Raw genomic sequence first — 115,343 nt, forward strand, 5'->3', positions numbered from 1 at the left:
CTATACTTAAATTAATCTTGATTCTTATGTCTATTGATCTTATTGAGAGCAGCTTTTTGCTTTTTTTGATCTACGTGAGTATACAAGTCAGTTGCCGTAGTTCCTTTTTGACCTAATTGTTGTGCTACGAGAACTTGATCTTTAGTTACTTCGTACAGCTCACTGGCCAAAGTATGGCGTAATTTATGCGGTGTTAGAGGTTTTCCAAAAGCAGCAGAATATTTATTGACCATCTTTTCAACAGCATTTGCAGTCATTCTTCTGGTTTTTCCATGCCATCTGGTTAAAAAGAAGGCTATATCATCTCTATCTGCATGGTAGCGATCGGCACGTATTTCTTGATATTTTTTTAAATAAGGAATAGTCCAGTCAGCAATCGGGACACTATCTTTTTGACCACCTTTTCTAATCACATCAAGCATTTCATCTTTTAGGTTAATGTTACGAACATTCACACTAACACATTCTGAAACTCTAATTCCTGTACCTAAAATCAATGCAATAATAGCGATATCACGTTCATGATTTTTTTTGAAAGAAGGTAGAGACTGTTTATTACATTTATGCTCGTATTCATTTTCAATAAAATCTAAAAATTGATATTTTAAATCACCCATGTACATATGAGATTCTAGAACATGAGCTCGGTAATTCAATGTCTTAGTATCATTCAACGAATTAATTTTTAACATGACATTACGATCAAAGTATGGTTCTCCATGATTATTGTCTGAGGTAATTGTTAAAAATTTATATAAAGAACGCAGGGCATTAATTGATCGATTAATTGTAGTAGGTGAGTTTAATCGTCCTTGTTGGTTTTTGGTGTGTTTAAGATGATGAATATAAAGCATAACATCATTTCGTTGCATGTCTTCTAGTGTCACTAGTTCAATTTCTTTATTGGAAGAAGCTGTAGATAATTTATTTTGTCTCAACCAATCAAAAAAGCGACGAATTTCTGTTAAATATTGGTATGTTGTAGTTAATGAATGAGTGGTGCCAAGATTATATTCTTTTACAAAATCAGGCATATTCGCCAACTCTTGTTTAATTAAGGATAAATATTTGTTAGTTTCCAATTTATAGTCTCCTCGAACATAGGTTTGTATATATTATATCTTATTTAAGCAATTTAGTCTTGTCCCCTAATCTTTTCTAAGTAGGAGAGGGGGGAGAGTATCCATAAGTAAGAAGAAATTAGATAAATAATAACCTGAAAATGTAGAAGTTAGTTTACAGATTGCTAGGAGGAACATAACTAAAACTGGAATGCGAAAATTCTAAGGTAATTTAATAATTGATGAACTGAAAAGTTAATTTAAATTAATTTGGCAAATTTCAAGATAATTAAGGAGTTGATTATATAATTTAGAATTTGATTGAAATAGTATTTATTAACTATATATTTATTAACTGAGGCGTTAAGGCTGTATAAATGTTTGGATTTAATTAGAGGAGAACGGGATATAATTTCTAATTAAACATTAAACTAATTCACAGGAATTTTTTGCTGAAACTTACAGCTTTTTGGTATGTATGAGGAGGTTTTGTTCTTAGTATTTTGAAGACACCGATAAGACACTAATCAAGTGTAATTTTAAAGGTAAAAATAGAATTTTATAATAATTAAATGTAATTTGTAAGCATTGATTATCAGCAAAACATTGATGTTTCGGGAGAGTCTCTTATACCTTTCATTAAAATTATTGTTTTAATGAAAGACCATTACGTATATATTGATAATTCTAGACTTTAATTTTAATAAGAAAATAAATTAAAATACCCGCAATAACAATTGATAGATAAAAATTATTATGACCAGGTTTACTATGATTATGCTTTATCTCTTTTTACCTTTTATTTTGAATGTTTCATAATAATTTTAAGAAATATTCAACTTAGTATCTAGCATATCCGAACTAACATGATCTAATTAAAAGCTTACTGGATTTAGATGAAAGAAATGTATCATGAACAAAAAAGTTTCGCATCCAGTAATTTATGAGTTCTTATAGCTAACAACTTAACAACTATTAATCAAGAACCATTTTAAAAGACGTAGAATCGTCATCTCAGCACTAAAGAAATAATCTAATCTGATTAATTGATAAAAATCTTTAGCTTAGTATTTTCAGCTGATTAATAAATGAAATAGAGGCTAAGGAAGATTTCTGACTGTAAAAAGATTAATGTGTTCTAATTGAAATGCTAGTAAATTTAAAAATGATTTTTAAAAAGTAACTTTTGATAAATAGTAGATAATTAGTTGATTGACTGTTGATTGTGATTAATTACAAATATGATATATTTTTAAATATTACTTTACATAATATATATTACACGAAGTATAGTCAAGATGAACTAAGCTACTCTCTTTTATAAGTAAAAAAACTTTGAGTTTTATCATTCTCAAAGTTTCTCTATTAATTATTCATTTTTAGAAAAAGATAGTTTCTTTCTTTTATTTAAAGAGATCGTATAAACGATATTGATTGCTCCTAAAAGTAAAACAGCAAACCAAATAGTTTTTAAAACAAAGATCTTTTGGAGCAATGCTGATACAATTGCACCAAGTGCAAATGCAATAACCAAGAACATATAGTTAACAGCTGCGTTATGCTGTGACTTATCTTCACCAAAGAAATATGCGCTCCAAGCAACTACAGATTTTTTTAAGTTGCCAGTTGTAAATGCATTATTATATCCCATACCTTCAATTTTACTAAATGATGCATTCTGAACCGCTAAACCAAACGCAATTACCGGAACTACATAATAATTTGGTACGTTTTTAGGAACGAAACCAACGCCCAAGCAAATAAATAGAATTGGAAATAAACAAAATACACGCCAATAATTACTTTTTACATACTTATGAAAAAGTCCAACAAGTAGTAATCCTAAGGTAAAAGCAATAAACGTTGTTGCCCTGTTTAACATACCTGCAATATTATGGTCAGCAAATGCTGACGCAAAGAAGATGACGTTTCCTGTCTGCCCAGCAGATAAAGTATGTCCCCGTTGAATATAAGTATAGGCATCAATAAATCCCGCAGAAAAAGTCAATGCTGTAGCTAAAATACGCGATTCAGATGGACGATATTTTTCATCTGAAAATATTCCCATGATTAACCTCCAAGTTATAGTGAAAACAAATTAAAAACATGATCGATTTAGACCATGTTTAATTTGTTTAATCTTCAATATGAATACTCTTAATAATCACATCTTCTTTTGGCTTATCATTTGTCTTATCACGTGGAACCTTTGCAATTTCATCAACAACATCCATACCTTTGATCACTTGACCAAAAACAGTATGGCGACCATCAAGCCATGGTGTTCCACCTTGCTTGTATGCCTTAACTAATTCTTTAGGATAACCTGCAGCATCCATTTCTTTAATCATGCGTTTAGGTACGTTTTTATTTTGAACAATAAAGAATTGGCTGCCATTTGTATTAGGCCCAGAATTAGCCATGGAAAGCGCACCACGTACATTGAATAATTTGTTTGAAAATTCATCTTCAAAAGGATGTCCCCAGATACTTTCACCACCAGTACCGTCACCCTTTGGATCACCGCCCTGGATCATGAAATCACTAATTACTCTATGAAAAGTAGTGCCATCATAATAGCCTTTTTTAGCTAAACGGACAAAATTTTCAACAGTCATTGGAGCTTCTTTTTCAAATAATTGAATTTTAATATCTCCATGATTTGTTTGAATTAAGGCTTTTGGACCTTTTGCATTTTCTAGGTCTAATTGTGGATATTGCATATTAATCCTCCTGAATTTTATACTATTCTAATTCATTTTACACTTTATTTAACTACACTTCATTAGTCTGCGTCTTCTTTCAAGTAATTTTTGATTGCAGCTAGCATAATTTGACCATAGGATTTAAGCTTAGCTTGACCTACTCCTGAAATATTTAAAAATTCTGCTTGTGTCTTAGGTTTTTGCAGTGCCATTTCTCTTAAAGACTTATCTGAAAAGATATAAAAAGCTGGTATCCCCTGTTTTTTAGCTAAATCTAAACGAACTTCTTTTAAGCGAACAAATAAGTCATTCTCTTCTTTCGGAATTTGATTATAGGTTTGACTTAATTTTTCTATTTTTTTAGAAATCTTTTGAGTTACACGCTTTTTATTATCTAAAACGTCCCATCCTAAGTTAGTCACATGAACTACTGGATATTGACTATCAGTCAGTTGTAAATAATTATGGCTAATTAGATAGTTTATTAAGTTTATGACCCTACTCTTTCCAATCTTTAAACTGCCATAATGCCTTAAATGAGCTGCATCAATTTCTCTCATGCGTTGATTATTTGCTCCTGAAACTACATCAGCAACTACAGTCTTGCCAAAACGACCATCTAATTCATAAATAGTTGAAATAATGCTTTTACTTTCTGACGTAATGTCTTTTTCAATAAAGGTTCCTAAACAGTTAGAGCACTTACCACAGGGCTCACACCTTTGTCCAAAATAGCTGACGATAAACTGTTGTGAACACTCTGTGGTATTAACATATTTAGTAATCATAGCTTGTTTTTGATACTGTATTTTTTGATATTCATCAGCTAAATCAGATTGTTCAATAAACCAACGATAGAGCCGGATATCTTTAGGATGATAGATCATGATACCCTCGCAACGCTCACCGTCTCTACCTGCTCTGCCAGCTTCTTGATAATACGATTCTAAGTTTGGCGTACTGTTAGCATGAATTACAAAGCGCACATTTCTTTTGTCAATCCCCATTCCAAAAGCATTAGTAGCAACTATCACTTGTACTTTATCGAATTGAAAAGCATCTTGTACATCTGATCTCTCTTCATTAGAAAGACCAGCATGGTAACTAGCTGTTAGAATGCCATTTTGAGCTAAATAGTCAGTTAATTCTTCAACATGTTTTCTTGTACTGGCATATATAATTCCAGATTCATTAGGGTGCTTTTTAATATAGTCTAAAAGATACAAGTTAGTATTTTTAGGATTATCCACTACCTTGAAACTTAGATTTGGCCTTGCAAATGAAGTAATAACATAATTTTTATTAGGTATCTGCAATTGTTCTGCTATGTCTTTTTGAACTGAGGGTGTGGCAGTTGCAGTTAAGGCCAAAATATTCGGATTACTCTTAATTGATTTGACGCCATCCATTATTTGGCGATACGCTGGTCGAAAATCATGTCCCCACTGTGAAATACAATGTGCTTCATCGACTGCTACTAATGAAATATCTAAGAAGTTTAGCTGATAGCGAAAATAATCCATTGCTAATCGCTCAGGAGTCACATACAGAAGCTTTATTTTGCCTTCATATGCTTGTCTTAAAATTGGATTTACTTCTTCTTGAGGAGTCGCCGAATTTAGGGCTGCCGCATTAATACCATTTTGCTTTAAGGAATCAATTTGGTCTTTCATTAGCGAAATTAAGGGAGAAATTACTAAAGTCAAACCGGAATTAACTAAGGCGGGAATTTGATAGCACATTGATTTTCCTGCACCAGTTGGCATTACTGCTAGAACATTTTCTCCTTTAAGAACTAAATCAATAACTTTTTCTTGTCCTGGGCGAAATGTTGTGTAGCCAAATACATCTTTTAATACTTGTAATGATTTCATTTTTCCTAATTAAATAAAAAAACAAGTATGAAAGATCATACCTGTCTTTTCTAAAATTGAACTAAATAATAACTTAAGCTTCAAAAGCATTAGTTAATGGAGGAACAACTTGCTTCTTTCTTGAAACAACACCTGGTAACTTAACTTCTGAATCTGACAATTTAGTATTAAATGCCTTTTCAAACTTAGCTTTTGATTCATCACTACCTACTACTAAAGCTTCTGAATCTGAATCAAGAATATTGGTAATCAAAAGCATGAACATATCGTAGCCTTCACTCTTTGAAGCTTCATCCATAGCCTTTAAGAAAGCTTCTTTACGCTCTAAAGCCTCTGGCAAGTCAACAACATTAATTTGTGCTACACGAACGTTGCTGCCATTTAATTCAAAGCTCTTAGCGTCTAAATCGATTAAGTCTTCTTCTGACTTATCAGCAATATTGGTACCAGCTTTTAGCATTTTAAGACCATATTCTTTGTAGTTAACACCAGCAATGTTGGCTAAAGCTTCTACAGCTTCTTTGTCTTGATCTGTAGTAGTTGGTGATTTTAATAATAAAGTATCTGAAATAATAGCTGAGAGCATAATTCCAGCAATATCTTGTGGAATTTCAATTTCTTTTTCGTTGTACATCTGCCACATAATTGTACTTGTACAACCAACTGGAGCTGCACGATAGTATAAAGGATCAGCGGTATTAAAGTTCATGATACGGTGGTGATCTACTACGTGAGTCACTTTAACTTTATCAATGTCAGAAACACTTTGTTGAGGTTCATTGTGGTCAACAAGCATAACTGCATCAACTTCGTTTGAAGCAGTTTTAATTACACGAGGTGCAGTAAAACCGAATTTATTCAAGGCATACTTAGTTTCATCGTTAGCTTCGCCCAAAGCGACTGCTTCAGTATCGTAACCTAATTTATTTTGTAAGTATGAGTATGCAATTGCAGTTCCGATTGCATCTGTATCAGGATTTTGGTGACCAAAAATCAATTCTTTTGCCATTATATAGAGCTCCTTTAAAATTATATCTATTTAATATTTTAGATTAAAATTTGAACTTAAGCAAATCAATCCCGCACTAAAAAGCATTGCTTTTAGTTATAAAAACAATGCTTCTAAAACTAGATATTAACTTTAACCTCTTCTAATCGACTATCATAATCTTTTTCATTAATAAATTTATCCCATTCTTTTAAGAAATTAACTAATCGAGGTATCTCACTCTTGTTTTTACGATAAATAAAGCAACTTTCAAAGTTTGTTTCATGCTTTGGCTCTAATGGAGAGAGCGTGATTTGAGCCTTGTGAGCCTTATAGAAGCTCTTTGAAACATAAGTGTCGTAATCAGTTTGTTCCGCAAATTTTATTAGTTGATAAGGAGCAGTAAAAGTAACTGGAGTTAGCAACTCATTATTTGGAAATTCAGTAGCATAAAATCGACGCACAATTTGAGGCAAGTAGTAATCCTTAGGGTAAGTTACCCACTTATGTTGTGCTAACTTATAAAATTTCGTTTCTGGATTATGAGTTAAAAATACTACTGATTCTGGATAAATTTGTTTAGCCATATATTGCTTCATGTTTTTTACAGTAGCATTGTGATCTGGCATATAAAGAACTGCTAAGTCTAATTGATTATTATCTAATTTGTCCCAAAGCTCTGTTCTATTGTAAAAGCCGACATGTAAGGTTATCTCTGGATATTTCTGGTTAAATTCAATTAGAAATTGATCGATAACCCTAGCTTCAATAGTGGACAATACACCTAATGAAATAGTCCCAGTATCTGATTTTGTATATTGCTGGATACTATCAACGGCATTATTAACTGTTGAAAATAGTGCCTTGGCTGTTTCCTCCATTTTTAGACCAGCATCAGTTAAATAGAGCTTTTTCCCCATTTGACCAAATAAGGGAGATCCAACTGCACGTTCCAATTTCTTAATTTGTTGAGTTAATGCAGGTTGGGTTATTCCTAAGATTTGAGCTGCTTGAGTGTAACTCATGTTATCAATTAATTGAAGAAAGTAACGTAAAGATTTCGCAGATAGAACTGCATCAGTATTTGTTTTCATGATTGAATGCCTCTTATATAAATCTGGAATAACATCTAATTGATATAAATTTAAAATACATACAATTATTTTCTGATAGCCTTTTATAAAGCCTATTATTCATCCTACACTTTTTATCATAACACCTGTATCTAGATAATGAAAATATTTACATAAAATATAAGCTATTTTTCTATAATTATTTATCTTAATAAAAAAGCTAAGAGTAGCTTTAGAATGCTATTCTTAGCTTTCATTTAAAATAAGTCTTCTGTTCTATCTCTTCCGTCTGCTAATGGTTGACCTAGCGTTAATGAAATTGGTGTTCCATCTGTCATTGGATCTAAAACAAATGAACCATTTGAATATCGATCACCTAATGGAAATTCAGATGTATTTAATTCGATATGACGATCACTAGAAGTAGTTAAATGCAAGATATGATTCTCGCCGTAGCTACTAATTGCCATGATTCGATGAGGTTTAGTTTTAAGTTCACGTAGTACTAATACACCTCGTTTAGCACGAGTTACCTTGTTTATTAAGTTAAGTTTTAGCTGCTTAAATGCCCCACGTTGAGTAATAATCCCAATATGAATCAAGTCAACATATTTAGGATCGGCAAGAACATAATTTACGATATAATCATTGTCTTTAAGGTTAACGGATTTAACCCCTACTGCTTTAGAACCCGAAGTAGGAATTTCACTAATATCAAATCTAACTGCATATGCTTGATTAGTTATTAAGGTAATTTCTTGCTTACTATCTGGTTTAACTTGATCAATTCTTACGACTTTACTGTCTTTACTCTTAAGCTTAATTGCAGTGATCGCACGAGATTTATAAGTTCTAGTTGGCTGCAAATCAGCTAAGGTAACTTGTTTAATATAGCCATCGTTTGTGGCAATTAAAAAGTTCAAACTTGCTTTTAAGTCATTAATTTCAAATACTCGAATGATTTCTTCGTCATTATCAAGTCCGATTTCTTGAGAAAGGTGTTGACCAGTTTCTTTCCACTTTGTTTCTATTAATTCATGGACTGGTCGATAAATAAGGTTTCCTTTATTGGTGAAAATATAAAGGTTATCTAAGGTTGACATTGTCTTTTCAAAAATAACCTTATCGCCATCAGGTAATCCATTATCGCTTGTGTCAGTCGACTGGAAGGAACGAATGGATGAGCGTTTTAAGTAGCCATCTTTACTTACTAATACACGAACGTCTTCATCGGCAACTAAAGCTTTTTCGTTAATTTCAATTTTAGCTGCTTTAGCTGTGATTTCAGTTCTTCTTGGAGAACCAAATTCTTTTTTGACCGCGTTTAATTCTTTAACTACAACTTTTTCTAGAACTTTATTGTCGCTTAAAATTTCATTGAATTTGTCAATCTTTTTATTTAGTTCTGTTTGTTCTTTCTTAAGTTGGTTAACATCAGTATTAGTTAAACGGTACAGTTGCAAAGAAACAATAGCTTCTGCTTGATTAGGAGTAAATTCATATTTAGCAATTAAATTATTTTTAGCATCCTTTTTATCTTTAGAAGATCTAATTGTCTTAATAACTTGATCTAAAATATCCAGCGCATGAATCAAACCTTCAACGATTTCTAGTCGCTGCTTTGCCTTTTTTAAATCAAATTCAGTTCTTTTAGTAACAACCTCTTTTTTATGGGTCAAATATGAAGATAAAATTCGTTTCAAGCCAACTTGGACGGGAGTCATACGGTCAATTGCAACCATATTGAAGTTATATGAAACTTGCAAATCAGTGTTCTTAAAAAGATAGTTCAAAATATTTTGACTGTCTGCGCCCTTTTTTAATTCAATAACGATTGAAAGTCCATGACGGTCAGTCTCGTCTCTTACTTCGGAAATTCCATCAATTTCCTTATTTAAACGGATTTCATCAATTTTCTTGACCATCATCGCCTTGTTGACGCCAAAAGGAACTTCAGTAACTACGATTTGTTGACGGTGTCCCTTAATATCTTGAATAGTGGTCTTAGAGCGAACTTGTATTCTTCCACGACCAGTTTCATAAGCTTCCTTAATGCCTTTTGTTCCAAGTACAATCCCACCAGTTGGAAAATCTGGTCCTTTGACAAATTCCATTAAATCATCTGTGGTGGCATCGGGATGTTTCAAGAGATAAACAGCTGCGTCAATAACTTCAGCTAGGTTATGTGGCGGAATTTCTGTCGCATATCCAGCTGAAATCCCAGTTGAACCATTAACTAATAAATTAGGAAAATGCGCAGGTAGGACAGTTGGTTCATATTCTGTGTCATCAAAGTTCAAAATCATTTGAACTGTTTCTTTATCAATATCCTGTAAAAGCAAATTAGAAATTTTACTTAAACGAGATTCCGTATAACGCATTGCTGCTGGACCATCCCCATCCATCGATCCATTATTACCGTGCATCTCGATCAAGGGTTCACGCATCTTCCAGTCTTGAGATAAGTGAACTAGCGCACCATAAATGGAACTATCTCCGTGAGGGTGAAAGTTACCCATTACATTTCCGACAGCCTTAGCAGCTTTTTTATAAGGTTTGTCATATGTATTATTATCTTTATACATTGCATAAAGAATACGACGTTGAACAGGTTTCAAACCATCTCGAATGTCAGGGAGAGCACGTTCTTGGATAATATATTTTGAATATCGTCCAAATCTTTCTCCCATAACTTCTTCAAGAGGTAATTCCCTAATTCTTTCAGTAGTTTTTACCATTTAAAAATCTAACCTCTTAATCTCTACTTGTTTCTAGAATTGAACCATCTTCGCCCATGCGGAATTTAACATTTTCGTCGATCCATTTTCTTCTCGGAGCAACCTTATCTCCCATCAAGGTTGTCACACGCTTTTCAGCAAGTTGTGCATCATCAATCTTAACTCTAATTAAAGTACGAGTTTCAGGATTCATGGTAGTTTCCCATAACTGATCAGCGTTCATTTCACCTAAACCTTTAAACCGCTGTAAAGCAAATCCTTTACCCATATCTTTAGAGTCTTCATTTAGTTCTTCATCAGTCCAGGCATATTTGATCTTAGCTTTTGCACCGTTTCCCTTTTGAAGCTTGTAAAGTGGTGGAAGTGCGATATAAACGCGCCCTGCTTCAACCATTGGACGCATATATCTGTAAAAGAAGGTTAACAACAAAATTTGAATATGAGCACCATCAGTATCCGCATCTGTCATGATGATGATTTTATCGTAATTAGCATCTTTAATTTGAAAATCAGAACCAACGCCAGCTCCAATAGTATGAATCATAGTGTTAATTTCTTCGTTCTTAAAGATATCTTGCAATTTAGCTTTTTGTGTATTCAATACTTTACCACGCAATGGTAAGATTGCTTGAAATTTTCGATCTCGGCCTTGTTTTGCAGATCCTCCAGCTGAGTCACCCTCGACTAGGAATAATTCATTTTTCTTAGGATTACGTGATTGAGCAGGGGTTAATTTTCCAGAAAGAATTTCTTTCTTTCGTCTCTTTTTGCCGCTTCGACTTTCATCTCTGGCCTTTTTAGCAGCTTCACGCGCATCCCTAGCTTTTTGAGCTTTTTGAACTAAACTTTGGGCAAATTCTCCATTTTCCATTAAGTAATAAGAAAGTTGCTCGTAAACAATGCTATCAACAACACTTCTTGCTTGTGGAGTACCTAATTTACCCTTGGTCTGTCCTTCAAACTCTAATAATTCTTCAGGGATCTTAACAGATAAGACTGCACTTAGGCCTTCACGGTAATCACTACCTTCTAGACCCTTATCTTTATTTTTTAACAAGCCCTGCTTTTTAGCATAATCATTAAAAGCTTTAGTAAATCCACTTCTTGCACCAGCCTCATGACTACCACCATCAGCAGTACGAACATTGTTTACAAATGAAACAAAGTTTTCTGAGTACCCATCGTTATACTGACCAGCGAATTCTACCTCAATGCCATTTTGCTGACCAGAAAAGTAGAATACATCTCCCATCGTATCTTTATCTTCATTTAAGTAAGATACAAATGACTTAATTCCATCTTCATAGAGAAATTCATCATGATGTTCGGGTTCGCGTTCATCGGTTAAAGTAAATTTAACACCCTTTAAAAGAAATGCTGATTCACGAATTCGTTCTTGAATAGTTTCATAATTATAGGTAGTAGTTGAAAAGATAGTCGTATCTGGTTTAAAAGTAATCGTGGTACCATTCTTATCTTTAGTTTTACCCAAATGCTTAAGAGTGCCAATCGGATGTCCACCATTTTCAAATTCTTCTTCATAAGCCTGTCCGTCTCTAACGACTCTAACCTTTAGATAAGAAGATAATGCGTTTACGACAGAAGAGCCGACACCGTGCAAGCCTCCAGAGGTTTGATAATTTTTCTCAGTAAACTTACCACCTGCGTGCAAAACAGTCAGAATAACCTCAATTGTTGGAATTCCTGATGCATGCATTCCGGTTGGCATTCCACGTCCAAAGTCCTGAACTGTAACCGAATTATCTTTATGAATAGTTACGTTAATTTCTTTACCATAACCAGCCATTGCTTCATCAACTGAGTTATCAACGATTTCGTAAACTAGTTGATTTAGACCATGTCGATCAGTTGAACCGATATACATTCCTGGACGTTTTCTTACTGCCTCTAGTCCATGAAGAATCTGGATCGAAGAATCATCATATGAACTGGTCGTTTTATTTGTTTTAGCCAAATAAATGCCTCCATTTTTAACAGACAATCAAAATCAATCCCACAGCTATTATAATCTCTGTTAAAATAGCTTTAGATTTTAAATGGGGTTGAAAATTAAATGTCTACGTTGAATTATTTACTAGTTTTTATTTTAGCATACTTAATTGGGTCCTTTCCTACAGGTGTGTTAGTCGGAAAAATATTTTTTCATGAAGATATAAGAAATTTTGGATCAGGAAACATTGGAACAACTAATTCATTCAGAGTAATGGGACCGATAGCTGGAAGTGCGGTTTTAATTATTGATGTATTAAAAGGAACACTTGCTACCGATTTGCCTTTAATTTTCCATTTAAAGGGACCAAAGTATTTATTATTAATTGCCGGTGCCTGCGCTATTTTAGGTCATACTTTCTCAATCTTTCTAAAATTCAAGGGAGGAAAAGCGGTAGCAACTAGTGCAGGTGTATTCCTAGGCTACAATCTAAAATTCTTTGGACTATGTGCAGTAGTATTTTTACCAATGCTCTTTATTACTTCATACGTAAGTTTATCTAGTTTAGTTTCAATAGTGATAATTTTTATTTGTTCTTTCTGGTTTCATGATGTCTTTCTGACTATTATTACTGGAATCATGATGGTCTTATTGTTTGTAAGACACCGTTCTAATATTAAACGATTAATCAATCATGAAGAAAATATCGTTCCTTTTGGATTATGGTATTGGTATAAAAAATCCCATGGATTACTCAATAGTAAATCTAAAATAAATAAATAGTAAGAACAAAAGACTGCTAAAGTTAATGCTTTAACAGTCTTTTTTCATAGTTATTATACTTCATTCAAACAAGTGTTCGCAAGACGATTCTATAGCAAATTTTTAGTAAGGATAATTATCTAAGCGATCTTTTTCAGTAATTTTTCTTACTACCCGACCTGGAACTCCTAAAACAAGTGAATTATCAGGAATATTTTTAGTTACTACGCTCCCTGCTCCGATAACACAGTTCTTACCAATAGTTACGCCCGGACAGACAGTCACGTTACTTGCTAGCCAACAGTTATCGCCAATTGTAATTGGAGCACCATATTCGATATCAGCAATTTTCCCATCTTTTTGAAGACGTGCATTACGTTGCTCAGGCAATAAGGGATGAAGTGGAGTTACTAATGAAGTATTTGGACCACACATTACATTATCACCAATCGTTACAGGACAAGTATCTAAAATAGTTAGGTTAAAATTGGCATAAAAATTCTTACCTAGTTTAGTAAATTTTCCATAGTCAACCTCAATTGGTCCTTGTAAATACACTCCTGTTTCATGATTTGGAAATAATTCATCAATAATTGCTTTTCTAACTTCTTTATCTTCATCGGCGGTTTGATTATAGTCCCTACTTAAACGATGAGCTTTCGTTGAAATTCTGCTTAACTCCTCAGTGTCTGGACGATATGGTAAACAGGCGAGCTTTTTTTTAGTATTTTCTTCCATTATCAAAACCTAGTTTCTTATCTTTATCTTTTTATTTTATCTATTAGTACCTAAAATATCATATTTTTGTTAAATTGAATGCTTAAGATTATGATAATTAATTAGTTAGTGGAGGAATAATAATGAAAAAGATCGATTTGAATGAACTCTATGACTTAATGTACGACCACCTAGATCCTAATGGCTGGTGGCCTGGGCGAAGCGACTGGCAAGTAATTTGGTCAACAATTTTGATTCAAAATACTAATTGGAAAAATGTTGATAAGGCCTTAGCAACTCTGTACCAAGCTACTAATTTCTGGCCAGAGAACATCTTAAAGATGCCCGATGATAAATTAGAAAAGGCCATTGCTTCTGCTGGCTTCTATACTAGAAAAGCTGCCACTCTGAAAAGATTGGCAACCTACTTTCAGAAATATGATTTTGACCTAGATAAATGTCGCCAATTATCTAAAGACCAGTTACGTTCTGAACTGCTTAGCATTAAAGGAATTGGTCCAGAAACAGCAGATGTAATCTTAATGTATGGTATTCAGAAAGGCGAGTTCGTCGTTGATAAATATGCTAGACGATTATTTAATTGTTTAGATTACCAACTTCCAGTTTCTTATCAAAAGGCAAAAGATTTAGTTGAAGCTAATGTCGATCATTTTACACTGCGTAATTATCAGAATTTTCATGCGATGATTGTTATATTTAACCAGCAATATAAACTTCCAAAAGATTTTGAAAATACTTTTTTGAATGGTCATCAATTAATAATTGAAAAGTAAAAGAGACTAGTACTAAGCTAGCCTCTTTTGTATTAGATTGACCTAATTATTCTGAATCACGAAGTTGTCTCAAACTTTCGCCAAAAATATTATCAATAGCAGCTGGATCACGGTGGTCGAAGAATTGACTTTCGCCCTTGTCTAGTTCCTTAATCTTTGCCATTTCATCTTGTGTTAGTTTAAAGTCAAAGATATTAATATTCTCTTTTTGATGTTCATCATGAACAGCCTTGGGAATAACTACGATGCTCTTTTGAGTTAACCAACGTAAGATAACTTGTCCAACAGTTTTATGATGATTCTCAGCAATTTCTTTCAAAACTTTATTATTGAAAATGTCGTGCTTACCATTTGCAAATTGTGCCCAAGCCTCGACTGCTACGTCTCTTCCTTGGAAGAACTTAACATCGTTAGTTTGCTGGAACCAAGGACTAATTTCAATTTGATTAATTGCTGGTTTGTCTTCATGAGCTAATTCTAAGTTCATGTATTGGTCAGGATAAAAGTTTGATAAACCAATTGAACGAACCTTACCTGCGCGCTTAGCGGCTGCTAAAGCATCCCAAGCACCAAAAGTATCGCCATAGGGTTGGTGAAGTAATACCAAATCGATGTAATCAGTACCTAATTCTTTTAAGTCATGATCAATTGCATTTGTGGCCTTTTCATACGACATATTTGAAACCCAAATCTTAGTAGTTAAAAAGATGTCATCTCTATTAACAGCACTCTCAGCAATAGCTTCACCGACTGCAATTTGGTTGTCATATGCCTCAGCAGTATCAATCATTCTATACCCATTTGCTAAAGCCATTTCTACTGTTTGTCTTGCTTTTTCATGGTCCGGAATTCTAAACACGCCTAAACCTAACTGAGGCATTTTATTACCATCATTTAATGTAATTGTTGGAACTTCTGTCATAGTATAGTCCTCCTTTTTCTAACAACTTCATTTTAGTGCTAGAAAAGTAATAAATAAAATATATGGGACTATTTTTCAGCGTTATTAGTCAAATACTGCGTCCAGTTATGTTCACGGTCACGATTGTCGGCCATCACGCCTTCTAAGTCATGCGCTTTATATGGCGCCTCGAGCGCATGGACTTCGTCTTTACTTAAATTAATCTTGATAGCTTCTTCTAAAGCATCTAAGTGGTGTGCCTTTGTAGCCCCAACAATCGGAGTAGTAACCTTAGTTTTAAGCCATGCTAGAGCAATTGTTGCCATTGAAGTATTGTGATTTTGAGCTATTTTTTCCACTTCATCAATAATTGGGCGATCAATATTGACAGTTTTACCATACTTATCTTTTTCTGAAAAAAGATCTTGTTTTCTTCTAATAGTTTGCGTACCAAATGGATGAGCAAGTCGACCACTAGCTAAAGGACTATAAGGCGTTAGTCCTAAGTTGTTTTCATGAGCAAAGGTAAATAATTCACGTTCATCTTCACGATAAATAAGATTGTAATGATCTTGAATAGAAACAAATTGCGGATAATTATGTTCTTTCATATAGTCATTCATTTGAGCAATTTGCCAGGCGTAAGCATTAGAAATTCCAAGATAGTGAACTTTACCACTTTTTACTGCTTCAGCTAATCCGTCAGCAATTTCTTCCATGGGAGTTAGCCAATCCCAAATATGATAGATATATAAATCTACATAGTCTGTTTCTAGATTTTTAAGACTTTGATTTAAAGAATTTAGAACATGCTCTTTACCAGAAACCTTATTTTTAATTTCTTCTGGAGTTCTAGTAGCAAATTTGGTTGCAATTAAGACTTTGTCTCTGTTAGTTAACTTATTTACTGCTGCACCTAAAATTCTTTCACTTGCACCGTCTTGATAAGCTGGAGCAGTATCAAAAAAGTTAACGCCCAAGTTAATTGCTCGACTAATTACTTCAGCAGCTGCTTCTTGCCCCACCGTCCATGAACGGTCATTGACGCTACTTCCGCTTCCTTTACCAAAACCCATGCATCCCAATGCAAATTGAGAAACACTCAAATCTGATTTACCTAGTTTATGATATTGCATTTATAATTCATCCCTCTTGTCTTTTTCTTAATTATAGATAGGGTAAAATATAAATGTGAAATATTTATTGTAAATGCTTTTCTATTACTTTTAGGTATAGTTCTTAAAAATTAAATGTATAAAAATAGCCCCAAGTATATATTTAAAAGAGGCTATAAATAAACTAATAAAATTTGTTTCAAGTATTAAACCTGAACGTCAATAAATATAAAAACTAATCATTATCATTAGAACCAAAAATATCTAAGAACTGTAGGAACAAGTTAACAAAGTCTAAATACAATTGAAGTGCTCCTAAAACAGCAAGACCATTGGCTGAAATTTCTCCGCCAAATTGTAAATAAATATTCTTCATTCTTTGAGCATCCCAGGCAGTTAAAATAGTAAAAATAATAACTGCAATAAAAGAGAAAATATAATCTATTGTTGGATTTTTTAAGAAAAGGTTGATGAGCATGGCTACTATTAAGCCAATTAAGGCTGCTGATGCATAGGATCCAATTCTACTTAAGTCACGTTTTGTTACTGTTCCTAGAATAGCCATTACAATAAAGACACTTGCTGAAGCTATAAAGGCTGAAGCAATATCTTCGCCAGTATAAGCACCTGCAATAAAGGCAAAAGTTACGCCATAGACAATTGCTGTGAGCATTAGTAAAACAAAACTCATTCCTGGACTTCTAGTAGCATTGAAATTAATAATTAAAGTCAATGCTATTGGTAAAAGTAATAAAAACCACATTGCCCAAGGATGATGATTCATTAAATTAAGCATCTGTTTAGCAAAAACAGTCATTGTTAGGTATGAACTTACAGCAGATACTAAAACTGCTAAAGCCATTAAACCATATAGTTTACTTAGAAATGTATTTAGGCCAGATTCATCGACTAAGTGCCGGCGTTCTGGTTCTTGATCAAAGTTATACATAATATATCCTCCAATCTCCACTATTCATCTTTAATGTAGCACTTAGTCAGAACAAAGAAAAAAGAAATGTATTATAAAATTTTTGTAATAAAAAGACTGAGCAGCTCTTTAACCACTCAATCTTACATAAACGAACAGGTTATTTAATCATATGTTGGTAATTTGTCTCAAAGATCTTCTTATCATATAAATCGAAAATATCAAGATTTTCAATTGCATCAGTGACTATCTTATCAGCACCTGCTGGCATAACTGCAAACGGAGCATCAGTTCCAAACAAAACATGATTAATACCAAAATAATCTAATGCAAGTTGCAAAGCAGGTGTATTCCCTAAAATGACTGTGTCTACATAAAAGTTCTTAAACATCTCTGCATGTTCTTGATCTAAAATATGATCAATTCTACCACTAAAGAACGGCACCATTGCGCCAGCGTGATGAACAAGAATCTTTAAGTCGGGTGCCTTTTTGAAAATATCACTTTGAACTAGCTGCAACATTGCTTGCGATAATTCATATTCCCAAGAAAAGACTAAATTATTATCAGGCTTACGATTATCAAATACAGGATGAAGCCATAACGGAAGATTTAGTTTTGCTGCTTTTAATAAAATAGGTTCAAATTCCAGATCAGCAATGCTTTTTCCTAAATGACGTGTGAAAATTTGTGCTCCCACTAAATAAGGACTTTTCTCAATATTCTCTAGAATCTTAAGCGAGGCAGGGATGTTATTCATAGCTAGCATCCCTACTCCAGCTTCAAAATACTTTGGATGATTTGCAACAATACCAGCTAATTCTTGATTAGCATATTGGGCAATCTTACTTACCTCGTCTCCGTCAACAAAGTCTTCTGATTAATATTTGCAAAAGAAACAACTTGCTTAGGGCCACTTGGCTATTCTTTCATCTAAATTAACTAAAGTTTCTATCTTAATAAAGGAATACTTTTACGGAATTGTCGCATCAATATCAAGCATTGCTTGATAAAATTCCGGCGTTAAAATATGTGCAAACACATCAATTTTCATAGTTATTACCTTCTTTATCATAATCCTTACCATAAATATATTGATGCAGCTTCAAATACTGCTGTTCAAACTTTTTCTCACTTGCGTTGTCTTTTGCAAAATAATACCGCTTTCCTTCGAGTCCTTTAGGCATATAATTTTGCTTTGCGATCTGAAAGGGCTGCGCAAATGGATTGTCAATCAGTCCACCACCAGTTATTTCTTCAGAATGTTTATAGTGCATATCGCGGAGTCCTCGCGGCATTGGATGATTACTTGGATGATCAGTATCTTCGTCTAATTTTTGCCAAATTTCATCGAAAACACCTGACTTTGGCGATAAACACATCAGCATTGTTGCAAACATCAAAGGATATTTTGCCTTAGGCATCCCAATTTTTTCTGCTTGATTAGCCGCAATCACAATCTGTGTAGCTTGCTCAGGATTAGCTAAGCCAATGTAAGTATATGGAATCTCACGCAGACGCCTGACTACTGAAGGTAAATCCCCATTTTTTAATAAAACTGCTAAATAATATAAAGCTGCGTCTGTGTCAGAACCGGCCATAGAATCGGAATAAGCAGCTAAGTAATCATAGTGCTTAGTTGCTTTTCGGTCATAGGCAAAATGTTGTCCTTTTACAAATTGCCTTACTTCTTCAACTGAAAGATCCTCATTAACTGCATGAATCGTTTCTAAAAGATTTAATGCAACTCGTAAATCGCCATCGGCAGAAATTGCAATAATCTTAACTGCTTTTCGGTCAATATTTTCATCTTTAAAATGAAAGACTTCTTTTAAAGCACGGACTAAAACTTGTTCAATATCTTCATCACTTAACGTTTTGAATTCAAAAATCTGACACCGTGATCGCACTGCTGGCACAATCGACATAATAGGATTTTCAGTAGTTGCCCCAATTAAAAGAATACGTCCATTTTCTAAATAAGGCAGCAGAAAATCTTGCAGCGTAGTGGTCATCCGGTGAATCTCATCAATTAATAAAACAAAGGATTGATAAGGATATGTATTAATGATCTGTGTAAGCTTAGCTTTATTATCAATTGAAGCGTTAAAAGTTGCCAATGGATAGTCAAATTCACGAGCAATAATTTGAGCTAAACTAGTCTTTCCTGTTCCTGGTGGTCCCCAGAGAAGCAGTGAAATTGGTACATGTTTTTTAATAATTTGATAAAGAGGACGTCCCTCTTCAATTAAATCTTTTTGACCTACAAACTGTGATAAATCTTTAGGCCTGATTAAGTCTGCTAATGGCTTTCTTATTGGCATAGAATTCACTCGCTTACTTATAGTAAATTAAATCTCACCCTAATTATTAGCACAGTCGCTCGTTTTAGACAAATTTATCTAACGCTCTATTTTTTCATATAACGGCAATAATTGCTTAATCCCATCCAAAATAAATTCTTCTATATCTTCAACTTGATCTTGATTTCTAAAAGCAAACTTGCCCAGTAAGAAACTTGTTTTGATGGCTTCTTCATTAAACGTAATTTGCTTTTTTGCGTCTTTTAAATAATCATTCAAGGACAAATGATCTACAAATTCCATCTCATTTTTGTCCCATAAGTACCAGTTACTAATTTTGCGATTCTTTGCCCAAGTTGGAATATCAGCTAATAATTTATTATATTGTTCAGAACTGTCACCGCGTTTTTCACTCTTATAATGTTGAAACATTAAATAAACTTGCAATTGTTTTTTATCGAGCTTTACACCAATGCAGGGGCTTTTATCAGCCAAAGTATTTAAACGATAAGCTGCCCAATAATGATCGCGCAAGTTCCAACCATTTATCCAACTTTCGACATGAACTTTAGCAAATTTATCTTGTGGTAATTTTAGATAAACACTAAGATTTAACTTTTTCCACGTTTGCCAAACATCTTTAAAACTTGCTTTTATTTGCGCTAGCTCCTCTTCAGAATATTCCTCTTTCAGCTTTTTAAAAGAATATTCGTCACGATCAAAAATTGCATACATTTCTTCAGTTAATTTAGTCATTTTATAAAGCCCTTATCATATTTACACTAGTAACACCAGTTGGATCTGGAATATCATCACTAGTTTTTCCTTCATTATGAAAACCACGTTTTTCATAAAATTTAATCAATTTCGGTAAACAAGTTAAAGATATAGCTTGACGATTTTGCTTTCTGGCCTCTTGCGTCATTGCTTCAATTAATTTTGTCGCTACGCCTTGTTTGCGGTATTCAGGCAAGACCGCTAAACTCAAGACCATTTGATAGCAATCATCTTTTTGATTAGGATGATTTTCAAAATATAATTCATCTTCAATATAGCGTTTATTAAAAGCAGGACCAAAAATATGACCAATTACTTTACCATCTTCTTGTGCTACCAAAAAAGTATCAGGATAATTTTCAATTCTTCCCATCATATCGTTTTTGGTTTGCTCTTTAGTCATCTTAAATGCAGCAGATTCTAGATTTACTACTTCTCCTAAATCATCCATCGTTACTCTACGAATAATCATGGTATTCACTTCTTCCTATCTTTTAATTAAAAAATATCATCATCTTGTTTTATCTGCAATATAAAAAAGCTACAAAAGTTAGTAACTCTTGTAGCTCATTATGTCTAATAAATATCTTTAACTCTTTTTTTGGCCGTTTCATTTTATTTAATGAAAACTCTATTAACTTACTCCCAACTCCTTGTTTTTGAAAACTTGGATCTACGTAAAGCCAAGCAAGTTCATCATCACTAAACGCTACAAAACCAATAACTTTTTTATCTTTTTGTCCAACATAAATATTATACGAAAATAGATCTTCTTCATATGCTGCAATTTTTAAGGACTTAAAAGCCTCACTTAAATTAGCAGCTTCTAGTTCTCGTTTTCTTGCTTGATCATGAATCTGACATAACCTATCAAAATCAACTTCATGATATTCTCTAATCTCTAGTTTATCCACAACAGTTATATCCTCTTTGCTTTTGCCCATTATTTCTATTTATTATGATAATTCTACTATTGGTAGCTCAGCAAAACGAGATCTTGTTACAGCGTAGCTTTACTTATTATTCTTCCGCTTCAATCTAAGACGTTCTTTTTCATCTTTTTCCCGAAAATACGCCTTAACTTTAGGAAGTACTTCTTCTCCGTAAATTCTAATTGCGTTCATAACATCTTCATGTGGCATTGAAGCAATTGGTAAATGAAGATAGAATCGAGTCAAACCAAGCTCTTCCATTACTTTGATAATCTTGTTTGCAACAGTTTCGCTATCACCAACAAAAATTGCACCATTTTCTCCGACCGATTCAAGATATTGCTCATACGTCATTCCGTTCCATTGCGGTCTTTCCGTACTAATTTGATCAACTAACAATTTAGTAGGATAGAAATAATCTTTAATGGCTTTTTCTTTATCTTGATCTAACCAACCCCAAGAATGGGCAGCAATCGGCATCTTTGTTAAATCATTGCCAACTTTTTCTGCAACTCTTCTGTACAACTTAATTAGTGGTTTAAAGTGCAAAGGATCACCGCCAATTATCGCATAAACGATTGGCAAACCTAACTCTGCAGTGCGAATAGTCGATTCTATGCTTCCACCAGTAGCAACAGAAATAGGAATTGGCTTTTTTGTACGCGGATAAATTCCTTTATGATCAACTCTAAGTGTAAATTTTCCTTTTGGCCAATCAAGAATTTCCTCTTTGTTCATTTTAAACAGCATTTCGAGTTTTTCAATAAAAAGTTCATCGTAATTTTTTAAATCATATCCAAATAAATCAAAAGCTTCAGTGAATGAACCTCTTCCTGCCATAATTTCAACTCTACCTGGTGCAATTGCATCCATTGTTGCGTATTGTTCGTAAACTCTAATTGGATTAATTGTTGGTAGATTTGTAGTAGCACTTGAAAGATGGATTTGCTTAGTTTTCGAAGCAGCTGCTGCTAAAATAATTTCCGGTGCTGAAACAGCGAAATCTTTGCGGTGATGTTCACCGATTGCAAATGCATCAATATTCAATTTTTCTGCAAGAATAATTTCTTCTAATAAATCTCTGATTCTTTGGTCATGACTAATTGCTTTTCCTGTTTCTTCTAATGGTGTAGTTTCACCAAATGATGAGATACCTAATTCAATATTCATTTTTATCAACTCCTAAACTTACTTACTTTTTGTAAGTAAAATAATAGCATATGATTTTTTGAAATGCAAGAGATGAAAAAACGTCTATATTTACACGGAAATATATGTAAATATAGACATCTTATGTATCAGCTCTTTAACAACCAATCAATCACGTTAATTTGTTTAACACCATTATCATCATAACTTCCTGGATCTTGAGTCAAAAGAATTTTGGGATAATTATCTTTAATTTCCAAAAATGGTGCAATTTCTCTTTGATAGGTCTTTTCATCTTGAACCGTCAAACTAACTTGATAGTACTCTTTTAGACCATCGTGAATAGCTACAAAGTCGACTTCTTTATTGCCGACATAATATTGTAATTTTGAAAAAGAGTCACTGGTTAACTAACAGAGATTCACCGAATAACTAGAATTCTAATAATGAGTTTGCTAAGATAACTACAGTTAAATAGACACTTCCGCCGGGAAGTAAACAAATAAGAGTAATTATATATCTCATTAGGCCTTTGAAGAGATATACAATTGCTCTTTTCTTTTGGAGGAATTTATATGACTTGGATTTATTTAGTAATTGCAGGAATCTTCGAAGTTGTATGGTCAACGACGATGAAATTGAGCCAAGGATTTACTAAAATTGGTTGGGTAATTGCAACAATTATTGGGATGATAGCTAGTTTTGCAGGTTTAATTATAGCAACTAAACATTTACCAATTGGAATCGCGTATCCAGTTTGGACAGGAATTGGAGCTGTTGGATCAGTACTAGTTGGTTCATTCTTATTTCATGATCAAATGAATATGATGACATGGATTTTTGTCATTTTATTAATTGTTTCAATTATCGGAATTAAAATTACTGCTGGACATTAAAGATAATATCTATAAATCAATAAATACCTTTTTTAATTTTGGAGATTCTATATGGGAATTGTAGCTAAACGCATTGCAATGGCTAAAAGCCGCTTAAAAATAATGGAAAACAAATATACTAATGAAACTAATTTAAGTATTAAGCAAAGTAAAATTTATAGTCCAAAAGATTTTTTACAAAAACCACATATAAAATATACTCATTATGCGAATTTATCTTTTAAAGAGGAAAATACAGCCATGCTGCAAACAATTTGAAAAATATTTACCCTAATTTAAAAACAGCAATTTTAAATTTTGCAGATTATCTAACTCCTGGAGGTGGTTACTTAAATGGTTCAGGAGCTCAAGAAGAAGTGCTATGTCATGAATCTAATTTATATTCAGTATTAACTAATTTTACTGATTTTTATCAATGGAATCGTGAACACATTAATTATCATCTATACCAAAATCGTGCAATATATAGTCCAAATATTGTTTTTACTAATTTAGACGGTACATTAGTAAATAAATTCGACGTTATAACCTGTGCTGCACCGTGTTATAACCGTGCAAACTTTGATAATATCTCTTATAGGACAGCATGCGAAGTTTTACAAAATAGAATGTATTTTGTAAAAACAATTGCTGAAGAAAATCACGTAAATAATTTAATCCTAGGAGCTTGGGGCGCCGGTGCTTTCGGCTTTCGAGGAAAAGAAGTGGCCAAAATGTGGCATCAAATTTGGGCAGAGTCCTCTCCTGTTGAAAACGTTTGTTTTGCAGTTATTGAGCATATAAGTACCAATAATGTAGATATTTTTGAAGCTGAATTTTCATAATATTTAAATTGAATTTGAATCTTTTAAACTTTTAATGAATGCCGTCAACAATATCAAAAATATGCTTAGACATATATCTCAACCAAATATAACAAACATAAAGATGTCTATATATCCAGATCTTTACCATTAATTTTTGATTCAAAATCTTAAAAATACTATCATCCTAATGCTACTTTAAAAAATCTATTTTTAATTACTCTCTTGACTATAGCGCAACGTTACACTTTATACTGACTAAAATTGAATTAGGAGAGATAACAAAATGAAAATAACAATTTTTCTATTTCACCCCGACTTAAAAGAGTCCAGTGTAAACCAAGCGCTAATTAAAGATATAACAACAGAAGTTAGGAATATTTATGAACCTTACCCAGATGAAAATATCAACATTAAAGCAGAACAAGATGCCCTATTAAGAAGTGACCGAATTGTTTTTCAGTTTCCAATGTACTGGTACAGTGTTCCCCCACTTATGAAAAAATGGTTTGATTTGGTTCTTGAACATGGCTGGGCTTATGGTAGTAAAGGACACGCACTTGATAACAAGGAAGTGCTAGTTGCGGTCAGTACGGGTGCACGTTTAGCTGATTATCAATTTGGTTCCAAGCAAAATCACACAATTAATGAATATCTATTACCTTTATTTGCTACATTTGCCTCGACTCGAATGAAAATTCTTAAACTAGCGCAACTACCGCTTAAACAAAGTCGTCATTTATAGTTAGCCGGCAGCGAAAATTTACTAATATCAATTCCTTCCAACTGCAAAAGTTGGATTTTTTTGTCAATCCCCCCACTATAACCGGTAAGATTGCCATTACTACCAATTACACGATGGCAAGGTACAATTAAAGCAATATGATTTCTACCTACTGCACTCCCTACTGCTCGAATGGGTAAATGATCTGCTCGCCCAGCTACTTTTTCTGCAATTTTTTTATAAGTAGTAACTTCACCGTAAGGAATTTCTAGTAAGGCTAACCAGACCTGATTTTGAAAATCTGTTCCAATTAAATGTAATTTAGGTAAAAACTTAGGATTCTTTCCTTCAAAATAGAGATCAAGCCATCTAATAGCATCATCTAAATATTTATTTTTACCAAGTTGATGATCTTTAGCTAAATTATCAGCATAAAAGCGATCACTACGAAGCCACAAGCCAGTTAAGCCTTGCTCATCACTGGCTAGTAAAATTTGACCAACGGGAGAATTATAATAAGCAATTTTTTGCATTTTGTCACCTCTTTCCATTAATAATGATACGTGATTTAGATAATTAAAATATCATTTTAATATCAAAAATTATCATAAAAAAGAAAAATGAGCTTTACACCAAAAAATGAAGCTCATTTTCCTACTTTTCTTCTAAATTTTTAATAGCTCTTACCAACAATTGATCGAACTCATAACGCTGCTTCTGAGTAAAGCCTTTGGTCATCTTACCTTCCATTTGGTTAAATTCTTTAGCAAAAGCAGCAGTTCGAGAATCAATATTCCGCTATTACTACTGGCATTAATTTAATACGCTTTAATCTTGAATCATCTGAATCTTCGATTAATTTTACAGCATTTTTCTGAATCAGATGTTTTACTAACCCATTAGTCATTGGTCGCGTAATTCCCAAAATATCTGGCAAGTCACGCTGATACACAACTTGATCTTGATGATGATATAAATACATAACTACTTCAATTTGTGATTTAGTAAAAGGAACGCCCTGTCGTAATAATATTTGAGCAATCTCCTTTGACAAAAGAATATCTAATTTTTTAACTTTATTGATGTAATTATATATTTTCATTGATCTCACTATAATTCTGGTTTAGTTCTATTTTTTAAGATAAAAGTGAGTACAAAACAAATTAGTGAAACCACAGCAGCTGCCGCATTTTATCAGCTAATGATGTTCTGAAACTCATTACTTCCACCACAACATAATCAAAGCTTGTGTTCCATCATTGCCCAATTTCTTTTGGTCAACCAAGATTTCATATAAATGCCTTGCTTCTTCAGTCGCAGGCAGATCTAACTGCATCTTATCAGCTTCTTATAAGGCAATACGCAAATCTTTTAAAAAATGTTTAGCAAAAAAACCAGGTGTATAATCACCCTGCAATATTTTTGGACCATATGAATCTAGACTAAAATTTTCTGCTGCACCAGACTGCAAGGTTTGACAAATTTGTTCTAAATTTAAATGTGCCGCTTTAGCATATACCAGCATTTCGGTCATGCCAGTCATGGTTCTCCAGCAATCATAATTTGATTAGCTATCTTAGCATGTTGTCCACTACCATAACTGCCAAAATAATTTAATTTGCTAGCAAAGGTTATGAATAAATCATGCAAATGATTAAGGTCTTCTTTATGGCCACCGATCATGACCGTTAAAGTTCCATTTTTGGCGCCAATATCCCCATCAGAAACCGGAGCGTCTAAGATATGTAAGCCTTTTTCTTCACCAATTTGATCAATCTTTTGTGCCAGACTAGGTTTACTCGTGGTCATATCGACAACATATTGACCAGCTTTGGCGACAATCAAGATACCATCCTGACCAAAATAAATATCTTCAACATCTTTTGGAAAGCCAACCATAGTGAATAAAATATCAACTTTTTTAGTTAGTTCAGCTGGATTGTCCGCCCATTTAGCCCCATTATCCAAAACTGTTTGCGCATGAGCTTTTGTTCTATTATAGACAGTTACATCATAATTATTTTTCCGTAAGTTATTAATAATCCCTGTACCCATTACACCGATACCGATAAATCCAATTTTCATAATTTTTGTTTCCTTTAATTAGATGCTACTAAAAAAGAGGGATGCAATTAAGCCCCCTCTATTCATTCTAAAACTATAAATTTAATTCAAAAGCAACACGGTATGAATCAATTGGATCCATATTCTTAATATTGCCACGTTTTACAAAGCCAGCGTCTTCAACAATATGCCAAACTACGTCGTTAGTTCGAAAAGTATCAACGCGATAATTCCTTATGCTTTCCGCATAGTGCATTGAAGTCAAACTGCTCATTAAATAGCTAGCAAGGTGCATCCCGCGATACTCATCAGAAATTGCAACGCGATGAATGGCCACATAAGGATCAAGATCATTCTTCCATTTACCATCAATCTGCTTGTAATTAGGATCAGGTCCATCCGTAATCGCAGTATAAACAGCAATTTTCTGATCAACGATTAAGACCCAAGCGGCCCCGTCTTTAATATCGGCTGTAATAGTCTCAACATTGGGATAACCACTTTGCCATTGCGGATTTTCCTCTTCTTTTAAAAACTTTTTTGCCTCATCAATAATCGGCATGATTTGTTCAAGGTCATTTTTGGCTGCTTGACGAATATAAATTAGTGACATATTGTCTCCCTCCTTTAATAAAATTTTATTAAAGGAGCATCTCCTTTTTGAATTTAAAAACTACTCTTTATTAATTTCCGATAATCAAAAAATCCACGAACCAGTTAGTTCGTAGATCTTTAATAACTATAATAAATCAATATGACGTATTTTTCGTTTTAAGCTCCCCTGCTTCTCTAACAGTACAAATTTACGCGATAAAGTTTCGGGAGTAGTGCCTAAATACAAGGCTAAATCTTTCATTTTTAGGGGCAAAGTAAATGAATTTTTATTCACTTGTTTTGCATAAGCCTGTAAATAACTCAATAGTCGATCTTCTACCTTAGGCAAACTTAATAATTGAATTTGCTTATGCATAGCACGTACTTTAATAATATTTTGTTCTAAGAGTTGAATACTTAATTCTGGCTTCTTTTTCATTAAAGCTAAAAAATCATTTCGGTTGAGTAAACAAATATCACTATTTTCTGTAGCTTCCACATAAGTATTCGTATTTGCTTCACCAAATAACCAGTTTTCACCCGCATAATCACCCGTCTTTAAAATCTGGGTAATATTTTCACGGCCATTTTCGTCTAAAGTATAAAGGCGGGCACCACCATGAGCAACAATTACTAAATTATTACTTGAAGTAGGATCCATTACTAATTCACCATTTTGATAATTTTGATGGTGAACTAGTTCTTCTATTTGCATTTGATCATTTATTGGTAATGCATTAAATAATGGAACTAAATGTACACATAACTCTGCCATCTAAAAACTTCCTTTAGTTAAAAATCATCGTCGTCATCATCTTCTTCAGTATATAATCTTTCACGCAATTCATGACCTAAAAAGTTTTGCGATTGACGGATTTGTTCCTTAATCCAGGCTAGCAGTTCAATCAAATTAGCACTCAATTCTGGCCAAGTTTCTTTTTGAGTTAAGGCAATTGCTTTAGTAATAAATAAAATTTGTGTATCAAAGTCTTTTACTAAAGCGAAAAGTTGATCTTGACCATTTTCGTACTTACTTGCTCCATTCTCCTCAAGCATAGTATATTCTTTAAATTGATCAGTAGTGGTAGGAATACTTTCGCCGTTATTAACTAAAATTTGATTTAACTGGTTAAACTCATTCTGTTCATATCTGATCCACTCATCAGCACGCTGTTCTAAAAATAAACTAGCCGACCCCTTGGCGAAGAACTTAGCTTGATCTATTTTCAAAGTATGGATTAATAAATTAGCAATAATGTGATCCACCATTGCACCCGCTGTAGGCGTATGATGATCAATATCACTTTGCTTTAATTCTGCCTTGTATGCTTCCTCAGCCTTCATTAGTCTAGCTCCTTTGCCTTTACACCCTTGACTTCATAGCCCATCTTTTCGATTGCTGTTTTAACATCGTCAACATTAGCCTTATCAGTATTCATCATGAACTTTAACTTACCGGCATTAAATAATACCTTGATTTGATCTGTACCATCGACATCTTCAACTGCCTTTTCAATCTTGGTTAAACAAGATGGGCAAGTCATGCCACCTAACTTCATCATTACTTTTTGCATAAAAATCTTCCTTTCTTATTCCTTACATGTTTAATGCTAAATCTTTTTCTTTATCAGAAAATTGATGGCCGTCAACTTTTCGATGATTTTTAATTAAACGCATGCCGTTTAAGATTACGACCAAGATACTGAATTCATGAATAAACATGCCATTAGCCATCTCGACATAACCTGTAAATAATCCAATAAACAATAACAACACAGTTAACAATGCAATCCCAATATTTTCATTCATATTTAAAACCGTTCGTTTAGAAATTGATAAAGCATCGGCAATTTTACGCAAATCATTTTTAACTAAAACAATATCTGAAACATCGACTGCAACGTCCGTACCGCTACCGATCGCAATAGCAATATCGGCATTAGCTAACGCCGGACTATCATTGATGCCGTCACCGATAAAGGCAACATGATGACCATTTTCTTGTTCCTTCTTAACAAATTGTGCCTTATCTGCTGGCAACATTTGCCCATGAATTTCATCAATTGGCAAATCAGCCGCAATTTGTTGAGCAGTTTCTTGATTATCACCTGAAAGCATAATCAACTTCTTAATACCTAGTTGCTTCAATTGCCTTAATGCAGTTTCTGCTTCTGGGCGAAGACGATCTTTAATGCCGAAAACAGCCAATTTACTTTGATTACTATTAGCTAAGACTACAACAGAGTTTCCCAAATTACTTAATTTATTAACCACTTGAGTTAATTTAGAATTAGCAAAGGTATTTTCCTCAATTAAAGCTAAATTCCCTAAATAATATTTTTCTCGATCCAAGTCAGCTATCATCCCGTTGCCCTTAACTGTCTTAGTCTCGATTTGATCAATCTTCTGCTCACTTAGTTTAGCCATTGCTTTGGCTAACGGGTGATTACTTTGAGATTCAATATTGGCAGCAAGATTAATAATTTCATCCTTATTACCACTCAAAACTTCAATTTTATTTACCTCAGGATGGCCAACTGTTAACGTACCGGTTTTATCAAAGGCAATCTCATCAACTTTACGAGCCGCATCCATTACTTGTGAGCCTTTAAACATCACGCCGTTCTTAGCCCCATTACCGATACCAGCGACAGTTGAAACGGGAACGCCAATAACCAAAGCACCGGGACAGCCTAGAACCATTACTGTAATCGTTAATTTGAAGTCTCTAGTAATTAAGCCTACGATAATCGCAATCACTAATACCGCTGGAGTATAGTATTTAGAAAAACGATTGATTAATTTTTCAGTATGAGACTTAGAATCTTGAGCTTCTTCTACCATTTCGATAATTTTACCAAAGGTAGTATCGTCTCCAGCTGCTGTAGTTTCTACCGTCAAGGTACCATCTTCTAGAATTGTTCCGGCATAGACTTGATCACCTTGTTTTTTATCAGCTGGTTTTGACTCACCATTAACATTGGCTTCATTTAAATAGCCTGAACCTGCGACAATTTTTCCATCAACTGGGACTTGATCGCCGGTTTTAATCAAAATCTTTTCACCAAGATCAATAAAATCTATGTCCTCTTCTTCCGTTGCTCCGTCATCTTGCAAAACCAACGCAGTTTTTGGCGCCATTTTAGTTAAATCAGACACAGCTTTACGAGTCTTTTTAAGGGTAAGTTCTTCTAGAACATCACCTAATGCAAAAAGCCAGGTAACAATCGCCGCTTCATTAAATTCGCCAATAACAATAGCACCAATTACTGCTAACGATACTAAGACATCAATAGAAACTAATTTTACTTTTAATGATGAAATAGCTGTTAACAAAATTGGAATTAAGCCAATAATTCCTACTATTAGCATCAAAACTTGATAAGCAGCATTGATATGGAATAACCACTTAGCTGTTTCCGCAAATAAAATCAGCACAGTATTAAGTGCCAAAATTATCTTTTGATGTTTAACAAAAAATTGTTGAATCTTTACCATTTACATTCTCCTTTGTTTTACATGCTTTAGTTTAGGAGAAATGAGTTTTACAAAAATTGATAACCATCAAGAAAAAGCACTTAATATTGAAAATTAAGTGCTCGTACTTTTAGTAAGATTATTTGAATTTAACTTTTTGTTTATTACGCTTCTTGATTTATCCGCCTAATATCGCGTTCCTGCGTCAATCTAATGACTAACCGAATCATCGCGTAAGCAAAGATAAAAATGAATAAAGTTTACCAATTAATCAACCAATTATTTAAAAACATCATTATTGAAAATAATGCAAGGGTTCCAATAAGATGAAAAATAAATGCTAGTAAATACGATAAGTCCGTTTTAAATAGAAAACTTAATTCGCCAATCAAACCACTGCAAATGAAGACGATAAAAACACTATTTATCGGAACAGCCGTTAACCGACGGGTATCTATATGAAAAATAAATTTTAAAACAAAACCGATAATCACTAATTGCACGATTGCCCGAATTACGCTAATAAAATATCTTTGGTTAATCCCAGCTTTTCTTTTGCGGAAATTGCAATTGATACTAATACTAGCGCAAAAGCTAAAACTAAGGATAAGTTGCTAACCGTTACATTTTTCATTTACTAAGCCTCTACTTTTTTCATTTACTAAGCCCCTACTTTTAATTTCTAAAACATTTTTAGCTACTTGAATTTCACTCTGATCATGAGTCACTTGTACAATAGTTGTCCCTTGTCGATGGACAGATTCAATCAAACGATGAACTATTTCTTTACTTTTTCCATCTAATCCCGCTGTAACTTCATCAAGTAATAGCACTTTGGGTAAGAAGACAATACTTCGAATTAAAGCAACTCTTTGTTTTTCACCGCCTGACAAAGAATTTATTTCTTTATTTAAAAATTCAGCTGGTAAATCTACAATCTTTAATAATGAATCTAGCCTGGCTAAATCTACTTCTTTATTTCTGATTTGATAGGGAAAAGATAAATTATCTTTAACAGTTTTGCCAAAAAGAACCGGCTGCTGAAAGCAGTACATTACTTGTCGACGATACTTAATTGGGTCTAATTTTTGAATATCGCTACCATGATAAAAAATAGTGCCCGAACTGGGACTGATTAAGTTCGCAATTAATTTTAGAATTGTACTTTTTCCCGCTCCCGATGGACCAATTAAAGTTAAAAAGTCACCATTTTTTATCCCAAAAGATAGATTATTTAAAATAGTTCGTTTTCCCACTTGATAATTAACGTTTTTCAGTTCAATTATTGTTATTGATTATTCCTTTAAATCTTTTCTTTCAATTATAGTACTTTTGCATAATCAAGATTTAAGTGAAAAAGCGTAAAAAATAAAAGTTTGGAGCTAATCTCCAAACTTTTTACTATATTTTCTGTTCAACATCATGAATTTTAACCACTAATACTGCTCGAATCCAATCAAATTGTGCTTTCATTTGATCAAAATATGCACCTTCATTAATAAATTGACCACTACCGTGAATATGATACCCGCGACCCATACCAGCGATTCCTTGATAATTATAAGAACCAATCGTAATCGTTAATTCATGCTTAGAATCTTTCTTGAAATCCTGTTCAATTGAATGCATCCCAGCAGCCGGAATCAAAATAGTATCATCCGCAACCACATTAATATATTGTGACCAAGTATTAACCACACTAGCTGGATTGCCATTGATGGAAATAATCGTTGCTGGTCCTTTATCTTCTAAAACGTCTAAAAAATCTTCGTTCATTATCTTTGTCATAAATTCTACCTCCTAAAACCTTTCAGTTTTACTTTATTCCTTAATCCTGACAACCTATGTCAGAATTAGCAAATTAATATTGCTGAATTATTTCATTTAACTTTTCCAAATAGCTATTCTTTAATTCTTTTGGCTTTAATACTTTTACTTCAGAACCCAGAGATATCAAATAGTCGACTAAATAATGTAGTTCTTCCTTGTTATATTTACCATTCAGATATATTTTTCCATGCTTATGGTCAATTTGCATGATTGGGTATGAATTATACTCAACTTTTTGTTCACCGATTTTGGTTAACTGACATTGATAAGGGATGCAATAATGCTCCCGTTCATATTGCCGGAAGCTATCAAGTAATTGCTCTTTATTCATCACCGATTGTTTAGTATTTAGTAGCTTTACTGTTTCAAATTTATCAAGCCGCAAGACAAACCAACGTTTTAAATCCAAATTATAAGCATGACAAAACCAATTCCCTGCTTGGTAGAATATATCAAGCAACTGCAATTTTTGTTCTTCTTTAATAAACTGAAAATTTCGCGCTAAAATTACGCTATTATTCAGACAAGCTTTAAGTAGCAAAGTAAAAAAAGGTACTTCATTCAAGCTTGGCTGACTAATATAGTGAACAAATTCTTTTTGAAGACTAATTTGGTTTTGTAATTTTTGAGGTAGATTCTTTAGTAATTTAGTCTGAATCTTTTGATATTCATTACTGTATGGCGTTTCACTAAGATTTTTTATTGCCTGTAAAGCGAAAAAGATAGCGTTGATCTCTTGCGTATTAAAACGGATGGGCAATAGTAACTTACTATTAGTAATGTAATAACCACCACTACGCCCAGTTTCACTATAAAAAGCTAAGCCTAACTGCTCTAGATCGGTAATATCTCGCAAAGCTGTTCGTTCAGAAATTGCAAATTTTTCTTCTAGTTCTTTTAAATGAAAGATCTTTTTATCGGTTAAGTATAGTAGTTCTTGATTAAGTCGTTCAGATTTTTTCATAGTTGTGCAAGCTTTCCTGTCAAAAAATGTCAGTCTTTTATTCTATAATAATGCTGATAGGCGTTCAGGACAAGGAAGGTCATACTATGGTAGATATTTTAACTAAACAAACCAGCAATCAAAAATTCTCATTTAAATGAAATTTACGTTGACGATGTTGAGGCAGCAAAAAAGATTTAGGTGTTTTAGAAATCACGCCTAAAACCGCTAGTTACCTAGACCACCAAACTCACCCAATCTTTATGAGAAAGTTTGAGTTTTAGCAGTTAAATTGATAAGAATAATCAAAATCAATAATTAATTTCAAATTTTATACATAAAGAAACATCACAGACTCCAGTATCAATCCACTGAAATTTGTGATGTTTCGTTTATTCTTTTACCAAATGGATTTCACGATCAAATAATTTATGCATCCCTTCATTGAAGTTATGTACAATAAAAACAATCGTTGCTTTACTTTTCAGTAAATTCTTTAAAAGAGCCCTATAAATATCATTTGACAAAAAAGAAAAGCAGCTTTATGCCGAATGAGAATTAAATAAATGTTCTTCGAGGCAGGGTGAAATTCCCGACCGGCGGTAAAGTCCGCAACCCGCGCAAGCGGTTGAACCCTTAATGGTACCGATAGTTATAGTCTAGATGGAAGAAGGATAATTTTAATCTACGCTTATTTGCGTACTTGAATTATTTTTTAACTTGCATACTATTTCTGAACCTCGAAGTTTAGCTTCGAGGTTCTTTTTTTGTTCTGTTAGGAAGTGATTTAAATGGAAAAAGACCAATATTATATGAATTTAGCTTTACAAGAAGCTAAAAAAGGACGCTTCCAAACTTGGAAGAATCCTTTGGTTGGTGCTGTGATTTTCAAAGAATTGAAGATCAAAGAAATCAATTTGCTAACTAATAATCCTGATAAAATTGACCAATTAAACGATTACGGTATTAAGATTAATAAACGTATTCCATTAGAACTTGCATCTAATGATGTTGATCGTTTTTACCTACAAACTAAGAAAAAGAGATTTCATCATTTATTAGAACTCAAGGAGGTTGAATAATGACTGAATATACTGGAAACTTCACTAATACTCATGGAAAAATCGCGATTGTCGTAGCTAAATTTAATAAAATTGTTACTAAAAATTTGGTTCGCGGTGCTAAAGAAACACTTCATCAATTCGGAATCCAAGACGATGAAATTGATGTCATCTGGGTACCAGGAGCATTTGAAATAGCCTTCACTGCTCAAAAACTAATTAAATCTGATAAATATGCTGGAATTATGACTCTCGGTGCAGTAATCAAGGGTGAAACTGATCATTATGCCATGATTATTCAAAACGTAACTAATGCGATTATGCAGATGAATTTACAAGCTAAAATTCCAGTCACTTTTGGTATTTTAACTACAGAAAATATTGAACAAGCTTTGCAAAGGGCGGGCTTAAAAGCAGGCAACGAAGGCTCTTCTACTGCCCAAAGTTTACTTGAAATGATCTCCCTCAATGAGCAATTGTAATTACTAACTATTTTACCCAAACACAACTAAATCCAACAAAAAAACTAGCCATGTTTTTACATGGCTAGTTTTTCTTGATAACTTATCTTTATTAATGCCTAAATTTAGAATCTTGCCATACCTAAGGCATGTTGTGCAGCTAAGTTAAGCAAACTCCATTGACGGTCAAATCCTGGTTGGAAGAAGAAGTCTTGTTCAGCCAAGTCTTCCAAACGCATCTTATGACTAATTGCTAAAGCTAAAACATTGCCTTGAGCAGTAATATCATACTTAGAAAGAACTGCACCACCTAGAATTTGGTGAGTGTATGGATTAAAGGTTAAGCTGACATATACCTTAGGATTATCTGCTTCTGGAACATAAGCTGGGCGCATGTTATCTTCATAGAAACTAGTTTGGTAATCAAGCTTGTTCTTAGCAGCTGAGAATTGATTTAATCCTGCAGTAGCAAAGTGATAGTCAAATACACTAAGAGCTGAAGCACCGATAACACCTTTGAAGGCACGGTCTGGCTTATCTTCGAAGATATGATCAACTACATATTGAGCTTCTCTTCTAGTAGTAGTGGCTAAGGCAATTGGCATTGGTTTACCAGCTGGAATCGAAAGCGGCAGAATTGCATCTCCAATTGCATAAACATCTTTTACATTAGTTCTCAAATATGGATCAGTCTTAATCCAGCCTCTTTGATCTAAGTCAACTACGCCCTTTAGCCAGTCAGTATTAGGCATTACACCTGCTGAAACAACAACCAAGTCAGCTGGGACATCACCTTGATCAGTTTTAACACTTTCAACTTTTCCATTACCGTTAAAGCCTTCGATCTTGACACCCATCTTCAAGTCCATATTTTTCTTAAAGGTAGGTTCCAAAACATCGAGTAATTCAGAATTAAGATAGGTTCCTAATGGGCGATCAATCATATCCATTAAAGTTACATGCTTGCCAGCTTTAGCAAATACTTCGCTAGCTTCAGTACCGATATAACCAGCACCAACAATAGCAACATTTTTAATTGCTGGATCGTTAGCAGCACTCATCAACTTAGAAGCCCAGTCACGTCCACGCATCAAATAGATATTCTTGAGATCATTACCTGGCACAGGTAAAACTTTAGGAGTTACGCCTGAAGAAAGAATCAACCTATCATATTGGACTTCTTCTTCAGAATTATTAGTTAAGTCTTTAACTGTAACAGTCTTATTTTCAGGATGAATAGCAGTTACTTCATGGTTAGCATAAACATGACCGCCCTTCTTTTCAACATCTTCTGGGGCAAAGTTTCTAACGTCATCTTCTGCTGTAACTTTATTTTCTAAGTACAACTGCATTCCACAGGACATAAATGAAATAAAGTCGCCAGCTTCGTAAACAGTTACATCTACATCATTATATTTATCTAACAGCTCAATTGCTGATTCATGACCACCATGTGAAGCACCAACAATTACAATTTTACGTTTATCCATAAAATCCTCCTAACACAATAGTTTCTGCTTTACAGTTTTAATGGTAACACTTATTATTTAATATCCATCATATTTTGCTCAAAACTAATGGACAAAAATCAAATTAATGTTGACATCTGTAAACGTAAATATTACCATTCATCTGTAACTTGTAAAAAGTAGGAAAGAGATAATTTCATGAAAAACAAACGAATTGCTGCTTTAATTGCAATTGCGATTTTTACCTTTATGACTTTCTTTAACTTAAATTCACCACTTTGGCTCTTCGTAGTTACTTTCTTATTTTACGGAGTCAGAATGGGACTCTTCCAATCGCCAAAAAATTCAGTTATTATGTCTTCCGTTGACCAGCAATTCTTAGGGATTGCTGGTAGTGTTAATTCCTTAGTTCGTAATTTCGGGATGGAACTTGGAGTAAGTCTATCAACCATTATCCTTTTATAGCTCAATGAGTTTTAAAGCTGGTAAAAATATCACCACTTATCCAGTAGGACAAAATCAATTATTTATGTCCGGTTTACATATTGCCTTCATCTTTGCTCTGATATTCGCTGCAACAGCTGAATAATTACTGTTACGCGTTTTGTAAAGAGCCACAAAAATAGATAGTTAATTGAAGCAGGTTTATTACCTGCTTTTTTATATAAAATGAATTACATTAAAGCCAGTAATTGCTGTAATAGCAATCATGAAAACTGTATAAAGATTTTCCAATTTTGCTGATGAAATCTTCTGGTTCCAAACTGTACCAATATAACCGCCAATAATTGAAGCAATGATCAACATAGGAATCATTTTCATATCAAACATCTGATATTGTGCACTAGCAACAATCGAAATGATTTTGGTAATTTGTGAGAAAAAGACCGTTGCAATTGAATAAACCGAAGATTGCTTCATTGTGAAGTGAAAAATTATTACGAATAGAGATACATTAAGTGGTCCACCACCAATAGCCAGAAAGATTGAAATGGCTCCTAAAAATAAACCTACAAAGAAAGCTAAAACAATATTTCCCTTTATATTATTCATGGTTCATTTGCAGTTAACCGTGCCCATCATTTTGTTAAAGATCAGAAATGGTCTCATGATGTAAAATTATTAAATAAATTTACCGAAGCCGGATATCAAAATTTCAAGAAATAGCTATACCTAAAAGTATCTAAAAAAGTTTCTAGTTTATAAAAGCGAGCAATGATTTTCAATTTTAAAATGCATTGCTCGCTTTTTCTAATTTGATTATTTGGTTACTCCTAATCTCTGAATAAAAGTAAAAAGACAATGAATGTAAGTAAGTTTCCATATCTAGAAGAGAAATAAATTATGTAGTTAGTTAAATTCATATATTCAACTAGCTTAAATACTTCTAAGCTTCCTATCAAATAAAGCAACTAAAAGCATCAAAATAAGTAGTATTCCTGATCCAATAAAAATCTCAGCAGTAGACATAAATTTACTTATCACACTACTTAAACTTAGACCCGCAGGTCCGGCCAATCCGATCATCATTAAATAAAAACTAATCACCTTTCCTAAGTTTTTATGTTCAATCTTATCTTGAAGCAATGTTTGAGCAGGTGCATCAATCCAAGGAATACATAACCCAGCAATAAAATTAATAATAATAAAGATTATAAAACCATAATGATTGCCGGGAAGTATACCAGAAATAAACAAACTTAATCCGATTCCTAGCACTCCAATACCTGCAGGTGTAAGTCGATGTGATAAATTATTTAAATTTCCCATACACAGACCACTTAATGCCATACCTAATGCAATTGAAACTTCCACTAACGGCGCATCAAATTTTAAAGATCCATGAAAATGTTCACTAGTCATAAGTGGATATAAAGCAGTTGATGGCACAATAATAGCTACGGAAAAAGCCTTGTAAATAATCACCCTATTCAGGCCAGTAACTTGAATAATACTATGAAGACCTTGTTTTAATTCGAACAGAAGGTGAAAGCCTCGTTGATTTGCATTATTAACTTCATTCCTCGGAAAGCATGTAATTATTACGGCACAAATACCTATTACGTTTGCAAGTCCTGATAGTAAAAGAATATAGTCTACTGACAGCAATCCATATAATATTCCACCTAAAATCGGCGGAAAGAATTGATTAAGTGCTTGAAGCGAACTATATTGCCCATTTATTTTTAAAAGCTTATCATCAGGTACAAGTTCAGGTACAGCAGATTGAATAGTCGGATTCTGAATACTAATAGTAGTTGATCTAAGTAAATTTGAAATCAGAATTAGATCAATCGTTAGATTATTGTGGCTATTGATTGCCTGCAAAAAAAGTAAAAGAGTAACAATAAGACTGATTGTATCAGAAAAAATAAGTATCTTTTTCTTACTAACTCTATCTGCCATTACGCCAGCGAAGGGAGCAAATAATGCGATTGGTAATAAAGAAATTATTTCAGAAATAGATAAAATAGTGGCTGGTTTCGAAATTGAGGTAAGATAAAAAAGCAAACTATAATTGACAGTTTCTGAAATAATACTAGCTAGCCCTTGGCCAATAAATAATCGATAAAAGTTACTAGCCCATGAATAATATATATTTTTGTGCATGAAAAAAACTCCTTACAGTTAAATTTAAGAACATAACTGCTTGGAGTTTTCCAAGGTATACGCGTAGTAAACTTAATCACTATTTTTTTCGCTATGTTATTAAGCATAGTATCATAAAACAAAAAAATATACAATAAGTTTTTAACGCAAAGCCTTATTTTCATTTAATCAAAAGTAGATTTTTCGCCCTCTAAAATTAAAAATGTACCAATAGGTATTAATATTAAAGAGGGCTATTTATGTTGCTTTGAACACATGATTAACTGTTTACCAAAGGTTTTACGATCCTTGATAATTCTTAACATCACCTGTGCTACATCACTACGATAAGTTCGAGGTGCACCTGGCATCTTGTATCCCGAATCAGCATCCCTAACTAAAGGATTTTCAGTCTTTTTGCCATTAAACAACGGACCAGGATGAACGGTAGTCCAGTTTAAATCAGAATTCTTAAGTTGACTTTCACCCGCTTCATGGTCAGAAAAATTACCTTTCAAAAATCCTTTGGCTCCCATACGGTAAGGATAACTGGTATTGGCTAAAGTTGTACCAACACCTAATGCAGAAAGACTAATTAATCGTTTGATTTTTGCTTGATCCATTGCCTTAATAATATCAGGTATTGCAAAACTAAATAATTTACCACTACTGTTAGAAATTGGATTACCTAACGTTACTAATACAGCGTTACATCCCTTCATTTCAGAAGCCATTTTTGCAACATCATCAAGTTGTCCTTTAATTACTGTTAGCTCAGGATCATTTATATTTAACTTTGACGGATTTCGAACGTAAGCAACTAATTCATCATTACGTGTTAAGGCTTGTTTAACTATTTCAGATCCTGTTCTACCTGTAGCACCAATTAAAAAGAGTTTCATTAGCTTCTCCTTCCTATTAACTAAAAATTGTCTTCAATCCAATTCATAATATATTCAGTTCCAGTTGCATAGCCACCCATTTGCGTATGTTGCTGAGCAGTTGAATTTTCATCAAACAGTAAGTAGTCCTTAGGACAGGTTAAAGCATCATAAAACTTTTTCGCTGCTCCATGAGTAACCTCTGCGGAACCATCTAAAACTAAAGTTTTAGTTTTAATATTTTGTACAATTTTTGTATTATCAAATTTCTTTAATTCGTTAATTATAGTCTTATCAGTTGCTCCATGCTTCCATTCATAGTCTTTTAAAACAAAGTCAATCATATTAGGTCGAATCATTGCTGGCATCTTAAGTGCTTTTTCTAACCGTTTAGCAATCATACCACCCCAATTCATATTACCAGGATCAGAAATTATAAACTTTAACCGATCATCAAAAGCTGCACCACGTGCCACTAAAAAGCCGCCAAAGCTCATACCCATTGCTCCGATTTGTTCTGAATCAACTTCCTCTTGTTTTTGAGCGAAATCAATAACTGGTCCTAAAACATTTCCAAAGTCTGGTCTAAACTTTAAGTCTTGCAGTCTTAATGCCATCCCTTGTCCAGGACCATCGAAAGTTAAGGCATGGATTCCGCGCTTAATTGCCGCGTCAGTAACCCAAATTGTATCATCTGCCCAAGTATCCCGTCCTGGAATTACGATTAATAATGGTGCCTTTTTATTTTTAGCAAACGGCGAGCGGTAAAAATGACCTGGTAAATAAGTATTTTCATAAGGAATTCTTATTGCTTCACCAGGATAACCATTTAACTCTAAAGCACGGTCATAACAGTCTTTACTTCTTTGAGAAAATTCTTGCATTCTAGGGTCCTGCCAATCACCAAAATACATTAGGGATACACGCCAATAAGTAGAAGCCCGCAGATAACTACTACCAGCACTAATTAGTTTGCCGGCTTTTTCAAACTTATGCGCACGGTTCTGTAAGTTTGCTGCCATATTACTCCAGGCATTAATCCAGCTTTGTTCATCACTTTCTTTAATATTCATAATGATTTCTAAGACTTCACCTTCATCGCTCATGCGATATGGCATTAAATCCATCACATGCTTGATTAATGCATCTTGCAACATGTTTTTACTATATTTATATTCTGACCAATGTTTCTTAAAGATTTCTGTCATGGGTTATTACCTCTCTTCTTAATTGTTGATTCAATCTTAGAGAAAAAAGGACTATAATTTAACTACAAAATGAGATGGAGTGTTGCATTTTGAATAAATATCATAAGAAAAGCAAAAAAACTGATCAAATAATAGAATCTGCACTATTAAAATTAATGGATTCAAGTGATTTAAATAAAATTACGATGAATGAATTAGCTGACATGGCAAATATTAATCGTGTTACTATTTATCGCCATTTCAACGATAAATGGGCAATTATTGAGCAGATTGAAGCTAGGCTTTTTACGGCATTAAAAAAACCACATCAGAAAATGCTCGATCAACTAGCATTAAAATCTGATAATGGTATTGAATATCTAACTAATTTTTTACAGGTCTTCAAAGACAACTTAGTAACAATTCGTATTCTGATTTCCAGTCATGGTGACCTAAGTTTCTCAACCAAGTTAATGGACCATTTGTTAGAAATGGAAGGATTGTCACATTCATTGATGCATTTACAAGCAAATAATGACTTACAAGAACTATTTTCTTATTACAGCATTTCTGCATTAATTGGAATTATTCGTTTTTGGACTATCCACCCCAACTATTCAGCCAAAGAAATGGCTACTTTTTTCTTTAAAATGCGAAACGGAGAATTAACAAAACTAAGTTAATCAAAAACATGGAAAAAACGCTGATTCAATATTGAATCAATGTCTTAAAATACAAAGCTAAGTAGTCATGTCTTAACTTAATGACATTTCTCATTGATTAATATATTACTGCAGAAAATATATTAAAAATTAAAATAATTATTGGTAGTATGAATATGATTTATAGTGCACTTCTACAAAAAAAGAATTGAAAGCAAAACTTTCAATTCTAGTGAGTGGGTATTTAACTACTAAACTAAATTTTATTTAAAACGAATGATTGTTTATCTTTAGTTATATCGTTAATGCTAATTGTATCATCAATCACGCCTTCATCACTAACTAAACTCAAAACATTATTTTTCGCCTTTAATTTTAAACCAGAGGCTAGCATGCTAATTTCTCTTTCTCCAGTAAATAAAGGGAGGTTAAACTTATTTTCTAGCTCAATTTCATATAATGGATCTTCCTCATCAACAATAACTAGTTGAAAAGCTAATACGCTCGTACAGCTCCCAACATTTGAGTATTTATTAACCCCATCATTTAAATCAGGGTTAAATTATTATACTTGAACTGAATAAAAATCACATTTTGGTAAAAATGTTCACCCCTTTACCAAAATGCGGCTTTTATTTTGAACTTTTTGTTCAGCTTTTCTTTAATAATCTTCATCTTCACGCATTTCTGCAGGCCAGCCATCAATTGGCTTACGTTCGTCTAAAACGCGTAATCTCTTAAGATCATCATTATCTAATTCAAAATCAAAGATATCAATATTTGACTTAATATGAGCTGGATTAGTTGAACGCGGAATAGTTACAACATCGTTTTGAACCAAGTAACGCAAAATTACTTGAATTGGTGATTTCCTATATTTTTCGCTAATTTCTTTTAAAATTGGATTACTTATTAGATTTTGCTGACCATTACCAAGCGGACTATAACTTTCGTGCACAATATTTTCTTTTTCTAAAAATTCGTGCATCTTCCATTGCTGCAAAAATAAATGAGTTTCAATTTGATCAACCATTGGACGGACACTACTTTGGTGGATCAAATCTAACGTTTGTCGACTATTAAAGTTACTAATTCCAATTGCACGCGTCTTTCCTGCTTTATATGCTGCCTCAAGAGCATGCCAAGTATCGATATCATGCCCTATTGGCCAGTGAATTAAAACCAGGTCAAAATAATCTAGTCCACTTCTTCTCAATGATTCATCTAAACCAACCTTAGTATCTTCATAACCATCAGTCATCGTTTTAGTTGTGATAAAGACTTCATCGCGATTTAGACCACTTGCTTTCACTGCTTCACCAACTTGTTGTTCATTTTGATAATATTGCGCCGTATCAATTAAGCGATACCCATCTTCAATAGCCGATAATACTGCTTGCTTTGTTTGATCTGGACTAATTTCATAAGTTCCAAAGCCAAAAATTGGAATTTTAACGCCATAATTCATCATCGCTTACTTCACGATCTAAGCCGCAAACTAAATTTTCACGAATTGTTCCTGGCATTACTGCAGAATTCTGACCAACTAAACCAATTTGATGCCGCCAATTAGTTAAATCGATATTGTCAATATTTTCATTACCAATCGTAATCTTACCTGAAGTTGGTTTGTAGAAGCGTTCAATCAATGAGAAAATTGTTGATTTACCACCACCAGATGGTCCAGCAAAAGCGACAACCGTATTTGGTTTAGCCACTACATTAATGTTATGCAAAATTTGCTTATCTTTTTCATAAGAGAAGCTGACATTTTGCAATTGCAATTCTTTACCAGCAACATCAACTTTTTGATCATCAGCAGATTCTTCAATGGGTTCATTGAGCATTTCACGAATACGTTCAGTTGAACCTGATGTCTCGGCTAATTCGTTAAAGAATTGGCTAACCATAATTACTGGTCCCATTAATTGGAACAAGTACATTAAAAATGAAATTAGGGCACCCATAGTAAGACTGCCTTGTATTACACGAATCGCACCATAGGTTAAAATTCCGATTACCAAAATCATCATTAACATGTTAGAAATTGGTTGCATTAAAGAATTAACCCATGATTCTTTAAAGAAAATATTTCTTGTTAATTAAATCAAATATTTTTCTGATTTCAAATACCACTTCTTTACTAAAGTAGTTAAAGCAATATATAAGATTAACAAAAGAAATACAATTGCTAAAAAGTACATTGGAATTGGACCAAATTTTATTGCTTTAGCTATTGGTGTAATAAATGGTAAGACAGTTCCCACCACTGCCATCCCGATTGTTGCACAAGTAACAATTGCTGTAGCATGTTGCTTAATAAATGGTAATTTGGGATCTCTAAGTGCATGAATAACCATTTCTTGGGTCCAAAGTGATTCAATAAACCATCCTGTACAAAAGATGGCTGAGAAAATTAATTTTTGCGTTGCGCTAGCCGCTGCATAACTAGTTCCAGTTACTTGCGGACAAACCACAAAGAAAAGCAAAGCAAAAGTTATGATATCAAAAATAGAGGACGTTGGACCAAAGTAGAACATAAACTTCGGTAGCTTCTTTGTACTCCACTTTCTAGGCTCTGATAAATAATGCTTATTCATAGTATCAAATGGAATAGATAGGCAACTAGTTCCATACATCAAGTCTAAAATTAAAAGTTGAATTGGAAGCATTGGTAAGAATGGCAAAAACGAAGAAGCTACTAAAATTGATAAAATATTACCAAAATTAGAAGAAAGCGTAATTTTAATATATTTCATCGTATTGCCAAATACTTGACGGCCAATTTGTACTCCCTTTTCTAAAATCATTAAATCTTTGTGGAGCAAAATTATATCTGCTGACTTTTTAGCAATGTCCACCGCTGTATCAACTGAGATAGCAACATCTGCCGCTTTCATTGCAGGAGCATCATTGATTCCATCTCCCATATAAGCTACGGTATGACCATCTTGTCTAAGTAAGTCAATAATCTGAGCTTTTTGTTGTGGAGATAATTTTACAAAAACATCGCATGCTTGCACCATTTGTTTTAATTCAGCGTCAGTCTTATTTTCAAGGTCTTTTCCCTGATAAACTCGATCAATATTTAAACCTACTTGCTTCCCTACATTTCGCGTAACTGCTTCATTATCTCCAGTTAAAATTTTGACTGTAATGCCATCTTCTTTTAAGGCAGTCAATGCTGCCTTAGCACTGTCTTTTGGTGGATCTAAAAATGCTAAAAATCCAACTAAGATTAATTCATTCTCATCATCAATGCTAAATTCACCAACAGGAGCTGGATTCTTTTTATATCCTAAAAGAACAACACGTAAACCATCCTGATTCATCTCATCAATTTCAGTTAAAATTTTCTGACGTTGATCTTCATCAAGTGGACTTATTGCACCATCTATTTCTACTCTGTTAGAACAAGCAAGCATTTCTTCAGCAGCACCTTTAGTTACCAAAATATGTTCGTATTGCTGGTTCATAACGACAACGCTCATACGTCTTCTCTTAAAATCAAAAGGTATTTCATCAATCTTTTGGTAGTTTTGGTTAATTTTCTTTGTATCTAGTTCTCCTTGAGCAGCATCAATAACTGCTTTATCAATTAAATCTTTCATCCCTGTTTGATAATAACTATTCAAGTATGAAAGCTCTAATACTTTTGGCTTTTCTTCTAAGTTTAAATTATAGTGTCGTTCTAAAACCACTTTATCTTGTGTTAAGGTACCAGTCTTATCAGTGCAAAGAATATCAGCTGAGCCAAAGTTTTGGATTGAATTCATTCTTTTAACAATGGTTTCATGCTTAGCCATTTCAACAGACCCCTTAACTAAATTGCTGGTCACAATAACTGGCAACATTTCTGGCGTTAAACCAACAGCCGTTGCAATAGCAAAAATTAAGGCATTTAGCCAATCGCCTTTAGTTAAACCATTAATCAAAAACACTAGTGGTGCAATTACAGCTGTCATGATTAGTAATATTTTAGAAACATTTTTAATTCCAATGTCAAAAGTTGTCTCTTTGTTTTTATTCTGAATAAGAGTACGGGCCAGATTTCCAAAAACGGTTTTATCACCTGTAGCAAAAACGACGCCCATTCCAGAACCAGAAACAATATTTGTTCCTTCATAAAGGATATTTGGATAATCTAAGTAATTATCACTTTCTTTTGGCTTCTGATCTGCCATCTTTTCAACTGGACTTGACTCTCCATTTAATGAGCTCGCTGAACAAAATAAGTCTTTACTCTTTAACAAATACATATCTGCTGGCACTAAATCTCCAGCAGATAAATTAATAATATCACCAACTACTACATCTTTAGTTGGTAATTCCTTATCTTCGCCAGCTCGTTTAACATTTGTAGTTACAGAAACCATATTTAGCAATGAGTCAACCGCATCACTTGTTTTTACATTTTGAATAAAACTAGTAATTCCTGAAATCAGAACCATCATAATCATGATAATTACGGTACTCAAATCTTTTTGATCAGCTGGCACAAAAACATAGTTAGTTAAAAAAGATAAACCTGCTAAAAATAACAACACACCAGTAAAAGGTGTCATAAAAGCATCGATTAAAAAATGTAATTTTGGATGATGTTCTTTATTCGAGACCTCATTTAAGCCATCTTGCTCCAAGCGTTGTTTTGCTTGAACAGGATTTAATCCATTAATTGTTGTATGCAATTGCTTTAAGACTTCATTTTTTTCTTGTCTAGCAATTTGTTTAGCCAAAGTCGCATTAGTTACTACGCGATCTTTAGAGTTGAATTTTAACATAGTAATCTCTCCCTCTAAAAAATCGGCAAACAAACAAAAAGACCAACGCAAAAACTGCATTGGTCTTAATTTAGCGATTTATACTCGTCGTTCAGTTTTAACACTACGTAACGTGAAGTTTTTCAACTAGCTGATTGGGAAAAGCCTTAAGTCAACAATTCCTGTTTAACCCGTTGGCATCTCTAGATGTTGCTGGGCATCAGCGTATATTTACGTAGGAGTCTCACCTAACAGTTCATTTGCTTCTTTATTCAATTAACGGTTAATAGATTAAACAATTATTCTTTATTATTCAAGCATGTTTATAAATTCTTTACTTTTACTCTAAATCCATACATCAAATAATTAATCTAAGTTAAATTGTTTTAGATAATTAGTTAAATACTCTACAGTTAAACTTTGCGGATCTTTAATTAATTCTAGTGGTTGGCCTTGCGCTACAATACGACCACCATTTTCACCACCTCGTGGTCCCAGATCTAGCATATAATCTGCATTAACAACTAAATTCAGGTCATGTGTAATCGTAATAATAGTTGCACCTTGATCAAGCAATTTTTGCATGACTTCAACTAGGACTTTAACATCCAGGGGATGCAGACCAATTGTTGGTTCATCAAAGACAAATAAAGTATCGTCTTGCTTATGACTTAAGTGAGTCACTAATTTTAAACGCTGTGCTTCTCCACCAGATAAAGTTGGCGTACTTTCACCTAAGTGCAGGTAATCTAAACCAACTTCTTTAAGCAACTGCAAATCACGTTCAATCTTTGGCACACGCTTAAAAACAGGAATCGCTTCGTTAACATCAAGATTCAAAACATCCACAATTGACATATCATGCCACTTTATCTTTTGAATTCCAAGATTATAGCGGTCGCCATGACAAGTTGGACAAGTTTGCTGCATATCAGGCAAGAATTGAATATCTAAAGTAACAATTCCTGTTCCGCCACAAGTTGGACAAGCACCTTCTTTATTGTTGTAAGAAAAATAGCTTGGCGTATAATGTTTTTCTTTAGCCAAAGACTGTTTTGCAAAAAGTTTACGCAAATTATCCATAATTGAGGTATAAGTTGCAACTGTTGAACGCGTACTCTTGCCAATTGGTGAAGCATCCACGCTAACCACATTATTAATTGGACAATCAAAATTCTTAATTTGTTTAGGTAGTGGTTCACTTTTATCTTGTGCCTTAATTGCAGGAACTAATGAATCTAAAATCAAACTAGTTTTTCCAGCTCCAGAGAAGCCTGTCACACTAGTTAATTGATTCAAAGGAATACCTGCTTGAACATCTTTCAAGTTGAAGTAATCTTCTACTTCAAAACTAATTTGATCTGAATTAACCTGATCGCTAACTTTTCTAGCCATTAAATGTGCTTTTCCATTTAAATATGGTGCAATTAGTGACTGCTTATCTTTCTTAATTTCTTCAGGACTGTCTTGATCTAAAATTTGACCACCTTGTTCACCTGAACCTGGACCAATTTCAATAATCTCATCAGCAGCTTTAATAATATCAACGTTGTGATCAACAACTACTAAAGAATTACCCTGATCAACTAATTTGCGCAAAACTTTAATTAAGCCATCAACGTTAGCTGGATGCAAGCCAATCGACGGTTCATCTAAGACATATAAAACGCCAGTTGTTTCTGTACGTAGTGTTCTCGCTAATTGAATTCTCTGAAGTTCACCAGTTGATAAAGTGTTGCCAGCTCGCTCCATAGTTAAATAATCTAGTCCTAAATCAAGCAGCGGCTGCAGATTATTAAGAAATTCATTGATCAAAGAGCTAGCCATTTTATGCATATCTTCAGGCAATTTTGCTAATACTTCCTTACTCCAAGCTGGCAAATCCCCTAGCTGCATTTGCTCGACTTGATAAATATTTTTACCATTAACTAACTGCTTCAAAAGTTCTGGACGAAGACGCGTACCATGACAAACTGGACAAGTTGAATAAGTGAAAAATTCTGCAATTCTCTTTTGTGCACGTTCACTTTTACTGCTTTTAGCTGAGCGCAACACAGCCTGATGAGCATTTTCATACAATGCATTAAAATCATGGAAAACTCGACCAGTTCCAGACAAAAAGTCCATCTTATATTTTTTCTCAGGACCATTTAAGACAAAATCTTTTTCTTTATCCGTTAAATCCTTATAAGGAATATCAATCCTTACTCCAGCATGTTGAGCTACGCTTGGCATAAAGTTTCTTCCTGGCAAGCTCCATGAAGCAACTGCTCCGTCCTCAATTGATAAATTAGGATCAGCAATTAGTTTACTATCATCAAGCTGACGAACTTTTCCAGTTCCACCACATTCTTGACAAGCACCATCAGAATTAAAAGCAAAATCTTCAGCGCTTGGTACATAAAACTTAACACCGCATGTTGGACAAGTAATTTGTCCCATTTCTTCACCTGACTTAGACATAGCTTCCGCGATATCTAAACTTGGAGCTACGCGGTGACCGTTAGGACAAACTGGCGAACCTAATCTTGAAAAAATCAAACGCAAAACATTAAAAGTCTCGGTCGTTGTCCCAACAGTTGCTCGTTCATTTGGAATACTTGGACGCTGGCGCAAAGCTAAAGCAGACGGAATATGTTTAACCGAAGTAACGTCAGCTTGTGCACCTTGTTTAATTCGCCGACGCATGTAAGTAGACAGTGCATCTAAATATCGTCTTGAGCCCTCTTCATATAAAATTCCCATTGCTAAAGAAGACTTACCTGAACCAGACAAGCCTGAAATAGCAACAAATTTATGAAGTGGAATATTTACATCAATATTTTTTAAATTATGGACTCTTGCACCTTTAATTTCTATTTGAGTTGGTAATTCCAAATTAAACTCCTATCTAAAGCTTCAATTTCTTCTTTATTTTAAAATTTTATATGCTAAAATACCATTTTTTATTAAACCAAGTTTCTCAATGTTTAAGCCAATATTGAACTGCCACAAGTCATTGCCAATTTTTAAATTATTTTCTTTGGTATATTTTCTAATTGTAGCTAATCCCTTTTTCAATTCCTGCACCAGTATTTTCCACCTTAACAATCAAGTAATTGCCATCATTTTAACTAATAATCGGGATGTTGACTTTTTGATTGTATGATTTTTTTAATAATTCTAAAACCGGAATTGGCATAGGTATTAGCTTTTGCCTGAGGTAAATCCGTGATAAATCCAGATAAGTTCTTATTGGCCATAACCCCTGTACCAAGTTCTTGATAAAACTGATTACATGAAGAGGCAATTTCTGCTTCAGAACAATCAGCCTTAGGATCCGAACACCAAAAGTCGTGATCAGGTAAAAAACATTCTTTCACAACATAAAAATCGACATCAGTTAGTTGAAAGTTGTCATTTTCTTTTTGACGCAAAATAGCTAGGAGTTGCTTTAAATTTTGGATACGAAGTTCGATCTTATTCTTTAAAGAAATTAATTTTTTATTCAAGGCATCCCTGCTAGAACCACCCAAATAATCTTTAATTTCTTCTACCGAAAATCCTAAATCACGTAATCCCAAGATAAAACCAATTTGATAGAGTGGCTCATAACTATAGTAGCGATAACCAGTTTCTTCGATCTTCATTGGCTTAAAGACATCTTTTTGATCATAAAATATCAAAGTTCGTCTGGTAGTGCCTGCAAGTTTAGCAAATTCAGAAATTGATAATAATTTATCATTGGCCACTCTCAACATTCCTTTCTTAATTATTCTCTATAAATAAAATAAACTGTGACGCGAGGTTACAGTCAAGGGATTTAATTTATTAAACCATTTTCAAATCTATTTACTCTCCCCAAGCGTAAAATATAGATAAGAGAAAACATTACTAGAAAGGAAAATCATCTATGGAATCTGCACTATATCCAATTCAAAATAAATATCGGTTTAACACTTTAATGAATGGCACTTGGCAATTTGAAACTGATCCTAACTCTGTTGGTCTTGACGAGGGATGGAATAAAGAGTTGCCTGATCCTGAAGAAATGCCTGTACCAGGTACGTTTGCAGAATTAACTACTAAGCGAGACCGTAAATACTATACTGGAGACTTTTGGTATCAAAAAGACTTCTTTATTCCTTCATTTCTAAAGAAGAAAGAACTTTATATCCGTTTTGGTTCGGTTACTCATCGCGCAAAAGTATTTATTAATGGACATGAAGTCGGTCAACATGAAGGTGGTTTTTTACCATTTCAAGTAAAAATTTCAAATTATATTAATTACGACCAAACTAATCGTGTAACTGTTTTAGTCAATAACGAATTATCTGAAAAAGCTATTCCTTGCGGCACCGAAGAAATCTTAGATAACGGTCAAAAACTTGCTCAACCTTATTTTGATTTCTTCAATTATTCTGGCATTATGCGGAATGTCTGGCTCTTAGCACTTCCTCAAAGCCAAATCACTAATTTTAAACTAAATTATCAATTAGCAAATAATAAGGCAACAATTACCTACAATATCGAGGCAAATAATAATGCTGAATTTAAAGTAACACTTTTCGATAATCAAAAAGAAGTAGCGTGTGCTACTTCTAAAAATACTAGTAGTTTAACAATTAAGAATCCGCACCTTTGGAGTCCAAACGATCCGTATTCATACAAAATAAAGATTGAAATGCTCGAAGACGGAAAAACAGTTGACGAATACACAGATAAAATTGGTATCCGCACAGTTAAAATTGTGAATGATAAAATCTTGCTCAATAATCACCCAATTTATTTAAAAGGCTTTGGCAAGCACGAAGATTTTAATGTTTTAGGCAAAGCAGTTAACGAAAGCATTATCAAACGCGACTACGAATGCATGAAATGGATTGGCGCTAACTGTTTTAGAAGCAGTCACTATCCTTACGCCGAAGAATGGTATCAATATGCCGATAAATATGGCTTTTTAATTATTGATGAAGTACCCGCTGTTGGTCTTAATCGTTCAATAACTAACTTTCTTAATGTAACTAATTCTAATCAGTCGCACTTTTTTGCTTCGAAAACTGTGCCTGAATTAAAAAAGGTCCATGAACAAGAAATAAAAGAAATGATCGATCGCGACCAGCGTCACCCTTCAGTGATTGCCTGGAGTTTATTCAATGAACCAGAATCAACTACTCAAGAATCCTATGACTATTTCAAAGATATTTTTGCCTTTGCGAGAAAATTGGATCCACAAAATCGTCCTTATACTGGAACTTTAGTTATGGGTAGCGGTCCAAAAGTGGATAAGCTTCACCCACTTTGTGACTTTGTCTGCTTAAACCGTTATTATGGTTGGTACGTTGCTGGTGGTCCTGAAATCGTTAATGCTAAAAAGATGCTGGAAGATGAACTAGACGGCTGGCAAAACTTAAAGCTTAATAAACCATTTGTCTTTACTGAGTTTGGCGCTGATACATTATCTTCTTCTCATCGCCTTCCAGATGAAATGTGGAGCCAAGAATATCAAAATGAATATTATCAAATGTATTTTGATATATTTAAGAAATATCCATTTATTTGTGGCGAATTAGTTTGGAACTTTGCTGACTTTAAGACGAGTGAAGGAATCATGCGTGTTGGTGGTAACGATAAAGGAATTTTTACTCGCGATCGTGAACCTAAAGATATTGCCTTTACCTTGAAAAAGAGATGGCAACAATTAAATTAATATTTTAGTTTTTACAAATAATCGTGCTCAATTAAAAATAATCGATATCATTTTAGTTCATTTGATATCGATTATTTGATTATGGGCGCGATTTTTTATTGATTTTGATAATAATTTCTAACTAAGAAATGTTTCATTAATTTATGAAACTAATATCTTGTTTCTTAAACAAATCATATACAACTAAGTCTGATGAATCCAAATCTTCTTTGTTCATATCAACAGCACTAATTCTACTGTCATCATAGCAATTAAAGTACAAAATTCCTTTTTCCAGATTCATACAGCTAGTATACATCGTATATTCAAAACTATTAGGACCAACTTGATCCATCCCTTTTGCTTGTTCAACAGATTCTAAAATATGAAAGAAATTAGTAACATTTTCTACCTCATCACTATCTTTTGGTGCGTGATTCAAGGCAAAACATACCTTAACAAAACGTGATTCTGAATCCATCCCGCCTGGTAAGTGATGCGTACCTAAGCTACGACTATATAACTTAAGATTAACACCGGGTAAAAAATTATTATCAGGTTCGCCTGGAACAACTGAAGCATAGTTTGCCAAATTAGTTAACTGCTCTGGAAATAAAGGTGCGTTCGTCAAAGCATTTACTGGATTGTTATAAACATGCAAGCCCTTTTCATCTGACTCAACAACAATACTCTTACCAGTTTTATCTCCTACTAGCCAGTGAAGTTCTGAAGCTGGGGTATTTTTAGCAAAACTCACATTAGAAATATTTGCATTAGTTAGGCTTTCTTTGACTTGATCAACAGTTTCATAAGTAGCTAATAAATATGAAATAAATTCAAATGAAGCAATATTCTTTTTATCTGCTGCATTTGGAAAATACTTCCCTTGTCCAGCAAAGCTTAAACCAGCAACTCCCAATCCTTTTTCATTAATTGCATCGCAATATAATGGAGTATTGTCTGCTACAGCAGCTACACCAATCATTGCATAATGTGATTTTTCAGCTGGTAAATCGGTAAACTCGAATTCATAATTTTTTGGTGTAATAACCACTTTTTGACCATAAGCAATTTCATAATCAAGATTTCTGCCAAAATAATGGTCTTTAGGACTGTATAAAATTGATGTACACATATTAGATATCTCCTTTGATCAAAGCAATACTTTCACTTCATATTCTAAGCTTAAATGAAAAGAGATTACAATAAATTGATCTAAACAGATAATCAATACCAAGGTCACCATCTGCAATAGCTCCAATAATTGTATTACCTTTTTTACACAATACTGTAAACTTCGTATTTGATTATAAAGCACACTATTCGCTAAGTAGTCCTAAACGTTTTCTTACTTTTAATACATGACAAATCAATCCAAGGATTAAGCCCGCAATACCAAAAGTTAACCAACCAAAGCCCAAACTGAAAAATGGAAAATATTGTTGAGCAAACCCAAGTAATGTCTGCAATAATTGGCTGTCATGTAAGTTAGCCGGTAATGCATTTAACATGTCAAAGAATGCAGGAATTAGAGTCAGCGCAGTTGTAATCTGGTAAACAAGTCGGTCATGCTTAAATATTGGTGAAAGTAATCCTAAAATAATCAATGTGATTGCTAGTGGATAAAGAAACATTAAAATTGGTGTTGACCATGCAATAATTTGATCAAGACCCAAATTCGCAAATAGGAATGAAAGACCACAATTAATTCGCAAAAATGTTCGATATGAAATTTTAGGAAAACGACGATGGAAATCTTGTGAAAATGCAATTACTAATCCCATTGCTGAAGTCATACAAGTAATGGTTGCTAAAGTTGCTAAAATCGCATCTCCAGCAGTTCCTAAGTAATGATGTGAAATCTGAGCAAGAGTAATTCCACCATTTGCTGCTAATTTAAATTGATGTAAACTAGTTGCTCCCAACCAAATTAAAGCCAAGTATATGATAGCAACTCCTGCAATTCCTAGAAAACCACTTTTGGCTGTTTCAATTGAAACCTGTCTTGTCTTTTTAATACCTAATTCTTTAATTGCTGTAATAATAGTAATTCCAAATGCTAATGCTGCTAAACCGTCCATTGTATTATAACCTTGTAAAAATCCATTGGAAAAAGCATGCCTTGCATATGAAGCAGTTATAGCAGCAGTATTTCCAGAACCCAATGGATGTATAAATGCTAACAAAAAGATCAGAAACAGCAATAACAAAAACAAAGGATTTAAGACTTTACCAATTAAAGTAGTAATCTTACCTTCATAATTTGAAAAAATATAAACTAAACTAAAGAAAATTGCTGAATAGATTAATAGTCCCCAAGTATTAGCTGACTTAGATAAATAAGGAGCAATTCCGATTTCATAAGGAACAGTGGCTGTCCGGGGAGTTGCAAATAGTGGTCCTAAAGTAGCGTGAACAAGGATTAAAAAGATAAGTGCATAGTAACGACCATTCGGCAATGCAAGATCATAGATTCCATTTGACCTAGTAATACTAATTGCCAATAGCGCCATTAATGGCAGCAAAACTCCAGAAACAAGAAAGCCACTACTCGCTATGAGCCAATTGCTACCTGCTAATTGACCTAAATGAACTGGAAAAATAAGATTTCCCGCTCCAAATAACATTCCGAAAATAAGTGATGCAATAATCATTGACTGCCTAATACTCGCTTTTTTTATCTTCATTTTAATATTCCTTTCGATAAAAATTATATTAATACTAGGTATAAAAAAACGTCCCTATAAGCATAAAGCTTATAAGGACGTTATCACGCGTGTTACCACCTTATTTTAGAATAATATTACTATTATTCCCTTACCCCGTACATAGAAAAACTAGATACGTTGACGCTATAACGGGCGCACCCTCCTAAAGTTACAATTACTCTCACTTCAAGCACTCCTAGGCTACTTTCACTTTACTTCCCTATACCCACTCACACTAACTTGGGTTCGCTGACTAGTTAAAGTAAAGCTAATTTCCTATTCTTAGTGGTTATTCATACCATTTATTTAGTAAGTATATTACATAATAAATTAAACAAAGTCAATATTATTCTAACTTGTTTTTAATTTTATTCTTTTTTCTAATATCAATTGACTCCAGATGATTAGACTTATATTTGTAAGCAAATTTAAAATCAGCACAAACAACTATTGATCTAATAACAGCTAACAGTAATAATTTCTCATTAGTTAAACAATACTTTCAAAAATAAAAAAATCCTCTTAAAGATAGACATGTAAAGTTTTATCTTCTTTAAAGAGGAATTTTTCGGTTTAATTATAATTTACATATTGAATTTTCCGATTAATCAGTCTAATTTATCATATTCTTCATCAGAAACAGGTTCAAGCCATGTATTCTTACTGTCGCCTACCATCACAACAACATGAGCAAACCAGGAATCTTTTGTAGCTCCATGCCAATGCTTAGTATTTGGATTAACAATTACCACATCTCCTGGCAGCATCTTTTGTGGAGCTTTGCCTTCTTCTTGATACCAGCCTTCACCAGCTACAGCGATTAAGATTTGCGGCACTGTGTGCATATGCCAATTGTTTCGACAACCTGGTTCAAAACTTACATTATGAACTGCAGTCTTAGCTTCTTTACTTTCTGCTAAAGCCTTGAGGTAACTTGTACCCTTAAAGAATTTTGCAAAAGCTTCATTTGAATTACCAAATCCAAAAACACTATTTTTTACTTCTTCTTCATTTTTTGCCATATTATTACCTCATTTCTAACTTTGCTTTTATTTTAGAATAGAAATAACATCATGCAAAATATTTATTTGTAATAGGTTATTATGCGTTTAAAGTATGGATAAAGATTATTCATAATCTTTTGGATCAATAGTTGGCTTAGGTACCCCAGGATCAGACGAAAACTCAATTCCCTGAATTCCGTTTTCATAAGTCCAATCCTTTAACTTATCCATTTTTCCAGTTAAGTAAAATTCACTGATTAATTCATTCCACTTGTACCACTTATTTAATGGCACATTAATTAATCCAGCACCATTGTCAATCATTAATTTATTAGCTGCTAAAGTTGCAGTTCTTTTATTTCCATCCCAAAAAAGCTGATTTCTCATATTGTGATACATTAAAGTCATAGCCTTATCAGTAATGGACGTATCCTTTTGCATAAGTTCATCAAAGAATTTACGCTCTTGGTCCAAATTAATTTCTGGTGGTTGCCACTCGCCATTACTATTTCCTAATTCTACTGTTACATTTCCAGTACGAAAACTACCAGGATCTAATGAATCATAGCGTGCTACTAGCAAATTAATATTTTGCTCAATATTTAAAGACAAAGGCTTATCTTCCCTAATTACATATTGCCAGCCACGTTTTAATTGAACAATCACGTTAGTATCGTCAATTGAAACGCCTGCTGCACTCATCCCGTCAATAATAGTTTGAGTCTGTGGTAATGTAGTATTTAAGCCTTCAAAACGTGAAGTAGTGAAAACTAATCTTACTAAATTTTTCTTTGCAAAACGCCGATTTTGTTCTTGAGTTAAATTAAATTTATCTGGATACATTGCTACGCCACTTTCTATCAGCTATTATTTAATAATATTTTATCACTCAACCGTTACGTTTCTTAATTTGACGATTAATCCGGCGAATGTCTTTTTCTTGAATTAATCTAATTATGAGCCAAATAATTGCATATGTAATAACAAAAATAAGTAAAGTTTGCCAGTTAATTAACCAATGATTTAAAAGTATCATTATTGAAAACAATGCAAAAGTTCCTATCAGATGTAAAATCAATGCCCAGAAATATGGTAAGGATGTTTTAAATAAGAAACTCAATTCTCCAATTAATTCACTACATACAAATACTATGAATACACTGTTTAAGGGGACTCTTAGATCGCCGATATTTTCATAAGTTACTCCCAAAATTACTAAATAAATAATTGCGCCAAATCCCATGCCTGTTACAAAATAGTCTAAAGCTTTTTGCCATATTTTCATCTTATAATCCCAACTTCTTTTCTAACTCAGGTAAGTATCTTCTTGAAACATCTGTCTTCTGTTTAAAAGCAAGCTTGGCAATCATATTACCAGTAAAGCCTGCTTCAAGTGATTCAAGATAATTCAAATTAATAATTCCATGCTTTGATACTTGGACAAAATCATTATTTAACTTTTCCAGAATCTGATACAAACGACCATTAGTTTTAATCACAGCATTAGTCGTATAAAAACTTAATTCTGTCTTTTCGACTTCTACTTTGATAATTTCTTCTATCTTAATTGTTAAAATTCGATCTTCAGTTTTCACAGGTAAAAGAGAATCTACTTTTTTATCAAAATTCTTTATATACGATAAAAGATTATTTACGTTAGTCGTTTGTCTTGCAGAAATCACTTTAACTTCGATTTGATCCTCTTCTAGATTAGGATTTGAATGAAATTCGACATCCACGTACTATTTCTTCTTTCTATTAAGCAAAAGTGCCAATATAACAATAATAACTGCTAAAAGTACAATCATCCCGATCATTACTAAAGCATTATCGAAATTATTTAGCTGATGAGATCCAAATTTAAAATGAATTCCTAAATATTCAATTAATTGATCTCGCATTCTAGTTGGCACATCTTGCTGACTTAATTTATTCAAAAGCAGACTTCTAAAACTTGCTGCTTCATAACTACTTGGAAATAATTTTACTATATTTTGAGCAGTTTTTGATAAAGTTCCGTATGGCATATAAGTTGCTACCATAAATCCTGCCGCCGCACCAATCACAGCTGATAAACGGCTAAAAGTAGTCGAAGAATTGATAAACATTACAATGATTAAATTTAATAATGTTGCGCCAAGTGCGCCCAAAAGCATGAAGCCTAAGCAAGGTAAATATGCATTGTGCACTACATCTGCTTTATCAACTACTGAAAAATATACTGCCATAACAGCAAATGTAATAATTTGCATCAGAAAGCTGACAATAGTAGCTGATACAACATAAGCCATGCTTTCACTAATAGGAGTTAGAGCAGTTAATTTCATGTCATCAATTGCTCGATTTTCTTTATCATTAACCATTTGACCCAGTGCTTGAAAAGATGTAGTAATTCCGGCAATTGATACAATTCCGCCTAGCATCCAAAGATCTAATAATTGTTTTGCGTGACTAACATGTTGCCAGGAATTAACAAGATTTTGCTGTAAAAATCCAATATAAATTACAAATGAAATCAATGCTCCAAAGCATGACATAATTACGCCTGGTTTATTAGCAAAGTAAATTTTAGTATTTCTTTTAATTAAAGCAAACATTATTGTAGCTCCTTTCCAGCGATTTTAATAAAGGCGTCATCAATGGAACCTTGTCGGTATTCAAAAGATTTTATACTAGCTTGATTCTCATGCAGCAGCGTAATTACTTCATGAGGATCAAGTCCATCAATTTCAGTTTCTTTATTTCTTTCAATAACTGGATATGTAGTTATTAATCGTTGCTTTTCTTTTAGCGTGATTACTAATTTACTTGGGGCATATTTATCTTTAATCTCATAAGCCGATCCATTAGCTAGTACTTGTCCATTTTCTAAAATATACATTTGATCTGCATTTTCTGCTTCTTCCAAATAGTGCGTTGTCAGAAAAATCGTTAATCCCTGTTCTTTCTGAAGCTTCTGCAGTAAATTCCAGATTACGATCCGCGTTTGTAAATCCAAACCAGTAGTTGGTTCATCTAAAAACAAAATATCAGGATGATCAATTAAAGCTCTAGCAATATCTACTCTTCTTTTTTGACCGCCCGAAAGAGTACCATATTTTTGATGAAGGAAACTCCGAATACCAATCAAATCAATTAGCTGCTCAAGCCATGCTTTTGAAACATCACGATACATCTGCGCCCTTAAATTAAGATTCTCATTTACACTTAAGACATCATCAAGAACACTACTTTGAAAAACAACACCAATCTTTAAATTTTTAGCATAAGTTATCGTTCCACTGGTTGGTTTTAACAATCCAGTTAAAATATTAATCGTAGTCGATTTTCCTGCTCCGTTAGTTCCCAGATAAGCCACTAGTTGACCACGATCAACTTTTAGATTGACTTTATTCAAAGCCAACTTTTTACCATATTTTTTAGTTAAATTATAAGTTTCAATTAACATAAAAAGCCTTCCTTTCTGAATTCACTATTAGAATACAGAAAGAAAGACTTAAATAATTCACTATTTAAATGAGTGGTAATTTTTCTAAAACAAGATGCAAAAATCAAATACCAAAATTTGTTTCTAATACTAAATTTGCACCAAGTAGACAGTCTAAAAGAATTTAATCTTTACTTAAATAAATTTCTCGATCAAACATCTGACGCATATGCTCATTAAAATTATGAGCAATAAATACAATTGTTGCTTTACTATTAAGCAGTTTCTCCAAAATATTCATTGTTGCTTTTTGATCAATAGCACTAGTTCCTTCGTCAATCAAGATAATATCACTATCATGAATTTTTGCTCTTGCTAAAACAATCTTTTGTCTTTGACCACCTGAAATATTAATTTTGTCTAAATCAAGTTCTTCATTAATTCCATTTTTAAATTTTTTAATGTCTTTATCGAAGTTTACTTCATTTATAGTTGCTTCAACTCGACTATCCAACTTATCATTAAACATAGTGATATTTTCTTTAATTGTACCAGGAAATAAATTAGGGTCTTGTGGGATATAACCAATTCTCGACATATCAGGGATTATTGTGTCTCCAGCTGCATTTTCAAATTCGACCTTACCGGTACTTGCCTTTAAATCACCTAAAATCAGCTTAAATAAAGTTGATTTTCCAGCACCTGAATCTCCACTTAACAAGATCTTTTCTCCTGGTTTAACATCAATATCTGGAAAAACAAGTTCTTCGCCATTTGGAAAACTCAATGACAAATTTTTTGTAGTAAAGGCAAGAGGAGCTTCCTCACCCTCTACTTTATTCTTATTAATTACAGCAGAATCATGACTAATTTCTCCCATCAACTCTTTAGAAGATTTCATAAAACTTAAACCTTCAATTACTTGCTGCAAACCTATTGAAACATTAGCTGCAAAGTTTTGAACAGACATGATAGCACCAAAGATAATAGCATTTTTTGTAATAAAAAATGCAGTTAATGAAAGTAATAACATTTGTCCAACTAAGTTACAAAAACCACTTAAAACAATTAATTCTTGCTGAGCAGCTGTTTGTTTAATATGTGCGTTCTCTACTTTACTTGAAGCCTGCTCACCAACTTTAAATAGTTTTGCACCAGCAAAGTATCTTCTTAATTCTTCAAGGCCAGAAAACCATTTTGCCAAAACATCAAGATAATATTTGTTTTGCTTGGAAACATTGGTTGTCGCTTGTTCCATCTTCTTTTGAGCTAGTTTTGGAACAAAGTAAGAAATAATATCAATTACGATACTTGCTAAAAAGATCATCCAGTTAATAGATAGTAATGCTACTAACGCCGATACAAAGATTGCCCCATAAAATGGAATTATAATATACCAATCAAAGAAATTTGTTCTAACCATTTCAAGATCATTAGTCATTCTATTTTGCACATCAGCAACTTTGTGATTTCTTTGATCAAGGAAATAATGCCTGGCAAGTTTATTGCGGATCTGTTGATTATATTTTTCTTCTTGAATTCGAATTTCAAATTGAATGTAGTAGATCATCCCCTGAGTGCCAATATACAAAAGCCCTATCAAAAGGACAGTAACCAAAATTCCACGCCAATCTTTGTTTTTAACATCGGTTAAAAAGTACATTTGTACATATCCCGCACCAATGACAGCAGCACCAGAAATTACTGACAAGATATTCATGTAAATAAATCTGAAGTAATTCGTCTTTATAAAGTCTTTAAAGCTCATTGATTAGTGCCCCCATCATCTAGTTTTACTACCCGATCAAACATTGAAACTAATTCGTTAGAAAAGTTATGTGCAATCATAATTACAGAACCATCTGTAGTTAAAAGATGTTGCAAGATATGCTTCGTAGATTTGCTATCAATTGCACTAGTGCCCTCGTCAATAAAAAGCCAGGGAGAATTATGGACTAACGCTCTAGCTAAGACTAATTTTTGTTTTTGACCACCAGACAAATTGTTCTTATCTAAATCAACTTGTGTAGCTAGCCCCTCAGGAAAGTTGCTAATATCTTTATCTAAATCAACTTTTTTAGTTGCTTGTTTTACTTGATTATTAAGCTCAGCATTAAACATAGTGATATTATTTTCAAGCGTGTCTGGAAAGAGGGTACTATCCTGTGCCAAATATCCAATTTCATCCGGATTTAAATATACTTCCTTACCATCCTGATCAATAAAACGAATTGTACCTTTACTTGGAGTGAGTTTATTTAAGATTAATTTAAATAAGGTAGACTTTCCACTTCCGCTATCGCCAGTTATTAGAATTTTTTCACCTTTATTGAAAGTTAAATTAGGATATGAAATCTTTTCGCCATTCTTAAATTGTAAGGTTAAATCTTTTATTTCTATCTTGGCAATTTTTTGATCATCATGTTGATCCTTGGGTATTTCAACCTGTTGCTCCAGCTCAAGGATTTCTTCATTTAAGCCTTTAGCTGATTTAATTAAATTCCATTGGGCCACAAATGCTGCTACACCATTCATAATTGTTGAACTAAATTGGCCAGTAGTAATTACAGCACCAAAAGCAATTCTACCTTGCAAATATAAGTAAGCACATAAACCTAGAAGCAACATTTGACCGCCAATATTTACAAGCGCTGTAGCCATATCAGCAATTGCAATCGTTGCTCCTTGATGAATTGCAGCTTTCTTATACTCTTTTGCCCCATTATTAATCGAGCTAGTAAAAATATCGAAACTTGCATATCTTCTTAGTTCATCTAGGCCTTTTACCCATTTATCCAAAATATTGAGGAATTTTTCATTTTTCTTTGTGACAGTAACTGTTGCCGTAGAAGTTAGTTTTTCAAAGGCCTTAGGTAACAATAATGAAATAATAGTTAAAATCACAGTTACAACAACTAGAATCCAATTAAAAGAAAATAGAATTCCAATTGAGAAAACTACAGCTAAAAAATACATAAAGCCATTTTTAATCGGAGTTAAGTATTTAGTAGTTAGTTGATCAAGATTTGCAACCATATTATTTTGTACTTTTGCAGTCTGATTAATACCATTTTTAAAGAAATAGCGACTAATTCTGGCACGGATCTGGTGTAAATAATTCTGTACGTCTTTGCCATACAAATAATCTGATCTTGATATTAGTATAATTCTGACACCATCACAGCCTAGTGCTAAACACATAAACAGAATAAAGCCCAATAAATTCATGTTTCGTAGATGATTATACGCTGGCGTCATTAAATATTGTGATAGTGAGTCACTTGCCATTCCAATAATCACCATTAAAAAAATCAAAATAAACTGTTTTTTATTTGATTTAAATAGTTGCTTAATGCTCATACTTTTTCTCCAAGTGTTTTGTATTTTAATTATATTTTAAATTAATTTTATATTTTTAAGCTTTAAACCTCAATACAAAATTAAAAAAACATTAATTTAATCTATTTAAATTCAAATAAAAAGCAGAATTCAGATCAGTTTTGACCTAAATTCTACTTTTAAATTTTAGATAAACATTTTTTAATATAAAGTTGGAACCAAACCACCATCAAGTACAGAAATTTCTATTTCACTTAACCGTAACTACCCTACTATGCTTAAAAGCATAATCAGATATTTCATTACCAATTCCTGGCCTGTTAGGAATAGTGAATACACCATTGTTAGGTTCATAATCATATTTAGTTAACTTAAGCATTTTTGGCATCTCAGTATTGACGTTATATTCATGAATCACAAAGTTAGGGAGTGCTGCTTCTAAGTTTAGTGACACTGCAGTTGCTAAGTTGCTTCCGGCTACATGGATTTGTACACCAAGCTCACTTGTATCTGCCATATCGCATATCTTTTTAACTTCAGTTACTCCTCCAGCCGTACAAATATCTGGCTGCGCAACTTGAATGCTATTTTGATCAAAAGCACGCTTAAAGTCCCAACGAGAATACATTCGTTCACCAGAAGCAATATTTAGACCTGTTTCTTGATGAACATAACTTAATAGATCAGGATCAGGTTTTACTGGTTCTTCAAAATACAAAATATTATATTTCGACGCCATTTTTCCATACTGAACAGCTGATAACTTATCAGTTAAAGCGTGATTTTCTAAAATTAATTCGCCATCTTTTCCTAAAGTATCACGAACTGCTTTTATTCGCTCTTCTGCTAAATTTAAATAATTATTCGATAAAAAAGCAGTCTGCTTTTGCCATGGAACCTGCTTTCCTCGCTCGTCAAATGTTAAAAAGTTAATTTTAACAGTCTTAAATCCCTTTTCTAAGGCAATTTTTGTATTATTTGCATAATCTTGAGCTGAAGCTGCAGGCTTTCTTGACTCTCCCCATCCCATTTGGAGCTGACTAGCATAAGCTTTTAAATGATTTCGTTGTTTTCCACCAAGTAATTCCCACAAAGGAGCATGATAATATTTTCCCTTAATATCCCATAAAGCAACATCAAAAGCTGAAATAGCGCCAAGAATTACAGGACCTGCATTTTTACCCAAGAAACTATTTCTGTATAATTTCTGCCAGATGACCTCATGCTCTAAGGGATTCATCCCGATTAACATGGGAGCTAATTCTTTCATTTCAATAAAAGCAGCTTCTTTTGCTCCGCCATATGATAGAGCAACTTCACCATCGCCATAAATACCCCTGTCAGTATAAATACGACAAAAAGACGGCCGCCAATTATCTTCTACTGGATCACTATATAATAGATCGATTTTAGTTATTTTCATTTTTTCTTTACCTAATAAAAAATATCAAACTAGAACGTTTGATATTTTTAGTATTCTATCCAACAACTGAAAAAATTCTAACTTCTGGTTCAGCCGTCCAAGTAGGTTTTAAGCCTGGAAAAACATGTTTAGTAAACATTTCACTCTTTAGATAATCTTGTGCATGTTCTACTGAATCAAAGCCGTGTAATACCTGCACATCTTCATCGCGAACAAGTAATGCCTTACTTTCAGCGCCTGGAATTGTTTCTAAAAATGGTTTACGGTAATCACTATAAACCTTTGCAGCTGCCTTTCTATTTTCTGCTGGGATCTGCATCGTAACTTCTAAATAAGCTTTTACTGCCATATCAATTTTCCTTTCTGTTTTAATCAACTTACATTTTTATAGTAAGATAAAGTTGAAAGGATTTATATATATTAAAAAGAGCTTTAGTTACTAAAGAATTATTTAGTGAGGTCAATTATGTATCAAAGAAAATTACCAAAAGAATACTATTGTACTGTTGATTACGCATTAGATATCTTTGGCGGAAAATGGAAACCAAGACTCTTGTGTATCTTAGGACACAAAAAGTCTATGAGATATGGTGAAATAAAAGATCAGATGGAAAATATTTCTGATGCAGCATTAGCTGATTCGCTTAAGGAATTACAGCAACAAGATATCATTGAAAGAAAACAATATAATGAAATGCCGATTCGCGTCGAATATTCATTAACAAATAAGGGAAAAACGCTGCTACCAGTTTTAAATACAATTTCAAATTGGGCCATCAAAAATAGCACTCCTGATATGTATAAAGGGATGCATTTTAATGATGTGCATAAGGACTTGTTTAAATAAAATTTACTACTTACTTAAAATTCAAATACTTCAGGCTTTTCTTCAATCCCGTGACAAGCTAATGATCTTACACAATTCGGATCTAGACTTTCTTTTCTAATCCACTCAAGCGACTTTTTTTGAGCACTTTTATCCATTGAAATGCCAGAAGTTACCATTTCCTTCCAAGATTTTTCACCATAGCCACCATCTCCATAATAAAGGAAATATTTGCCATCGCTATTAGTGATCTTGGTAGCAACTAATCCAGCAGTGTGTCCTGGGATATTAATGAGTTCAATACTCTTGTCTCACAATAAATCATAAGATCTACCAAATGAGCCTTGACTATCATTCCAATCATACAGATTCAAAGCTACATCGTCCTACCATTTTTTCTTAAAACGAATATAGGGATGCTTCTTAGCATACTCATATTCTGACCGTGCCACCATAATATTTTTGGCATCTTTGAATTGACGTAATCCATTAGCATGATCACGGTCAAGATGTGAAATAATGACATAGTCAATATCACTTGGCCAAATTCCTAACTTAGCTAACTGTTCACTTGCTGTCATCCCTTTTGCAACCACTCCTTGATTAACGTGATATAAAAGTGAAGAACCTAAAGACTTAATTTGAGCTTTTTTATCAAAAACACCATTTGGACTCATTGAACGATCCCAACCTGTATCAAGCAAGATTAATTTATCTGACGTTTCTACTAAAAAGACATTTACTGGTAACCATATTTTAGGTGATCTTTTAATTGAAAAGCCGGCAGCCTTGGCAGTTGAACAATGATCTCCACCAAATGCTAATTCAGGCTCAATTCTAACTTTTCCGGTATTAATTATATGAACTTTATATTCTGACATAATTATTACCTCATAAAATATTTTATGAAGAAATACGCAAATTTAACACTACATAATTGCCAAAAATGTCTAAAAATAAGTTGCTAAGTTAGTTAATTCCTTTGAAATCAGATCTAGGATAGATTTTCGATCAACGTCATCTTTGTGCTTTAGATAAAAAATATCTGCTGAAATTACCTCACTTGCTGTCATTTCAAATAAAAGCTCAGCTTTAATATTAGGATTAGTTAGCTGAAAATGCTGATACAGATTAGCTTTAATTGCCATTTTCCATTTCTTAACTAAACGATAATCATAATCTTTAATTAGCAGGGCTGAAAGTAGATTGCTATTTTTTCAACGTAACTTAACACTTCATAAAAATATGTAAAGTTATTTGCAGCTGAATCTGTAATGCTCTGATCGAGTGTATTCAGATTTTCTATAAAAGTATCTTCTATTTCTTCTAATAAATTGTCTATGTTATCGTAATATGCGTAAAAAGTACTTCGGGCAACGTTTGATGTTTGCGTTAGCTCTTTAATAGAAACTTGATATATTTTCTTAGTATTTAATAAAGTAATTAGACCTTGATGCAAGGCTTGTTGTGCGGATGTTAGTTTTGTCATGGGGTTATTAGCTTTCTTATGATTAATAAAAATAGATCAGGAAAATATCCTGGTCTATCTCTATTATATGATTAATATTTATACATTTAATTATTTGAAAATATATCCATGGTATATTCTATTTTTTTGGAATAATTAGTATCTTGGTTCTCAATTACTAAATAATATTTTTTATTAAGATTATAATTTGTATTCTGAATTGTAATAGTTACAGGAAGAGTACGATCAGCCGCAGATCCCTTACGATTTGCTTCAACTACTACTTTATTAGAAATCATTTTTTCATCTTCATCAACAAAGAATACATTATATTCAGTTGGTAATACTCTATCACTGACTGAAGCTATTTGATTAAAAAGCAAATTCATTTTTAAACTATTAATTCTAAAAGTAGTAGCCGCTAATTTGATTTTTGCTGGTTGCGCAGCAGATTTTCGTGAAGTTGCTTTGATATCTAATATTGGAATTAACATTTCTTGAATAGAAGAACCACCGTGAACATAATTTTTACTTCCACTTCTTGCAATAAATTCGTTCGGGCTTGTTGGATAATAAATATTAGTTTTATCATCATTAGATAAGCTAATACCCATTGTAGTACTTTTAACTCCCCTTACGCTTAATTTATCGGGAGTAATCAAATATCTTAAATGTGCATTGCCTAAATAGTCTTCATTTGCTAAATCAATTTTGTCGGTATCATAAATTGGACGTTCTTGATAAATAAAGCCATGATCAGCTGTTACAATGATGTGCGACACACCGTTTGTTCGTAAAGCTTGAATAGCTTTTTTAATTTCCTCAATTGCTTTTTCTGTAGCATCTACTAGTTCTTTAGTTGTTTTTAGTTCATGTCCTTTAGCATCAATTTGATTGTGATACAAATAAATTAAATTCTTACCATTAATGAAAGTTTTCACTTCTTTTGAAGTCATTTCCAAGATATCTTTTAGTTGAGCAGCTGTGTTACTTTCATTGAATGTTTTTAAAATTTTATCACGAGCAGAAGTATTTTCAGCGTTTTTATCGTCTACTTTAACTTTATGTTTCTTTGCATCCCATCTAAGCCTATTGTGCGGTAGCATAACATTCATTCCCATATACGTCACTGACGGCAAACTAGTAAGCGCATATTTCATATTTAAAGTTAATCGATCATTATTATCTAGCTCATCTTCTAGTTCTTTACCAACTTCAAAGCGTAAGGCATCTGAAAAAATTACTACAACTCTTTCTGGCACATGAGATACGTGATTATGATAAAATCGTTCTTGTTTTATATCACTTGGTACTTCTGATAAATCAAAGGTATTATTCCATTGTTTAACCGAGCTATTTAATAAAATATTTCCATAATATAAATCAATATTTTTTTTGATTTTACTATATAAATCGTTATTGTCAATTCTTGTATAAGCTAATAATATTTTTCGATAAATAGTGTCTATTTGGTATTCATTATTTATATATCCGTCCAATTCTTTTTGCCAATTTTCAAATAATGGGATACGCAAATTAAATAATTCAGCACTATAACATAAAAATTTATATTCATTTTCTTTATTATTAGAGAAATTATTGCGAGTGTGGTTAGACATTCGATCAATAATATTTAGAACTTGTTCATAATCAGTAACTTGATTATCAATAAATTTATCTCTAATTTTTGTTAATACGATACTGTTTACTTCTTCAAAAACAGTTACCTTTGTTAAGTCACTGAGGGATTCTTGTACTAATAAATCATGTAATTTCAATTCATTCCAAACACGATTTGACTCTGAGATATAGTATTTATTATATTTATTAGAATCAGCAAAGCGATCAATAAAAATTTGTACATTATCTTTATTACTTAATAATAAATTTTGAAATTTATTAGAATTTTTAATATCTAATTCTGTATCTAAATATGTGAAAAAAAGATTATTAATTAGATTGTCTAAGTTAGCATTTTCAATAGTATCATAGCCGAAATAATTTCCAACTAGTTTCCAAAAATAATCTAGTACATTATATTTAGCAAAAAGAAATAAATATTGATTATTTTCTTTTCCAGCAGCAATAATTTTCATCAATAATTCATTAATATCTAGCTTTTCAGTTTTGGTAATTGCTGCGATGATACCTTTTTCAGGAGTGGTATCGAAATCTACGCTCCAATACTTAATAAAGTTCTTGCGTCTATCTTTAGCCCCAAAAAATGCATGATATTGTTTTACAAAAGATAACTTATCTACTGATAAATTTAATTCTTCCAGTATAATTTGCGTTGCATCAGCAGTAAAAAGCTTAGAATAGTGTTCCAGATCAGTTAAATAATTTTCTTGTATTCTTGGTCGTTCATAAGGTGCATAAATTAAATATTTATGTTGAGAATCACTTAAAAGGTCGATTTTTGTTTTAAATTGTTGATTGGCTTGAGCTTTATATAGTCTAACTTCATTTAAATTAGAAGCAATTTGATCAATGATATCTTTAAACTGAGCCTTATCGTCATACCAAAAAACATACTGATATTTATCTTCAAAATAGTTTTTAAGTTCTGAAATAATTTTATCTGTCGTTAATGTTGCCATACTGTTAACCCCTGTTCGTTAAGTAAATTATATCAGTCGCAAAGTATCTTAAAGGCACCCCTAAGTATATAAAAATTCTACTCTATTTAATTATCTATAATAAAAATATAGAAATACTAAAAAGTCTGATAAGTATAAATATTTTGCATATTCAATTATACAATTGTATAATTGATTTACAATTTAAAGTAAAAGGTAACTTGTGAAGGATTAACGCTGGGTCCCAAAATGGGGTAAGTTATTATACTGAGCATTCCTATGTGCTTGGGGTTATCTTGGTTTTATACTTTTTTTAAGACTCTCAACAAAGTGTTGAGGGTCTTTCTTTATCTCAGTAACAACAAATTCTACAAATTGTTGAGAATAAGTATAACTGTGTTGTTTTCCTATTACATGTTCATAAGAATACTTAGGATTTGATTTAATGTCATAAAAATCTATTATCATATTTAAAACATACTGATTAAAACCACTTTTATACTGTAATTTTATGTTTTGTTTATTTAATCGTTCATTGACTGCCATAATAACATTATTGTAAGAATATTTGTGTGTATCAGATGGATCTTTTATGTCTTTAACTATAGCTACGGAATTTTCTGAATTTTTTTCTATTCTAACAGTAAAATCGGCATTCTTTTTCTTTCTTGTAATATATAAACGTTGAGCAATATTGATCGAAAATTTATCTGAATCATATTCTTTATTTAACACATCAATTTCATTAGATTGTTGTATAAATTTTTGAGCAATTTCAGCAGGATACTTCATTTTTATCTGTTCATTGCTTAATGGCTCATAACGAGTTGATAAAGTTAGAAAGTCTTGAGATATATATTTAGTAATATCTCTGTTTTGGTATTTTTCTAATTCATTAGTATAATTTAATACACACGCTTGAAACAATGGTGCGTATTTAACTTCATATTCTTCAGTAATAAAATGGGTACTAATATTTCTTAACTCTATTATTTTTTCAAGATTCAATCTAATTCTTGTATGTCTATCACGATAGATATTTTTTACTGCATCAATTAAACTAATAGTTCTATCTTGTTTGTTTTTATAATAAATAGATTCATTTTTATCAATAAGTATTGCCTTTAATAGCAATTCCCATGCGTTACAAATAAAAAACTAAAACCTTCTACTCTATACTTAATAGTTGGTTTATTGTAAATTTCTAACCCCATTAAAAAGGCCTCTATACTCTTATCAACCATATTTTTAGAAAGGGTATTATTATTCATTAATTTATTTTCCTTTTTATATAAAAATCAACTTTATTATTGTACCAAAATCTACATTAAAATTTTCCACAAAATAAATGTATTAAAAATTTTAAAATATAAGAAAAAACTGCGTGTAATTACGCAGTTTTTTAATAAATATTGGCTCTTAACTTTCCGAGCTCTTCTTTTAACATATCCCTTTCACCTTTAATACAGATGTCAACTTTATTTTTATATTCAAAATAGTCTAATCCTAAAGATACTATCCATTCAGAAAGAGCTTTAAGAGATTCTATATTAGCAACATAGAATTTCTTGATGCCTTTTTCGTTCATTGGAATACTATAGCTCATTGGAAAAAGTTGAATTTTATCAAATTCTTTTATATCTGGTTTAGTTTGAATATATTCTTTAAGATACTTATAAAAAAGTTTAATATTTTTTATGTTGATTCCTTCTAACAAGATATGAATTTCTCTAGAATCATAATTACCTTTTTTTATAAATGATTTTATCCAATTGTCTACACAGTCATCTTTTTCTACTAAGTTTACTAATTCCTCGCTCCAATTAATCAATAAAAAATTGTCGTTTTTCTGACATATTATATTCCATATCTTATTTAAGATCTCAATACTATTATTGTTTTTTAAAAGTAGAAGTAATTGATCTTCATTATGAAATTGAAACTTCTTTAATTTGGGGATTAAAATTTTATTCACATAACTAGTTAAAATTGATTGATCCTTTTTATATATTTTTTCAAGTAAATAATTAGACATATCGTATTGATCATTATCAATATAATTGATAAAAATATCTATTAATAATTTAATATCATCAAATGAATCTACGATACTTTCACTTTGTTTCTCATCAAGGGAGGAAAAGTGAAAATAAATCCTTTTAAATTCTTCTTCTTTCGAAGATATAATTTTACAACATTCTTCAAATGCATGTGTATTAACAGTATTAAATTTATATAGAAAATCAAGACTGCGATTGCTATAATCTCCTATACTTTTCACAGTTTCATTTTTTAAGTACTTTGTTAATAAGTCATAGGTTTGAAAGTTCAAATTTTTCTTGGGCAAGCTATCAAAATAAATGTAATATAACCAGTCTTTTCTGTTTTCATTCTTTACCTTATCTAACATCTGGATAATTTTAGATGTAGAGCTTACAGTATGTAGGTAATTTATAATTGCATAAAAAATCGATGATACTGAAATTTTACTTGAAAATAAAAATTCTATACCGGACAGGTATTCATCTGTATTATCTTTTAGGTTATCTAATATAATTTGTACAACCATCAACAAGCCATAAGTCTGATATCTTTTTTCTAGGATATCAATAATGTTTACTATTTTTTTCAAAGTTTCTACATCAGAGTTTAAATTATCATCAACATATTTTTTTAGAAACTTATTACTTTTGTGTTTCTTTTCACGTCTAATACTTTCGATATCTTGGTAAAGATGATAATCACTATTATTTAGAAAATTATCTATATTGGAAATTTCGATATTTGTCTTAAATAATCTATTTTTAATTTGACCCACTGCCACACAATCTATAAGGCTCTTGGGATCAAATAGTTTATGAATTAATTTACTAATATATTTCAAATCAAATTGAACAACTTTTATAGTAGTGTCATCTATATTGTTCAATCCAAATAACTCTGATCCATAATTTGCTACAATTTTTTTAACTTTACTATCAAAATTAAAATCAAGTTTCAATAGGAATTTCCATAGTTGTTCTCTAAAAACAAGATTATCTTCAGTAGCAGAAGATAAAAATTTGCGTGTCATAAATTTATTTGGTTCATTAATGACTCCATGAGTTTCTTCAATTACTAATTCTAAATATTTAGGCATGATAGATAAAAGTAAATAAATATTTACCTCACTATCGAATTTTTCGCTATTCATCAATTCCTTGATCAAACTAATCTGTCTTCTAAATTTATAATTAATAAATGTGTCATGATTTATAGCCCAGTCTTGAATTATAGCTGTATGAAATTCAGAAAATAGCTGTGGTTGTTTATTTAAATATAGACAGAATAACTCAGAAGCATATTTATAACTATCAGTATAAGAAAGATGATTAATTATTTTTAAAATAATATCATTTAATCTATTATTATCCGAAACATTGAAACTAATATTATTTTTTCTTGAATATTGTTTAATTTGATCAATTTTTTCTTTCACCGTTTCAATAGTTTTATTAACATCAAATTCTACAAAATCCGAAACAAAGTCTAAATACTTTTCACTATGTTTATCTTCCAAATATTTCCAAACCTCTTCTACAACTTGAGTAAGATAATTTTTATTTTCTTCATTGTAAAAGGTATTTATCAAATCGTTGATACAATTAATAGCTAGCTCAGCTTTGGTTTCAAAAGTATATTCTATTAGATCTTTTAAAGAAATTAACTTTTCATCTAAAAAGACAATCTTTAAAACATAAGCTTTTAACGTTTGATCTGAAAAATATATGTATTTTTGATTTATAAAATCAATTAATTCTTGTTTATCAAGTAAAGCAATATTTCGTTTAAATTCGGTATATGAAATATTGGCTGTATCTAATATTGGTTTGTATAAAACTTTTTCTTGTTCGTTATTAATATTTAAGTTTCCAAAAAAAGCAATTATTCCTAAGCAAATAAGTTGTCGATCATTATCAATTACATTTTCCAGTACATTTTTAAGTAATTTTTTATAAACTTGAGACGCATCTGCTATATCAATAATTCTATGTTTTTCCAAATATACTTCAGATGTCAACATCGCCATTCTAAGATTACTATGAGATATTTCACAAATTATATCTAAAATATACTCATTTTTTATATTGTATACTTTTGTAATGCATTCTCTAATTTCTTCAGTATTGATCGATAGTAAATTAATAGTATTTACTGAAGAGTATTCATCTACTTTATTTTCTATCTCTTCTTTTGCATAATCGCGTACTGTAATTAAAATCTTTACCTTTCCAGAATTTAATTGTTGAACAAACGCTTTAAATATTTTCTCCAAATTTTCAATTTGATTTGCATCATCAAAAACAATTAATTTAGTAGAATCATCTGAAAATTCAACCTGAAGTTCGGATATTAGAGCATTAATATCATATACATTTCGTGCGAAAAAACTATTATTCAAGAAATTTCTTTTAGCAAATTCAAAGGCTAACCTCGTCTTTCCTACACCCGGTTTACCTGTGAGCACTATAATATTTTGTGTCTTAAAATATTCATTTATTTCTGCAAGCTCTTTTTCTCTATAAGCAAAATATGAATTTAATTTTGATCCACTAAATTGCTTATTATATTCTTCTCCAAATTCACTAATATTTTTTAGTTGCCTCGGTGGTAATGCAAATCCTAAATATTTATTGGCTAAATCACGGTACTTATCTTGAATATATTTGGCTAATTCAAAGTTTGAAATAAATTTAAACTCTATTTTTTCTTTCTTATACTTTTCTGTTAACGAGTCGATGTATTCTATGCTTACGTTTGATGTAGCTGAACAGTAAATAATCTTTTTTACATTGTGTTTATTAATATTCAATTCATTAAGTTTTTTTAAGTTGCTATTAATTTTTTGAATTAACCTACTCTCTTGTGATGTATATTCCATCAAATACACTTCACCATTATCATTTATAATATACGAATCTGGTGTTCCTTTAGTTGGTTTATTTTTACCATCTTCAGAACCAAGAGGATTTAATGTTCCTCCGAAAATACGAGATAAATATTCATCACAAAGTTTTTGAAAGGTTGTCGCATCAATTTCTTTAATAGCATTTTCGATTTTATTTAATTCGTTCATCCACTAAGTCACTTTCTTTCCATAAAAATAGTATACTTTCACAGAGATTCATTTAAATTATAAACAAAAAAACTTATCTATATCATATTGATTAGATAAGTTTTTTCTAGAATTATAACTTAGTCAACAACTTTTCTCCTTGTTGCAATTTGTCATGATTAGCAAGAACACCATCATCAAGATCTAAATCTACTGGACTTTGAGATAAGTGATCTAAGACTTGATCATACTTAACTAATTCATTCATTTGCTTATTAAGAGTTGAAATAATCTTTCGATATTTGCTCTTAGCACTTGCCGTTGTTTCCTGATCTAATAAATCATTATCAATTTCGATTAAATCATTCATTGCCGGCTGCAAATCGTGAAGATATTGGCGAACCATTGCAAGTTGTTCTGGAGTGTAGCGATGTAAGTACATTAATGCCTTAAATCCCTTGTTTCTACCAGAATTAAATTCCCAATAAATTGGACGTTTTTGATATATCTTAGCATGATCTTTGTAGAAATCATTGACGAAATAGTCACGTATAATCTGCTCTGCACTAACTCCACGTTCGAACTTCTTAGGATCCAAAGTTTGAGCAATGAAGTTCATATTATCCGTTAGATGATCTGAATCGAAAGACTTAGATAAGAACTCACGCAAACGAACAATGATATCACGCTCATCATCGAAATATTGACGATCGGTTAAGAGAATAATGTTTTCTTTGTTGGGCTTGAAGATTGAGTAAAGGGATGCATTCCAGTCACCGCCAGCATATGAAAGTCCATCCTGATCAAGTGAGTAACGGCCAAAGACACAACCGATAAAGTAAGATAGAAACGCTTTAATATCACGAACTTGATCTGCTTTACGGACAGAAACTTCCTTATCGTCTTCTTCTGGAGTTAATTCATTTTGTAAACCATAAAGATCAATAAAGATACGATTAAGCTCTTCTTCGTTGGCTTTAAGTTGGTTAAATCTATCTAAAGCTTCTTGCGACCAATTATTATAAGCTTGTTCTAAAGTTACAGCTTTATTTACTAATAACGGACTACGTTTGAAGTCCCATGATGTTTCAAATGCATCCCAATCTCGCCGTGATAACGCAATATTACTTTGAATAATTTCTTCACTATTGCCATAATTTAGTTTTAAAAGAGGGATTGATTCAATATTACCGATTTGAAAATTTATAGTAGGATTCAGTATTGATAGAAGATATTGTCCGACTTTAGTATTCAAAAGCCCCATAATTATTTTTAAGTCTTGATCTTTATAAAATAAAGACATCCCACTCACATCATGGATACTACCTGGTAAGCGATAACGCATTGAAAACAGACTACTTGTAATTAATGACCAAGTAACAGCAGGTTTAAAATAAAAATCTGTATTTTGCGGTCTTGATCTTATTTTCCCCCTACTATCCACAAAATGTCGTATTTCATACCCATCATTTTGCCAATTTACAACATAATCATAATTTCCATACCATTTACGATATGCTCCACCTTTATTATATGGAAACCACTTCTTTCTAGATTCAACCGATTCCTCAATATTATTACAATGAAAACCTATTCTATTAATATTAACTTCAAACCATTGGCGCAAAAATCTATTATTATTAGCAGTGGCCAATCCTTGCTTAGCATTAACTATTTTTCCCAATGACGTTCCATTTTCAAAATCTCTAATTATATTCTTACTTGCCCAATAAGCAATAGGACTGCCAGGAATCTTATAAAAATTGTCTTGACTAACTTGATATAAATCTTGTATATCTTTACCATCTACTATTTCTAGATACTTCTCTTCTTTCCCATCTTGTGAGCCATAGTCAACTAATCTTTCATAGCTACCTACATAGCCATCATTTTTTCTTTCCTGCAAAATAAACGTGGTAGTTTGAACGACTTCACCACCAATTTCTTCAAATGCGCGTGTACCTAAATGCGCCATATTGATAATTGTATGCTTTTGCAATTTCTTTCTTAACTTTTCAAAATTAGATAGAAACATCCAAGAATGCATAGTAACCATACCAATGTATCCATCATCTTTAGTCGTACTCACTAATTTTTCCATGAACACACTAAATAAATCAGCTTTTGAATCTGGATAATTTTTTTGGACATATTTTTTAAGGGGAACGTCCATCTTTCCACCGCCCATATATGGTGGATTGGTTACACTAACATCATATTTATTGTTAAGAACCTCAACAACATTCAAGATGCTTTCTAGTTCTTCTTTTACTGTATCTGACAAAAGGTCAATTTGTCCTTCATCATTATCTGAACCTATTAGTTTTTTTAAACCACTAATATCAATATCCTTGTTAATATTAATAATCGAACCCAAATCATCCCCATATTTAAAGACATCTAAAATACTTTTCAGATCAGATCTAGTTTTATCTTTATCTATGTTCGAAGAACTATCAATTATATTTTGATAGTTTTCAATATCGTATCTGGATCTTGGAACGTCAAAGAGATTTATACTATAATCTCTTCTAAATAAACGGCGATCTTTTTCTCTAGCCTTCATTAACAAAGCAAAATTTGATAGCTGATATGCTCGCTTGTCAATATCGAGTCCATAAAGATTATTCTTAAGAATTGAAGTTGCGGCATCCCTCTTGGAATATCCTTCCGACTCATAAATCTGCATAAAAACATCAAAAGCATATACAAGGATGTGTCCTGAACCCATTGCTGGATCAACGAATTTAATATCTTTTACGTCTTTATTTGCCAACTCTTTGTCTAAGACAATATTGTTTTGATCTGAAGCCGGCATATAGTATCTCCAGCCAAATTCATTTGCAATTTCGTTTTCAGAGCGTTCGTCTCCTCTACTATGAAGAATATTTATCCAATATCTTCCCAAAGAATTTTCTACCATGTAACGAACAATCCAATCGGGTGTAAATAATTGAGTTACCGGTGCAATATCATCTGTTTGATACTTTTTCTTTTTAAATGCCGTATCTTTTAATTCACTATTGTAATATTGATAAAGCCATCCAATAATTTGAACTTGTCCTTCCTCATTTACATCAAAATAACTCGCAGGAATTTCATTAATCAAATCTTGAATAACACCACGGTTATAATTAGGTGTAAACAGCAACTTCAAATAATCATTAGTTTTTTCAAACAAACCCGGCAAAATATCACTTAATTCATCACATTGCTTAATAAAAAGCATTGCATAAAGCTTATCCATCAATTCAGGGGTTCTCTCAGTCAAAGCAGTCGAAATTAATTCTTTTTCTGAATCACTATAGCCACCTAAATCATCTTCAATCTCCATTGCTTCATTAATGATATCAGGTTCAGCCTTACCTTCTTCACTAGTTAAGACACTTACCCTACTTGGCAGATAATTGTTAACTTCCATAAATCTAATTGCGATAATTCTGTTGAACCAAGTGTAGGCAACTTCTTCAACAAAATCATTAAAGACAGTCTTAGGGTCATCATCATATCCCCTATTTTTTAATTCATTAACAACATCTTTTCGCCAGCCAATTTGTTTACCAGTTAAAGCATTACTTTCATTATCGTCTACATAGTACTTTTTATCTTTAGTAGAAATAGAAAGTTCCTCATTAATCTTTTCATCTGTAATACCCAAATTAGCTAGCTGAACTTCCGTTGTATCTCTCAAACTTTTTCTAGCATTAATTGCAAATTTTTTGATTTTATTTTTGTCCATACTTTTTCAAATCTCTCTAAACTTCAAATAATTACTATTAATTATAACAAGAAAAAAGACTGATATTAAAATCAGTCTCTTTCTTAACTACTTAAAGTCAATATTGATAATATCGCTATCCTCTAATTCTTTTTCAAGACTTACTTTCAAAGCGTTTAAATATTTATCAATATCTGATTCACTCTCAATCTTCCAGCTATCTTCTGGAACCACATCATAAATCTTCTTAAAGATGGTTTTCTTAATTTTTACAGTTGGATTAGGTTGAGGTGAAGGCGAAACTTTAACCGTTTCTTTTTGCTTGTTATCTGGATTAGTGACGTCTTCTACAACATTCCTTGCAGCAGCTTCTTGTTCCTGTTGAGCCTTCTCAGCTAACTTTTGGCTTACTTCTGAAATTTTATTTCTTAATCTCTCATTAGCAGAATCAATAGCATTATCTAAACTAATTAAATTCAAGAATGCATTTTCATCGCTACTTTCATTATATTGATCTGCACGATCACTTATCGATTTAAGAGTGTTGTTAACCTCAGCAAAAAGTTCATCGCTTTCTTTTTTAGGAAATTCTGCATCAGTTACTAAACTCTTAAGTCGATCATAGCTTTCATTAACCTTGCCTATGATTTTCTCATGGACTTTATCCATGTCATCACTATACAAAGAAACGAATTCAGAATTCAAATTTTTCAATTTAGGAATAGAAATATTGAATTGATCCATATCTAAATACTTCTCAAGTTCATTAGCTATTTCCTTTAAATTTTCATCTTCAATAAATCCCTTAGCATGATTAAAACGTGCTAAATAGCTATTAGATTTTCTCCAAATTTTTTCTTGGTCACTAATATTACCAATATCACCATAAAATTGTAGAATAGCTTTATCTTCAACCTCATCACGCCAATCCTCTAAATCATCTAAGTGTTTAGAAATAATTGAAAAGATTTGATCGCTATCAGGAACCATAGATATCTGTTTTAAGCTGTTAATTCCCTCATGTAGAATATCTTTACCAGGATATTTATTATCATGGTTGTAATTTAGTATATCTTCAAGAATTCTAACTTTTTGTTGTGTCTTCTTTTTAATCTCATCAGCTAATTGCTCAGAAGTGGCACCATCTGGAAGAACTAAACTGACTTCTAAAACATCACTTGCAAATTCTTTGGCATCTTTCTTTTCGCGTGCAGAGATTTCTTTAACAGGCTTCATCGTCAATCTTGATAGATTACTCTTACTGATAAAATATCGCTGAATTGATTTTGGATCCTTACGCGCTTCATCTAAAGAGATCTTAGAATTATTGAAATAGATCTTAAGCTTACCATCAGAAAATGCTTTAGCAACTAGCCAAGCAGTATCATTTGGCTTATAACCATACGGAATTTTACCAAAACGATCAACCACACTAGACAAGGAAATATTATTCATTAAACCAGCTTGTCCATTTATATATTCGATTACCGCATTAATTGCTTGCTCATTATCAGTTAAAAGTACATCATTTTGATTACCCTTTAATACATTAAGAATATCTTGATCAGATTTAACATCATCAATATATTGCAGATTTCGGTAATTAGCATCAATAATTGTCTTTTTAGCTTCAGCTAAACGACTAGTAAAGTTATTGCCCTTAGCTAATACATCGCCATCAACATAAATATCAGCATCAAGCAAATCATCTTCCAACATTTTTTGTGTATTACGCTCGATATCTTTTGCTTGACTGTTTCGATTGGCCGCAATATATCTAATCTTTTCATCAGATCTTGATTCCGGCTTTTGCATATATTCTTTGATTTTTTCTACTTGTCTGTAGTTCTCAATATACCGATCATCATCTTTTAAAACAACAATGATGTTACGGTTATCACCTGACTGCTGCTTATAATCAATTTCACGATAGTTTCCAGATTGCAGTGGGGATACGATCCTAATATTCAAATCATTTTTTAGAGGATTCAATCCTGTTCCATCAATATACATATTAAATTCAAAAATATATTGATTTTTCTTTTTAGGATAAACATACTTAGAATCTATTAAATTAGACGTAAACAAGTAACTACCTATTTCACGAACAATTTTTTGATCATCTATATCAATCGCATTAATTGCTTCATTAACTTCTTGTTCTGAATCAGTTAGGAACTCATATGTGTCAAGATTCTTTTGAATAAGATTCTGCCTAATTAAAACACTCAAAGCATCTTTAACCTTGGCAGTCAATTCTTGACGATCTTGATTAATGTCGTCCAAAAGCAGCGTAGTAATATTTTCAAGAGTTGATGGATAATTATCGACATAGCGAACCATAAATAAAACAGCCAAGACTTGAATATTGAAACTATCTTTAGCTATATATGTATCACCCATTGCTTGATCAAATACAGCTTGGTGATCATGATTGAGGAATTCTTTCATTCCAATAAAGAAAGCAGAAAACGGAACAAGTTTGCCTAAATCATCATCTTCGTATCTTCTAGTAGCCTCTTGGAAAGTAGCTAGCATAGAACGTTCACCATCCGACATATGACTACCGCTAGCACCATGTTTACGGACAGCTGATAATACATTTTTTAGCAAACTAAATTGATATGGTATAAATGGATAATTATCAACAAAAGATTGAGAATCCTCATATTTTTCTCTTTTTATAGCATCACTGAAATTAATCTTATTGTTAATGCTATATTCATTTTGAGTAAATAGATCATCTAATTCTTCCTTTGCTAATGGCTTTTTATCCAATAAACGTTTCCGGATAACTTCATCAGCATTAGCAGAGCTCATTGAGATTAGAGTATTAAATCTACCCTGAATCTTTGAAAAATCACGTTCATGTTTATGGAAATTGCCTGTAACTTCATCCATTTGTTGCTGAGAGGTTACTACAACCCAAGCACGTCCATGGCATTGAATTCCGAGCTGCTCAACAATAGTTTGTAAGTTAAGCATCTTGTTATCATCTTCACCGATAAACTGCCCTACTTCATCAGCCAAAAATACAAAATGATGGTTACCACCCTTTTTATCAAGATAGTCTTTTACCAATTTGGCAAATCCAATAGCATCAATACTGAACTTTTTACTTAGAAATTCATTGATATAATTTTGTGCATCTATTTCATCTAATGCACCAGAGTTAATTAATGCAGGTTTAATACGCGTATTCAACATAATCGCATATCTACTTCTGGTTTCTTCCCAAGAGGAGTGATTTTCCGGATCAAGATCTTGAAAAGCCTTCTTAAATGCATCATATTTTCCAATACTATCCAGCCAACGCTCCATATCAGCAACTTCTGCAATTGGAGAATATCCTAACTGTTCATTAAACACTTTAAGAAATACGTTTAAAATAGCACTACTATCATTGGCTGAATTGGAGTCTGCTTTAGAATCAATATTAAATAAGGCAACATCAGTTGATACACTTGTAGCTTTTTCAATAGCATTAGATAAATGGTTATCATCAAATTTTCCATCTTCTAAAAAATAGTCTACTGCTTTACGTCCATCAACTATATCATTTTCTAAAAGATAAGATAAAATTTTTAAGAAGTGTGATTTACCTGAACCAAAAAAACCACTAATCCATGCTCCCATTTTATCTGTAGGTACATCAATACTTTTATCATAAGCATCAAAAAAGCGAGTAAAATCATTCTTTAATTCATCAGTAATAACATACTCTTCAAGTTCTTGTTTCTTAATTTTTTCACTATCTTGACCAATTTTAATAACTCCGCGAATATCTCGATCAATATCTTTTTTGAAAATATTCTTTATTTTTGTCATACTTATTATCCCTAATCTAATCTAAACGCTCTGTAATAATTTTGATCCTTAACTTCTCCAAACGCTCTTAAGCTCTTTTCATCATAATTACCCGGATAAAATAACACAACTGGATTTTCATCCAAAACTTGATGCATCGTATTTAAAATTTTATGAGCTCTGATAATAGGATACGTTTTGCCTAGTCCTACTATAAATACAATACAATTTTCTGGTAATCTATCTTTTATATACTGAACAATTAAATTATTATTTTCACTCATTTCTAGAATGTTATTAATCTGTGCAATTAATACGTCAAAGCCTTGATCTTTTTCAATTTCTTCAAGGATTGGGATAGGATCAGTACCTGTATATTTTTTCTGATCCTTTAGCAAGGTCATCATAACATTATAAATATCAAAAACTTTTAGGTTCACTCTAGAAGCAAGAGCACTCTCTTTTATCTTAGCTATTTTTTTACGAACTTCTAATTCTTGATTAGCTGGATAGTCAAAAATCCAATATCCTACTTCATTAGACAGTCCCTTATTTTTTTGAAACTTGGGATCAATCATTTTTTCTTTTAAATGTTCAAATCTAAGATTAATATCTTCCATCATTATATTTCTCCTAGAGCAGCCAATTCAAAGTCTAATTTTTCTTCTTTCATAATAGTGATTAGTTGTGAATCTATTAATGGAAAAAGTAGCTTATCCTCATTAGATTTAACATTCTCTAACAATCCCCCATCTCTCAAGAAAGTCTTCAAAGCTCCTTTAAGACGTTTAAAAGTATTAAGAGACCATTTTGCAACCTCAGGACTTTCGATTCTTTTCTGGTTAAGAAATGATTCTACTTCATAATCTTGTAAAATATTTTCACGCATAATTACTTTAGGTCGATATACATCATAAACAAATTCATTAAGAATTTTACTTGTTAACATCATAGATATTAGTGACACTATCTTTTGATTTGTAGGATTTAAAGATGGAAAAATATCTATAATAGTCTTTGGTAAAGCATCAATTCTGACAGATAAATTTCTTGAACAACGTCTAGCTCGAGATTTGCTAGACATTTTAAATATATTTTCTTTATCGCTAAGATGTTTTATTTCATCAATACTTTTTCCTGATTGATAAAGTTCAATAAATTGTGCAAACTCCGGCAACCAAATTGCATATGAAGCAATTCCACCATTATAAGTACGTGACATTTTATCCCCTCAAATTTCTAATTATTGCATAATGCTATCTGCATTAAAACAATCATGCTTAATACATTATATATGACTATTATCTTTTTTAGCAGTATTTCTTAAATCAACTTTTATCAAATAAAGAAGCATGTCTTCACATCCAAGTGGAAGTCATGCTTTTATTCTCCGATATTATAAAATTCAGCAGCTTTTAGTAGAAATTCTTTCATAAACGGCAAAGAAAATGAAACCTTTCCGTATCCCGCTTCAATAATAACTTGACTGTCAATCAAACGCTGACGATATTGTGAGACATAATTAGAACTTTTATTCATTTGTTTTCTAATATGACTTATTTCAACAACATCATTATCGCTTTTTGCCATAATCATTAAGAATTTTTGATCAGTTGGAGATAATTCAGAAATAATTTTTGTATAGGCATTCTTATAAAGATCATTTTTAAACAAAGGCAGAATGTCATCTATATCACTTTCAGTTATGTGATCAGTTGCATGCTTCCAAACATAGTATCCCAAATCTTGGAATGCATAAGCATAGCCTTTAGTTAATTTTGTCATTCTCATTAAATTGGCTTCACTGATTTTTTTATTTGCACGTTCAAATGCCTTTTGATAACGGAATTGAATATCAAAAGCGTCTAACGGTCCTAACGGAATTCGTCCACTTCTCAGAAGAAAAGTTAAAACGTCATTATTTTGAAGTTCTGATACATTTTTAGGTAATCCAGTCATCATAATGTTAATAGGATATTCTTTTAAGACCATTATTTGGTAAATAGATGCTAGATTTACTATTTCTGGTGTTTCTTTTACTTCATCAATAGTATTTAAAGCCTTTTTTATTTTACTGCCGGCTTCTCGGTAGATAATTTGAATTAGAGTCTCTAAAAGATCGTTTGTCATAGCTAAATAAACAATAATCCAATTATCCTTTTTTACTAAATTAGAAGTAATGTCAGCTAAAAGAGAAGTCTTTCCCACACCCCGCATACCATAAAATCATCGAAGTTTGATAAGGACCTGTCCCGTCTTCAAGAGATTCGACGATGTTCTCAACTAACTTGTCTCTTCCCAAATATATTTGCGGAACTTTACCAAAGTTAGGATCAAATGTTTTTTTAGTTTCGTATTTCTCACCTCTATTTTAGATCTCTTTAGATCTAATTACATAATAAAAAGCAAGATATTACACTTGCTAAAATAAAATCTAAACTATTTATTACATTGCTTCTCTTATATTATGAAATACTTTTAATATCTAATTTTCTACAAAGAAAAAACTCTGCCAAAATCAATTAGCAGAGTTTTCCTTTAATCTTCTTCTAAAGTTGAAGCTAATTTTTTATTTTTAACAAAATGAACAACTAATCCAATTGCCAAACCAACTAAAGCTGGCACAAGCCATGAAAGCCCCATGTTAGCTAAGGGTAAATGGTTTCTTACAGAAGCTACTGCTAAACCAAATGAGCTTTGACTGACAACACTTGGAAAGGCTACAACCATATCGCCCAAGGCCGGAACAACTGTAAAGACGATTACAAAGAAATATACAACTCCATCAGTCTTAAACAATGGTGAGCAGACAGACAATAAAATTAATACCATTGATAATGGGTATAAGAACATCAGCATCGGAGTTGACCATGCAATGATTGTATCTAAACCAAAGTTAGCAGCTAAGAATGAAGCTAAACAGCTAAGTGCTAGCCAAGCGTGGTAGCTAACTTGTGGGAAGTGTTTGTGGAAGTCTTGCGCAAAAGCAGCAACTAAACCAACAGCAGTGGTCAAGCAAGTAACAGTTAATAAAAATGCAAGTAAAGCTTGACCGAAGACACCGCCATAAACATTAACGATTTGGTTAAATGCAACACCACCGTTGTCTGAAACTTTAAAGCGGCCTAATGACATTGCACCCATTAAGATCAATAATAAGTAGATAAAACCGATAGCTAGTACAGCTAACAAACCAGACTTAGCAACAACTTTTGAAACACTTTTAGCATTCTTTTGTCCCATTCCGCGTACTGCTGTAACAACAGTAACACCGAAGGCTAGTCCTGCCAAAGCATCCATTGTATTGTATCCTTCTAAGAATCCGTTCACTAAAGCGCCATGCTTGTAAGCAGCAGTTACAGCTGCGGTTTGCGGGTTACCTAATGGACGAGCAAAAGCTACAAGGAATACTAAGAATAGTAGAGATAAAAATAGTGGGTTTAATACTTTACCAACATTAGATAAGATGTTGTTTTGATGGTAAGAAAAACCAAAAGCTGCTAAGAAAAACAAAGCAGAAAAGATTAATAAGGCTGTTCCTTGCATATTTTTAGGAACAAATGGTGCAATCCCAACTGTAAATGAAACAGTTGCAGTTCTCGGTGTACCAAATAAAGGACCAATTGTAGCATGGATCAAGACCATAAATACAACTGCAAAACCAGCACCTAGCGGTTTTCCGATATCATAAACGCCATCAGCATGCGTAATTGCAACAGCTAAAACGGATAATAAAGGCAGTAATACACCCGTGATTAAAAATCCAACTGCGGCTGTACCCCAATTTGCTCCAGCGAGTTGTCCCAAGTGCAATGGGAAAATCAAGTTACCAGCCCCAAAGAATAAACCGAATAGCAAGGAAGCGACCACTAAATAATCCTTCCATGTTAATTTTCGTGATGTATGATCTGTCATCATATTCTTTCCCTCCAAAAAATATCTCTGAATACAAAAAAGCCCCTCAACTAAATTACTTAGTTGAGGGACGCTTCAGCGTGGTACCACCCTTTGTTCGTATTGCTATCACTAGTAATACCTTTCACGTGCAGTCAATTACTTGACGATACGTAGGCACTATAATGGGTGCTCCCACTTCTTCTCACTTAAAATTAAGAATCAGAACTCGAAAGTGATTTTCACTTAATCTTACAATTTATCTCCTCACACCTAACGAGATTCGCTGAAAATTAAGATTATGCTACTCTTCTTTCTCTTTGTTTTCAGATTAATTAAATTTGTTAATAATCATTTTAATATAAACATCATAAATGTCAACAGTTTTTTATAAATTTGTTTTTTGCTTATTCAATATTCATTATTTAAAAATAAACCATTTTTTAAATCTTCAATGATCAGCCAGTTTCTTTTCAACTAAATTACTTAACCGTATTATCACCAGATAAAGTACTTAAAATAATAGTACCAGCATTATTTGTACTATCTCCTTCGGCAGCTGCTTCATTTTTTCCGAATAACGAATTATCTCCACTTAAAGTACTTAGTTGATATTGAGCAGCTTTTACATCTTCAACTAAGTTATCGCCCGAAGTAGTTGAAGCCTTAAATTGATCAAGGACTAAACTATTTTTCAGTGTAAAATCGCCACTTACTAGTTGGGCTTTTCCTTGTTTTACTGTAACTTCTTTGAGATTAATATCTCCAGAGGTTGTGGTTAATTTAACTTCGTCAGTTTGTACTGTTCTTAGACTTACATCTCCGCTTACAACAGAGATAACTAAAGAATCAAGATTTAAACTCTTAAAATCTGTATCACCACTTACTGAAGAAACTTTTACCGCACCTAATTGATGACCATCAGGAACTGTAACAACTAAAGCACCACTATCGCTTTGACTAACTATATTTACTTCAATAAAATCTTTTCTCCAAAACTTTCCGTGCTTACGCTCTACTCTCGGTTCTTCAATTTCAAGTGTATCATCTTTAAGCTCAACGCTCGGCTTTTCATCTTCAGATCCACAATAGTGAACTTCAAACTTATTACCAGTTTCAACTTTAAGATCAAGATCAATTAAATCAAGATTCAAATTATTAAAACTATCACTGCTTAAAACTTCATCAACAACTTTATCTTTAGTTTCGTCATTTTTATTGAAAAACATTTTATGTACCTCTTTTTATTATTCATTAATTAATCTTATTTGAATTTAATTTTACTATCATAGAGATGCTTTTCAATGAAATTTGACTAAGTGGTTAAAAATTATACCTAACATGCAACAAAAAACAACCTAAGCTATTTTTTACTAACTTTATTATCAAACTATTCAACCACTATAAAATACGAAAGCCACATTCTGATAAGGACATTCTTTCTTTACCAAAATGCGGCTATTATATTTGCATATAAAATAGCCCCAAGCAATATTTCTTGGAGCTACTTTACTAATTTTATTCAAATTTAGTATCCCAGTCAGGATCATTATTTGCATCAAAACACATTGCAATTTGTTCTTTAGTATTTCGTCCAAGTGAAAGTTTAGGTAAATTATCTAAATTAAAATAATCACATGCATCCGTTTCATCATTTGGCGTAAACTTTCCACTAATTTCCTTACATAAATAAAATATTTTCGTAATATTAGTCGCAATAACAGGCTTATTATGATGATTCCGATCTTGCACTGCAATAATCTTAATCGGTTCTACTATTCTTCCCGCTTCTTCACGAGCTTCTTTAACGCAATTTTGAGCAGTAGTTTGATCATAATCATTCCAGCCACCAGGCAATGACCACTCCTGTGTCTTTTTTTCACGAACAAGCAATATTCTATTATCTTTAAAAATTGCAGCTCGTGTATCAATTTTGGGAGTTTGATAACCTTCATCACCTAAAAAAAGAGTCTTAAGTTTCTCTTCCGGAATTCCAGTCCTAGCTGACATCATTTCACCAGCGATTCGACGAATCTCTTCGTAACGTTCTCGATCAAAAACATCATGTCCATATCTTAATCCAGCTTGAGCCAAACTTTGTAAGTCCATTGCCCAATTTGCAATTTGATCATTTGTCTTCATTTCTTATTCACCTGAAAAATTTTTATACTTAAAATTAATGACTAGCAATATAGTCTTGTAACTCACCTAGCTTGTCAATTTTAAAAGTAAAAGCTTGCATGCCCAATTTCTTTGCTGCATCAGTGTTTGCTTTCAAATCATCAATAAATAAACTTTCTTCTGGCTTTAAAATATACCGAGCAATTAATTTCTCATAAATCCTTCTATCTGGCTTCATTAACTTCTCTTGAGCAGAGAAAACATAACCATCGAAATAATTCCCCATTTCAGAATTCTTGACAAAATTAGCAAATTGCATCCCTGTGTTAGACAAACCATAGATCTTATAACCATCTTGACGCAATTTTTCCATGTAGTTAAAAACTGGTTCATAGAAATCAACATTTTCTGGCCAAGTTGCCATAATTTGTTTAACCTTGCTTTTTAATTGGTCGGGAACACGATCTATAAATATTTCAGTTGCCTCTTTTTCCGTAATCTTGCCAGCATCAATCTCGCTCCACTCTTTAGATTCAAAAATTGTCTTTCTCAATAAATCGTGGTCTGCTGGACTTAACTCATAATGATTCAAAATTTCATCGGGATTATAATTCATGATGACATTTCCAAAATCAAAGATAATATTTTTAAGCATTAACTTACCTTCTATTTTTAAAATCTATAATTAAAATATGCGCTTTTTAATAAAATCTTGCAAGGAAATGCAAAATTAATTATATAGATCTATAATCTTTTATTTTTTATTACCTTTACTAAGCATAAATATCAAAGTTAATAACCCCGTAATAATATCAATGAGTTTATTAACGGTTTGCGAAGAATTCAATTTGTCAGAACTATCCATAATTGTTGGCTTTATTTGCTTAAACTGCTCTCTTGTTTGACGTAATTTTTCATATTCTTCATCTAGATCTGAACTTTCTTGATTATCTTGGTTATCGCTTGATTTTTTACTTAATCCAATAGTAAATATCTGAGGTAGAACACTTTCTTTAAAGTATTGTCTTTCACTATTTTCGTTAAAGTCATCAAATACAACCCTATATCCTTGCTCTTTCAATACTTTCAATGGAATTTCAGTACTATATAAATCATTAATTGATTCTCCAACGCGCCCAGAAAGTTTTCCGGAAGAAGTAATAGAGTGGCCATGATCATCTATATCGATAAAATTAATAATTGCTGTCTGAACATCACTATCATCTGTCAAATTAGTTTGTTGGCCAATATCTTTATGATTTACTGCAGCTTGAGAATCTGATTCATGATCGTGATTTAGATTAATATATAAAGTATCGTCATTATTGTTTATCTTTTCATAGATTACAGTTAAATCTTGTCCTGGATTTGCTGGAGTTACTGTAGCTAAAGTTGCTTGATAGCCGCTTACTTTCGGCACATTTTGATCATTTCTAACTTTACTTGCATCATTAGAGTCCGATTCAAATTGAGGCGTTGGTGCACCTTGAATAGCAGCTCCCGCTTCATCAACTGGAATCAAATGACCATTAGGGTGGTATTGAACTGTAATGGTTTGATCATCTAAAGTTACAGATTTTTGATTAATGAAATCTAAATCTGCATGATATCCCTGAACTATGGGAATTTTAACTTCTTGATATCTTTCCTCATCTGCACGCCAAGTTTTATCATAAACACCATTAGGAATTACCTTTTTGACTATATTATTGACTGTAATTGTTCGAAACCAGTTAATTGTTTGAATGACTGTCTTTGGCGGATTCGGGCATCCCTCAAAATTAACAATCAGCTTACTCTTTCTGTGATATAAAGATGGATCAACCCAGTCTACAGGATTATTTATGTTTACAGCTTCAACAGCAGATATAAAAGTGATAATAAAAATTGGACAGTAATCATTTGAACTTCCAAAAAATTGCACATCTCCGTTATGATTAAAGCCATTAGCCACTAGCTTATAACCTTGTTCTTCAAAGTGCTTGATTTTAAATTGAGGATCATAATTAATTGGTGTATTTGCTAAACCCGAAATAGTATCTTCGGTTAATAATTGATTATTAGTAGTTAGATCCACGTACCGGATTTTTGCTTTTTGCATTGTATTAGTTGGTTTCATATTGAGTTTAAAAGTAACTATATATTCTTTATTTAAATCATTAGGTGTTACCTTTTCTCCACCAACCACTACTCGATCAGGAATATAGCCTGGAAGTGTTGGAGTACCAATTAATTGCATGCTCTTTTCTTTTGGCTGAAAGCCACGATCCTCAATTACTTTGCCACTTTTTTTATTAACGACATAGACATGACTAAAACTTACCCTCGTCACATTATCTTGAGGATTTCGGCTAGCAGCCCCTACATAATGAACAGTTTGCGTAATTGTTTTTAATAGTTTTTCTTCAGTAAAACCATATCCAGGATGATTTGCATCGACCACCACATGTTCATCTATATTTTCATTCTGATTAAACTTATCATCCATCTTTAACCTCTATATATAAATAAAAAGTATCTTATAGTTTAATTTTAGCACTCACAAAAGAAAAAGGGACTGACTTAAAGTCGGTCTCTTTTCTCTTTAGTGTAGTTTATCTTGCATTTTTTCTCTTCTTAACACCGGCTAAACCAATTAATCCTATTGATAAAGCCACAGAACCAATCACTTCATCATTAATTGATTGTTGAGTGTTACTACTTGTTTGTGGCAATTCTTTACTTGAATTTACTGTTCTATTTTTAGTATTCTTAGTTGAATCTTTTGAGGATTCAAGAGTGTTAGTTTTCTCATTGACTAAAGGACTATTTCTTCTAGCCAAAGGTGAAAAACTTGTCTTATCTAAAACAGCCTTTGGTTTTGATAAATTTTCTTCCTTAATTGATTCACTTTGGTTCTTTGAAGTATCTGCTGTTGTTTGATGAATCAATTTTACAGATTCTGTTGGCTTGACATCACTTGTTTTATCAGGCTTGCTTGATTCATTCGACTTGTCAGACTTATTCGGCACTTCTGGTTTATTAGGTTTAGTTGGTTGACTTGGCTTGTCCGGCTTATTCGGTGTTTCCGGTTTATCTGGCTTACTTGGTTCACTCGGCTTGTCGGGTTTATTTGGTGTTTCCGGTTTAGCCGGTTTACTTGGTTCACTCGGCTTGTCGGGTTTATTTGGTGTTTCCGGTTTAGTCGGTTTACTTGGTTCACTCGGCTTGTCGGGTTTATTTGGTGTTTCCGGTTTAGTCGGTTTACTTGGTTCACTCGGCTTGTCGGGTTTATTTGGTGTTTCCGGTTTAGTCGGTTTACTTGGCTCACTCGGCTTGTCGGGTTTATTTGGTATTTCCGGTTTAGTCGGTTTACTTGGTTCACTCGGCTTGTCGGGTTTATTTGGTGTTTCTGGTTTAGTCGGTTTACTTGGCTCACTCGGCTTGTCGGGTTTATTTGGTGTTTCCGGTTTAGTCGGTTTACTTGGCTCACTCGGCTTGTCGGGTTTATTTGGCGTTTCCGGTTTAGTCGGTTTACTTGGTTCACTCGGCTTGTCGGGTTTATTTGGTGTTTCTGGTTTATCTGGCTTACTTGGTTTACTTGGCTTGTCAGGGTTCTTAGTAGTACCACTATAAATAACTTGGATCTCTTGATCTTTAGTATTTGCATCTACTGTTTTCTCTGGAATAACAGCATAGTTAACATGCTCAAACCCTAATGATGCAGGATCTTTTGAAATTACTTTTTCAAAATAATTACTACCAATTGCTTTCCATGCATGAGTACCATCCTGAGTATCAATAGTACCATCCTGAGTATCAATAGCACCATCATTATTAATACTATAGCCGACAACACCGGTGACTAAATCTTTCACTGGAAAACGAACAAAACTTGCACTTTGTACATAGCTAGTTTTGCCATCAGGCGAGCCTTTAACAGGATTTCCCTTATCATCAACATAAGTAATATTTCTAGAAACGCTCTTATTTTCTTGTTTTTCTTTCTTTAAAACATGTCTAAATTTGACATAAAATATTTGTTCTTGATTACCAAATTTAAGATTTTGACCGTTAGTATCATCACTAACTAATTCATAATGTTGAGCTTCTAGAGCTTTGATATCATTTGCAGTTGAATATCCAGCATCAGCTCCACTTAATCCAGTTAAATCTTTACTTAAGATATTTTTGTTATTTTCATCTAAATCCTGGAAAACAACAAGAATAGTTCGATCTAACTGTTGTCCTGAAGAAGAATTGCCATTTGCAATATTTTGCGGTTTTAAGTTAGTTGGTTGATTTACAACAGATACATTAAGAGTATACGCTGCAGGGCCTAACAACTCATCACTAGGATCTTCATCATTTTTCACATCAATCCAAGTAGCAAGATTATTCTTCATAAAGTTCATCAGCCCAGGATTATCAATCATAATCCCTTTATATAAAATAGGATAAGCATTATTTAAATCATTATTAAGTACTTCATATTTGTTTGAATCTTGATAAGTTTGTATCTTATCTTGTTCTGGTTTAGTAATATTAGCTGGCTTTGAGACATTAACACCAGATTTAGTAATTTCAGAAACAAAAGAAATTGGTAAAGAATATATTTGGCCTAACTTAGCTCCATTAACAGTAATGTGATATGTACGTGAGAGCATTAATTGATCCCCTGAGTATTTTGACCCATCAGCCCTCATAACTGTGCTATACGCTTTTTCGGAATTATCATTATGGGTAACAGCAATTGAAATATCATTTTCTGGTATTTTATTTATACTAAAACCAACATTTGAATTATCTTGAGCAATTTGATCTAAATTGTTAGTTGACTTTAACTGTGCAAAAGCACTTTCAATCTGTTCCTTAATATCATCGTCGCTTGCATAATTAGAATCAAAGTAAGGATTGTTACTTAAGGTATAAACAGTTACTGTAGCACTATTGCCAAAATTCTTAGAAAAATATACAATTCCATCTAATCCAAGTGCAGATTTATCGTTTACAGTAAATGAGCCATCAGGATAAACAGTCCATACTCTAGAATTTTTGCCAGTACTTCTTCCTTGAATCCAAGTATTTTCTCCAACACGTTGAATAACTGAACCATTACTTTCTTGCGGAATGTATTTAACAGGAACGCTTAGTCCAGAAGTAAACTTATAAGCACCATCACCAATAACTAAATCATCTTGAGCACTATAACTGGTTGGACCATTCTTTTCATGAGAATAACCGACCGTACTAATAGCACGCTGAATTAAAGAATATTGCTTTAAATCAAGATTAAGAAGTACGGTACCATATTTTTGAATATGGTCATTAAAACTTAACCGGTAAAATTCGTTAGGAATATTTCCTACTGTCGCAATACTCCCTATTGTATCCGTCTTTCCTGCATTGTCTTTAATGGTTACTGGTGTATTTTTCTCTGCTAAACCATCACTATATGTTTTTTGTTGTCCAGATTGTAATGGTAATCCTAAGTCAATATCAATATAATCACCAGGATTAATGTTCTTAGTATTCTTTATTTGTAATCCTAAATTTAACTGAACGTAACCACTATCATGTGGTGTATTTCCGTTATTAGCAATCACATCATGCTGTATAACACTATAGTTTTCTTTTGCAACTGGTTTGGCTTGATTTTGAATAGCAGTTGTATCTTGTGTAGATTCTTCTTTGTTTGCTGCAACAACTTTTCTAGTGTTTTCTATTTGTAGTTCAGCACGTTGGCTGTTTTCTTTATTGGTATTAATTGTGTTTTGTTTACTGCTTGTATTACCATTTGAGGTTTCAGCCGGTACTTGATTTTGTGCATCTACATTCTTAGCAGTTACAACCACATTTTTAATATCACTTGCCGGTGTAGCTGTTAGAGCTTTGTCTGATTTCTGCTCAATAGCAGGATTTTGTTTATTTGTATCATTTTCATTAATACTGTCTGCTCGAGCTGTTTGAGAATTTAGCCCGAAAATTGACATCCCTATAAGAACAGAAGCTGCTCCGACAGTAAACTTGCGAATTGAATAACGAGGACTTATTTCTTTAAGTTCATTAAAACGATTATTATTTCTTGATAACATTATTATTTTGCCTCTTTTTATAAAATTCAAAATATCTATCTATTAATTAGATCTTTTCTTTTTTAATCCAGCTAAACCTATCAAACTTAAATCAACTGCTAACCCAGAAGCGATTATAGCTGTAGTTTTTGCTTCATCATTACCGGTTTGTGGCAAAGCTGCCTTTTTAGCCTTTATCTTATTAATATGTCCTGCTTCTTTAGCATTAACCACTTTCTTCATAGTTACTGTCTGCCCTTGAAACTTGTATGTTTGTCTGTCTTTTCTTTCAAGAATCTTACCATTAGTTTTATTAGGCTTAGAAACAGGTTGCTTGATTTCTTGGGTTACTTTGGGCTTAGAATTTGGCTCAGCAGTTACTGTTTGCTGCTTGTTAGCGGATTGTTCTTTATTATCTTTTTCAATTGGCGTTACTATTGGCTTGACAGGCTTAACAGGGTTTATCTGGCTCTTTTTAATGTAGTCAATATTGACAATTACATTTTGATCACCAAATTTTGGTGTTAATTTTTCTACCTTAGTTTTGCTTGAAGTGTAACCTGCAATTTCAGGCACATTGTATTCAGCAAAACTCTCTGCACCAACATTCTTCCAATCATTCATATACGAACCACTATTTGTAACATCATCTTTTGTAGCTGTTTGAACAAATCGAACTGTTTGAACAATAGAATCAGTAGTCCCATCTGGATTGATTACATTAATTGTCCTAGTAATTACTTTAGTCAATTTTGGATCATTAGTTACTTTGCTCATATGATGAACTAAATGAATAATAATTGGTTCGTTATTAGTAGCTTTAAATCTATAACTTCGTGGCAACGTGACGTCTTTGGCTAATGCGTAACCATTAGGTGTAACAATATTTAATTTAATAGTCTCTCCGGTCCTGCCTGAAATTACAGTAGCTGGAGCAATAAGACTTTCATGGTTGTCATCATCTACAAATTCATAATAACTAGTTTGCTCGTTAGGTACATAACTAATAATAATATCTGCTATATCACCACTATTAGTTGTTACTTCAGCTGCAGTCACTTCACCCGTTGGTGTATATCCGTTAAAACTTGGTAAGTCAATTGAAGGTAAAGTTTGCTGAGCTTCATTCCATTTACCATAGATATGCTTATTAGTTACCTTGTCTAAAATATCGTTTCTACTGAATGTGACACTTTGTGTTGTTGATTTAGAATCAACTTTACCGTCAGGATCAATAATCGTTACTTTACGAGAAATAGTTTTGGTATCATTCGGCAAACTTTCCTTTTGATGAATCAAATGAATAATAATTGGTTTATTACCTGATTCAAATGTATAACTTGTTGGTAAAACAGAACCTTCTATTAAGCTATAATTTTCAGGAATAGAAATATTTAACTTAATAGTTTCATCGGTCTTACCTGCAACAGGATGTTTTTGATTAATTACAGGATCTCCAGTTTGATAATCATCGTCGATAAATTGATAATAACTTGTTTGTCCATTTGCAAGATAACTAATATTAATTGTTGAATCTTTTGTTTCCGGTGTTACTACAACTTCAGGAACAGATCCATTAATTGCATATCCTGCGATTTCTTTAACTGGAATACCAGCAAAGGTATATTTACCATTTTCTGACCACGGACCATAGCTAATATTTCCAGTAACCATGTCTTTCTTTCCAGTCCGAGTAAATGTATGCTCTTGAATAGCTCTGTCAACTTTGCCATCAATATTAGTAATCAAAATCGTACGACGAACCAACTTAGTTAAGCTAGTATCATCAGTCAGTGTACTAATCTGATGAACTAAGTGAATCACAATTGGTTTATTATCCTCTGCCGTGAAAGTATAAGTAGTTGGTACACTGTTGCCTTTTACTAAATCATAATTTTCAGGAATCGTAATATTTAAATTAATGCTATCCCCAGTTTTACCTGCAATATTATGTTTTTGATTAATTACAGGATCTCCTACTTGGTAATCATCATCAATAAATTGATAATAACTTGTTTGTCCATTAGCAAAATAGCTAATATTGACTGTTGAGTTCTTAGTTTCTGGTGTTACTACAATTTCTGGAGCTGAACCACTAGTTGCATATCCTGCAATATTCTTTACAGGAATTGCTGCGAAAGTATAACTTCCGTTTTCAGACCAAGAGCCATAATTAATATTTCCAGTAACCATATCTTTTTTGCCAATACGAGTAAAGGTATGTTCCTGAACAATCCTATTAACTTGTCCATCAATATTAGTAATCAAAATGGTACGACTAACTTTTTGACTAAGTTTAGCATTAGGATCAATTTTGGCGTCTTCAGTTTTATGTCTTAGTTCAACCGTATAAACTGTTTGATCATTGGCGGTAAATTTATGATTAGTTGGTAACTTTGATCCTTCTGCTAATACATAGTTTTCAGGAATTGCTACAGTAGAAAAGTCTGCATTTCCATCAGTAACGCCGTTAATAATGAATGCACTACCAACCTGTTGCTTTTGATTGTCATCATCAATAAAGCGAACAGATATCTTTTGTGGATTAGCTTTATAAACGATATTTACAATTGAATCTTTAGTATTAACATCAGGAGTAAGCTTTTCTATTTTAACTGGATTAGCAGTATAACCATCAACTGTTGGAGCATCATATTCTGTAAAACTATCTTTACCATTTGCTTTCCAATCATTATTGTATGTAACTTTTCCAGTAACATCGTCTTTAGTTGCTGTTTGGATAAAGCTTACCCTTTGAACAACTGGTGCTAATTTTGTTCCATCTGGTTTTGTAACATTGATGGTACGACTTACCGTCTTTGTTAAGTTGGAATCATTAGTTACTGCACTAATATGGTGAGTTAAATGAACTATAAGTGGCTTATTATCACTAGCTTTAAAGATATAACTCATATTTTGATCTGGAACTAAATCATAATTAGTTGGAACTGAATCCTTTATTGCTTTGGTTAAATCAATCGTTTCATCAGTGATTCCAGAAATCGGATGACTTGTACCTACCGTAGCCTCATTTTCATTATCATCAACAAATTTATAAAAACTGTTTTGTTTATCAGCAGTGTAACTAATATTAATATCAGCAGGATTATTACTATCAGCCGTTACGTTAATTGCATCCACCTCACCAGATGGCGTATATCCAGCAAATACAGGTAAAATAATTGCTGGTAAAGCTTGTTGTTTCGTATTCCATTTGCCATAAATATGTTGATTAGTTACCTTATCTAAAGTATCGCTTCTACTAAATGTAACACTTTGTGTCATTGACTTAGGATCAACTTTACCATCAGGATCAGTAATAGTTACTTTACGACTAATTGTTCTAGTATCATCCGATAAAACTTTCTTTTGATGAATTAAATGAATTTTTAACTGTTCATTGTCGCTAGGCTTAAAAGTATAACTAGTTGGTAATGTACTTCCTTTTGCTAATTCATAATTATCTGGTAGCTTAATATTAAGTTCAACAGTTTCGCCAGTTTGACCTGAAAATGACGTAGCAGGTGCTATTAACTGTTCTTTATTATCATCATCAACGAATTGATAACTACTAGTAAGGCTAACAGGTGCATATACAAAAGAAATATTTAAATCAGTTGGAGAATTTAATGTTGCAGTATTCTGGGCAATTTCTTTGGCATATTTAATGTCATTTTCATTAGTTGAATAATCTGCGTTTCCAATTTTAACAGCTGAAACTGTATATCCGGTTATATCAGTATTTACACTTGTTTGGCCATCTTTAGCTTTCCAACTATATGTAGGTTTATTACTATTATTTATCACAGCAATTGGGCTGCCAGTAACAATACTTGCATCATTATATTCTGCAGGATATATTGTGAAGTAATCTTTGCCAGTACCATTTGGATTAGCTGCTACCAAAGAGCCATTAAGATTTACATCCTGAGTACTTGTTTCTTGTAATTGAGTATGACTTGCATCATTTTTTACAAAATTAATAGTTCTCTTAATTGTTGCTGTATTTTCCTTAGGAAAATACCAGATTATATGTTCATTTTTATTTTCATAAATACCATCTTGATTTGTATAAGCAATACTACTATCACTTGCATCAGACGTGCCAGGACGAACAGAGTTATTGAACCTAGGATTTACAAATAAATTAGCTGGTCTACCTAACAATGGATAGCCGTTTACAATATTATCTATAAATGGATTTGCATAGTAACCATCTACAGCAGGAGTTGAAAATTCGACTGTCGACCAATTTCCATCATTTGGAACTAATATGTAGCTTGTCCCTTCTTTATTAATTGGAACTTTCCAGCATTTCACATTACTAATTGACTGAACTCCCTCTATATATCCGACATTTACTTCTTGAGAATTTGCACCATCATATGTTTTAGGAGCTTTTTCATCCCATAACCAAATATTACTCTTCTTAACAACTTTACCCTTAGAATTTACAAACTCATCCTGTTGATAATTAAAAGTTGCTTTAAGGTCTGGAGCTACAGATACATAATTTCCATTACTATCTTTAACAGGATCGCCATTACTGTCTCTTTCATACAGATGAATAGTAACTGTCCGTTGCTCTGTAATCATTTTCTTAGTTAAATGTATTTCTACATTAACCGGCTCTGCAATCCCGTCAAAGCCAAAGTGTTTTTGCCCAGTAATACTCATATCTGACTTTGTATAATCATCATTGCCTAGCCAGTCAGCAAGATTAGTAATGGGCAATGGATTCAGACCAATACTATGAGAAGTCACAATAGTTATTCCATTACCAACGACAGTAACAGTTCCGAGATCTTTATTAGTATCCGTCTCAACATATTTTAACTGCATTGGAATTTCATCATCACGAAATACTTGATAAGTAGTATCACTAGTTTCAGTTTCAGTTTTAGCTATATCATAAGTTCCATTTGCTATAGCAGTTGCGCTATCACTCGGCTTAGTAGAAAGATATACTGCATCGGTAGGAATAGTTATTTTTTTATAATTTGCATAATTATTATGTAAAAATGTATCAATTGCGTCTTGAACGATCGCTTTAGCATCAGAACTGCCTTTTGAATCATAAAATATGCTGTGACTATAGGTTTTGACAGTAGGATTGGCATACTCTACCCAACTATTATATTGCCTAAAAGTTAAGTTATCTTTAAATGGAACCTTCGAAGTAGTATCTAATTGTAAAAGATCACCATTATTTGTAATTACAACTTGGCCATTAGCAAAACTGGTTGCAAAATTAAAATCAGAAGGCAACTTTACATTATTAAGATTAATAACTGTCTTGCTAGCATTAGTAAAGCTGGCAAACACTTGTCCAGTCGTCCAACCTCCCGTTGCTTTACTTAAATCCCAGCCAGAAATATCGATATCTTTTAAATTAGTATCGTTTCTAAAAAGACACAATATATTTTGGACATTGCTTACATTCCACTTGTTAATGCCATCTAATGACTCTAGAGCTGGACTATCATAAGTATTCTCGTCAAACATCTGTTGCATATTGGTAACATGAGAAACATCCCAGCCACTTAAATTACCTAATGACTTAACCTTATATGCTCCGCAAAACATGCCACTCATATCAGTCAAATTGCTGGTATCTAAATTGGTAAGATCCATCTGTTTCAAATTAGGATCATTTGTGCTAACTCCATTTTCAGTAGTTAAATTTCCACCAAAAGCAGTTTTATCTGAAACTTGAACTTTTCTATTATCAGTCTTACTAATAGCTACAGTAATAGGCTTAACTGTATTTAAAATCTTTTTAAACTTAGCTGCATTTACTGTAATAACTGCATTCTCATCAGTTAACTTTCCGGCCTTAGTAAAATCAGCAGCGTTTGGAATAACTAGATGTTCTTGATCACTGCCATGGTAGCCAGTAATATTTAACCCATTATTAACAGTTTCTGTATCCCAACTATTAACGTCAACTTTGCCAAAAGTTGATTCATCAAGACTATTATTAGAATTAGTAGTCGATTTTGAACTATTTTCTGCAATATTAAAAGGCTGAGTATTAGCTGCTTCTCTAGTTTTTATCTCAGAAAAAGTGCTGTTCTCAACCTTTTGAATAGTATTTTTTTGTACAGTTAGCCTATTAATGATTTTTTGATTATTTTGTCTAATTAGGTCAGCCTTATTTTGTAAATTGGCAGTATTATTCTCACTATTTTGATGATTGTTTTTTGCAATAACTACAGCTTGAGTATTTGGTGTAATTGGCTGTGATATTTTCTTTTCACTAGTTTGTTCATTAACAGTATTGTTATTTACATTATTGTCCTTAACGGTATCAGCTTTAGCAACGCCTTGAGAAGATGCAACAAAGTATGTTCCCAATAATACACTTGCTGCTCCGACAGTTAACTTTCTAATACTCCAACGCTCTTTTCTCTTCATATCCCTAAAATTCATAACTTTTCCTCCAAAAATAAAAGCCATCTCATTTAAATTTAGCATCAATTATAAAGAAATTAGGCACATATAATATATTCACAATTTCATCATAGCACAAATAAAAAGTTATGTTATGTTATGTTTTATTTATTTAATTAGACATCCAGATCCTAATCTCACAATGTGAAAAGCGCTATCATCGCGTGCTAACAAACCATTGTTATAAACCATAATCTGTTTTCTTCCAGTAATAAAATTATAATAAACTAGGTAATTTAAAGTATAATCATTACCCTTTTGAGAAACATTCAACAATTTAATTTTGATATTAACATCATTCGGTTCCCAACTTAAAGTTACGTCACGTAATTGACGAAAATCAGAATTATTTTCACCAGAAATAAACTTATTTGCTTGCGGTTTAGTAAATACGCCTGTTAAAAAGTTTTTGATTTCTTCTTGATTGCTTATTGCAGGTTGGACTTGCGTAGAGGTAAATAATTTTGTATTAGTATCTTGCTTCTGAACTGATTTACTTTGCTTATCTTGTTGCCTAGAAGAAGTTTTACTTGTTGCACTTTTTTTAACATGATTATGACTGTTATTAGAACTACTTTCACTAGAAGTGCTATGTTGAATTGAATTAAAATTGCTTCCAACATAAAAACCAATATAGCCAAAAGTCAAAAATGCTAGACAAGCTAATAACCATAACCAGCCTTTATTCTTTTTAGCTGCTTTATTTTTTCTAGCTTGTTTTAATTCTTGGGTTTTTGCGACCTCAACTTTTGAGTTAATGTTTTTTTCAATCTTTTTATTTTCTGGTTTAGTTTTCTTTTTCTTCTTTGGCACATTATTTAACTTTATGCCCATCATACCCAAATCGCCTGGAATTTTAGCATTAATATTATTCACAAAATCATAGCCACAAAATGGACATTTAGCTTCCCCAAGATTTACTTCTTTACCACAATTTGGACACTTTTTATTCATTCTTAGATTCAGCTTTCTTTTAATTTTTGTTCTTATTATCTTTATTCAAAATTGAAATTAAATCTATTAATGATTTAAGAACATTCATTAAATTCGCAACAACTGGATTTGATAAATTATTACTGTTTTGACCGATAAGCTCATTAACACTGCTCTTCAATTGTTGCAATTGCATATTTTGCTCAGAATTTTTACTTAACCCCACTGTAAAGACTTGTGTTGTTAAATCATTTCCATCAAATTTTTGAATCTTATTATTTCCATCGAAATTATTAAAAATGACATGATAACCTGCTTTTTCAAGCCCTGCTATAGGAATCGATGTGCTATATAAATCTGTGATATTTTCATTAGGCTTGCCAATTAATGGACCTGAAGAAGTTATCTGTTTCCCTTCATGATCTAAATCAATAAAGTTCACAATTGCAATTTGATCGTTAGTACTCGAAGCAGTATAAAAATCAGCTGCAATTTTTTTGTAGATAACTTTAATATCTTTATTTGAATTAGATAAGGTAATTATTTTGTAATTACTTTTATAGCCTGGAATTTGAGGAATTATTTGTTTAGTACATAGCTTGGTCGGATCATCGGGATCTGTTGCTAAATATAAAGCTTCTTTTGTAGGTATTAGCTTTCCATCTTCATCAATTGGAATTATCTTATTATTGCGGATGTAAGATACCTTGATTTCTGATTTGCTATTAGTTATATTTTCAGTTTCTATTTGAGAAAGATTACTATGATATCCTTTAACGACGGGAACTTGAATCTTGTCAGGAAAGTCTTTCTTAACGGTCTTCCATTCAGTTGGATAGGTATTGTTTTTAACTATTTTATCCAAAACTAATGAAAATAAAACTTTTCGCTGCAAATGCCTTGTTTTAATAATATTTTCTGGCGTCTGCTTACCTGCGCCACTGAATTTAATCGTAAAAGTTATATCTTTTCGGTATTCTTCAGGATCCACCTTTTGATAGGGATGCGCCGAGTCTACAATTATTTCATCACGTCTAAGCGTTACTATGAAGACTGGAACATAACTATCATTATTGCCAAAGAATTGAATTCCTTTACCATTAAAACCATTGTCAATTAGCTTGAAACCCCTAGCTATTAAGTCATTTAAATCATTATTAATATCGTAATTAATAGGAAAATTGGGTTCTCCCTCTAATTTAGTAGTTTTAACGATAGCATTATTTGCTGTTAAATTTACATATTGAATAATAGCTGCTTGTTTATTTGTTGAGGGATGCTCATTTAGCTTATATTTTACAAAATATTTCTGATTTCCATCATCGGGTACTATCTCCTTACCACCTACCGTAGTTTTATCAGGAACATAACCCGGTAAGGTTGGAACACCAATTTTTAGAAAAGTATTGGCATTTGAAATCCAGGCCGTTTTTGATACTATTTCTTTTGTAACTGCATCGATTTCTAAGGTTCGATAAAATTCGACCGAATTAACATTATCAATGGGTGTCCTGCTCCCTGCTCCAGAATAGTGAACTATTTGTTTTATCGTTCTCTTTACTTGGTTAAGCGAAAAATTCTTAGTGATATGGTTAACATCAATAATCTTCTTTTGATGTGACACATTAATATTGACAATATTATCTTTTTTTCCAAAAGTTAATGCCATCTTCCTGCCAAAATTAGATGGGATTTGATAACCATGATTTTGAAGTTCATCAATAATTGATCCTAAATCAATATTGATTTGTTTGCCCTTTTTACCAAAAAAGCTTTTGTTAGTGATGATTTGATTTTTATTATCTGAATCTACAAAATTGATAATTATTTTTCTTTTCTTTGAAAATATATTAAGCAAATTAATCACATTTTCCTAAAATAACTATTACTTTTCACTCCTATTGTAACTTTTTTCATGAATATATTGAATAAACTTTATATATTATGTTATTAATTTGTTTGTATCGTTGTGAAAGAAAAAAGAAAAATAAAAAGCGACTCCTTTCACTAATTGAGCAAATTCAAGATAAGTGGGAAGAAATCGATTAACAGAATAGGAATATAAAAATGAGAAAAGATAAACATCAACACAATTTTAACGATTTTTCAGATCAAGAAAAAGAAAAGTTAAAAACAGTTCGGCAAGAATTAGCACAGGCTCAAAAAAAAAAGAACCTGAAAGACTCTGGGAACATTTACAAACTTTTAATGATGGCGTAATGGCGATTATTATCACAATTATTGTTTTAGAAATTCAGCCAGCAATTCATGAAGTGCATTATGAACAATTTATTGCTAATATCATCGTCTTTTTAATTACTTTCTTTGTAGTCGCCGACTTTTGGTATGACCTGCACTTAGCATTTTCATACTATATTTTTAAACCAACAAAAACGATTGCAATACTAGATTTCTTCTTCCTTGCTGATCTTTCGCTTCTTCCTGTAATGACTAAGTGGATTATGGCTGAAAGCTCAACTTTTGCAGTTGCTAACTTCGGAATTGTATTTTTAGTTGCCAAAATTTTAGAATATCTAATTCAATACTTTGGCGCAAAAAAGACAGCAAAATATTCACAGATTATGAATATTATTATCAGTAGATCATTCATTAGAAAGGTTGCTGTTACCCTATTTTTAAATGTTATTTTGATTATTCTGTCATTATTTATTCCAAAAATAGCTATGATTCTGTACTTAGTTATTCCGGTTACTTCATTTTTGTTTCCTGTTAAACACAATAAGATAGTTTGATTAAATTACAATTCTTTATGTCAAATATTTATTTATAACTAGCTTGTATATATTTTACTTTCTTAAACAAAATGCGAAAAAAAGAGCAATGAGTTCTTCAAAATAGAAGGATCATTGTTCTTTTTTTATATTTTTTCAAAAATATCTTATTTAATACTCGTTAATTTATTATTTTTTACCGATTACTGCATCTTTTTAACCGATAACAAGCAAAATAAAGTTTTTTTATTTCTAATCTCTATAATAAAAATTGAAAGGAGTTAAAAATGAAATTCAAATTATTCATTGAACCAAGTAAAGCAGAAATAGTGGAAGCTTATGTACATCAAAGAAGTGATTTTTCAGCTCAACTAAAAGAGTTTGTTTTATCAAATGGCAATTCAAATACAATTGTAGCTTACGATGATAAAGATTTAACTATGGTCAGTTTTTCAGATATTGTCATGATTACAATTGTTGAAAATAAGGTTCTAGCCATCTGTAATAATGACAAGCAATATCATATTAGAAAGCGACTGTATCAACTGACTGATCTTCTTCCATCCAACTTTTGGAAAATCAATAAATCAGCGATAGCCAATCGAAACTATATTGACCACTTTGAAGAAACCAAAAACTCTGGAGTCAATATTATTATGAAAAATGAACTAACTGACTATGTTTCAAGACGTTGTTTTGCCAAAATTAGAAAGGAACTGAATTAAAATGAAAGACTTTATCAAAAACTTTGTTAAAAGTGGACTACAGGCGGCTGGCTTTGGTCCTCTAATTCTTGTAATCTTTTACTCTATTTATTCTTTTACTATTAATTTTCAGACTATTTCAGTTCAAGATGTAAATAAAAATATTATCTCAAGTCTCTTACTTGCTTTTATTGCTGGAGGCATCAGCGCAGTCTTTAAAGTTGAAAGAATTCCACTTGGACTTGCAACAACGATTGATGCTATTGTCATCTACCTTGATTATCTTCTTTTCTACATCCTTAATGATTGGATCAAGTTACAAATTATACCATTCCTTGTTTTTACAGTTCTTTACATTATTGGCTACTTAATTATTTGGCTATGTATTTACCATCAAGTAAAAAATCAAGTCCAAAAATTGAATCAAAAACTATAAACAAAAAATGCGTATTATCTTCGTCTCAAAAACGTTGATAATACGCACTTTTCGTTTAGCCTTCTGCTTTTTTAATTTGATCATGCATATCTGCTATATCTAAATCTTTATCTAAAAATTCCTGGTTATCTAATGGCAAATGCTGGTCGATCGTAGTAAATGGCTGTAAATAAACTGTTGCTTCACTGACATCAAAGTTTAACAAGTGGCCTCCAATTGACTTATCATCTGCTAAAAAATGTAGGTGAAATCCCGGTGCTGCCATTCCTTGAAACATTTTTGGTGCAAAGTAACCTATTACTGTCCCTGAAACATCAGATTTTTCAAATACGGCTTGTTCATTTGCTACGGCAAGCAATGGTTTATAAGGTCTAGTTTGCTTCTCAACTACTCGTGTTTTAACAGCTGAAAACTTACCTACAATCTTAACTGCAAAAAATACATTTTTATAAGGATAAGTTTTCAAAATGTGCTCTTCTAACTCTTTTTTGGTCAAATTTCTAGCAGTAAACTTATCTTTTATCTGCTCAAAATGAACTGTCGCAAAAGGCACTTTCTCTTCAGCTTTTAAAACTCTGATTTCTCCATTACTTTGAGCCAAATAGGGTGTATGGTCTAGCACAATCATTTCACCATCAAGACCACTTGCTGTGCCAATGCCCCAATCACCATGCTTTAACAGGTCTTCAATTGTCATTGTTCCATTAAATAATCCAGGCACCAGCATCCCTAAAGTGCCATGCTGGAATACTTTACTTTCATATTTTTCCATGATATTTTCCTTTCCAGAGTTAATGAATCTGGTCATCTAACAACGTCTTGCCTAATGTTTGGTTGAAACTATAATCAACTGGCACATCAACAATTGTTGGTCCTTGTTCTTTAAAGGCTTGATCTAAAACCTTATTTAAATCAGCTGCTTTTTCAACGCGGTATCCTTTGGCACCAAAACTTTCTGCATATTTAACAAAATCAATTGGTCCAAACTTAACAGCCGCTGAATCCCCATACTTCATTTCTTCTTGGAACTTTACCATATCATAATTACCATCATTCCAGATGATATGAACAATATTTAAGCCTAAGCGAACCGCTGTTTCTAAATCTTGAGAAGAGAACATAAAACCGCCATCGCCTGACATAGAAACAATCTTAGTATTTGGTCTAACTAAAGCAGCTGAAATTGCCCAAGGAAGTGCAACTCCTAGCGTCTGCATCCCATTACTAAAAAGTAAATGTCTAGGTTCGTAGCTTCTAAAGTGTCTTGCCATCCAAATATAGAAACTACCCACGTCTACTGTCACTGTCATATCATCAGTTACCCTATCTTGCAAAGCTTGAATGATACTTAGGGGATGACTTTTAATTTGGTCTTTAGTTACAGTAGGTGGAGTATCGCGCTTTTGCAAAGTCTTACGCAGAGAATCTAGGTAGTCTTTAGATTCTTCAGGCATTGAATAGCCCTCCATATATGGTAGAAGGAAATCAAGAGTCTGTGAAATATCTCCAACTAACTCACGTTCAGGTTGGTAGTTCTTATCAATTTCTGCACGCATAGAATCAATGACAACAATATTAGCACTGCGGTCAGAATTCCAGTTACGAGGCTCATATTCAATCGGATCATAACCAATTGCAATTACTAAGTCACTTTTCTTAAGCAATTGATCTCCTGGCTGATTTCTAAATAGTCCCACGCGACCAAAGAAGTCGTCCTCTAATTCACGTGGAATAATTCCAGCTCCTTGGAAGGTTTCAACTACTGGTAAGTGAGTTTCAGCAATTAAACGTCGAATCGCATTGGTCGTTTCTGGATCAGACGCTCTCATTCCAAGTAAAAGAACTGGTAATTTAGCTGCCTTAATACGTTGAGAAAGCAGAGTTGATTCGATCGGACTTGCTGGTCCAAGCTTTGGTGCTTCTAATGGCGCAATCACGCTAGTCTTTACTTCTGCGTCAGTTACGTCTTGCGGAACTGAAACAAAACTTGCACCCTGCTTAGCAGCTTCAGCTTCTTGATAAGCATTGGCAATTACTTCAGAAATATTTTCTGGCTCTTGAACTTCAGCACTATATTTAGTAATTGGTTCAAATAAAGCTGCGTTTTTCATACTTTGGTGAGTTAAGCGCAAAAGATCTGTTCTTTGAACTTGGCCTGAAATTGCTAAAACTGGGTCTCCTTCAGCTGTAGCTGTTACTAGGCCAGTTGCTAAATTTGAAGCTCCAGGACCTGAAGTTGTTAATACTACGCCGGGCTTCCCAGTAATTCGTCCTACTCCAGCAGCCATAAAGGCTGCGTTTTGTTCATGACGAGTCAAAATAAATTTTGGTGTACGCGAATTCTTAGAATGTTCAAGCAATTCAAATACGCGATCGATTTTTGCCCCAGGAATTCCAAAAACAAATTTCACATCATGATTGATTAAGCTATCTACAATAGCGTTAGCACCGTAATACTTTTCTTCTGTCACGACAAATTCCCTTCTTCCATTTATTTCATATTCTTACTTACAATTTACAAGTATACATACAAAATAAATGACTTTCAAGTAAGCGGATTTCTTCACAAAAAATAGGCCTATTGACATTCAAGTCTGGCCTATTTATTTTAATTGCATTCTCTCATTAAAATAATTTCGATAAGCTAAGTAACCTGCAATTACAGCCCCTAAACTTGTTGCGCTTAAAAGCATAAAAGTAATCATAATTTGATACTTAATTGCATAAATCGGATTAACGCCAGCAAAAATCAAGCCTGACATCATCCCCGGTAAGTTAACCAAGCCAACAGTCTTAGCCGAATCAATTGTTGGTTGCATGGCTGTTTTGATGCTTCTTCTTAAAATTGGCATCGAGGCTGTTTTAATATCGCTGCCTAAGGCTATTTTTTCTAGTATTGATTGACGCAAATCATGAAAACTTTCATTTAATGACTTATAACAGAGACCGACAGCTACCATTTCATTACCTGCAATCATTCCAGTAATAGGAATAACTTGCATTGGTATCGGTTTAATCACTCCTGAAAAAATTAAAATTGCCAAAGTTGCATATGTACCAACAGCTTCTGCAATGACAGAATTATAAAATTTTTTATCAGGATTAGGATCTCTCTGATTGGCATTCCAAGACGCATTAAAAATAATAACTAAGGTTGATACAAAAGTTAACCAATAATTATTTACATGAAAAATAAACTTTAGAACATAGCCAATAATTATTAGCTGGACAATTGCACGAATCACGCTAATTAAAATATCTTTGGTTAAACCAAGTTTCTCTTTAGCAGAAATTGCAATTGAAACTAGAACTAGCGCGAAGGCAAAGACTAACGACCAATTGCTTACCATTACATTTTTCATTCAAGGATGCCACCTTTTTTTATCTTAATAATATTCTGAGCTTTGTCTATTTCACTTTGATCGTGAGTAACTTGAATCACTGTTACACCCTGTTGATGAACTCGCTCAATCAATTGATGTATAATCGCCTTATTGTCTCCATCTAAACCCGTGGTCACTTCGTCTAAAAGCAAAACTTTCGGTAAAAAAATCAAATTTCTAATCAAAGCAATACGTTGTTTCTCACCGCCTGACAGACTAGTGATATCCTTATCTAAGTAATCTGCTTCTAAACTTACCTCATGCAATAACCGTAATATACGCTCTCGATCAACTGCTTGTTTTCTAATCTCATATGGAAAAGATAAATTGTCCGCTACTTTTTCTCCAAATAAAGATGGCTGCTGGAAGCAGTAAGAAACACTTCTGCGATAAGTCACGGGATCAATTGTCATAATATCTTTTTCTCTAAAAAAAATCTTTCCACTAGTTGGATTAATTAAGTTAGCAATTAGCTTGAGAATAGTACTTTTGCCCGCGCCTGACGGTCCAATCAGTGTCAAAAAAGCACCATCTTCGATTTTAAAAGATATATTTTGTAGAATCTGCTTCTGTCCCACTTGATAAGCTACATTTTGCAGTTTTAAAATAGCCATCTATTTTCTCCATCATAAAATCAACTTGTAGTTTTCTTCATATAATTAACTATAATCTTTTTTAAGCAAAGAATAAAAGCTGAGCAAAGGTCTTATTTTAAAATTATTTAATATACAAAAGAAGCACTGATAACCAGTCTAATTAAAGATTGATTTATCAGTGATTTTTTGGTTATTTTTCTTTCCTTATAAGGAAAAATGCTTCTACTTCAAAAATTTTTCTAACTCCTCATCAGAAAAATCATCACTATAATCCTGTTTTAGTTCTTGCAAGATCTGTTCATCGCTTTGATTCATTCTCTTTAGAATCTTAACTATTTTCCGTATATCAAAAATTCTTGCTTCTCTTCTTCCTTGCTCCAACCCCTGTTCTACACCTTGTGCAAGTGCCATTTCTTTAATTTGTTCCGTATTCATCACATGTTCACTCCATTCTTCTGTTTTACGATAATTATCCATTGTCTTTTTGATTCGTTTGATAAATTCACTATTTGTAGTATTTTTACCTTCCATCAACGAATAAAAATCTTCTAGTCCTTGACTAACGCTGCCTTTCTTCCCTTTGCTGTTTAAGTATATTATCTCAGATTCGTCGTTCAGTTCAACAGATTTATCTTCTCTAGCAGAGTAAGTGAAAGTATATCGCTTCAAGCCTTTGCCTTTAGGATCAAACGGCAAAATAAATATTACATAGACAGCTGTCAATTCGCCATATTCTTCACCCTGATGCAAAAATCCATCTTCCATCATCTTATACATGTAGTAGCGTGCTCGTTTATCCAAGTCTTTTTGCGGTGCGACCTGCATCTCTATATCGTACCTTCTACCCTGACTGCCTTTTATCAACACATCCAGTACAGAAAACTTCTCTTCCTTATTAAATGCTATTCTTTCCTGCGTTCGCACAGTAAGGCCTTGAATATCCAAATCTGGTAAAACCTCATGCAAAAACATCCGGCAATTCACTGGATCCTTCATCACATTCTGAAACATCAGATCGTCTGTGATGCCAAGTAATTTCGCCACATCTGGCTTTTTCTGCTTTTTCACGAAAAAGTTCTCCTAATAAATAGTTTAAGAAATCAATTCTCAATATCTATTACGCGAATGTGACGTTTATTTTTGCATAAAATAGTAGTTTTTTTAGGAAATGTAAAAAAAGAAAAATAGTCTATCCATTTTTTAATAGTTTGCGCATCTCATTTAAGTTATAACATGTTATACTAAAGGAACAATAAGAAAGGATGATCAAACATGAAAAAACTAAAAGTCAGAAAAATTGGGAATTCTCTAGGCAGTATTTTTCCAAAGGACTGGGAAGTTCATGATGGAGAGCTACTTTCCTACACAGTTGATAAAAAAAATCATCGAGTAATTATCGACTTGAGCAAAAATGATTTAGAACATGATCGTGCATTAGTAGAAGAAGGTTTTAAAGACTTTGAAACTGGAAATTTTGCTACAGAGAAAGAAATGAAAGCCATGTTTGGCAAATACAGCTGGGGAAAATAAATGGATACTATCATTTATTCTGACCATTTTACTACATCCCTAACTAACGAAATTTCTTACTGGAAGAATACTCTTCTTCTTTCAGACGAGGAAATAACAAAATATATTTCTTTAATTTACCATAATATACAGTTGCTATCTGATTTTCCTTATCTTTATCAAAATGTACATCAAAAATATCAATTGGATAAACCAACTTACAAAATAACTATTGGCAAAAAATATGCAATTTTTTATCGAGTCAGCGAAAAGAATCACACAATAATCATTGGGTCATTTTTTAGCAACAAACAAATGCGACTAGAATTCTAACTTAATCCTATACTCAAAAAGAGGATAATTTTACATTAATGCTGTAAATCATCCTCTTTTTAAATGCAGTTTAATTTGATATAACGATCCGTTGATCTGCTACTTGCTCAATAAAGTACTTATCATGTTCAATCAACAACATAGCTGGCTTAACTTCCTGCAATACCTTAATCAACTGATCTTGGTTGAATACATCTAAGTAATTCGCTGGCTCATCCCACAAGTATAAGTCAGCTTTCTCAACTAATGACTTAGCAATAGCAACCCGCTTCTGCTGACCCATACTCATCTCTTCAATAGGAGTCTCAAAGTTTGAACGGGGAAAGCCCATCTTCTTTAACATATTAAGCAAGTCTTCATATGATATATCCTGCTCTTGAGCAAATTTTCTTAAGTTTCCTCTATATATAGTAAAATTCTGAGGTAGATAGGATATTGTCAATCCACTTGCTAAACTATACTTTCCCTGATATTTAGTTTCTCTTGCTTTCCCCAGCAACAACTTTAGCAATGTCGACTTACCAGCTCCATTCTTGCCTTCAAGCGAAACCACGCCGTGATTCCTTACCACTAAGTTTAGATCAGTAAACAATTCCTTATCTTGAATGCTTAATCCTAACTTCTCTGTTTCAAGCAGAACTTGATGATAATTAGGGCAATAATTCATCGTTAGGCTTGGCACATCCTCAATATTTACCATCAATCCTTCTTTTTCTTCAATCCGCTTATCCATTCTATTTCTAGCACTAATCGACTTTTTCATCATCTTCGCCGATGCATGACCTAAAGCTGCCTTATTGATTCTAGACCTTCGGTTAATAATGTGTTGCGTTTTTTTACCAAGTTTCTTTTTAGCTTCTATCTTTTGTGCCCAATGGTAGAATTGTTCCTTTTGCCGATGAAGATTACCAATTTCACCAGCTAGTTTTTGATTTTTTTCCCGGTTGAATTCATCTCTTTCTGCTTTAACTTCTTCATAGGTCGCAAAGTTGCCTTGATACAAGTGAATTTCTGTATTCTCAATTGCTAAGATATGATCTGTCACCTGATTCAAGAAGTCCCGATCATGGCTAACCACAATATAACCTTGATGATGCACACGCAAATAATCGCTAACTTCCTTACGACTTGCTTCATCTAAGTGATTAGTTGGTTCATCAATCAGAGGAAATAAATTTTGATCAGTAAACGAAAGCGCTAGCAAGATCTTCGTCTGCTCGCCCCCGCTCAAGCTATTAAAAGGCTGCCAAATCAAATTCGGATCAGCACCTAGTAAATTCAACTCACGTTCTAACTCCCACTGCTCAAATTGCACCTCATTCTGCAATTCATACAAAGTAATATCTTTAGGATCATTAATTGAAATAGGATAGTAAGAGAAGTTCAACTTAGTTTGTATCTTACCTCTCCCTAGTAACTTCCTATTTAATAGCTTCAGAAACGTTGTCTTTCCGCGTCCGTTTCTACCAACTAAGCCTAGATGCCAAGAATTGTCTAAGTCCAGATTTAAATTATTAAAAATATTATCGCTACTATCTTCATATCTAAATGATAAGTTCGAAATCTTGATACTACTCATCAACTCACCTCGAAAAAAGAGCCTGCACTTATGACAAGTACAGACTCTTTCTGCTTTTAAGATATTAAAAGCAGATAGTGCCTCGCTTTAATCTTGTCAAAAGTGCATAGTCTTTCCTACATAAATGGAGTACTTATTTAACTATGCTTTTTTCACAAGATTAAAGACGCAACGGCGACCCTTCTTTCTAAGAGATGAATTTCAATTGATGAGATTAGAATATCATGAAATTTTATCACTTTCAATAAGAGATATTTCTTTTTTCTACTTTTTCACAATTGCAATTGTTGCCTTAGCCACAGGATCTGATACCATCAAGTCAATTGGATACTGACCATGATATTTTTTATTAAAAGCTTCGGTAACATCCTTAATTAATTCTGCGTTATTAACTGCTTGGTATTTCACTTCAAACTTTTGACCAGCGACTTCAATTTGACCGCCATTTTTGGTTCCAGCTTGATACCATTTAGTATCCTTAATCCCTTTAGCACCGCGAATGAAAACCTGATTATCGACAGTTACTTCCCAGACAGGATTGTCTTCTTCAAAAGTTGTCTTATCATCATTATAAGGACGATTGTGTAAAGTTTGAGCCTTATCAAAAGCAGCTATTTCTTCATTTGTCCACTTATTCATATTTTTCTCCTTAATCACTAACTTTAATGTAGGACTTAATTACTTTTCTATCTGCCATATCTTGATAAGCTTCATTAATCTGATCTAAATCATATGTCTTAGTGAAGACCTTGCCTGGATTAATCTTGCCATCTAAGACAGCCTTAAGCAATACTTCCTTATCATAAGTAGTCACTGAAGCTGGACCGCCGGCAACACTCATATTCTTGTAAAAAATCAAACCCGGATTTAATTCAGCTCCGTGTGGTAAACCAACACGGCCAACAATTGCACCCGGACGACCAACTTGCACAGCTTCTTCGTTAGATAACTTACTGCCGACACATTCTAAGACTGCATCCGCACCACCACGCGTAATGGAGATCAAATTTTGAACTCCTTCCTCATCTCGCTCAGCCACATTGTCAGTTGCACCAAATTCACGTGCTAACTTTTCACGATCTGGATGACGACTCGTAGAAACGATTTGCTTAGCTCCACGCAATTTTGATGCAATAATTGCGGACAAGCCAACTGCACCATCACCTAAAACAATTACTGAATCTCCGGGCTTTACATTAGCTACACGAGCCGCATGATAACCAGTTGCCATTACATCAGCTAAGGCTAAAAATGACTTAAGCATTCCTTCAGTATAATCTTCAGGCTTACCCGGAACCTTTACTAATGACCATTGTGCATGCTGGAAACGCACATATTCTGCTTGATAGCCACCAGAGAAGTTTTCACTCAAGTCATGATTCATACATACACCGTCAAAACCTGCTAAACATGCCCGGCAATGACCACAACCATGGGTAAAAGGAGCAATTACAAAGTCCCCCTTTTTGACGGTAGTAATATTTTTTCCAATTTCTTCAATAATTCCAATAATTTCGTGACCGCTATTTTCATGACCTTGCTCTTCTAATCCACGGTATGCCCACAAATCTGAGCCGCAAACACAAGTACGAAGGACCTTAATAATTACATCGTCATCTTTTTCAATCTTAGGCAATGGTTTATCAATAATTTTCATTTCGCCAGCCTTAACAAATTCTGCGTATTTCATTTTATTTTTCTCTTTCTTCCTATATACAATGTTTTATTTAATACTCTTACCTAAGTTATAAGCCGCTTGAGCAAATTTCGCTAATTTTTGCTTATTCCATGAATCATCGGCATAAATTTGATCAATCATTTGCCAGCGCATATAGTCGCTCAACTTCTGCATATGAAGCTTAACTGCATCCATATCTTCTTGCGTACCATACCCGGCCATCATAAAGACCATTTTTTTATCCTTTAATTCATGATTATAATCATAAAAGCGATCAATGACTGTTTTCAGCTGAGCATTAATTTCAAAATAATAAAGTGAAGATACCAAGACAACCACATCTGCATCTAATAACTCTGGAATAACTTCCTTTTCTACCTCATCATTATCAGGAATGCCAACTTCCATACCAGGCGCATGCTCTAATTGTAAAAAATGCGGCTGACTATCTCCTTGAAGACCTGCATCATAACGATAAATGTGATTGCCGGCTTCTTTTACACCATTTTCAAAATTATCAGCTAATTTTTGTGAAGCACCTTCATAATGAGGACTACCAGTTAAAATTACTACTCGTGCCATAAGTCATTCTTCTTCCTTTCAAACTTTTCATAAATGATTATACGAAGAAGATCTATACTTGAAAATTCAGAGTTTTTAATGCTAGGATAAATGTAATTTATAGTGAGGTAAGTTATGATTGAAAAT

General features: G+C 32.7%; 95 protein-coding genes, 9 pseudogenes, 2 riboswitches and 2 other annotated features (1 of these 108 only partly in view). Of the genes and pseudogenes, 18 read left to right on the forward strand and 86 right to left on the reverse strand.

Annotation, left to right across the window (positions count from 1 at the left end):
- Window positions 1–11: 11 nt before the first annotated feature.
- The 8 genes from xerS to parE all read right to left on the reverse strand — a co-directional run bounded on the left by xerS (window position 12) and on the right by parE (window position 12,414).
- Window positions 12–1,082, reverse strand: a complete 1,071-nt coding sequence (gene xerS / locus LpgJCM5343_RS04760) for a tyrosine recombinase XerS (protein ID WP_049160561.1) — start codon at window positions 1,080–1,082, stop codon at window positions 12–14.
- Window positions 1,083–2,430: 1,348 nt separating this feature from the next.
- On the reverse strand, window positions 2,431–3,129 hold the full coding sequence (locus LpgJCM5343_RS04765) for a YoaK family protein (RefSeq protein ID WP_003647298.1): 699 nt from the start codon (window positions 3,127–3,129) through the stop codon (window positions 2,431–2,433).
- A gap of 67 nt (window positions 3,130–3,196) precedes the next feature.
- Window positions 3,197–3,784, reverse strand: a complete 588-nt coding sequence (locus tag LpgJCM5343_RS04770) for a peptidylprolyl isomerase (RefSeq protein ID WP_077958943.1) — start codon at window positions 3,782–3,784, stop codon at window positions 3,197–3,199.
- A gap of 62 nt (window positions 3,785–3,846) precedes the next feature.
- Entirely contained in the window at window positions 3,847–5,640 is a 1,794-nt protein-coding gene (gene recQ, locus LpgJCM5343_RS04775; protein WP_113576156.1) for a DNA helicase RecQ, read from the reverse strand.
- A 73-nt stretch (window positions 5,641–5,713) separates the two neighbouring features.
- On the reverse strand, window positions 5,714–6,649 hold the full coding sequence (locus LpgJCM5343_RS04780) for a manganese-dependent inorganic pyrophosphatase (RefSeq protein WP_003647301.1): 936 nt from the start codon (window positions 6,647–6,649) through the stop codon (window positions 5,714–5,716).
- Between the two features lie 119 nt (window positions 6,650–6,768).
- Window positions 6,769–7,722, reverse strand: coding sequence for a LysR family transcriptional regulator (locus tag LpgJCM5343_RS04785; RefSeq protein ID WP_049160567.1), 954 nt, complete (start codon window positions 7,720–7,722; stop codon window positions 6,769–6,771).
- Window positions 7,723–7,958: 236 nt separating this feature from the next.
- Window positions 7,959–10,439 (reverse strand): DNA topoisomerase IV subunit A, encoded by a 2,481-nt coding sequence (parC, locus tag LpgJCM5343_RS04790; RefSeq protein ID WP_101890711.1) that lies wholly within the window; start codon window positions 10,437–10,439, stop codon window positions 7,959–7,961.
- A gap of 16 nt (window positions 10,440–10,455) precedes the next feature.
- On the reverse strand, window positions 10,456–12,414 hold the full coding sequence (parE, locus tag LpgJCM5343_RS04795) for a DNA topoisomerase IV subunit B (RefSeq protein WP_101890712.1): 1,959 nt from the start codon (window positions 12,412–12,414) through the stop codon (window positions 10,456–10,458).
- A 99-nt stretch (window positions 12,415–12,513) separates the two neighbouring features.
- On the opposite strand from parE, the gene plsY reads away from it, so the two are divergent.
- Window positions 12,514–13,173, forward strand: coding sequence for a glycerol-3-phosphate 1-O-acyltransferase PlsY (gene plsY, locus LpgJCM5343_RS04800; protein WP_039156556.1), 660 nt, complete (start codon window positions 12,514–12,516; stop codon window positions 13,171–13,173).
- A 102-nt stretch (window positions 13,174–13,275) separates the two neighbouring features.
- Here plsY and LpgJCM5343_RS04805 read toward each other — a convergent pair whose 3' ends face one another.
- Window positions 13,276–13,890, reverse strand: coding sequence for a sugar O-acetyltransferase (locus LpgJCM5343_RS04805; RefSeq protein WP_101890713.1), 615 nt, complete (start codon window positions 13,888–13,890; stop codon window positions 13,276–13,278).
- A 122-nt stretch (window positions 13,891–14,012) separates the two neighbouring features.
- Here LpgJCM5343_RS04805 and LpgJCM5343_RS04810 point away from each other — a divergent pair, with 122 nt between their 5' ends.
- The gene (locus LpgJCM5343_RS04810) at window positions 14,013–14,663 is read left to right on the forward strand and encodes an endonuclease III domain-containing protein (protein ID WP_101890714.1); all 651 of its coding nucleotides are present in this window, start codon (window positions 14,013–14,015) and stop codon (window positions 14,661–14,663) included.
- A 46-nt stretch (window positions 14,664–14,709) separates the two neighbouring features.
- On the opposite strand, the gene LpgJCM5343_RS04815 is transcribed toward LpgJCM5343_RS04810, so the two are convergent.
- The 10 genes and pseudogenes from LpgJCM5343_RS04815 to LpgJCM5343_RS04860 all read right to left on the reverse strand — a co-directional run.
- Complete coding sequence (locus tag LpgJCM5343_RS04815) at window positions 14,710–15,585, reverse strand: aldo/keto reductase (protein ID WP_101890715.1); 876 nt, start codon at window positions 15,583–15,585, stop codon at window positions 14,710–14,712.
- Between the two features lie 68 nt (window positions 15,586–15,653).
- Window positions 15,654–16,700, reverse strand: a complete 1,047-nt coding sequence (locus LpgJCM5343_RS04820) for an aldo/keto reductase (protein ID WP_101890716.1) — start codon at window positions 16,698–16,700, stop codon at window positions 15,654–15,656.
- 214 nt (window positions 16,701–16,914) lie between these two features.
- Window positions 16,915–17,628 carry a Bax inhibitor-1/YccA family protein gene (locus tag LpgJCM5343_RS04825; RefSeq protein ID WP_101890717.1) on the reverse strand — a complete coding sequence of 238 codons (714 nt, stop codon included), beginning with the start codon at window positions 17,626–17,628 and terminating at the stop codon, window positions 16,915–16,917.
- Between the two features lie 139 nt (window positions 17,629–17,767).
- Window positions 17,768–18,661: pseudogene (locus LpgJCM5343_RS04830) on the reverse strand (amidohydrolase family protein).
- Complete coding sequence (locus LpgJCM5343_RS04835) at window positions 18,651–19,931, reverse strand: replication-associated recombination protein A (RefSeq protein ID WP_101890718.1); 1,281 nt, start codon at window positions 19,929–19,931, stop codon at window positions 18,651–18,653. Before LpgJCM5343_RS04835 ends, LpgJCM5343_RS04830 begins: the two are co-directional and overlap by 11 nt.
- 78 nt (window positions 19,932–20,009) lie before the next feature.
- A complete protein-coding gene (locus LpgJCM5343_RS04840; protein ID WP_101890719.1) occupies window positions 20,010–20,666 on the reverse strand; it encodes an HI_0552 family protein in 657 nt (218 codons plus the stop codon).
- Between the two features lies 1 nt (window position 20,667).
- The gene (locus LpgJCM5343_RS04845) at window positions 20,668–21,159 is read right to left on the reverse strand and encodes a GNAT family N-acetyltransferase (RefSeq protein ID WP_101890720.1); all 492 of its coding nucleotides are present in this window, start codon (window positions 21,157–21,159) and stop codon (window positions 20,668–20,670) included.
- A 49-nt stretch (window positions 21,160–21,208) separates the two neighbouring features.
- Window positions 21,209–21,601, reverse strand: coding sequence for a GNAT family N-acetyltransferase (locus tag LpgJCM5343_RS04850; RefSeq protein WP_250881798.1), 393 nt, complete (start codon window positions 21,599–21,601; stop codon window positions 21,209–21,211).
- Between the two features lie 99 nt (window positions 21,602–21,700).
- Entirely contained in the window at window positions 21,701–22,789 is a 1,089-nt protein-coding gene (locus tag LpgJCM5343_RS04855) for an LLM class flavin-dependent oxidoreductase (RefSeq protein ID WP_101890721.1), read from the reverse strand.
- Between the two features lie 128 nt (window positions 22,790–22,917).
- Window positions 22,918–23,151: pseudogene (locus LpgJCM5343_RS04860) on the reverse strand (ATPase); the annotation flags it as partial.
- Window positions 23,152–23,343: 192 nt separating this feature from the next.
- Here LpgJCM5343_RS04860 and LpgJCM5343_RS04865 point away from each other — a divergent pair.
- The 4 genes from LpgJCM5343_RS04865 to LpgJCM5343_RS04875 all read left to right on the forward strand — a co-directional run bounded on the left by LpgJCM5343_RS04865 (window position 23,344) and on the right by LpgJCM5343_RS04875 (window position 25,212).
- On the forward strand, window positions 23,344–23,664 hold the full coding sequence (locus tag LpgJCM5343_RS04865; RefSeq protein ID WP_101890722.1) for a DMT family transporter: 321 nt from the start codon (window positions 23,344–23,346) through the stop codon (window positions 23,662–23,664).
- Window positions 23,665–23,715: 51 nt separating this feature from the next.
- Window positions 23,716–23,922 (forward strand): hypothetical protein, encoded by a 207-nt coding sequence (locus LpgJCM5343_RS09600; RefSeq protein WP_250881799.1) that lies wholly within the window; start codon window positions 23,716–23,718, stop codon window positions 23,920–23,922.
- The gene (locus LpgJCM5343_RS04870) at window positions 23,919–24,488 is read left to right on the forward strand and encodes a TIGR02452 family protein (protein ID WP_250881800.1); all 570 of its coding nucleotides are present in this window, start codon (window positions 23,919–23,921) and stop codon (window positions 24,486–24,488) included. Before LpgJCM5343_RS09600 ends, LpgJCM5343_RS04870 begins: the two co-directional genes overlap by 4 nt.
- Window positions 24,489–24,753: 265 nt before the next feature.
- On the forward strand, window positions 24,754–25,212 hold the full coding sequence (locus LpgJCM5343_RS04875) for an NAD(P)H-dependent oxidoreductase (RefSeq protein ID WP_101890723.1): 459 nt from the start codon (window positions 24,754–24,756) through the stop codon (window positions 25,210–25,212).
- Here LpgJCM5343_RS04875 and LpgJCM5343_RS04880 read toward each other — a convergent pair.
- The 13 genes and pseudogenes from LpgJCM5343_RS04880 to LpgJCM5343_RS09700 all read right to left on the reverse strand — a co-directional run.
- On the reverse strand, window positions 25,203–25,724 hold the full coding sequence (locus LpgJCM5343_RS04880) for a methylated-DNA--[protein]-cysteine S-methyltransferase (protein WP_039156529.1): 522 nt from the start codon (window positions 25,722–25,724) through the stop codon (window positions 25,203–25,205). The two genes, LpgJCM5343_RS04875 and LpgJCM5343_RS04880, sit on opposite strands and share 10 nt — an antisense overlap.
- 254 nt (window positions 25,725–25,978) lie before the next feature.
- Window positions 25,979–26,293: a MarR family transcriptional regulator gene (locus LpgJCM5343_RS04885; RefSeq protein ID WP_250881801.1), complete on the reverse strand. Its 315-nt coding sequence runs from the start codon at window positions 26,291–26,293 to the stop codon at window positions 25,979–25,981.
- Window positions 26,294–26,410: 117 nt separating this feature from the next.
- Window positions 26,411–27,276 (reverse strand): annotated as a pseudogene (locus LpgJCM5343_RS04890) (NAD(P)-dependent oxidoreductase).
- 73 nt (window positions 27,277–27,349) lie between these two features.
- Entirely contained in the window at window positions 27,350–27,868 is a 519-nt protein-coding gene (locus tag LpgJCM5343_RS04895) for a GNAT family N-acetyltransferase (protein WP_101890724.1), read from the reverse strand.
- 126 nt (window positions 27,869–27,994) lie between these two features.
- The gene (locus LpgJCM5343_RS04900) at window positions 27,995–28,624 is read right to left on the reverse strand and encodes a Crp/Fnr family transcriptional regulator (protein WP_101890725.1); all 630 of its coding nucleotides are present in this window, start codon (window positions 28,622–28,624) and stop codon (window positions 27,995–27,997) included.
- A 17-nt stretch (window positions 28,625–28,641) separates the two neighbouring features.
- A complete protein-coding gene (locus LpgJCM5343_RS04905; protein ID WP_003648812.1) occupies window positions 28,642–29,193 on the reverse strand; it encodes a hypothetical protein in 552 nt (183 codons plus the stop codon).
- A complete protein-coding gene (locus LpgJCM5343_RS04910; protein ID WP_020807828.1) occupies window positions 29,193–29,423 on the reverse strand; it encodes a heavy-metal-associated domain-containing protein in 231 nt (76 codons plus the stop codon). The genes LpgJCM5343_RS04905 and LpgJCM5343_RS04910 overlap by 1 nt, the downstream gene beginning before the upstream one ends.
- A 22-nt stretch (window positions 29,424–29,445) precedes the next feature.
- Window positions 29,446–31,347 carry a heavy metal translocating P-type ATPase gene (locus LpgJCM5343_RS04915; RefSeq protein WP_003648811.1) on the reverse strand — a complete coding sequence of 634 codons (1,902 nt, stop codon included), beginning with the start codon at window positions 31,345–31,347 and terminating at the stop codon, window positions 29,446–29,448.
- 239 nt (window positions 31,348–31,586) lie between these two features.
- Window positions 31,587–31,960: pseudogene (locus LpgJCM5343_RS09605) on the reverse strand (ABC transporter permease).
- Window positions 31,941–32,618: an ABC transporter ATP-binding protein gene (locus LpgJCM5343_RS04925; RefSeq protein WP_077958920.1), complete on the reverse strand. Its 678-nt coding sequence runs from the start codon at window positions 32,616–32,618 to the stop codon at window positions 31,941–31,943. Before LpgJCM5343_RS04925 ends, LpgJCM5343_RS09605 begins: the two are co-directional and overlap by 20 nt.
- A gap of 109 nt (window positions 32,619–32,727) precedes the next feature.
- Window positions 32,728–33,114, reverse strand: coding sequence for an FMN-binding protein (locus tag LpgJCM5343_RS04930; protein WP_101890726.1), 387 nt, complete (start codon window positions 33,112–33,114; stop codon window positions 32,728–32,730).
- Between the two features lie 73 nt (window positions 33,115–33,187).
- Window positions 33,188–34,120, reverse strand: a complete 933-nt coding sequence (locus tag LpgJCM5343_RS04935; protein WP_077958918.1) for a helix-turn-helix transcriptional regulator — start codon at window positions 34,118–34,120, stop codon at window positions 33,188–33,190.
- Between the two features lie 371 nt (window positions 34,121–34,491).
- A pseudogene (locus LpgJCM5343_RS09700) lies at window positions 34,492–34,602 on the reverse strand (ABC transporter permease); the annotation flags it as partial.
- Window positions 34,603–34,664: 62 nt separating this feature from the next.
- A riboswitch (FMN riboswitch) is annotated at window positions 34,665–34,778 on the forward strand.
- Window positions 34,779–34,890: 112 nt separating this feature from the next.
- On the opposite strand from LpgJCM5343_RS09700, the gene LpgJCM5343_RS04945 reads away from it, so the two are divergent.
- Together LpgJCM5343_RS04945 and ribH are read left to right on the forward strand one after the other, a co-directional pair.
- Window positions 34,891–35,181, forward strand: a complete 291-nt coding sequence (locus LpgJCM5343_RS04945) for a GTP cyclohydrolase II (protein WP_101890727.1) — start codon at window positions 34,891–34,893, stop codon at window positions 35,179–35,181.
- Window positions 35,181–35,642 (forward strand): 6,7-dimethyl-8-ribityllumazine synthase, encoded by a 462-nt coding sequence (gene ribH, locus LpgJCM5343_RS04950; RefSeq protein ID WP_077958915.1) that lies wholly within the window; start codon window positions 35,181–35,183, stop codon window positions 35,640–35,642. Before LpgJCM5343_RS04945 ends, ribH begins: the two co-directional genes overlap by 1 nt.
- A gap of 104 nt (window positions 35,643–35,746) precedes the next feature.
- Here the strand turns inward: ribH and LpgJCM5343_RS04955 are convergent, their stop codons facing one another.
- On the reverse strand, window positions 35,747–37,111 hold the full coding sequence (locus LpgJCM5343_RS04955) for an FAD-dependent oxidoreductase (RefSeq protein WP_077958914.1): 1,365 nt from the start codon (window positions 37,109–37,111) through the stop codon (window positions 35,747–35,749).
- Window positions 37,112–37,288: 177 nt separating this feature from the next.
- Here LpgJCM5343_RS04955 and LpgJCM5343_RS04960 point away from each other — a divergent pair, with 177 nt between their 5' ends.
- On the forward strand, window positions 37,289–37,555 hold the full coding sequence (locus LpgJCM5343_RS04960; RefSeq protein ID WP_077958913.1) for an MFS transporter: 267 nt from the start codon (window positions 37,289–37,291) through the stop codon (window positions 37,553–37,555).
- 195 nt (window positions 37,556–37,750) lie between these two features.
- Here LpgJCM5343_RS04960 and LpgJCM5343_RS04965 read toward each other — a convergent pair whose 3' ends face one another.
- From LpgJCM5343_RS04965 to LpgJCM5343_RS04980, 4 genes are all read right to left on the reverse strand, one after another.
- Complete coding sequence (locus LpgJCM5343_RS04965; protein WP_101890728.1) at window positions 37,751–38,143, reverse strand: sulfite exporter TauE/SafE family protein; 393 nt, start codon at window positions 38,141–38,143, stop codon at window positions 37,751–37,753.
- 324 nt (window positions 38,144–38,467) lie between these two features.
- Entirely contained in the window at window positions 38,468–39,700 is a 1,233-nt protein-coding gene (locus LpgJCM5343_RS04970) for an MFS transporter (RefSeq protein ID WP_077958911.1), read from the reverse strand.
- 233 nt (window positions 39,701–39,933) lie between these two features.
- Window positions 39,934–40,581, reverse strand: coding sequence for an NAD(P)-dependent oxidoreductase (locus LpgJCM5343_RS04975; protein ID WP_077958910.1), 648 nt, complete (start codon window positions 40,579–40,581; stop codon window positions 39,934–39,936).
- Between the two features lie 20 nt (window positions 40,582–40,601).
- Window positions 40,602–41,768, reverse strand: a complete 1,167-nt coding sequence (locus tag LpgJCM5343_RS04980) for an alpha/beta hydrolase family protein (RefSeq protein WP_101890729.1) — start codon at window positions 41,766–41,768, stop codon at window positions 40,602–40,604.
- A gap of 89 nt (window positions 41,769–41,857) precedes the next feature.
- Between LpgJCM5343_RS04980 and LpgJCM5343_RS04985 the strand changes: the two genes are divergently transcribed.
- A complete protein-coding gene (locus LpgJCM5343_RS04985; RefSeq protein ID WP_035424203.1) occupies window positions 41,858–42,430 on the forward strand; it encodes a TetR/AcrR family transcriptional regulator in 573 nt (190 codons plus the stop codon).
- 235 nt (window positions 42,431–42,665) lie between these two features.
- Here LpgJCM5343_RS04985 and LpgJCM5343_RS09530 read toward each other — a convergent pair.
- From LpgJCM5343_RS09530 to LpgJCM5343_RS05015, 7 genes and pseudogenes are all read right to left on the reverse strand, one after another.
- A pseudogene (locus LpgJCM5343_RS09530) lies at window positions 42,666–42,950 on the reverse strand (iron-sulfur cluster biosynthesis family protein); the annotation flags it as partial.
- A gap of 120 nt (window positions 42,951–43,070) precedes the next feature.
- Window positions 43,071–43,880 carry an aldo/keto reductase gene (locus LpgJCM5343_RS04995; RefSeq protein WP_101890730.1) on the reverse strand — a complete coding sequence of 270 codons (810 nt, stop codon included), beginning with the start codon at window positions 43,878–43,880 and terminating at the stop codon, window positions 43,071–43,073.
- A pseudogene (locus LpgJCM5343_RS05000) lies at window positions 43,867–44,490 on the reverse strand (ATP-binding cassette domain-containing protein); the annotation flags it as partial. The pseudogene LpgJCM5343_RS05000 and the gene LpgJCM5343_RS04995, both read right to left, overlap by 14 nt.
- 21 nt (window positions 44,491–44,511) lie before the next feature.
- Window positions 44,512–47,190 (reverse strand): magnesium-translocating P-type ATPase, encoded by a 2,679-nt coding sequence (gene mgtA / locus LpgJCM5343_RS05005; RefSeq protein WP_101890731.1) that lies wholly within the window; start codon window positions 47,188–47,190, stop codon window positions 44,512–44,514.
- 75 nt (window positions 47,191–47,265) lie between these two features.
- Window positions 47,266–47,432, reverse strand: a riboswitch (M-box (ykoK) riboswitch).
- Window positions 47,433–47,535: 103 nt separating this feature from the next.
- Entirely contained in the window at window positions 47,536–50,046 is a 2,511-nt protein-coding gene (locus LpgJCM5343_RS05010) for an excinuclease ABC subunit UvrA (protein ID WP_077958905.1), read from the reverse strand.
- A gap of 33 nt (window positions 50,047–50,079) precedes the next feature.
- On the reverse strand, window positions 50,080–50,238 hold the full coding sequence (locus tag LpgJCM5343_RS09450; RefSeq protein ID WP_157955005.1) for a hypothetical protein: 159 nt from the start codon (window positions 50,236–50,238) through the stop codon (window positions 50,080–50,082).
- 44 nt (window positions 50,239–50,282) lie between these two features.
- A complete protein-coding gene (locus LpgJCM5343_RS05015; protein ID WP_101890732.1) occupies window positions 50,283–50,900 on the reverse strand; it encodes a MerR family transcriptional regulator in 618 nt (205 codons plus the stop codon).
- A gap of 161 nt (window positions 50,901–51,061) precedes the next feature.
- On the opposite strand from LpgJCM5343_RS05015, the gene uidA reads away from it, so the two are divergent.
- Window positions 51,062–52,858, forward strand: coding sequence for a beta-glucuronidase (gene uidA, locus LpgJCM5343_RS05020; RefSeq protein ID WP_113532389.1), 1,797 nt, complete (start codon window positions 51,062–51,064; stop codon window positions 52,856–52,858).
- 136 nt (window positions 52,859–52,994) lie between these two features.
- Here uidA and bsh read toward each other — a convergent pair whose 3' ends face one another.
- The 12 genes from bsh to LpgJCM5343_RS05080 form a co-directional block, all read right to left on the reverse strand.
- A complete protein-coding gene (bsh, locus tag LpgJCM5343_RS05025; RefSeq protein ID WP_077958902.1) occupies window positions 52,995–53,972 on the reverse strand; it encodes a choloylglycine hydrolase in 978 nt (325 codons plus the stop codon).
- 184 nt (window positions 53,973–54,156) lie between these two features.
- On the reverse strand, window positions 54,157–55,524 hold the full coding sequence (brnQ, locus tag LpgJCM5343_RS05030) for a branched-chain amino acid transport system II carrier protein (protein WP_101890733.1): 1,368 nt from the start codon (window positions 55,522–55,524) through the stop codon (window positions 54,157–54,159).
- Between the two features lie 70 nt (window positions 55,525–55,594).
- Window positions 55,595–55,838 (reverse strand) — a binding site (T-box leader).
- A gap of 315 nt (window positions 55,839–56,153) precedes the next feature.
- Window positions 56,154–56,567: a cupin domain-containing protein gene (locus tag LpgJCM5343_RS05035; protein WP_077958900.1), complete on the reverse strand. Its 414-nt coding sequence runs from the start codon at window positions 56,565–56,567 to the stop codon at window positions 56,154–56,156.
- A gap of 105 nt (window positions 56,568–56,672) precedes the next feature.
- On the reverse strand, window positions 56,673–57,392 hold the full coding sequence (locus LpgJCM5343_RS05040) for a Fic family protein (RefSeq protein WP_077958899.1): 720 nt from the start codon (window positions 57,390–57,392) through the stop codon (window positions 56,673–56,675).
- Between the two features lie 46 nt (window positions 57,393–57,438).
- Entirely contained in the window at window positions 57,439–57,834 is a 396-nt protein-coding gene (locus tag LpgJCM5343_RS05045; RefSeq protein ID WP_101890734.1) for a DUF3021 family protein, read from the reverse strand.
- A gap of 1 nt (window position 57,835) precedes the next feature.
- Window positions 57,836–58,288 carry a LytTR family DNA-binding domain-containing protein gene (locus LpgJCM5343_RS05050; RefSeq protein ID WP_077958897.1) on the reverse strand — a complete coding sequence of 151 codons (453 nt, stop codon included), beginning with the start codon at window positions 58,286–58,288 and terminating at the stop codon, window positions 57,836–57,838.
- Between the two features lie 3 nt (window positions 58,289–58,291).
- The gene (locus LpgJCM5343_RS05055; RefSeq protein WP_101890735.1) at window positions 58,292–59,146 is read right to left on the reverse strand and encodes an ABC transporter permease; all 855 of its coding nucleotides are present in this window, start codon (window positions 59,144–59,146) and stop codon (window positions 58,292–58,294) included.
- Window positions 59,146–59,997, reverse strand: coding sequence for an ABC transporter ATP-binding protein (locus LpgJCM5343_RS05060; protein ID WP_101890736.1), 852 nt, complete (start codon window positions 59,995–59,997; stop codon window positions 59,146–59,148). Before LpgJCM5343_RS05060 ends, LpgJCM5343_RS05055 begins: the two co-directional genes overlap by 1 nt.
- 163 nt (window positions 59,998–60,160) lie before the next feature.
- Window positions 60,161–61,744 (reverse strand): ATP-binding cassette domain-containing protein, encoded by a 1,584-nt coding sequence (locus LpgJCM5343_RS05065; protein WP_101890737.1) that lies wholly within the window; start codon window positions 61,742–61,744, stop codon window positions 60,161–60,163.
- Complete coding sequence (locus LpgJCM5343_RS05070; RefSeq protein WP_101890738.1) at window positions 61,741–63,336, reverse strand: ATP-binding cassette domain-containing protein; 1,596 nt, start codon at window positions 63,334–63,336, stop codon at window positions 61,741–61,743. The genes LpgJCM5343_RS05065 and LpgJCM5343_RS05070 overlap by 4 nt, the downstream gene beginning before the upstream one ends.
- Window positions 63,337–63,565: 229 nt before the next feature.
- A complete protein-coding gene (locus LpgJCM5343_RS05075) occupies window positions 63,566–64,738 on the reverse strand; it encodes a mandelate racemase/muconate lactonizing enzyme family protein (protein ID WP_113532391.1) in 1,173 nt (390 codons plus the stop codon).
- Window positions 64,739–64,793: 55 nt separating this feature from the next.
- Entirely contained in the window at window positions 64,794–65,087 is a 294-nt protein-coding gene (locus LpgJCM5343_RS05080; RefSeq protein ID WP_035429682.1) for a hypothetical protein, read from the reverse strand.
- Between the two features lie 117 nt (window positions 65,088–65,204).
- Between LpgJCM5343_RS05080 and LpgJCM5343_RS05085 the strand changes: the two genes are divergently transcribed.
- Window positions 65,205–65,585 carry a winged helix-turn-helix transcriptional regulator gene (locus tag LpgJCM5343_RS05085; protein ID WP_113532392.1) on the forward strand — a complete coding sequence of 127 codons (381 nt, stop codon included), beginning with the start codon at window positions 65,205–65,207 and terminating at the stop codon, window positions 65,583–65,585.
- A gap of 14 nt (window positions 65,586–65,599) precedes the next feature.
- On the opposite strand, the gene LpgJCM5343_RS09610 is transcribed toward LpgJCM5343_RS05085, so the two are convergent.
- The 21 genes and pseudogenes from LpgJCM5343_RS09610 to LpgJCM5343_RS05190 all read right to left on the reverse strand — a co-directional run bounded on the left by LpgJCM5343_RS09610 (window position 65,600) and on the right by LpgJCM5343_RS05190 (window position 103,552).
- The gene (locus tag LpgJCM5343_RS09610) at window positions 65,600–65,743 is read right to left on the reverse strand and encodes a phosphotransferase (RefSeq protein ID WP_095669696.1); all 144 of its coding nucleotides are present in this window, start codon (window positions 65,741–65,743) and stop codon (window positions 65,600–65,602) included.
- Window positions 65,744–65,950: 207 nt separating this feature from the next.
- Window positions 65,951–66,445, reverse strand: a complete 495-nt coding sequence (locus LpgJCM5343_RS09615; RefSeq protein WP_250881803.1) for an MBL fold metallo-hydrolase — start codon at window positions 66,443–66,445, stop codon at window positions 65,951–65,953.
- A gap of 69 nt (window positions 66,446–66,514) precedes the next feature.
- The gene (locus LpgJCM5343_RS05095) at window positions 66,515–66,712 is read right to left on the reverse strand and encodes a hypothetical protein (RefSeq protein WP_113532393.1); all 198 of its coding nucleotides are present in this window, start codon (window positions 66,710–66,712) and stop codon (window positions 66,515–66,517) included.
- A gap of 38 nt (window positions 66,713–66,750) precedes the next feature.
- The gene (locus tag LpgJCM5343_RS05100; RefSeq protein ID WP_113532394.1) at window positions 66,751–67,053 is read right to left on the reverse strand and encodes a TetR/AcrR family transcriptional regulator; all 303 of its coding nucleotides are present in this window, start codon (window positions 67,051–67,053) and stop codon (window positions 66,751–66,753) included.
- Between the two features lie 86 nt (window positions 67,054–67,139).
- Window positions 67,140–69,632: a BREX-1 system phosphatase PglZ type A gene (pglZ, locus tag LpgJCM5343_RS05105; protein WP_113532395.1), complete on the reverse strand. Its 2,493-nt coding sequence runs from the start codon at window positions 69,630–69,632 to the stop codon at window positions 67,140–67,142.
- A 270-nt stretch (window positions 69,633–69,902) separates the two neighbouring features.
- A pseudogene (locus tag LpgJCM5343_RS05110) lies at window positions 69,903–70,882 on the reverse strand (DUF3644 domain-containing protein).
- Window positions 70,883–71,013: 131 nt separating this feature from the next.
- On the reverse strand, window positions 71,014–74,727 hold the full coding sequence (locus LpgJCM5343_RS05115; RefSeq protein ID WP_113576155.1) for an nSTAND3 domain-containing NTPase: 3,714 nt from the start codon (window positions 74,725–74,727) through the stop codon (window positions 71,014–71,016).
- 112 nt (window positions 74,728–74,839) lie between these two features.
- Window positions 74,840–78,445 (reverse strand): BREX-1 system adenine-specific DNA-methyltransferase PglX, encoded by a 3,606-nt coding sequence (gene pglX, locus LpgJCM5343_RS05120; RefSeq protein WP_113576154.1) that lies wholly within the window; start codon window positions 78,443–78,445, stop codon window positions 74,840–74,842.
- Between the two features lie 87 nt (window positions 78,446–78,532).
- Complete coding sequence (gene brxC, locus LpgJCM5343_RS05125) at window positions 78,533–82,252, reverse strand: BREX system P-loop protein BrxC (RefSeq protein WP_113532397.1); 3,720 nt, start codon at window positions 82,250–82,252, stop codon at window positions 78,533–78,535.
- A gap of 11 nt (window positions 82,253–82,263) precedes the next feature.
- Window positions 82,264–82,854, reverse strand: a complete 591-nt coding sequence (locus LpgJCM5343_RS05130) for a DUF1788 domain-containing protein (protein ID WP_101890739.1) — start codon at window positions 82,852–82,854, stop codon at window positions 82,264–82,266.
- Window positions 82,854–83,453, reverse strand: coding sequence for a DUF1819 family protein (locus LpgJCM5343_RS05135; RefSeq protein WP_101890740.1), 600 nt, complete (start codon window positions 83,451–83,453; stop codon window positions 82,854–82,856). The genes LpgJCM5343_RS05130 and LpgJCM5343_RS05135 overlap by 1 nt, the downstream gene beginning before the upstream one ends.
- A gap of 161 nt (window positions 83,454–83,614) precedes the next feature.
- Window positions 83,615–84,439 carry an ATP-binding protein gene (locus tag LpgJCM5343_RS05140; protein WP_250881807.1) on the reverse strand — a complete coding sequence of 275 codons (825 nt, stop codon included), beginning with the start codon at window positions 84,437–84,439 and terminating at the stop codon, window positions 83,615–83,617.
- Between the two features lie 330 nt (window positions 84,440–84,769).
- Entirely contained in the window at window positions 84,770–86,146 is a 1,377-nt protein-coding gene (gene brnQ, locus LpgJCM5343_RS05145; RefSeq protein ID WP_035429901.1) for a branched-chain amino acid transport system II carrier protein, read from the reverse strand.
- A gap of 63 nt (window positions 86,147–86,209) precedes the next feature.
- Window positions 86,210–86,455: a binding site (T-box leader), on the reverse strand.
- 152 nt (window positions 86,456–86,607) lie between these two features.
- Entirely contained in the window at window positions 86,608–87,354 is a 747-nt protein-coding gene (locus tag LpgJCM5343_RS05150; RefSeq protein WP_113532399.1) for a DUF4097 family beta strand repeat-containing protein, read from the reverse strand.
- A 289-nt stretch (window positions 87,355–87,643) separates the two neighbouring features.
- Window positions 87,644–88,267 (reverse strand): NUDIX hydrolase N-terminal domain-containing protein, encoded by a 624-nt coding sequence (locus LpgJCM5343_RS05155; protein WP_020806986.1) that lies wholly within the window; start codon window positions 88,265–88,267, stop codon window positions 87,644–87,646.
- Between the two features lie 34 nt (window positions 88,268–88,301).
- Window positions 88,302–88,901: an HAD family hydrolase gene (locus LpgJCM5343_RS05160; protein ID WP_077958891.1), complete on the reverse strand. Its 600-nt coding sequence runs from the start codon at window positions 88,899–88,901 to the stop codon at window positions 88,302–88,304.
- Window positions 88,902–89,000: 99 nt separating this feature from the next.
- Window positions 89,001–90,734 carry a mucin-binding protein gene (locus LpgJCM5343_RS05165; protein ID WP_101890742.1) on the reverse strand — a complete coding sequence of 578 codons (1,734 nt, stop codon included), beginning with the start codon at window positions 90,732–90,734 and terminating at the stop codon, window positions 89,001–89,003.
- Window positions 90,735–90,840: 106 nt separating this feature from the next.
- Window positions 90,841–94,320 (reverse strand): mucin-binding protein, encoded by a 3,480-nt coding sequence (locus tag LpgJCM5343_RS05170; RefSeq protein ID WP_119609732.1) that lies wholly within the window; start codon window positions 94,318–94,320, stop codon window positions 90,841–90,843.
- Between the two features lie 42 nt (window positions 94,321–94,362).
- A complete protein-coding gene (locus LpgJCM5343_RS05175; RefSeq protein ID WP_252148263.1) occupies window positions 94,363–100,731 on the reverse strand; it encodes a mucin-binding protein in 6,369 nt (2,122 codons plus the stop codon).
- Between the two features lie 129 nt (window positions 100,732–100,860).
- On the reverse strand, window positions 100,861–101,706 hold the full coding sequence (locus LpgJCM5343_RS05185) for a TFIIB-type zinc ribbon-containing protein (RefSeq protein WP_101890745.1): 846 nt from the start codon (window positions 101,704–101,706) through the stop codon (window positions 100,861–100,863).
- A 19-nt stretch (window positions 101,707–101,725) separates the two neighbouring features.
- Complete coding sequence (locus tag LpgJCM5343_RS05190; RefSeq protein ID WP_113532401.1) at window positions 101,726–103,552, reverse strand: mucin-binding protein; 1,827 nt, start codon at window positions 103,550–103,552, stop codon at window positions 101,726–101,728.
- A 200-nt stretch (window positions 103,553–103,752) separates the two neighbouring features.
- Between LpgJCM5343_RS05190 and LpgJCM5343_RS05195 the strand changes: the two are divergent.
- The 3 genes and pseudogenes from LpgJCM5343_RS05195 (at window position 103,753) to LpgJCM5343_RS05205 (ending at window position 105,557) form a co-directional block, all read left to right on the forward strand.
- Window positions 103,753–104,438, forward strand: a pseudogene (locus LpgJCM5343_RS05195) (TMEM175 family protein).
- A 266-nt stretch (window positions 104,439–104,704) separates the two neighbouring features.
- Window positions 104,705–105,142 (forward strand): LytTR family DNA-binding domain-containing protein, encoded by a 438-nt coding sequence (locus tag LpgJCM5343_RS05200; protein WP_101890747.1) that lies wholly within the window; start codon window positions 104,705–104,707, stop codon window positions 105,140–105,142.
- A gap of 1 nt (window position 105,143) precedes the next feature.
- Window positions 105,144–105,557, forward strand: coding sequence for a DUF3021 domain-containing protein (locus LpgJCM5343_RS05205; RefSeq protein WP_003648761.1), 414 nt, complete (start codon window positions 105,144–105,146; stop codon window positions 105,555–105,557).
- 55 nt (window positions 105,558–105,612) lie between these two features.
- On the opposite strand, the gene budA is transcribed toward LpgJCM5343_RS05205, so the two are convergent.
- From budA to LpgJCM5343_RS05230, 5 genes are all read right to left on the reverse strand, one after another.
- Complete coding sequence (budA, locus tag LpgJCM5343_RS05210) at window positions 105,613–106,329, reverse strand: acetolactate decarboxylase (RefSeq protein ID WP_162496242.1); 717 nt, start codon at window positions 106,327–106,329, stop codon at window positions 105,613–105,615.
- 19 nt (window positions 106,330–106,348) lie between these two features.
- Window positions 106,349–108,028, reverse strand: coding sequence for an acetolactate synthase AlsS (alsS, locus tag LpgJCM5343_RS05215; protein ID WP_101890749.1), 1,680 nt, complete (start codon window positions 108,026–108,028; stop codon window positions 106,349–106,351).
- A gap of 132 nt (window positions 108,029–108,160) precedes the next feature.
- Window positions 108,161–108,919 carry an ABC transporter permease gene (locus LpgJCM5343_RS05220; protein WP_003648758.1) on the reverse strand — a complete coding sequence of 253 codons (759 nt, stop codon included), beginning with the start codon at window positions 108,917–108,919 and terminating at the stop codon, window positions 108,161–108,163.
- Window positions 108,916–109,554: an ABC transporter ATP-binding protein gene (locus LpgJCM5343_RS05225; protein WP_101890750.1), complete on the reverse strand. Its 639-nt coding sequence runs from the start codon at window positions 109,552–109,554 to the stop codon at window positions 108,916–108,918. The genes LpgJCM5343_RS05220 and LpgJCM5343_RS05225 overlap by 4 nt, the downstream gene beginning before the upstream one ends.
- 204 nt (window positions 109,555–109,758) lie before the next feature.
- Complete coding sequence (locus LpgJCM5343_RS05230) at window positions 109,759–110,604, reverse strand: Rpn family recombination-promoting nuclease/putative transposase (protein WP_101890751.1); 846 nt, start codon at window positions 110,602–110,604, stop codon at window positions 109,759–109,761.
- A 204-nt stretch (window positions 110,605–110,808) separates the two neighbouring features.
- Between LpgJCM5343_RS05230 and LpgJCM5343_RS05235 the strand changes: the two genes are divergently transcribed.
- Window positions 110,809–111,066 (forward strand): AbrB family transcriptional regulator, encoded by a 258-nt coding sequence (locus LpgJCM5343_RS05235; protein WP_101890752.1) that lies wholly within the window; start codon window positions 110,809–110,811, stop codon window positions 111,064–111,066.
- Window positions 111,067–111,378 carry a type II toxin-antitoxin system RelE/ParE family toxin gene (locus LpgJCM5343_RS05240; RefSeq protein ID WP_077958881.1) on the forward strand — a complete coding sequence of 104 codons (312 nt, stop codon included), beginning with the start codon at window positions 111,067–111,069 and terminating at the stop codon, window positions 111,376–111,378.
- Between the two features lie 70 nt (window positions 111,379–111,448).
- On the opposite strand, the gene abc-f is transcribed toward LpgJCM5343_RS05240, so the two are convergent.
- The 4 genes from abc-f to LpgJCM5343_RS05260 form a co-directional block, all read right to left on the reverse strand.
- Entirely contained in the window at window positions 111,449–112,957 is a 1,509-nt protein-coding gene (abc-f, locus tag LpgJCM5343_RS05245; protein ID WP_113532403.1) for a ribosomal protection-like ABC-F family protein, read from the reverse strand.
- A gap of 264 nt (window positions 112,958–113,221) precedes the next feature.
- Window positions 113,222–113,596, reverse strand: a complete 375-nt coding sequence (locus LpgJCM5343_RS05250; protein WP_035429674.1) for a DUF2255 family protein — start codon at window positions 113,594–113,596, stop codon at window positions 113,222–113,224.
- Window positions 113,597–113,606: 10 nt separating this feature from the next.
- Entirely contained in the window at window positions 113,607–114,647 is a 1,041-nt protein-coding gene (locus LpgJCM5343_RS05255) for an alcohol dehydrogenase catalytic domain-containing protein (protein WP_113532404.1), read from the reverse strand.
- Window positions 114,648–114,680: 33 nt separating this feature from the next.
- The gene (locus LpgJCM5343_RS05260) at window positions 114,681–115,217 is read right to left on the reverse strand and encodes a flavodoxin family protein (protein ID WP_101890755.1); all 537 of its coding nucleotides are present in this window, start codon (window positions 115,215–115,217) and stop codon (window positions 114,681–114,683) included.
- Window positions 115,218–115,331: 114 nt separating this feature from the next.
- Here LpgJCM5343_RS05260 and LpgJCM5343_RS05265 point away from each other — a divergent pair, with 114 nt between their 5' ends.
- Window positions 115,332–115,343, forward strand: the 5' portion of a protein-coding gene (locus LpgJCM5343_RS05265; protein WP_077958876.1) for a LysR family transcriptional regulator. Its footprint extends 852 nt past the window's final position; 12 of the gene's 864 nt are visible here — the first part of the coding sequence; it begins with the start codon at window positions 115,332–115,334; its stop codon lies off the right edge, out of view.

It is taken from the genome of Lactobacillus paragasseri (genome assembly GCF_003584685.1).
In the GTDB taxonomy this organism is placed as follows: Bacteria; Bacillota; Bacilli; order Lactobacillales; family Lactobacillaceae; genus Lactobacillus; species Lactobacillus paragasseri.

Coding starts and splice junctions, on each gene's coding strand:
- LpgJCM5343_RS04765 (WP_003647298.1), bottom strand. CDS start 3,129: ATGGGAATATTTTCAGATGAAAAATATCGTCCATCTGAATCGCGTATT.
- LpgJCM5343_RS04770 (WP_077958943.1), bottom strand. CDS start 3,784: ATGCAATATCCACAATTAGACCTAGAAAATGCAAAAGGTCCAAAAGCC.
- recQ (WP_113576156.1), bottom strand. CDS start 5,640: ATGAAATCATTACAAGTATTAAAAGATGTATTTGGCTACACAACATTT.
- LpgJCM5343_RS04780 (WP_003647301.1), bottom strand. CDS start 6,649: ATGGCAAAAGAATTGATTTTTGGTCACCAAAATCCTGATACAGATGCA.
- LpgJCM5343_RS04785 (WP_049160567.1), bottom strand. CDS start 7,722: ATGAAAACAAATACTGATGCAGTTCTATCTGCGAAATCTTTACGTTAC.
- parC (WP_101890711.1), bottom strand. CDS start 10,439: ATGGTAAAAACTACTGAAAGAATTAGGGAATTACCTCTTGAAGAAGTT.
- plsY (WP_039156556.1), top strand. CDS start 12,514: ATGTCTACGTTGAATTATTTACTAGTTTTTATTTTAGCATACTTAATT.
- LpgJCM5343_RS04805 (WP_101890713.1), bottom strand. CDS start 13,890: ATGGAAGAAAATACTAAAAAAAAGCTCGCCTGTTTACCATATCGTCCA.
- LpgJCM5343_RS04810 (WP_101890714.1), top strand. CDS start 14,013: ATGAAAAAGATCGATTTGAATGAACTCTATGACTTAATGTACGACCAC.
- LpgJCM5343_RS04815 (WP_101890715.1), bottom strand. CDS start 15,585: ATGACAGAAGTTCCAACAATTACATTAAATGATGGTAATAAAATGCCT.
- LpgJCM5343_RS04820 (WP_101890716.1), bottom strand. CDS start 16,700: ATGCAATATCATAAACTAGGTAAATCAGATTTGAGTGTTTCTCAATTT.
- LpgJCM5343_RS04825 (WP_101890717.1), bottom strand. CDS start 17,628: ATGTATAACTTTGATCAAGAACCAGAACGCCGGCACTTAGTCGATGAA.
- LpgJCM5343_RS04835 (WP_101890718.1), bottom strand. CDS start 19,931: ATGCCAATAAGAAAGCCATTAGCAGACTTAATCAGGCCTAAAGATTTA.
- LpgJCM5343_RS04840 (WP_101890719.1), bottom strand. CDS start 20,666: ATGACTAAATTAACTGAAGAAATGTATGCAATTTTTGATCGTGACGAA.
- LpgJCM5343_RS04845 (WP_101890720.1), bottom strand. CDS start 21,159: ATGATTATTCGTAGAGTAACGATGGATGATTTAGGAGAAGTAGTAAAT.
- LpgJCM5343_RS04855 (WP_101890721.1), bottom strand. CDS start 22,789: ATGAATATTGAATTAGGTATCTCATCATTTGGTGAAACTACACCATTA.
- LpgJCM5343_RS04865 (WP_101890722.1), top strand. CDS start 23,344: ATGACTTGGATTTATTTAGTAATTGCAGGAATCTTCGAAGTTGTATGG.
- LpgJCM5343_RS09600 (WP_250881799.1), top strand. CDS start 23,716: ATGGGAATTGTAGCTAAACGCATTGCAATGGCTAAAAGCCGCTTAAAA.
- LpgJCM5343_RS04875 (WP_101890723.1), top strand. CDS start 24,754: ATGAAAATAACAATTTTTCTATTTCACCCCGACTTAAAAGAGTCCAGT.
- LpgJCM5343_RS04880 (WP_039156529.1), bottom strand. CDS start 25,724: ATGCAAAAAATTGCTTATTATAATTCTCCCGTTGGTCAAATTTTACTA.
- LpgJCM5343_RS04885 (WP_250881801.1), bottom strand. CDS start 26,293: ATGAAAATATATAATTACATCAATAAAGTTAAAAAATTAGATATTCTT.
- LpgJCM5343_RS04895 (WP_101890724.1), bottom strand. CDS start 27,868: ATGTCACTAATTTATATTCGTCAAGCAGCCAAAAATGACCTTGAACAA.
- LpgJCM5343_RS04900 (WP_101890725.1), bottom strand. CDS start 28,624: ATGGCAGAGTTATGTGTACATTTAGTTCCATTATTTAATGCATTACCA.
- LpgJCM5343_RS04905 (WP_003648812.1), bottom strand. CDS start 29,193: ATGAAGGCTGAGGAAGCATACAAGGCAGAATTAAAGCAAAGTGATATT.
- LpgJCM5343_RS04910 (WP_020807828.1), bottom strand. CDS start 29,423: ATGCAAAAAGTAATGATGAAGTTAGGTGGCATGACTTGCCCATCTTGT.
- LpgJCM5343_RS04915 (WP_003648811.1), bottom strand. CDS start 31,347: ATGGTAAAGATTCAACAATTTTTTGTTAAACATCAAAAGATAATTTTG.
- LpgJCM5343_RS04930 (WP_101890726.1), bottom strand. CDS start 33,114: ATGACAAAGATAATGAACGAAGATTTTTTAGACGTTTTAGAAGATAAA.
- LpgJCM5343_RS04935 (WP_077958918.1), bottom strand. CDS start 34,120: ATGAAAAAATCTGAACGACTTAATCAAGAACTACTATACTTAACCGAT.
- LpgJCM5343_RS04945 (WP_101890727.1), top strand. CDS start 34,891: ATGGAAAAAGACCAATATTATATGAATTTAGCTTTACAAGAAGCTAAA.
- ribH (WP_077958915.1), top strand. CDS start 35,181: ATGACTGAATATACTGGAAACTTCACTAATACTCATGGAAAAATCGCG.
- LpgJCM5343_RS04955 (WP_077958914.1), bottom strand. CDS start 37,111: ATGGATAAACGTAAAATTGTAATTGTTGGTGCTTCACATGGTGGTCAT.
- LpgJCM5343_RS04960 (WP_077958913.1), top strand. CDS start 37,289: ATGAAAAACAAACGAATTGCTGCTTTAATTGCAATTGCGATTTTTACC.
- LpgJCM5343_RS04965 (WP_101890728.1), bottom strand. CDS start 38,143: ATGAATAATATAAAGGGAAATATTGTTTTAGCTTTCTTTGTAGGTTTA.
- LpgJCM5343_RS04970 (WP_077958911.1), bottom strand. CDS start 39,700: ATGCACAAAAATATATATTATTCATGGGCTAGTAACTTTTATCGATTA.
- LpgJCM5343_RS04975 (WP_077958910.1), bottom strand. CDS start 40,581: ATGAAACTCTTTTTAATTGGTGCTACAGGTAGAACAGGATCTGAAATA.
- LpgJCM5343_RS04980 (WP_101890729.1), bottom strand. CDS start 41,768: ATGACAGAAATCTTTAAGAAACATTGGTCAGAATATAAATATAGTAAA.
- LpgJCM5343_RS04995 (WP_101890730.1), bottom strand. CDS start 43,880: ATGATGAATTATGGCGTTAAAATTCCAATTTTTGGCTTTGGAACTTAT.
- mgtA (WP_101890731.1), bottom strand. CDS start 47,190: ATGTTAAAATTCAACTCTAAAGATCGCGTAGTAACTAATGCGACTTTG.
- uidA (WP_113532389.1), top strand. CDS start 51,062: ATGGAATCTGCACTATATCCAATTCAAAATAAATATCGGTTTAACACT.
- bsh (WP_077958902.1), bottom strand. CDS start 53,972: ATGTGTACATCAATTTTATACAGTCCTAAAGACCATTATTTTGGCAGA.
- brnQ (WP_101890733.1), bottom strand. CDS start 55,524: ATGAAGATAAAAAAAGCGAGTATTAGGCAGTCAATGATTATTGCATCA.
- LpgJCM5343_RS05035 (WP_077958900.1), bottom strand. CDS start 56,567: ATGGCAAAAAATGAAGAAGAAGTAAAAAATAGTGTTTTTGGATTTGGT.
- LpgJCM5343_RS05040 (WP_077958899.1), bottom strand. CDS start 57,392: ATGTATCCAGATAAATTTAATTTAACTCAAGAACAAAATCGGCGTTTT.
- LpgJCM5343_RS05045 (WP_101890734.1), bottom strand. CDS start 57,834: ATGAAAATATGGCAAAAAGCTTTAGACTATTTTGTAACAGGCATGGGA.
- LpgJCM5343_RS05055 (WP_101890735.1), bottom strand. CDS start 59,146: ATGTTTGCTTTAATTAAAAGAAATACTAAAATTTACTTTGCTAATAAA.
- LpgJCM5343_RS05060 (WP_101890736.1), bottom strand. CDS start 59,997: ATGTTAATTGAAACTTATAATTTAACTAAAAAATATGGTAAAAAGTTG.
- LpgJCM5343_RS05065 (WP_101890737.1), bottom strand. CDS start 61,744: ATGAGCTTTAAAGACTTTATAAAGACGAATTACTTCAGATTTATTTAC.
- LpgJCM5343_RS05070 (WP_101890738.1), bottom strand. CDS start 63,336: ATGAGCATTAAGCAACTATTTAAATCAAATAAAAAACAGTTTATTTTG.
- LpgJCM5343_RS05075 (WP_113532391.1), bottom strand. CDS start 64,738: ATGAAAATAACTAAAATCGATCTATTATATAGTGATCCAGTAGAAGAT.
- LpgJCM5343_RS05080 (WP_035429682.1), bottom strand. CDS start 65,087: ATGGCAGTAAAAGCTTATTTAGAAGTTACGATGCAGATCCCAGCAGAA.
- LpgJCM5343_RS05085 (WP_113532392.1), top strand. CDS start 65,205: ATGTATCAAAGAAAATTACCAAAAGAATACTATTGTACTGTTGATTAC.
- LpgJCM5343_RS09610 (WP_095669696.1), bottom strand. CDS start 65,743: ATGGTAACTTCTGGCATTTCAATGGATAAAAGTGCTCAAAAAAAGTCG.
- LpgJCM5343_RS09615 (WP_250881803.1), bottom strand. CDS start 66,445: ATGTCAGAATATAAAGTTCATATAATTAATACCGGAAAAGTTAGAATT.
- LpgJCM5343_RS05095 (WP_113532393.1), bottom strand. CDS start 66,712: ATGGCAATTAAAGCTAATCTGTATCAGCATTTTCAGCTAACTAATCCT.
- LpgJCM5343_RS05100 (WP_113532394.1), bottom strand. CDS start 67,053: ATGACAAAACTAACATCCGCACAACAAGCCTTGCATCAAGGTCTAATT.
- pglZ (WP_113532395.1), bottom strand. CDS start 69,632: ATGGCAACATTAACGACAGATAAAATTATTTCAGAACTTAAAAACTAT.
- LpgJCM5343_RS05115 (WP_113576155.1), bottom strand. CDS start 74,727: ATGAACGAATTAAATAAAATCGAAAATGCTATTAAAGAAATTGATGCG.
- pglX (WP_113576154.1), bottom strand. CDS start 78,445: ATGGACAAAAATAAAATCAAAAAATTTGCAATTAATGCTAGAAAAAGT.
- brxC (WP_113532397.1), bottom strand. CDS start 82,252: ATGACAAAAATAAAGAATATTTTCAAAAAAGATATTGATCGAGATATT.
- LpgJCM5343_RS05130 (WP_101890739.1), bottom strand. CDS start 82,854: ATGATGGAAGATATTAATCTTAGATTTGAACATTTAAAAGAAAAAATG.
- LpgJCM5343_RS05135 (WP_101890740.1), bottom strand. CDS start 83,453: ATGTCACGTACTTATAATGGTGGAATTGCTTCATATGCAATTTGGTTG.
- brnQ (WP_035429901.1), bottom strand. CDS start 86,146: ATGACAGATCATACATCACGAAAATTAACATGGAAGGATTATTTAGTG.
- LpgJCM5343_RS05150 (WP_113532399.1), bottom strand. CDS start 87,354: ATGTTTTTCAATAAAAATGACGAAACTAAAGATAAAGTTGTTGATGAA.
- LpgJCM5343_RS05155 (WP_020806986.1), bottom strand. CDS start 88,267: ATGAAGACAAATGATCAAATTGCAAATTGGGCAATGGACTTACAAAGT.
- LpgJCM5343_RS05160 (WP_077958891.1), bottom strand. CDS start 88,901: ATGCTTAAAAATATTATCTTTGATTTTGGAAATGTCATCATGAATTAT.
- LpgJCM5343_RS05165 (WP_101890742.1), bottom strand. CDS start 90,734: ATGGATGATAAGTTTAATCAGAATGAAAATATAGATGAACATGTGGTG.
- LpgJCM5343_RS05170 (WP_119609732.1), bottom strand. CDS start 94,320: ATGTTATCAAGAAATAATAATCGTTTTAATGAACTTAAAGAAATAAGT.
- LpgJCM5343_RS05175 (WP_252148263.1), bottom strand. CDS start 100,731: ATGAATTTTAGGGATATGAAGAGAAAAGAGCGTTGGAGTATTAGAAAG.
- LpgJCM5343_RS05185 (WP_101890745.1), bottom strand. CDS start 101,706: ATGAATAAAAAGTGTCCAAATTGTGGTAAAGAAGTAAATCTTGGGGAA.
- LpgJCM5343_RS05200 (WP_101890747.1), top strand. CDS start 104,705: ATGAAATTCAAATTATTCATTGAACCAAGTAAAGCAGAAATAGTGGAA.
- LpgJCM5343_RS05205 (WP_003648761.1), top strand. CDS start 105,144: ATGAAAGACTTTATCAAAAACTTTGTTAAAAGTGGACTACAGGCGGCT.
- budA (WP_162496242.1), bottom strand. CDS start 106,329: ATGGAAAAATATGAAAGTAAAGTATTCCAGCATGGCACTTTAGGGATG.
- LpgJCM5343_RS05220 (WP_003648758.1), bottom strand. CDS start 108,919: ATGAAAAATGTAATGGTAAGCAATTGGTCGTTAGTCTTTGCCTTCGCG.
- LpgJCM5343_RS05225 (WP_101890750.1), bottom strand. CDS start 109,554: ATGGCTATTTTAAAACTGCAAAATGTAGCTTATCAAGTGGGACAGAAG.
- LpgJCM5343_RS05235 (WP_101890752.1), top strand. CDS start 110,809: ATGAAAAAACTAAAAGTCAGAAAAATTGGGAATTCTCTAGGCAGTATT.
- LpgJCM5343_RS05240 (WP_077958881.1), top strand. CDS start 111,067: ATGGATACTATCATTTATTCTGACCATTTTACTACATCCCTAACTAAC.
- abc-f (WP_113532403.1), bottom strand. CDS start 112,957: ATGAGTAGTATCAAGATTTCGAACTTATCATTTAGATATGAAGATAGT.
- LpgJCM5343_RS05250 (WP_035429674.1), bottom strand. CDS start 113,596: ATGAATAAGTGGACAAATGAAGAAATAGCTGCTTTTGATAAGGCTCAA.
- LpgJCM5343_RS05255 (WP_113532404.1), bottom strand. CDS start 114,647: ATGAAATACGCAGAATTTGTTAAGGCTGGCGAAATGAAAATTATTGAT.
- LpgJCM5343_RS05260 (WP_101890755.1), bottom strand. CDS start 115,217: ATGGCACGAGTAGTAATTTTAACTGGTAGTCCTCATTATGAAGGTGCT.